This window comes from Roseburia sp. AF15-21 (genome assembly GCF_003479505.1).
Taxonomy (GTDB): Bacteria; Bacillota; Clostridia; order Lachnospirales; family Lachnospiraceae; genus Roseburia_C; species Roseburia_C amylophila.
The window spans coordinates 346,030-461,372 of the sequence record NZ_QUHG01000001.1 but is presented as its reverse complement, the minus strand read 5'-3'; the positions used below and the strand labels follow the sequence as shown (position 1 = coordinate 461,372).

Sequence of the window (115,343 nt, the reverse complement as noted above, 5' to 3'; positions counted from 1 at the left end):
CAACTGCAATGGCAAATATGTTGAATATCCGGATTAATATGGATGTACCAAGAGTTGAATTACTGACCTTTCAGGAACTGGGTTCTGCAATTTGCCCGGAAGATGAGTCAATCGTAGGAATCTATCTGGAAGTAACAGATGATATTACCGGCAGCATGATGTTTCTTATGAAACTTGATTCTGCACATTATCTGGTAAATAAACTAATGGGACGTCCGGCAGATTATGCGGAAGATTTTGATGAGATGGATATGTCTGCATTAAAAGAAATAGGAAATATCATTGCCGGTTCTTATCTGAACGCGCTTTCTGCCATGACGCAGCTTACTATTGCACCATCGGTTCCTTATATTGCAATTGATATGGCGGGAGCTATTTTAAGTGTTCCGGCAATACAGTTTGGTAAAATTGGAGACAATGCACTTATGATTACGACAGAATTTGGAGATGAAGTGATGATAGAAGGATATTTTATTCTGTTACCTGACCTTGAGTCTTATGAGAAGATTCTGAAATCTTTGGGAATTACCTTATAAGGAGAAGGGTATCAATGGGTGAAGTAATAAAAGTTGGTATGGCAGACTTAAATATTTGCAAGGCTCCGGATACAATTACCACATTAGGACTGGGTTCCTGTATAGGAATAGCATTGCTAGACCCGGTTACAAAGATTGGCGGACTTGCACATATTATGCTGCCAGACAGTACAAAGATGAAAAATAATTCGAATATAGCGAAATTCGCAGATACAGGAATTGTAGAGCTGGTTCGCCGGATGACAGAAGCAGGGGCGGCAAAGAGCAGGCTTGTAGCAAAGATTGCAGGCGGAGCCAGAATGTTCGAGGTAAGTGGTAACTCTGAAGTGGGAAATATTGGAGCAAGAAATGCAGAAGCTTCCAGACAGAAACTGAAGGAGCTTGGTATTCCGCTTCTGGCAGAGGATACTGGGCTGAATTATGGACGTACCGTAGAATTACATTGCGATACCGGAGAATTCTATATTAAGTCTGTTGGAAAAGAATTGAAAATTATTTAGATTGAGGATGTAAAGATGAAGACAAAACCGATTCCTGCAATCGTAATGTTGACCGCAGGATTTATTACCTGTATTGTGGCAATTTTTCAGAAAATGGAATTGCTTGCCTTTACAAAGACATTATTGCTGGTACTGATTATATTCTATCTGCTTGGGGGCATTGCAGCTTATATCTTGGAAAAGAATTTTAAAGCTGCAAAGGATGAAGAAAGCAGTACAGAAGAAAAAGCAGATGGTGATGCAGAAGAGTCTGCTGATGAGAAAAAAGAAGATACATCAGAAAAGTCAGAAAAAGAGGAAGAGAAAAGAGCGAAAGAAGAGTAATTATAAGAAACCGGAGGCTATGGCATGAAAACAGTGGACAGAGAAAAACTGTGGGAAAGCTATCAGAAAAATCCAGTATCTGAAATACGGGAACAGATTATCATAGAATATGCTCCGTTAGTTAAATTAGTAGCGGGCAGATTGAGTATGTATCTTGGATATAATGTAGAATATGAAGATTTGGTCAGCTATGGAATCTTTGGACTGATTGATGCAATTGATAAATTTGACCGAAGCAAGGATGTTAAATTTGAGACATATGCAAGCCTTCGAATCCGTGGGGCAATATTAGACCAGATTCGTAAAATGGACTGGATACCGAGGGCTGTTCGCCAAAAACAGAAAAAGATTGACGAAGCAATAAAAAATATAGAAATGAAGACAGGAAAGACGGCATTGGATGAAGAGATTGCAAGCGAACTCGGGGTATCAGAGGATGAATACCTGAACTGGCAGTCCCAGTTAAAAGTTACCAATGTTGTTTCTTTAAATGAGTTTGTGGAGCAGGGAACAGAGCCTGCGATGGATGCGACAAAAAATTCCCATTTTGCACAACCGGAAGATGTGGTGGCAGAAAGCGAACTGAAAGAAGTTTTGGCACAAAGCCTTGAGACCTTGACGGAAAAGGAACGCAGGGTAATTGAACTTTATTATTATGAAGAACTTACCTTGAAGGAAATCAGCAGTATTCTTGAAGTATCTGAATCAAGAATATCCCAGCTTCATACCAGGGCTCTGGCAAAGATGAAAAAGAAAATGGGAAGTTATATGGATATATTGGTTGATGAAAGTTAAAAGGAGGGAAGCTATGGGACAGGCAAATGCTTATTTTCAATTTGTGATAAAGGAACATGCGACTTATATTAAGCTTTTCCCGGCAGCTCTGGAAGGAAATGTTATTGAAATTGGTGAACTGACAGAGTATCTGGAAAGGCATGGCTGCCCGGATTATAATTTAAAGGAACTGGTTGCAGCAATTAACAGCAATGAGATGACAGAGATTATGGTCGGAGATATTTATCCGATTCAGATAAATGAAGAGATGTCCGTAACAGTATCAGCAGATGCCATGGAGGCGGTGTGCAGATTTTATCCGGCTGCAGGCGGCACGAATATGAATGCGCAGGAAATCTTAAGGGATTTAACTGCAAAAGGTGTCAAAGCAGGGGTTGATCAGGATGAAATTTTGAAATTTTTCCAGGATAGAGCATACTGTACCGATTTTGTGCTGGCAAAAGGAAAGAAACCGGTAGATGGTCAGGATGCCAGAATTGAATATTATTTTAATACAGATGTTAATTTAAAGCCGAAGAAAAATGAAGATGGTTCGGTAGATTACCGTGAACTGAATGTAATCAGCCATATCAAAGAAGGAGACCTTCTGGCAAAATTATTTCCGGAAGATCATGGAATCAAAGGATATGATGTACAGGGAAAAGAAATTAAACCAAAACAGGTACGCTCCCTTCAGTTAGAATATGGAAATAATATCCGGGTATCGGAAGACAAAACAGAACTGTACTCTGAAGTAACCGGACATGCAAGTCTGGTAAATGGTAAAGTATTTGTATCAGATGTCTATGAAGTGCCGGCTGATGTGGATAATTCCACCGGTAATATTGATTATCCGGGAAACGTTACCGTAAGAGGTAATGTAAAAGGTGGTTTTTCAATTATTGCAAAAGGTGATGTAGTAGTAGAAGGCGTGGTAGAAGATGCGCTGATACAGGCGGGTGGTCAGATCATTGTAAAACGCGGAATTCATGGAATGACCAAAGGAATACTTCAGGCACAGGGAAATGTTATCTGCAAGTTTATTGAAAATGCAACCATCATTTCCGGAGGTTATGTTGAAACAGATTCTATTTTACATAGTAAGGTATCCGCAGCAACGGAGGTTCGCGTAAGTGGTAAGAATGGATTCATAACAGGTGGTGTTATCCGGGCAGGCAGTCTGGTAGAAGCCCAGACCATTGGTTCCAGCCTTGGAGCAGGAACACGTATTGAAGTTGGTGTGGATCCGGAAAAGAAAGAACGTTATGTGAAAGTGCAGGAAGAACTGCTTCAGCTGAATAAGACCATTGAACAGATTCGGACGATTCTTACTACCTATGGAGAGAAGCTTAAGAATAAAGAAAAACTGGATCAGGGAAAAATCCAGTATATTGAACAGCTTATGCGTGCTTTTAAGGAGAAGGAAGCTCAGCGTACATCATTAGAGCATGAATATGAAAGGCTGCAGAGTATATTAAATGGCAGTAGCAATGCAAGGGTGAAAGTATCAAAGATACTGTATGCGGGAGTAATTGTAAATATTACCGATGTAAGCCTTGTTGTAAAGGATGACAGAAGTTTCTGCCAGCTTTATAAGGATGAGGGTGAAGTAAAAATCTCAAATATGTAATGACATATGGTTGAGACAGACTGGAGGTGCATGGATATGTCGATTCGTCCGGTAGATATGAATGGAGTTATTCAGAGAACGCAGGATGTTGGAACACTGAAACAACAGCAGGATATGAAACCAATGGTGGATCAGCAGAACATCCAGATAGAGGTGCAAAGAGAAGAATACCGCCAATCAGAGCAGGTGACCAGGAAAGATGATTCCCAGATGGAAGAACATCGTTTTGATGCAAAGGAAGAGGGAAAGGGTCAGTACCAGCGGCAGGAACAACGGAAAAAGAAACAGAAAGAAGACCGTGTGGTTATCAAAGGTGCAATTGGCGGCTTTGATGTTAAAATATAAAAAGGAGTGTATCTGACAGATGACAGGCGTGGAAATCATCCTGATTCTGGCTGGTCTGGTTATGATGATAGGAAGCTTTATGGTAACAGAAAAGCTATCCGGTGCAGAATTAGACCGTATTGCGGAACTGAGTCAGAATGAGATAAAAAAAATACTGGAAAACAAGTTGAAAGATGCAGAAGCTGCGATAGAAGACCAGATTGACCATGCAATTGAAGATTCCACAGATAAGGTGGAGCGGGCACTGGATAAAGAGACCAATGAAAAAATGCTGGCAATCGGTGAATATTCGGATACCGTTATGGAGAAGATGAATCAGACCCATAATGAGATTATGTTTTTATACAGCATGCTAAATGACAAGCACACAGAACTCACAAAGCTTGCAGGACAAATTGGCGAGATGTCAGCCGAAATCGGTGAGAGCTTAGAAGAGGCGAAAGAGTCTGTAGTTAAAGAAACAGAAGAAGTAAAAGCCACAGAGGAACCGGTGGAGACAGAAGCGGAACCGGCAACCGGAGAGATGGAAGAACAGCCGGAGCAGACGAATCATAACGAAAAAATCCTTGCCTTATACAGTCAGGGAAAATCGTATGTAGAGATAGCAAAGGAACTGGGCCTTGGACAGGGTGAAGTGAGATTGGTTGTAGGATTGTATAAAGGAGTAGATACAAGTGAAGTTTAAGTATTATCTGAGAGGCTTGGGAATTGGTATTCTGATAAGCACGATTATCTTATCCATATCATTTGCAATGAAGAAAAATGACCTTTCAGATGATGAAATCATTGCAAGGGCAAAAGAACTTGGAATGGTAATGGAAGATACCGGAAAGGACACCATACCAAAAGCTACAGAAACAGAAGATGAGATTCCAAAGAGCACGGAAGACGGTTTTAATACAGAACAGACAGATATGCAGCCGGGAACAACTGATTCAGGGGAGATATCGCAGGATGTGGGAACAGATGGAGCGGATGCCGTACCACCGTCACAGGATGGAACCAATATGGTACAGAAGGAATTTACCGTAGAAGTAGGAGATTCTTCTAATGCGGTTTCGCAGCGTCTGCAGGAAGAAGGTCTTGTGGACAATGCAGAAGCATTTAATAAATATATGGTAGATAATAATTATGCCAATTTTGTCCTGCCCGGAACCGTAACGATTCCGGAAGGGGCTGGCTATGAAGAAATTGCCGGAATACTTACGGATAAAACGATTCATCATTAAAAAAAGGTTGCATAGCATGGCTGAGTATGATATAATCCATGCGTTGCGATAAATTTACACATATACCGATTGTCAGATTGGTGCCGCAAGGTTGTCTGATAATAAGAAGTATATGGAAGAATAACCAAATGGAGGAAAAACAATGAGCGTTATTTCAATGAAACAGTTATTAGAAGCAGGTGTTCATTTTGGACATCAGACCAGAAGATGGAATCCTAAAATGGCTCCATACATCTACACAGAGAGAAATGGTATCTACATCATCGACCTGCAGAAATCTGTAGGCAAAGTTGATGAGGCTTACAAAGCTATGGCAGATATCGCTGCTGATGGTGGTACTATTCTTTTCGTAGGAACAAAGAAACAGGCTCAGGATGCTATCAAAACAGAAGCAGAGCGTTGTAACATGTTCTATGTAAACGAGAGATGGTTAGGTGGTATGCTTACTAACTTCAAGACAATCCAGAGCCGTATTGCAAGATTAAAAGCAATCGAAACTATGGAAGAGGATGGAACATTTGATGTTCTTCCTAAGAAAGAAGTTATCAAATTAAAGAAAGAATTAGACAAATTACAGAAGAACTTAGGCGGAATTAAAGAAATGAAGAAGATTCCAGATGCTATCTTTATCGTAGATCCTAAGAAAGAAAGAATCTGCGTTCAGGAAGCTCATTCCTTAGGAATTCCACTTATTGGTATTGCAGATACAAACTGTGATCCGGAAGAGTTAGATTATGTAATTCCTGGTAACGATGATGCAATCAGAGCCGTTAAATTAATCGTTTCTAAAATGGCAGATGCTGTTATCGAAGCAAATCAGGGAACTGTTGATGTTGACACTGAAGCTGCAGAGGATGCAGAAGAAGCTGTAGAGGCATAAGAACAGTATTTTAAACGATAAGAAACACACAACGTGTGTATAAAACAGGACAGACAGTAATTGCCTGTCCTTACCTTTAGAAAAAATAAATGGAGGAAAATGAAGATGGCTATTACAGCAGCAATGGTAAAAGAACTGCGTGAATTAACCGGCGCAGGAATGATGGATTGTAAAAAAGCATTAGGTGAAACAGACGGCAACATGGATGAGGCTGTTGAATATTTAAGAAAAAACGGACAGGCAAAAGCTGAGAAGAAAGCTGGAAGAATTGCAGCAGAAGGTCTTTGTACTGTTGTAGTAAAAGATGATAAGACAGCAGCAGTTGTTGAAGTTAACTCTGAAACAGACTTCGTTGCTAAAAATGATACATTCCGTGAGTTTGTAGAGGCTGTTGCAACACAGGCAGTAAACTCTGACGCAGCAGACATGGATGCATTCATGGAAGAAAAATGGAATGCAGATGAAAGCAAGACAGTAAAAGATGCATTAGTAGAGAAAGTTGCAGTTATCGGAGAGAACTTAAAGATTCGTAGATTCGAAAAGGTTGTAGCTGAGAATGGTTGTGTAGTATCTTATATCCATGGCGGCGGAAGAATCGGTGTTATCGTTGATGCTGACACAACTGTTGTAAATGATGCAGTAAAAGAAGCATTAACCAACATTGCAATGCAGATAGCAGCTTTAAATCCAAAATATGTTTCCAGAGATGAAGTAAGTGCAGATTACATCGCACATGAGAAAGAAATTCTCTTAGCTCAGATTATGAATGATCCGAAAGAGTCCCAGAAACCGGAAAAGGTTATCCATGGAATGATCGAAGGACGTATCAGCAAAGAGTTAAAAGAAATCTGCTTAGTAGATCAGGTATATGTAAAAGCAGAAGATGGAAAACAGACAGTTGGAAAATACTTAGAGCAGGTTTCCAAAGAAGTTGGTGCTCCTGTATCTGTTAAGAAGTTTGTACGTTTCGAAACAGGTGAAGGTTTGGAGAAGAAAAATGAAGACTTTGCTGCAGAAGTTGCTGCTCAGATAGCAGGAAACTAAGCAAAAGCTTAGCACAAATTGTAAAAGTATATAAAATTCCCCTGTAGAGTGATTTCTGCAGGGGAATTTTCTGACAAAAGAAAGAAAAATCTCAAGAAGTAATTCAATTAAAATTATTTTTTATAGTGATATTTTGTTAAAGTGTGTTACAATAGAAAAGAGATTTTATGACCGGGAGGTCACTACATGGAAGAGAAGACCACGAAGGGGTTAAAGGAACAGCGGGAAAGGCGAAAACGCATTAATCGCATGAAGACGGGGATTATAACATCTATCTTCGCCTGGATGCTGATATCGATTATTTTGTGCGTGGTATTGTTGTGCCGGGTAATTTCTTTACAGAACCAGATAGACAGGCTGGTATCAAGCGGTATTGTTTCCGGAAAGGTACAGCAGGATGAGAACCAGTCGAAAGGAGAAATGTCTACTGGAACGGAATTACAGACAGACACAGAATATCAGGATCAGAATGCAGACAGTTCGATTGTCCAGCCATTGGTGGCAGAGGATGAAAGCAACAAGGCACAGCCGGGAGATCAGCTTAAAGTATATCTTACCTTTGATGATGGACCAAGTTCCAATACGGCAGCTATTCTTGATACATTGGCGCAGTATAATGTGAAAGCAACATTTTTTGTTGTGGGAAAAGAAGATGAAGAGTCCCAGGAGATGTATAAAAGAATTGTAAATGAGGGGCACACACTGGGAATGCATTCTTATTCCCATAAATACAGTGTGATTTACGATTCGCTTGAAAATTTTGAGGATGATTTTACCAAAATACAAAATTATCTTTATGATATAACCGGAGAGGATTGCCATTATTATCGTTTCCCGGGTGGAAGCAGCAATCAGGTCAGTAATACAGATATGAAAGAGTTTATAAAATATCTGAATGATCAGGATGTTACTTATTTTGACTGGAATGTAACCAGTGGTGATGCTACATCACAGGCATATACAGCGGACGAGCTGGTAGATAATGTGTTAGAGGATGTGGTAAAATATAAAACATCGGTTGTGTTACTTCATGATGCAAATACGAAGGAGACAACGGTGGAAGCCTTAGGTCCGATGATTGAGGCACTACAGGCACAGGGAGTAGAGTTACTTCCGATTACTGAGGATACAACTGTAATACAGCATATTAGTGCAGACAGTGTTCAATAGAAAAAATGGAGGTTTTTAAGAATGAGCTTTTTTAAAGATTTTAAAGAGGATTTATCACAGGCAGTGAACGAACTGGTACCGGGTGAAGACACAACAGAGGCAGCAGAGCAGGATAACGATGTAGTAGTCAATACATTGGAAGATGAACTGGATGTGGAGTCTGAATTATCCAAATTGGACGGACTTTTAGAAAAGGTTACCAAGGATGCCAATGCTCCGGTAGAGAAGGAAGCACCGGCACAGGAAACAGAAACAAAAGTAGAGACACCAGCTGCAGAAGAAAAAGAAGATTTACATATTCAGGAGGAAAGTAAAATGAGTGAGACAACAGCAAATGAAACCATGACAATGCCAGAAGAGACAGTAACACCGGTACAGCCGGCAACTCCGGCGCATTTTGCTCCGGTTCAGACATCAGATGAAGTTTCAGATGAAGTATCTGTAATCACAGAAGGAACATCCATTACCGGTAATATGGCATCTACTGGTTCTTTAGATATCCGTGGAAATATTAATGGTGATGTTCAGTGTAATGGCAAGCTGGTTGTTACCGGAACTATCAATGGAAACAGCAATTCTGCTGAATTCTTCGCTGATGCTGCAAAAGTAGAAGGTGAAGTAGTAAGCACCGGAACTGTTAAAATCGGACTTGGTTCTGTCATTATTGGAAATATTACTGCAAGCTCTGCAGTTATCGCAGGAGCAATCAAGGGCGATATCGATGTTCAGGGACCTGTAGTTGTAGATACTTCTGCAGTTGTTATGGGTAACATCAAATCCCGTTCTGTTCAGATTAACAATGGTGCAGTTATCGAAGGTTTCTGTTCCCAGTGCTATGCTGATATTGATGTGGAAAGTCTTTTTGGAGAGAATAAATAATGAAGAGAGTATTTTTAAAATTAAGTGGAGAAGCACTTGCAGGAGAAAAGAAAACAGGTTTTGATGAGCCGACCGTAACAGAAGTTGCCCGCCAGGTAAAACAGATTGTAGATGGCGGATGCCAGGTTGGAATTGTAATTGGTGGCGGTAATTTCTGGAGAGGACGTTCCAGCGAGACTATCGACCGTACCAAAGCAGACCAGATTGGTATGCTTGCAACGATTATGAACTGTATTTATGTATCTGAAATCTTCCGTTCTGTTGGAATGATGACACAGATTCTGACTCCGTTTGAGTGTGGAAGCATGACCAAACTTTTCTCAAAAGACCGTGCCAATAAATATTTTGAAAAAGGAATGGTAGTATTTTTTGCAGGTGGAACAGGACATCCTTATTTTTCAACAGATACCGGAATTGTACTCCGTGCCATTGAAATGGATGCAGAGGGCATTTTCCTGGCAAAAGCCATTGACGGTGTTTATGACAGTGACCCGAAGGTAAATCCGGCAGCAAAGAAATATGATGAGGTATCCATTCAGGAAGTGATTGATAAGAAGCTTGCAGTAGTAGATTTAACCGCATCTATTATGTGTATGGAAAATAAAATGCCAATGTATGTATTCGGATTAAATGAGCCGGACAGCATTGTAAATGCAATGAGCGGAAAATTTAACGGCACGAAAGTGACTGTATAATAAAGGAGATTATTTATGGATAGCAGATTAACCCCATATGAAGAGAAAATGCAGAAATCATACGAGAATCTTGTGGAAGAATATGCAACTATCCGGGCAGGAAGAGCGAATCCGCATATCTTAGACAGAATTACTGTAGATTATTATGGAACACCGACCCCGTTACAGCAGGTTGCAAATATCAATGTTCCGGAGCCAAGAATGATTCAGATCCAGCCTTGGGAAGCATCCCTTGTAAAAGAGATTGAAAAAGCAATTTTAACATCTGATTTAGGCTTAAATCCAACCAACGATGGTAAAGTAATCCGTCTTGTATTCCCGGAGCTTACCGAGGAAAGACGTAAAGAACTGGCAAAGGATATTAAGAAAAAAGGTGAGAATGCCAAGGTGGCAATCCGTAATATCAGAAGGGATGCCAATGATGCATTCAAGAAACAGAACAAAGCAAATGAAGTATCTGAGGATGAATTAAAGGAATTAGAAAACGATACTCAGAAAATTACGGATAAATATATTGCAAAAATTGATGGTGCAGTAGAGGAAAAGACAAAGGAAATCCTTACGGTATAATCTTATCCATGTACGACACATATGGGGACATAGCGCGATTGCCGTGTCCCCTTTTATGTTGTAAACATCTGTAAAAAGGAGAACAAAGATGAAGATTCCAAAACATGTTGCAATTATTCTGGATGGAAACGGACGCTGGGCAAAGAAAAGAGGAATGCCAAGAAACTATGGACATACTATGGGGGCAAAGAATGTTGAAGTTATCTGTAAAGCAGCGCATGATCTGGGCATAGAATACGTAACCATGTATGCATTTTCCACAGAGAACTGGAACCGTCCACAGAATGAAGTAGATGCTTTGATGAAGCTTTTGAGCAGTTATCTTAAGAACTGTATAAAGACAGCGGACAAGAATAATATGAGAGTCCGTGTAATCGGGGATACCAGCCGGCTGGATGATAAATTCCAGCAGCAGATTGCTGTATTGGAAAGAGAATCTGCCCATAATACGGGACTGAATTTACAGATTGCCATTAATTATGGAGCAAGAGATGAAATGATCCGTGGAATGAAGAAAATGTGGCAGGATGGTATTTCGGCAGAGGAGATTACCGAAGAGAAATATGAATCCTATCTTGATACGAAAGATATTCCGGATCCTGATCTTATGATCCGCACCAGTGGAGAACAGAGGCTTTCCAACTTCTTGCTGTGGCAGTTTGCTTATAGTGAGTTATATTTTACTGAGGTTCCATGGCCGGACTTTACACCGGAAGAACTGCGTAAAGCAGTAGAGGATTACAGCGGAAGAGACCGGAGATATGGAAAGATAGAGGAGGAGTAATATGTTTAAGACAAGATTATTAAGTGGAATCGTGCTGGTAATTCTGGCACTGGTATTCATTATTACCGGAAATGATTTGCTGCTGGCAGTAACCGGAATTATTTCTTTGATTGGATTGTATGAACTGTATCGTGTGTTTAAAATTGAAAAAAGCTGTGCCGGTGTCGTCGGCGGACTGGCAACGATTGTATATTATTGCAATCTGAAATTTCAGTTTATTCCGGATATGATGTTATTTGTCATCGCACTTTTGGTAGTGCTGATGTTTGTATATGTATTTTCTTATCCGAAATATCATACCGAGCAGATGTTAGCAGCATTTTTTGGTGTATTTTATGTATCGGTGATGCTTTCTTATGTATATCAGACCAGAATGCTACCGGGTGGAGCTTATATTGTATGGTTAATTTTCTTATGCTCCTGGGGCTGCGATACCTGTGCATATTGCGTGGGTGTGCTGATTGGAAAACACAAGATGGCACCGGTGCTTTCTCCGAAGAAATCCTGGGAAGGAGCTGTTGGCGGAGTAGTGGGAGCAGCATTATTAACCCTGATTTATTGCTTTGTTTTCCAGGGCTCTATGGGAAGCACCAACCGTGATATCATTATGCTTTGCATGATTTGTGCGATTGGGGCAATCATATCTATGATTGGAGACCTGACTGCATCTGCAATCAAACGTAATTATGACATTAAAGATTATGGCAAACTGATTCCTGGCCATGGTGGAATCTTAGATCGTTTTGACAGTGTAATATTTACAGCGCCAATTATTTATTATCTTGCATTATATCTGATTGGCAAGTAGGAGGAAACATGAAGAAGATTGCAATTTTAGGTTCCACTGGTTCCATCGGAACCCAGACACTTTCTGTTGTAAGAGAACATGGAGATATTGAAGTAACTGCACTTGCGGCAGGACATAATATTGCAAAATTAGAAGAACAGATCCGGGAGTTTCATCCGGCTTTGGTTGCTGTATGGGCAGAAGAGGATGCGATTGAGCTTCGGACAAGGGTTGCAGATTTGAAGGTAAAGGTGGCTTCCGGGATGGAAGGACTTTTAGAAGTAGCAACGGAAGAGAAAGCAGAGATTCTTGTAACTGCCATTGTGGGTATGCTTGGTATCCGTCCGACCATAGCCGCTATGAAAGCAGGAAAGGACATTGCACTAGCTAATAAGGAGACTTTAGTTACCGCAGGACATATTATTATGCCGCTGGCAAAGGAATGTAATGTGAAAATCCTTCCAGTGGACAGTGAACACAGTGCAATCTTTCAGTCTCTGCAGGGAGCCGGAGACAATAAAATTGCAAAAATACTTTTGACAGCTTCCGGCGGACCATTCCGTGGAAAGAAGCGGGCGGAATTAGAACAGGTAAAAGTGGAAGATGCATTGAAGCATCCGAACTGGAGCATGGGACGTAAAATCACTATTGATTCCGCAACCATGATAAATAAGGGACTTGAAGTCATTGAAGCAAAATGGCTGTTTGATGTAAATGCAGACCAGATTCAGGTTGTAGTACAACCACAGAGTATCATACATTCTATGGTAGAGTATGAAGACGGTGCAGTCATTGCACAGCTTGGAACGGCAGATATGCGGCTTCCAATCCAGTATGCCCTGTATTATCCGAAACGGTTACACTTAAGTGGAGACCGGCTTGATTTCTGGAAAATGAAGGCAATTACATTGGAAGAGCCGGATATGGAGACTTTTTACGGATTGAAACTGGCTTATGAAGCCTGTAGAAAGGGCGGTAACATTCCGACTGCTTTTAATGCAGCAAATGAGAGAGCGGTAGCAATGTTCTTAGACGGAAAGATCCGTTTCTTGGAGATTCCGGAAATTGCACAGGCGTGTATGGAGCAGTGTACCTATATTGCCAGTCCGTCCGTAGAAGAAATCCTTGCAACAGAGCAGGCTGCGTATGAGTATATAGAGAGCAGGTGGTAGATTGAAAATAATCATTGCAATCTTAATGTTCAGTTTTATTATTATTTTTCATGAACTGGGACATTTTTTGCTGGCAAAGAAAAATAAAATCAAAGTAAATGAATTTTGCCTGGGACTTGGACCAACGCTATTTGGAATTACAAAGGGAGAGACAAAATATTCCATAAAACTGCTGCCTTTTGGTGGAGCATGTATGATGGAAGGCGAAGACGGAGAGTCGGAAAGTGAAGGCTCCTTTAACAGCAAGTCCGTATGGGCGAGAATAGCAGTTGTAGCGGCAGGACCGGTTTTTAACTTTATTCTGGCATTCTTTCTGGCACTGATTGTTATCGGGACAGCCGGATTTGACCGGCCGGAGGTAAAAGGTGTTATGGAAGGATATCCGGCAGAGGAAGCAGGACTTCAGGCTGGAGATATCATTAAAGAAATCAATGGAAAGAACATTCATATTTATCGTGAAGTAAGTGTTTACACGCTGTTTCATTCCAATGAGAATCTGGAAGTGACCTATGAAAGAGATGGAGAGGAATATACCTGTACCATCAGCCCGAAATATGATGAAGAAGCAGGAAGAAATCTCTTTGGAATCTATGGAAATACCATGCGTGAGCGGGGTAATATTTTTGAGACCATAAAATATAGCGTATATGAAGTGAAATACTGGATAGAAGTTACCATGGACAGCTTGAAGATGTTAGTGACCGGAAGAGTCAGTGTCAATGAACTTTCGGGACCGGTAGGTATTGTAAAGAATATTGGTGATACTTATGACGAGAGCAAGTCAGCGGGAACGCTATCGGTGGTATTGACATTAATTAATTATTCCATAATGCTGACTGCCAATCTTGGAATTATGAACCTGCTTCCATTACCGGCATTAGACGGAGGAAGACTGGTATTTCTGATTATAGAAGCCGTCAGAAAGAAACGGGTGGATCCGGACAAAGAGGGCATGGTTCATTTTGTCGGACTGATGCTGCTTCTGGCATTGATGGTGCTTGTTATGTTTAACGATATTCGAAAATTATTTTAAATAATCCTGCACAGGAGGAAAAGCAATCATGGAACGAAAAGATACGAAAGTGGTAAAAATAGGAGACCGTATCATCGGTGGAAAAAATCCAATCCTGATACAGTCAATGACCAATACAAAGACAGAGGATGTAAAAGCAACCGTAGAGCAGATTAACCGTCTGGCAGCGGCAGGCTGTGATATCATCCGCTGTGCGGTGCCGACAATGGAAGCCGCAGAAGCATTGACTGAGATTAAGAAGCAGATAGCAATACCACTGGTTGCAGATATTCATTTTGATTACCGGCTGGCTATTGCTGCCATGGAGCATGGAGCAGATAAAATCAGAATCAATCCGGGCAACATCGGAAGCAAAGAGCGTGTGCAGGCTGTGGTAGACGTAGCAAAGGAAAGAAATATTCCAATCCGTGTGGGAGTCAACAGCGGTTCACTGGAAAAAGATTTAGTAGAAAAATATCATGGTGTTACTGCAGAAGGCATTGTAGAAAGTGCTTTGGATAAAGTGCATCTTATTGAAGATATGGGATATGACAATCTCGTGATCAGTATCAAATCTTCAGATGTTATGATGTGTGTAAAAGCCCATGAACTGATTGCTGAGCAAACCAATCATCCCCTGCATGTGGGAATTACAGAGGCAGGAACGATTATCAGCGGAAATATTAAATCCTCCATTGGACTGGGACTGATTTTAAATCAGGGGATTGGAGATACCATTCGTGTTTCATTAACCGGAGATCCGTTAGAAGAAATTAAATCAGCAAAACTGATTTTAAGAACCTTGGGACTCCGCAAGGGTGGCATTGAGGTAGTATCCTGTCCGACCTGTGGAAGAACAAGAATCAACTTAATCGAACTGGCAAATCAGGTAGAGAATATGGTAGCGGACATTCCTTTAGACATCAAGGTTGCTGTTATGGGCTGTGTAGTCAACGGACCGGGAGAAGCAAAGGAAGCCGATATCGGAATTGCCGGCGGTGTGGGAGAAGGACTAATTATAAAGCATGGTCAGATAGACCGTAAAGTACCGGAGAATCAGCTCTTAAGTGAATTAAGAAAGGAACTTTTGAACTGGAATAAGGAGTAGGAAAAATTATGGCAAAACTGTTTTTTGAAGTTTTTCCGACATTAAAGATTACCGGAGAGATGAGTGCACTTTTGAAAGAAACAGAGATTACAAAAGTGGCATCGAATTCCGCACAGAATGCACTGCGGATTTATTTAGAGAGTACAAGGCTAATTCCCAAACCGGAAATCTATCATATTGAACAAGAAATCAGACAACAGCTATTTCCGCACAAGGAGATAGCTGTTAAAATCATAGAAAAATTTAATTTATCCAGCCAGTATACACCGGAAAAACTGATGGCGGTATACCGGGAGAGTATTTTAGAAGAGATTCGCAATTACAGCGTACTGCTCTATAATCTGATGCGCTGCAGCAAAATGGAATTTGACCGGGAAGACCATATGATTCTTACCTTAGAGGATACCATTGTTGCCACAGAGCGGAGTAATGAACTGATTGATATCTTAGAAAAAATCATCTGCGAACGTTGTGGATTAAAATTAATGATTGAGCCACAGTATGAGAAGCCGGCAGAAAATGATTATTTAAAGAGTGCAGACAGCCAGATTGAAACAGAGGTTGCCCATATCGTGGCACGAACCGCTGCTGCAAGAACGCAGAATGCGGATGGCATGGAACAGCCTGCTGCCAATGAAGCAAACGCACAGCCCGATGCTAGAGCGTCAGAAAAGGAAAAAACACCTGCTGCCCCGGAGAAAAAACAGACTACCGGCACAGAAGGTGCAGGAGCAGCACCTGCTGCTGGAAAGAATAACTTTTCCGGCGGAAAGGATTTCAAGGGAAAATCTTCCTTCCAGAGAAGAGATTTTGTTAAAAAATCAGACAATCCGGATGTTATTTATGGCCGTGATTTTGAAGAGGATGCAATTCCGATTGAGACCATCGTAGGTGAAATGGGAGAAGTTGTCATCCGTGGACAGATAATGACATTAGATACAAGAGAAATCCGTGGTGAAAAGACAATTATCATTATGTCGGTAACGGATTTTACGGATTCCATTGTGCTTAAAATCTTTACAAAAAATGAGAATCTACCGGAACTGATGGGAGATTTGAAAAAGGGAGCATTTCTTAAAATTAAAGGTGTAACGACCATTGATAAATTTGACAGTGAGCTGACCATCGGCTCCATTGTCGGAATTAAGAAAATCCCTGATTTTACTACAATAAGAATGGACAACAGCCCGTTAAAGAGAGTAGAGCTTCATTGCCATACCAAGATGAGTGACATGGATGGTGTTACTGATGTAGGAGATCTGGTAAAAAGGGCATATAAGTGGGGACATAAGGCACTGGCGATTACCGATCATGGAAATGTCCAGGCATTCCCGATTGCAAACCATGCACTGCCGGATGACCCGGACTTTAAGATTATCTATGGTGTGGAAGCTTATCTTGTGGATGACTTGAAGGACATTGTAGAAAATTCAAAGAATCAGTCTCTGCAGGATACCTATGTGGTATTCGATATAGAGACCACCGGATTTTCACCGCTGGTAAATAAAATTATTGAAATTGGTGCGGTAAAAGTAGAAAAAGGGAATATAACCGAGCGCTTTTCCACTTTTGTTAATCCGGAAGTGCCGATTCCGTTCCACATTGAAAATCTGACCGGAATCAAAGATGATATGGTAATTACGGCACCGGTGATTGCAGAAGTTATGCCGGAGTTCTTAGCCTTCTGTGATGGTGCTGTTATGGTAGCACACAATGCTGATTTTGATATGAGCTTTATCAAATATAACTGTGACCGTTTAAGCATTCCTTATGATTTTACCATTGCAGATACTGTTGCCATGGCACGAATGCTGTTGCCGAATCTGAACCGTTTTAAGCTGGATACCGTAGCAAGGGCATTAAATATTTCGCTGGAGAATCATCACCGTGCGGTAGACGATGCAGCATGTACCGCTGAAATATTTGAAAAGTTTGTAAAAATGCTTGCTGACCGTGGCATCAATACACTGGATGAATTAAATGCCGAGGGACATGTCAGCAAAGAGACCGTTATGAAGATGCCGACCCATCATGCTATTATTCTTGCAACGAATGATCTGGGTCGTGTGAATCTCTATAAGCTGATATCCTTATCCCACCTTGATTATTTCCATCAGAGGGCGAGAATTCCAAAGAGCGAATACTTAAAACACAAGGAAGGCTTACTGATTGGTTCTGCCTGTGAGGCGGGAGAACTTTATCAGGCAATTTTACAGGGACGGCCGCAGGAAGAGATTATCCGTCTGGTGAAGTTTTATGATTACCTTGAAATCCAGCCTCTTGGAAATAATGCATTTATGATAAAAGATGAAAAAGCGCCGATTTCCACTATGGATGAATTAAAGGATATCAACCGCCGGATTGTAAAATTAGGAGAAGAATTCCATAAGCCGGTTGTGGCAACCTGTGATGTGCATTTTATGGACCCGGAGGATGAAGTATACCGTCGTATTATTCTGGCGGGTAAAGGCTTTAAGGATGCCGATGAGCAGGCTCCGCTATATCTTCGTACCACAGAAGAAATGTTGGAGGAATTCAGCTATTTAGGCAGTGAGAAAGCGAAAGAAGTTGTTATCGATAATACCAATAAGATCGCAGATATGTGCGAGCGCATTTCTCCGGTTCGCCCGGATAAGTGTCCGCCGGTAATTGAAAATTCCGATCAGATGCTGCGTGATATCTGCTATAACAAGGCACATGAGATGTATGGAGAGGATTTGCCGGAAATCGTATCGGAGCGGTTGGAGCGGGAGTTAAAATCCATTATCGGAAACGGTTATGCGGTAATGTATATCATTGCCCAGAAGCTGGTTTGGAAATCAAATGAGGATGGTTATCTGGTAGGTTCCCGTGGATCCGTAGGTTCTTCTTTTGCGGCAACCATGTCCGGAATCACGGAGGTAAATCCGCTGGCACCGCATTATTACTGTGCCCACTGTCATTACAGTGATTTTGATTCGCCGGAAGTAAAGAAATATGGCGGACAGTCCGGTTGTGACATGCCGGATAAGCGGTGTCCGAACTGTGGCAAGCCGTTAGTGAAAGCCGGTTTTGATATTCCGTTTGAAACATTCCTTGGATTTAAGGGGAATAAAGAGCCGGATATTGATCTTAACTTTTCCGGTGATTACCAGAGTAAATCCCATAAGTATACAGAAGTAATTTTCGGCGCGGGACAGACCTTCCGTGCCGGAACCATTGGTACGCTGGCAGATAAAACCGCATTCGGTTATGTAAAGAATTATTATGAAGAGCATGGTGTGCATAAGAGAAATTGTGAGATAGACCGGATTGTGCAGGGCTGCGTGGGAATCCACCGGACCACCGGACAGCATCCGGGAGGTATCGTAGTATTGCCGGTGGGGGAAGAGATTTATTCCTTTACACCGATTCAGCATCCTGCTAACGATATGACAACCGATATTATTACGACGCATTTTGAGTACCATTCCATTGATCACAACTTATTAAAGCTTGATATTCTCGGACACGACGATCCGACCATGATCCGTATGCTTGAGGACTTAACCGGAATTGATGCACAGAAGATTCCGTTGGATGATAAGTCCGTCATGTCCTTATTTAAGAATACCAGTGCACTGAGTATTACACCGGATATGTTGACAAACTGTACACTTGGAGCACTTGGAATTCCAGAGTTTGGAACAGACTTTGCGATGCAGATGTTAATTGACGCAGATCCGCAGTCCTTTTCCCATCTTATTCGAATAGCAGGTCTGTCACACGGTACGGATGTATGGTTAGGAAATGCCCAGACATTGATTGAAGAGGGAAAAGCAACCATTTCTACGGCAATCTGTACCCGTGATGATATCATGATTTATCTTATCAGTATGGGACTTGACAGTGAGGAATCCTTTACCATTATGGAGTCTGTCCGTAAGGGAAAGGGCTTAAAACCAGAGTGGGAGGAAGAAATGACTGCCCACGGCGTACCGGACTGGTATATCTGGTCCTGTAAGAAGATTAAGTATATGTTCCCGAAAGCCCATGCGGCGGCATACGTTATGATGGCATGGCGTATTGCTTACTGCAAGGTGTTTTATCCGCTGGCATATTATGCAGCATACTTTTCCATCCGTGCAACCGGATTCAGTTATGAGCTTATGTGTCAGGGAAAAGACAAGCTGAATTATTTCATGCGTGATTATGAGAAACGAAAGGATTCACTATCGAAGAAGGAGCAGGATACCTATAAGGATATGCGTATTGTGCAGGAAATGTATGCAAGAGGCTATGAGTTCTGGACCATTGATTTATATAAAGCCCAGGCATCCCGTTTCCAGATTATTGATGGCAAACTGATGCCTGCCTTAAGTACGATAGATGGTCTTGGCGAGAAGGCGGCAGAGGCAGTGGTAGAGGCTGCCAAGGATGGTCCGTTCCTTTCCAAGGATGATTTCAGACAGCGGACCAAAGTTAGTAAGACCGTAATTGATCTGATGGGAGACCTTGGATTATTCGGGGACTTGCCGGAATCGAACCAGCTTTCTTTATTTGATTTTTAATACATAGGAAGGTATAATTGTTAAAAGGAGTGAGGAGCATGAACGAAGTATATGAAAAGCTTTTAAAATGTTATGCATGTTTTGAAGATAAGATTGATTTTAAACCACAGGCAGCATTGATTTTAGGCTCCGGATTAGGAGATTATGCTGACACGAATATGAAGGTGGAAGCAGTGCTTGATTATCACGATATCGAAGGGTTTCCGGTATCAACGGTACCGGGGCATAAGGGGCGCTTCGTATTCGGTTATGTAGGGGATGTGCCGGTAGTATGTATGCAGGGACGTGTGCATTATTACGAAGGTTATTCCATGCAGGATGTTGTGCTGCCAACAAGATTAATGAAAATGATGGGAGCAAAGGTACTCTTTCTTACCAATGCTGCAGGGGGAATACAGCAGGGAATGAAAGCCGGAGATCTGATGATGATTACCGGGCAGATTGGCTGCTTTGTACCATCTCCTTTAATCGGGGCAAATATCGATGAACTGGGGGAAAGGTTCCCGGATATGAGCCATATCTATGATGAGGATTTACAGAAAATAATCCGAAAAGCTGCCATTGAAGCAGATATTCCGCTTCGGGAAGGCACTTACCTGCAGTTATCAGGACCGAATTTTGAAACACCACAGGAGATTTCCATGTGCCGTGTACTGGGGGCAGATGCGGTAGGCATGAGTACAGCCTGTGAAGCCATTGCAGCAAATCATATGGGGATGAAAATCTGCGGTATTTCCTGTATTTCAAATCTTGCGGCAGGAATTTCACCATTTTCCCTGACACACCGTGAAGTTCAGGAGACAGCAGATCGTGTTGCACCATTGTTTAAAAAGCTGGTGACTGATTCTATTACCGGTATGAAAACATTTCTGTAAGAAAATGGTATAGTGGGAAGCAGCTATAGAAATTAAATATAAGAGGCAGATATCTATCAGGAGAAGGTAGAAGATAAGGAGGGGATTGCGTATGAATATACGTTTTTACAATGCCAGAATCTTAGCGCCGTCAGAGGGACATTCTTTTCAGGTGATAACCGGGGAATTGTGGGTAAAGAAGAATGAGATTATCTATATCGGGGATGGCCTTGATACGGAACGTGTTTTTGAAAAAGAGCCGGCAGGAATGATTCTTTGGGACAGGGAAATTGACGCAGGGAAAAACCTGCTGCTGCCGGGATTTAAAAATGCCCATACCCATACGGCTATGACATTTTTACGTTCCTATGCGGATGACCTGCCATTACAGGACTGGCTGACAAAGCAGGTATTTCCGAAAGAGGCACTGCTTACGGCAGATGATATATACTGGCTCAGCATACTAGGCATCATGGAATATCTGACCAGTGGCATCACTTCAAATTTTGATATGTATTTCTTTCCAGAGACAATTGCAAAGGCTTCCATAGACTGTGGATTCCGGACCATGCAGGTCAGCAGCTTCAATGATTTCACAAGCTCCATTGAAGAGATGGAAGAAATTTATCATAAAGTCAATGAAATGAGTGACTTAACCGGTTATGTGCCGGGATTTCATGCGGAATATACCACCTCAAAAGAGCACTTAAAACAGGTGGCAGCATTATCCGAAAAGCTGCATGCACCGGTATATTTCCATAATTCCGAGACTGCACTTGAAGTAGAACAGTGTAAGGAGCGTTATGGAATGACACCGACCCGGCTGATGGAAGAGCTTGGAATGTTTCAATATGGCGGCGGTGGTTATCACTGTGTATATTTTGAAGATGAGGATTTTGAAATTTTTCGAAAGAGAAATCTTACGGCAGTAACGAATCCTGCATCGAATCTGAAGCTGGCAAGCGGAATCGCACCGATTGACCGCTTTATAAAAGAGGGAATTAATCTTGCTATCGGAACAGATGGTCCGGCAAGTAACAACTGCCTTGATATGTTCCGGGAAATGTTTTTAACTACCGGTCTGGCAAAGGTCAGAGAAAAGGATGCAGCCTGTGTTGGTGCAGAAGAAGTACTTTATATGGCAACGACAGGAGGAGCTGCTGCCATGGGATTAAATGAATGCGATAGTCTGGCAGAGGGAAAGAAAGCAGATTTAATCATGCTTGATTTAAAACAGCCGAATATGCAGCCGGAAAATAATCTCGTCAGGAATATTGTATACAGCGGAAGCAAACAGAATGTAAAGCTTACCATGGTAAATGGACAAATTCTTTATGAAGATAACACATTTCAGATTGGATTTGAACCGGAAGAAATATACCGGAAAGCAAATGAAATTATTGGCAGAATGAAATGAGAGGAACGATATGAAAGTAATATTTGTACATCATAGCTGTTTTGTGGTGGAAATGGAAGATGTGGTTTTGATATTTGATTATTTTGAAGGAAACCGTGTAACCGGTTATACCTTTACCGGAGTGCTTCCGGTATTTGAAAAAGACAAATCCATTTATTTCTTTGCAAGCCATAAGCATCAGGACCACTTTGATATGAATATTTTAAAACTGGCAGAGGATTATGAAGACATTCATTTTATTTTGTCAAAAGATACCAAAATGAGCCCGAATTTTATGAAAAAACACGGTATTCCGGAGCGGGCAAAGAAATGTATCGAATATGTCATTCCGGATAAGAAATATGAAATCGGAAAAGTGAAGGTAAAAACCCTTCGTTCCACGGATGCCGGTGTGGCGTTTCTGGTAAAGACCTGTGGCAAGACCATTTATCATGCAGGAGACCTTCATAATTGGAAGATGGAGCATGTGGGAGAGCTGATTAATGGCAAGATGGAGCGGGACTACAGACACCAGATACGCAAGTTAGAAGGTGAGCATATCAATGTGGCATTTGTGGTTTTAGACCCGAGACTTGGTGAGTATACTGACCTTGGTTTGGCTTATTTCATGAAAAATGTGGAAGCTGATTATGTATTCCCGATGCATATGTGGCAGGATTATTCTGCCATTGAAAAATACAAGCAAAAATGTGATAATCATTTGTATACGGACCGAATCATGGATATCGAAAAAGAAAATCAGGTATTTGATATGGACAATCTCAAATGAAATTCTTGAATTATGCCATTAATTGGTCTATACTTAATACGTTTCCTGCTTAGGGGAAGGAAACTATTTCGTTGCACGGGAAATCGGTAAAAAGTGGTTCCCGTAGTTAAAAACAGGAGGAAGAATGTATGGATAATTTTCTCGCATTTGGAGGCAGTTTTTTACAGTATGTAGTTATTTTTGTGATTCTGGTTGCAATTGCAGTTTTCGGTGTGTTTACAGGTATTGCACTGCGGAAACGGAAAGATGCAAAGGAACTGGCATTACATGAAGATAAAAAGGAAGAAAAATAGTTTTTTGGAGGAATTATTGTGAAGAAATACGGAGTAAATGACTTAAGAAGAATGTATCTTGAATTCTTTGAGAGCAAAGGACATCTGGCAATGAAGAGCTTTTCTTTAGTACCACATAATGATAACAGTCTTCTGCTTATCAATGCTGGTATGGCTCCATTAAAGCCATATTTTACAGGACAGGAGATTCCGCCGAGAAGAAGAGTGACAACCTGTCAGAAATGTATTCGTACCGGAGACATTGAAAATGTAGGTAAGACAGCAAGACATCTTACCTTCTTTGAGATGCTTGGAAACTTCTCTTTTGGTGATTATTTCAAACATGAAGCAATTGCATGGTCATGGGAATTCCTGACAAAAGTGTTAGAGCTTGACCCGGAGCGCCTGTATCCGTCTATTTATGGAGAAGACGAAGAAGCATTTGAAATCTGGACCAAAGAAGTCGGTGTTCCGGCAGAGAAAATTACCAGATTCTATCGTGACCCGGAAACCGGAGAATGTGATAACTTCTGGGAGCATGGTGCAGGACCTTGCGGACCGTGTTCTGAAATCTATTATGACCGTGGAGAAAAATACGGCTGTGGAAGTCCTGACTGTAAAGTAGGATGTGAGTGCGACCGTTTCATGGAAGTATGGAACAACGTATTTACACAGTTTGAAGGAGATGGCAAAGGTGGTTATACCGAGCTTTCCCAGAAAAATATTGATACCGGAATGGGATTAGAGCGTCTGGCAGTTGTTATGCAGGATGTAGACTCCGTATTTGATATTGATACTATGAAAGCAATCCGTGATAAGATTTGTGAATTATCAGGAAAGACTTATCAGCAGGATGCATTAGATGACGTTTCTATCCGTCTGATTACAGACCATATCCGCTCTGTAACCTTTATGGTATCCGACGGAATTATGCCAAGTAACGAAGGAAGAGGTTATGTTTTAAGAAGACTGATTCGTCGTGCTGCAAGACATGGCAGATTACTTGGAATTGATGGACTGTTTCTGGCAAAACTCAGTGATACTGTTATTCGTGAGAGCAAGGATGGTTATCCGGAATTAGAGGAGAAGAAAGATTTCATCTTCAAGGTATTATCTCAGGAAGAAGAAAAATTCAATAAAACAATTGATCAGGGACTTGCTATCTTAGCAGAGATGCAGGACAAGCTGGAAAAAGAAGGAAAGAAAGAATTATCCGGAGCGGATGCTTTCAAGCTTTATGATACTTACGGATTCCCTCTTGACCTGACCCAGGAAATCTTAGAAGAAAAAGGATTTACCATTGATGAAGCCGGATTTAAGGCCGCAATGGAAGAGCAGAGAGAGAAAGCAAGAAAAGCAAGAAAAGTAACCAACTACATGGGTGCAGATGTTACCGTATATGAATCCATCGACCCAAGTATTACAACTGAATTTGTCGGATATGAGAACAATACTTATACCTCAAAGATTACAGTAATGACTACCGAGACTGAAATCACAGAAGCTTTATCCGATGGTGAGATTGGAACTATTTTCGTAGAGAAGACTCCATTCTATGCAACCATGGGTGGACAGGTAGCAGATACCGGTGTTATCAGCAGCAAGGACGGAAGCTTTGTCTTTGAAGTAGAAGATACCGTAAAGATGCTTGGCGGCAAAGTCGGACATATTGGTAAAGTTACCAAGGGAATGATTAAGACCGGTGATGAAGTAGAACTTTCCATTGATGTAGACAGAAGACTTGCAATCGGAAAGAACCACAGTGCAACACATCTTCTTCAGGAAGCCTTAAGAGAAGTACTTGGTACCCATGTACAGCAGTCCGGTTCTTATGTAGACGAGCACAGATTAAGATTTGACTTTACACATTTCTCAGCAATGACAGCAGATGAGATTACCAAAGTGGAAGACATTGTAAACCAGAAAATTGCAGAAGCTCTTCCTGTTATAACAGAAGTAATGTCTTTAGAGGATGCAAAGAAGACCGGTGCAATGGCATTATTTGGTGAGAAATACGGTGATAACGTCCGTGTTGTAAAAATGGGAGATTTTTCTACCGAGCTTTGCGGTGGTACCCATGTAAGCAATACAAGTGCAGTCCAGGCATTTAAGATTATTTCCGAGGCTGGAATTCAGGCTGGAGTCAGAAGAATTGAAGCCCTGACATCCAAAGGTGTATTTGAATATTATGACCAGTTAGAAGAAACCTTAAAAGAGGCTGCAAAATTATTAAAAGCGACACCTGCAAATCTTGTTGAGCGTGTAAATCATGTATTAGGCGAAGTAAAAGCATTACAGTCTGAAAATGAATCCTTAAAGAGCAAAGCGGCAAAGGATGCATTAGGTGATGTTATGAATCAGGTGGAGGAAGTAGCTGGTGTGAAACTTTTAGCAACCAGCGTTTCCGGTGTAGATATGAATGGTTTAAGAGACTTAGGAGACCAGCTCAAAGAGAAGCTTGGCGAAGGTGTTATCGTATTAGCTTCTGATTGTGATGGCAAAGTAAATCTTGTTGCAATGGCAACTGAGGAAGCAATGGGCAAGGGTGCACATGCCGGTAACCTCATCAAGGGAATTGCTGCGAAGGTTGGCGGAGGCGGTGGTGGCCGTCCAAATATGGCTCAGGCCGGTGGTAAGAATCCGGCTGGCATCAAAGATGCTTTGACAGAAGCAAAGACTGTTCTTGCACAGCAGTTAGCATAAAATATACTGAATTAAAAATATTTTCCGGAAAATTGGAAAAACAGAAAAAAAACGGTTGACGTACGGGAAAATTATGCTATAATCTTTGGTAGTGCAATAAAATTACCCAAACAGTTGAATATGCACAATACGCAACTGGAGGGAGGTTAGGTGTGAGACAATGTCAAATGTAATCGTAAAAGAAAACGAGACGTTAGATAGCGCTTTACGCAGATTCAAAAGAAACTGTGCGAAAGCTGGTATCCAGCAGGAAATCCGTAAAAGAGAGCATTACGAGAAACCAAGTGTTAAACGTAAGAAAAAATCGGAAGCTGCAAGAAAACGTAAGTACAACTAATAAGATAGAAAGCTGTCACATTTGTGGCAGCTTTCACTTTTTTACTTTACAGGAAATTGCTTTCCTGTAAAGTAAAAAACGCTCCGCGAGGATGCACACTGCGGCGTATAAGGTAGATGTCGCAAGCGACCGCCGCAGGCGCGAGAATGTGCCAAGGCACATTCTCTGTTCTATTGCCAAGCTTATGGGTTGCTAAGCATTCGTAAGAAACTGCCGGTGGCCGGTTTTGTAGGCGGGAAACAAATTTTAGAGCATATTTTATAAGACAAGTCATATATTAGTCGTGAGGAGAAATCCTTGCGACTTTTTTACTTTACAGGAAATTGCTTTCCTGTAAAGTAAAAAATGCTCCACGAGGATGCGCACTGCGGCGTATAAGGTAGATGTCGCAAGCGACCGCTGCAGGTGCGAGAATGTGCCAAGGCACATTCTTTTTTACGCATGTTTCTCGTAGTTACGCAAGTAGACTAGAAAGAATATATTGATAGACCGAAAGAAAGGAGTGACCCCGGAAACAATGTTAGAACAGGTACTTCAGATTTTCCCAGCAGAGCTTCGGAAAATGCTGCTTGCAAATAAAGATAAATTAAAGGAGACAGAGGAAATACGCATCCGTATAAACCAGCCGATGATTCTCTGGGATGGGAGAAAGGAATATTTTTTAGATAAGCTAAGTGGCAGATTAAGTGTGGAGGCGGAAGGAAGTTATTACATAAAGGAAAGTGATATTTCTGCGATGTTGACTTTTTTAAGCAGGTATTCCATTTATGCCTATGAAGAAGAGTTAAAGAGTGGATTCCTGACCTTAGAAGGTGGACACCGGGTAGGAGTAACCGGACAGATCCGGATGGAGGGAGAAAAGGTGGAACAGCTTGCTTATGTCGGATCATTGAACATAAGAATTGCACATCAGAAGATTGGATGTGCAAAGGAAATTCTGCCCTTTATCAGAACAGAACAGAGTGTGAGAAATACGCTTTTCGTATCTTCCGTTGGGATTGGAAAGACAACCCTGCTACGGGACAGTATTCGTCTGATTTCCGGAGATGAGACAAGCAGAATACACTTTAAAGTAGGGGTGGTAGATGAACGTTCTGAGATAGCAGCCTGCTGCCATGGAATACCGCAGAATAATCTTGGCATACGTACAGATGTGATAGACCGGTGTAAAAAGGCTGTGGGAATGCGGATGCTTCTTCGTTCCATGTCGCCGGATGTAATTGCAGTGGATGAACTTGGCTCTATGGAAGATTTTCAGGCAGTGGATGAAGTATTGCATTGTGGATGTAGTATTCTTGGGACAATTCATGCGGCAGATATGTTGGAATTACAACAAAAGGAACAGCTTAGAAAATGGGTGGAACAGCAGATTTTTGAGCGGTATGTCATCTTAAAAAAGGATGATGGTGGAAGAAGACATTTTATGATTTATGATGGGGCATGGGAAAAAATATGGTCCGATTGATAGGAGTTGTGCTGATACTTTTGGGGACAGTTGGGATTGGTTATGACAGGATGCAGCAGATAAAGCGGCATTATAAAGGGCTTTTAGACTGGCGGGAATGTATGCTGAAAATACAGGGAGATATGCAGAGCTTAAAGAAACCGCTGCCGGATATTATTGCAGAATTGGGGCATCATGCACCGGAAGGCTTTCAGTCCTTTTTTATGCAGGTTCATAAGGAACTGATGCAGTATGAGAACAGCAGTCCGAAAAGCTGTTGGAAGGAGGCATGGAAGTCATGGGAGAACCGGGAAATATTTACGAAAGATGAGGGACAGCTGTTTTTGGAGTGCGGAAGGCTTTTGGAACAGGGAAGCGGAGGGCTGTTTGAAAAAGAAGCAGAGATACTGATAGAGAGAATCAATATTTTGATTCAAAGGGAACAGACAGAGATGCGAGAGAGGATAAAAGTCAGCATGTACCTGTGTGCTACTGCAGGAATATTTCTGGTGCTGATTCTGGTTTAATGGAGGAGAAGATGAGCGTAAACCTGATATTTAAAATTGCGGCAGTCGGTATTTTGGTGACGGTAATCAGCCAGGTGCTAAAGCACAGTGGGCGGGAAGAACATGCATTTTTAACCAGTCTGGCAGGACTTTTGATTGTGCTGTTCTGGATTGTTCCATACATATATGATTTGTTTGAAACGATGAAGTCACTATTTTCGTTGTAGAGGAGAAATATGGATATTATTCAGGTTGGATTACTGGGGATCACTGCGGTTTTCCTTGCTCTTTTTATCAAAAATTACAAAAGCGAATACAGCATTTTAATCAGCATTGTGGCATGTATTTGCATCTTTATCTTTCTGATAGGAAAATTGGAGCTTGTATTGACTTACATCAATAGTGTGGTGGAGCTGATTCCTGTAGATGGAAGGTATCTTGCCATGATTTTAAAAATGATTGGAATTACTTATGTAGCAGAATTTGCAACAGATATCTGCAGAGAATCCGGGTATCAGGCAATTGCCGGACAAATTGAAATCTTTGCCAAGCTGTCGATTCTTTTAATCAGTATGCCGGTGCTGATGGGATTTATTGAAACGTTAGGGGCTTTTTTATGAAGAAACAACCATTAAAAAATGCGTTTAAGGTGTTTGTAAGAACGGCAGGATGTTTCATTATATTTTTCATGTTCTGGCTCATGCCAGGAGGACTTGTACAGGCATCTTCCGTATCGGCAGCATCAGATAACAGCAGGACAGGGACGGATAAGGATTATACGGATGATTTTATGGAACAGCTGGATTTATCAGAGATTGAGCAGTATTTAAAGGAACAGGATGCTACAGAAGAGATTAGTTTCTATGAACTGATTAAAGAGCTGGCAACCGGAAACTTTTCCTGTGACGGACAAAAGCTGACGCAGGCAGTGGGAAGGATTCTGTGGGGAGAATTGCAGGATAATAAGGCAATACTGGTAACCGTTCTTTTACTGGCAATCAGCTGTGCATTTCTTAAAAATTTCTCCGATATTTTTCATAATACTTATATATCGGAGGTCTGCTTTTTCCTGATTTATATGGAGATGACAGTCCTGCTGCTGCAGTCCTATCAGATGATGAGTGATATTGTGGTAACGGCAATGAATCAGATTGTAGATTTTATGAATATGCTGATTCCAGTATTTGGCATGTCTCTGGCATTTTCCATGGCAAATTTTACAGCGGCAGGATTTTACCAGATTGCTTTTATCGTGGTTTATATTGTTCAGTGGGGAATGCTTGCCTGTCTGGTGCCAATGACGAAACTCTTTATTATGATGGAATTTATGAATTATATGATAGAAGGGGAACGTTTTAGCAGAATGTGTGAACTGATGGAAGAAATAATCCGCTGGTGCTTAAAATGTGCGATTGCAGCAACCATTGGTCTGAATGTGGTACAGACCATGGTGGTTCCGGCCATTGACCGCTTGAAAATGAGTACCGTTACAAAGACACTTGGAATGATACCTGGAATGGGAAATATTACAGGAGCAGTCAGTGAACTGATGCTTGGAGCGGGTATGGTCATTAAGAACAGTGTCGGAACAGCCGGGGTATTGATTTTACTTTTGCTGGTGATGTTTCCACTATGCAAAATGTTTTTGCTGAGTCTTATGTATAAAGTGACAGCGGCAGTAACCGAACCGGTATCGGATAAGAGGATCGCAGGAAGCATGAACGGCATTTGTCTGGGCTGCCAGTTGCTTACAAGGATTTTACTTACTTCGCTGGTTCTTTTTCTTGTGACGATTGCCATGATTACTGCGGTATCCGGATTCCTTATGGGATGAAGGAAAGAAGAGAAATAAGAAGGGGAAGAGGGAGCAATATAAAATGGATGCAATTTTAAACTGGATGAAGGGAATTCTGATCCTTTTTCTGATTGGACATGTGATGCTGTATCTGGTACAGAATAAAACTTATGAAAAATATGTGCATTTCTTTCTTAGGATTCTGATTCTGCTGGCGGTAATGGCACCCATTGCTTCTAGGTTAATTGATGAGGATACGCTGATACAGAATATGGAACAGGCACAGTTCTTTCAGGAACTTGAAAATGTACAAAATATAAATGCCATAAGCAGTGCAGAGACTGCAGATTATCGTTTGCAATATGAAGAAGCCTGTGGCAGACAGGTAGAGGATACCCTAAGGCAGAAAGGCTATGCGGTGGCATACAGCAGGGTAACATTAACTGAGGCTTATGAAATAGAACGTATTACAATCGGGATTGAAAAGTCTGGGGATAATATTGAGAAAAATAGTTTCGTCCATGTTTCGGATATTGAGATACCGGCAATTCAGATAAAAGAAAAAGAAAAGCAAAAGGAGCAGACAAGTCAGGAGTATGCAGAATTAGAAAAATTTGTATGTGAAAATTATCTGGTTGATAAGACGCAGATTCAGATAGAAGAGGTGAGATGATGAAAATGCAGGATTTTATGCAAAAGATAAAAGAAAAGAAACTAAAACGGTCAGATTGGCTGATTTTAGTCCTGGCAGGCATATTGATTCTGATTATCACATTGCCTACAGATACAAAAGAAAAAAAACAGGCAGAGGAAGCAAAAGAAAATATATCAAAGGAAAATAATACCATGGAGGCATCTAAGGATGAAATAGAGCGGAAATTAGAAGATATTTTAGAAAAAATCGACGGAGCCGGAGATGTAAAGGTGATGATTACTTATCAGGACAGTGGGACACAGGTGGTGGAAAAGGATAAAAATACTTCTGAAAATTCTTTAGAGGAAAGTGACAGCACTGGTGGAGTAAGAAGCACAAAGGAACAGCAGCTACAGGAAAGTACGGTATATGAGGAAGCAGATGCCGGAAATACCCCCTTTGTTTCTAAGGAACTTCTTCCCAAAGTGGAGGGAATTTTAATTGTGGCATCCGGTGGTGATAACCAGAAGGTGAAACAGAATATTTCCGAGGCGGTTTTGGCATTATTTCAGGTAGAAGCACATAGAATAAAAATAGTAAAAATGAGCGGACTGGAGGACAGTAAATGAAGAAAGTATTTAAGAAAAATCAACTCATTATAACCGCATTGGCATTGATGATAGCAGTGGCTGGTTACTTAAGTTTTACCGACAAGAATGGCAAAGATGAAAAGGTGGCAATGGAGGCTTCTGCGGATACGGCAGATTTATCTTATGAGATATCGGCAGAGGATGACTTAGCGGAAGCAGATATTTTTACCGATACGGAAGATAACAGTAGTGAAGCTGTATCAGCGGCAGACAGTGTGGTTGAAGAGAGCCTAGAGAACCCGGGCGAAGCCGTCATGGCAAGCAGCAGCATGGATTATGCGTCAGAAATGAAACTGGGCCGGGAACAGGTACGTTCTAAAAACAAAGAGACTTTGCTGGAAATTATCAATAATACAAATATAGATGAAGCTGCAAAGCAGGATGCCTTAAATCAGATGGTGGCAATGACGGATATTGCAGAACGGGAAAATGCAGCTGAGATGTTGTTAGAGGCAAAAGGATTTACGGATGTAGTTGTCAGCATTACTGATAATACAGCGGATGTGGTACTTGATATGGGAGAAGTAACAGATGCCAAACGTGCCCAAATAGAGGATATTGTAAAGAGAAAAGCCGGCATTGAGGCAGAAAATATCATTATCACACCAATTCAGAAAAATACTGCACAGGAGGATCCGGCAACAGAAACCACCGAAAATTCAGACACAACAGAACAGACAAATTAAGGGAAGCAGCCCCGCCCTTAGATACTTGAAAACGGGGCTGAAATTAGTATAATAATAGCATAAGAAAAAGAAACGACAGAACCATGAGAAGAGAGGGAATACCTATGAAGAGAGTATTTTTAATTGTATTAGACAGCGTTGGAATCGGAGAAATGCCGGATGCGGCAGAGTATCATGATGAAGGAAGCAATACCTTACTTGCAGCTTCACGAAGTCCATATTTTTCCATGCCAAATATGCGCTCACTGGGCTATTTTAATATTGACGGAGTCCACATTGGGGGAAAAGAAGCAAATCCGAAAGGTGCATTTGCCAGACTGACAGAGGTGTCCAAAGGAAAAGATACCACCATCGGACACTGGGAGATTGCAGGCGTGATATCCAGTCATCCACTGCCAACATTTCCAAATGGATTTCCACAGGAAATCATAGAAGAATTTGAGCAGAAAACCGGACGCGGGGTACTTTGCAACCGTCCATATTCCGGCACGGATGTTATCCGGGATTATGGAAAAGAGCATATGGAAACTGGAAAACTGATTGTATACACATCAGCAGATTCTGTTTTCCAGGTGGCAGCCCATGAAGAGGTAGTGCCGATTGAAGAACTGTACCGGGATTGCCAGATTGCAAGAAATATGCTGACTGGGAAAAACGGAGTGGGAAGAGTCATCGCAAGACCGTTTATCGGAGAACCGGGGAATTTTACACGTACTGCAGGAAGACATGACTTTTCTTTAGAGCCGCCGGCAGTCACCATGTTAGATCAGCTGACGGAAAGTGGGAAAACAGTATTGTCTGTTGGAAAAATCATAGACATTTTTGCAGAGCGTGGAATTACAGATTTTGTACGAACAAACGGAAATGATGATGGAATTGACAAAACATTAGCCTATATGGACAAAGATTTTACTGGATTATGTTTTACAAATTTGGTAGACTATGATATGTTGTATGGACATAGGAATGATGTAGATGGTTATGCAAAAGCACTGACACACTTTGATGAGCGGCTGCCGGAGCTTTTGGAAAAGTTACGGGAGGATGATATTTTAATGATTACAGCCGACCATGGATGTGATCCGAGTACACCTTCTACTGACCATTCCAGAGAGTATACACCACTTCTTATGTATGGAGCACATATTACTCCGGGTGAGAACTATGGCACAAGAAGCAGCTTTGCAGACATTGCTGCAACCATATTATCTTACTTCGACATAAAGCAAAAATGTGCGGGTGAGCCGCTGGAATTATAGGAGGTCCCATTTTGGCTGATTTTAGAAAAGAGATAGAGAAACGAAGAACATTTGCGATTATTTCCCATCCGGATGCCGGTAAGACAACCCTGACAGAGAAATTTCTTCTGTATGGAGGAGCTATTAACCTGGCAGGTTCTGTAAAAGGAAAAGCAACTGCAAGACATGCAGTTTCCGACTGGATGGAAATAGAGAAGGAGAGAGGTATTTCCGTTACTTCTTCTGTATTGCAGTTTAATTATGGTGGATATTGCATCAATATTCTGGATACACCGGGACATCAGGACTTCTCGGAAGATACCTATCGTACCCTGATGGCTGCTGATTCTGCAGTTATGGTAATCGATGGTTCAAAAGGTGTAGAGGCACAAACCAGAAAACTGTTTAAAGTCTGTGTAATGCGTCACATTCCGATTTTTACATTTATCAATAAAATGGATCGTGATGCTAATGATACCTTTGATTTATTAGATGAAATCGAAAAAGAACTTGGCATTGCTACCTGTCCGGTTAACTGGCCGATTGGCTCCGGAAAGAATTTTAAGGGAGTTTATGACCGGAATACGAAAAAAGTCATGCTGTTCTCTGATACCTTGAAGGGAACCAAGGAAGGTGAAGAAAAAGATTTTGATATTAATGATCCGGCATTGACAACAGAAATCGGGCAGGAATACCGGGATAAATTGGATGAAGAAATTGAATTGTTAGATGGTGCAAGTGCAGAATTCGATATGGATCTTGTGTCCAGGGGAGAACTGTCACCGGTATTCTTTGGTTCTGCTTTAACGAACTTTGGTGTAGAAACTTTCTTAAAGCATTTCCTTTCCATGACTACATCACCGCTTCCGAGAAATTCGGACAAGGGGCTGATTGATCCGTTTGGTTCCGATTTCTCTGCTTTTGTCTTTAAAATCCAGGCAAATATGAATAAGAATCATCGTGACCGTATTGCATTTATGCGAATCTGTTCCGGAAAGTTTGAAGCCGGCATGGAAGTAAAACATATCCAGGGTGGAAAAACAATCCGTCTTTCCCAGCCGCAGCAGTTGATGGCACAGGAGAGAAAGATTATAGATGAAGCATATGCCGGAGATATTATCGGAGTCTTTGACCCGGGTATCTTTTCAATCGGTGATACTTTAACCACTGCGAAAGACAACTTCGAATTCGAAGGAATACCGACTTTTGCACCGGAGCATTTTGCAAGGGTACGTCAGGTAGATACCATGAAGAGAAAACAGTTCGTCAAAGGTGTCATGCAGATCGCACAGGAGGGCGCAATCCAGATTTTCCAGGAATATCAGGGTGGTATGGAAGAGATTATCGTAGGCGTAGTAGGTGTACTGCAGTTTGATGTATTAAAATACCGTCTGGAAAATGAATACAATGTGGAAATACGCTTGGAGAAGCTTCCATATGAGCATATCCGCTGGATTGAAAATAAAGATATTGATATGGACAAGCTTACCGGAACTTCCGATATGAAGAAAATCCGTGACCTTAAGGGCAATCCATTGCTGTTATTTGTCAATGCATGGAGTGTCGGCATGACTCTTGACCGGAATGATGGTCTGGTATTATCGGAATTCGGTAAAAATTAAGCGGGTATAAACAAAATTAAGAAGAGACATACTTAAAAAAGAAAAAATAGAAGCTTTTCTATAAAAGTAAAGGAGGATAACGAAATGGTAGTAAAGATTACAAATGACAATTTTGAAGAAGAAGTATTAAAGTCAGATAAACCGGTACTTTTGGATTTCTGGGCAGACTGGTGCGGTCCGTGTAAAATGATGTCTCCGGTTGTAGAAGAACTGGCGGATGAATTAGAGGGACAGGTAAAGGTTGGAAAAGTGAATGTGGATGAAGAAGCAGCACTGGCTTTAAAATATCAGATTATGAGTATTCCGACCCTGGTTGTAATGAAAAAAGGTGTTTTTGAGGGAAAGAGCATCGGTGTGCAGGATAAAGATGAAGTATTAAGGCTTTTAGCTTTATGATTGCAGCTGATAAGAAAATCCGGATGGTATATCTTAATATACTGTCCGGATTTTATCATACAATTTTTATAGATGTGTAATAAATGCCTGATTCATATTGCTATAAAAATATATCATTGCATATAAAAAAATATAGAAGTTATTTTTCAGCAAGTTTCTGCTCTAACTGACCGATGATGCGTCCTTTGTCCATCGGAGAAAGTTTATGGAAAAGCTGGAGCAGTAAATGTTCATCCGGGTCGGATGGGAAAGCATGATATTCTGATTCTTCTGCAATCTGAAGGTTGGAAGCCGGCTGGTATTCACCGGTCAGAAGATAGTATACATCAACATCTAAAAATTCACTTATTTTTACAATTTTATCAGAAGAAGGATTTGTACCCTTGGATTTCCAGCTGCTGATAGCAGCAGGAGAGATTCCGGTGTATTCCGATAATTCTTTTTGTGAAAGCTTCTTTTCCCGTAATAATGCAAAGATACGTTGGCTGATTGTCATAGTGTACTCCTTTATCAGGTATTAAATAATATTGTATAGAAAATAAAAAATAAAAATAAAATACGCAAATATGAATTGACAAATTCATATTTATGAATTATAATGTAATTTGTGAAATTATTTTCATATTATACATCATTTTTTATATAAACACAAATGATAAAGAAGAAAAGGGGAGACTTTTATGGCAAAGACAAAACGGCAGATTACTCCAATGGGGAAAGAAATAAAGCGCAGGCTGGTAGAACTTGAGATGAGTCAGGAAGAACTTGCAACATCGGTTGGGTGCAGTCCGCAGTATATCAATCATATCATTTATGGAGAACGGTCTGGTGAGAAGTACTTAGAACAGATTTTTCTGATTCTTGGTATGGATCAATATCATGATTAAAAAGATGGAACGATTGCCAGAGGTTTCCATTGTTTATAGAAAATTAATTTGTAACCGGAATCTTATTATGTTAAGATAAGGATACCTTTCCATGAGAGACTTCAGAAAGAAGTCTTTTTTCTTTACATGAGAATATTTACAGTCTATAAAATATTTGGCTATTCTGCCGGGTATACCCACTTTACAGAATGTATAGGGACAGAAAAAAATATTTTCTAAAAATGCAGTTGACATTTGGAAGAAAGTATACTACTATAATATCAGAAAACGAACATAAGTTCGCATGAAGGAGAATTGACATGGCGAGAGATGTAAAAGATACGAGAAGAGACAGCAGTAAAGAAGATAAATTAAAGGCACTGGATGCTGCTATATCCCAGATTGAGAAGCAGTACGGAAAAGGTTCTGTTATGAAACTGGGGGATGAGAGCAACCGGATGAATGTGGAGACTGTTCCGACAGGAGCATTAAGTCTTGATATTGCTTTGGGATTAGGCGGACTTCCTAAGGGAAGAATTATTGAGATATATGGACCGGAGTCCAGTGGTAAGACGACCGTTGCCCTGCATGCAGTCGCTGAGGTACAAAAGCGTGGAGGAATTGCCGGATTTATTGATGCTGAGCATGCATTAGACCCGGCATATGCGAAGAATATCGGAGTAGATATTGATAATCTTTATATTTCACAACCGGATAACGGAGAACAGGCACTTGAGATTACAGAGACTATGGTCAGATCCGGTGCAGTAGATATTGTAATCGTAGACTCTGTTGCAGCACTGGTGCCAAAGGCAGAGATTGATGGTGATATGGGAGATTCCCATGTGGGCTTACAGGCAAGATTGATGTCACAGGCACTTCGTAAGCTGACTGCAGCAATCAACCGTTCTAACTGTATTGTAATCTTTATTAACCAGTTGCGTGAAAAGGTTGGAGTTATGTTTGGTAATCCGGAGACAACAACCGGTGGCCGTGCATTGAAATTCTATTCTTCCGTACGTCTTGATGTACGTCGAATTGAATCCTTAAAACAGGGTGGAGAAATTGTCGGTAACCGTACCCGTATTAAAGTAGTGAAGAATAAAGTGGCACCGCCATTTAAAGAGGCTGAATTTGATATTATGTTCGGAGAAGGAATTTCAAAAGAAGGAGATATCCTTGATCTGGCTTCTGAACTTGGTATTGTAAATAAGTCCGGTGCATGGTATGCATATAATGGAGATAAGATTGGCCAGGGTCGTGAAAATGCCAAGACTTATCTGAAAGAGAATCCACAGGTCTGCCAGGAAATCGAAGAAAAAGTAAGAGCTCATTATGCAGTGGATAAGAGTGAAGAAGAAACAGAGACTCCAGCTGCAAACGGACCGGAAGTTCTTGATGCAGAGTAATGGACAGAATTGTTTCAGGGATAACAGAATATAAGAAAAACAAATATAAGGTGTGTATGGATGATGGTACACACCTTGTATTATATAAAGGTGAGGTGCACCGCTACAGATTACAGGAAGGGCAGATCGTAGACGAGGCACTGTATCAGGAACTCTTTTATGAAGTAGTAGGTAAGCGGGTGAAAAAACGGGCACTTGCACTTTTAGAGAAGATGGACCGGACAGAACAGGGGCTTTACCGGAAACTGGCTGAGAGTGAATATCCGGAAGAACTGATTCTTGATGCCATAGAGTATGTGAAGAAATATCATTATATTGATGACATGCGCTATGCAAGAAATTATATCAGTTACCGACAGGGCAGTAAGAGCCGCCGCCGGCTACAGCAGGAACTGATGCAGAAGGGAGTTCCCAAAGAAATTACAGAGCAGGCCTTAGAAGAAATCTATGAAAATAATGATACAGAAAAAATTGCTGAAATATTAAAAAAGAGACATTATAATCCGGAGCAGCCGGATGCAAAGGAAATGCAGAAACAGTATGGATATCTGATGCGGAGAGGATATAAAAGTGAAGACATTTTACGTGTAATGAAATGTCCGGACTACTTGACATAATATTAGAAAAAGTATAAAATTTATTTATTGTTATTTATGACAGATGAATGAATATTTATGTTATATGAACAATGAAAATTGAATAAAGGAGGTGCTCCTGTGCAGGCAGTAATTATAGCTGTTGTAATTACATTTATTGTCACATGTGCTATCACCTGGTTTGTTGCAAATGCATACCAGAAAAAGCAGACTGCTTCAAAGATTGGCAGTGCAGAAGATAAAGCCCGTGAGATAATAGATGAAGCTGTGAAGACCGCTGAGACGAAGAAGAGAGAATCTTTGCTTGAGATTAAAGAAGAGTCGATTCGTACGAAGAACGAATTGGACAAGGAAATCAAGGAAAGAAGAAACGAAATTCAGAGAAACGAGCGCAGAGTGGAACAGAAGGAATCCAATCTGGATAAGAAACTGGAAGCCATTGAGAAGCGCGAAGCAGGTTTTGCAGCAAAAGAAGAAGAGCTGAACAAACAGAAAGCTGAAATTACAAAGCTTCATGAAGAGCGTGTACGGGAACTAGAAAGAATCTCAGGACTTACCTCCGACCAGGCAAAAGAATATCTATTAAAAACTGTTGAAGAAGATGTAAAGCTTGATACTGCAAAATTAATCAAAGAGATGGAGCATCAGGCAAAAGAAGAAGCTGGAAAGAAAGCAAAAGAATATGTGGTTACTGCAATTCAGAAATGTGCTGCAGACCATGTGTCAGAGACAACCATCTCTGTAGTACAGCTTCCGAATGATGAGATGAAGGGAAGAATTATCGGACGTGAAGGAAGAAATATCCGTACGTTAGAGACGCTGACTGGTGTAGATTTAATTATCGATGATACACCGGAAGCAGTTATCCTTTCCGGATTTGATCCAATACGAAGAGAAGTTGCTCGTATTGCATTAGAGAAATTGATTGTAGACGGACGAATTCATCCGGCTAGAATTGAAGAAATGGTAGAAAAAGCGCAAAAAGAAGTTGAAACCATGATTCGTGAAGAGGGTGAAGCTGCTACCTTAGAAGTAGGTGTACATGGCATTCATCCGGAACTTGTGAAATTATTAGGCCGAATGAAATTCAGAACCAGTTATGGTCAGAATGCATTAAAGCATTCTATAGAAGTAGCACAGCTTTGTGGCTTACTTGCGGCTGAAGTTGGTGTAGACGTAAGATTGGCAAAACGTGCAGGACTCCTGCATGATATTGGTAAATCAGTAGACCACGAAGTAGAAGGTTCACATATTCAGATTGGTGTGGATTTATGTAGAAAATATAAAGAATCTCCGCTTATTATCAATGCGGTAGAGGCACACCATGGCGACGTAGAGCCAGAGTCATTGATTGCTTGTCTGGTACAGGCAGCCGATACAATTAGCGCAGCAAGACCAGGTGCAAGACGCGAGACAATGGAAACATATTCCAACAGATTAAAGCAGTTAGAAGATATTACAAATGAATTTAAAGGTGTAGATAAATCTTTTGCAATTCAGGCGGGTAGAGAGATTCGTGTAATGGTAGTTCCTGAACAGATAAGTGATGCTGAAATGGTATTACTTGCCCGTGATATTTCAAAGCAGATTGAATCTGAATTAGAATATCCAGGTCAGATTAAGGTAAACGTAATTCGTGAATCACGTGTAGTTGATTACGCAAAATAAGCAGGAAATAAGTGTCCGAAGAGTGAAAGCTTTTTGGACACTTATTTTTTTGCTTTACAGGAAATTGCTTTCCTGTAAAGTAAAAAAAACTCTGCGAGGATGTGCACTGCGGCGTATAAGGTAGATGCCGCAAGCGACCACCGCAGGCGCGAGAAAAACAAGTAATGAGGAATAATCTGTAAGAAAAAAGGAGAATACAATGGAACAGGATCATCAGGAAGAAAAAAGAATCAGAAGAGTTAACAGGGAGTTAAAATATCAGGGCGCAATCGTGGATGTTTATTCAGACACCATCGAGACACCGGATGGAAATATTGCATACTGGGATTATGTGGAACACAGAAAAGGAGCTGCGGCAGTTGTGCCGGTTACACCGGAGGGCAAAATCTTAATGGTACGCCAGTATCGGAATGCATTAGACCGTTATACTATTGAATTGCCGGCAGGATGCAGAGATTCCCTGACAGAGGATACGAAAATAAGTGCCATGCGGGAATTAGAGGAAGAGACGGGCTTTCAGTGCGGTCATATCGAAAAGATGCTTTCTTTAAAGACGACCGTAGCTTTCTGTAATGAGTTTATTGATGTATATCTGGCAACGGATTTAAAACCGGGCAAACAGCATCTTGATCCGGAAGAATTTATTGAAGTAAGGGCATATGACCCGGAAGAATTATTAGAAAAAATTTATGCCGGAATAATCCAGGACAGTAAAACCGTAGCTGGTATCTTGGCATATTGTTACCGTTACCGGAATAATATGAAATAAGAAAATTAAGACAAGTGAATACATGGAAAGAGTATCGGGGATAAGAAGAGAAAAGCATCTTCATCTGTTAGAGGTGTTATTTTTAGGCTGTTTTGTGATTGGCATTATAGCTGCTAATTTGTATGGAAGAAGCCGTCTGCAACAATATGGCATATTAAATGATTATTTCATACAGCAGTTAAAATATATTACGATAGAAAAACATGATTATTTTATTTATATACTATCAGCAAGAGTGCCGGTTGTCCTTACATTAATCTTCTTTGGAATGACACCGTGGTACCGGGTTGTGAATAGTATATTTCTGATATGGAGCGGCTTTTCTTTTGGTTTCCTGTGCGTGATGGCAATCAGCAATATTGGCGCAGGTGCCATCTGGCTTATGATGATTGCGTTATGCCCACAATTTATTTTCTATGTGTCCGGATACCTGCTGTTATTAAAGTTAGAAGAAAAGTATCAGTGCGGAAAGGAACATGGAAAGCTTGGGGAATGGATCCTTTTGTGGGGGATTATATTATTATTGTTCTTTATCGGATTTTTAACAGAGGCATATCTGAATCCAGGTATGGTGCACTTCGTGTTGAAAAAAATATAAAAAATTTTACAAAATTTTTACAACATATTGTGGGTAGAAAAATAGAAATAAGATACATGTGGTAGATTTATGTAAATCAGCAAAAAACAGACGAAAATATGAATTGCTTTTCCAAATTAGAATCATTATAATAGGGACTGTACTTGCCTTTTGGAAAAGAATAGAAGGGCATGAGAGAAAAAGAGTTAGGTGGTTACAGTTATGACACAGGAAATAGATGCTTTTATGAAGTATCTTCAGGAAGTAAAGAAAATATCGAAAAATACAGCGGTTTCTTATGAGACGGATTTGCGCAAAATGAAGGAATTTCTGTATTCTGAAGGTGTGCTTTCTGTGGAGGATGTCAGACAGGAACACTTAAAAATATATATGGAAAAGCAGGAGCAGGAAGGAAAGAAACCGGCAACGATTTCCAGAGGACTTGCATCCATGAAAGCCTTTTTTCAGTATCTTATGGTACAGAATTATGTAAACCAAAATGTGACGGATGGATTAAAGGCACCCAAGATAGAGAAGAAAGCTCCGGTTATTCTTTCTATGGAAGAAACCAGCCGGCTTTTAGACCAGCCAAACGGAAATACACCGAAGGAATTAAGGGACCATGCGATGTTAGAATTGCTTTATGCGACGGGAATCCGTGTCTCTGAATTGATTTCTTTGAAGTTAAGCGATATGAATTTGAAACTGGAATATATTACCTGCAAAGATGCTCATAAAGAAAGAATTATTCCTTTTGGAGAAGTAGCAAAAGAGGCTCTGCAGCATTATCTGGAAGAGGGAAGATCATATTTTGTCAGTGAAGAGGGCAGTGAATATCTTTTCACCAACTGTTCCGGCAAAGAAATGAGCCGTCAGGGTTTCTGGAAATTAATCAAAGCCTATGGAAAGAAAGCCGGAATTGAGACAGAAATAACACCGCATATGCTGCGTCATTCTTTTGCAGCTCATCTGGTAAGCAATGGGGCAGATTTGAAAGCGGTTCAGGAAATGTTAGGACATGCAGATATTTCTACCACGCAAATCTATGCACAGATGAAACAGAGCAGAATCCGTGAAGTATATGCCAAGGCACACCCAAGAGGATAAAGAAGAAACTACGGGAAACACGCTTTGCGGGTTTCTTGCTACTTGCATAAATAGAAAAAGGGGGCAGCCATTTTTTAAGAAAATGGCTGCCCCCTTTTTTTGCTTTACAGGAAATTGCTTTCCTGTAAAGTAAAAAACGCTCCTGTAGATGAAATTATTATTTATTCATTTCTGCAATGTCATAGATAAGACGAGCGGAATCTTCCCAGCCTAAGCATGGGTCAGTAATGGATTTACCATAGATGTGTTCGCCGATTTTCTGATTGCCCGGTTCAATGTAGCTTTCAATCATAACACCCTTAATCATCTTGTGAATTTCAGGGGAGAGCTGGCGGTTATGCATCACTTCTTTGACGATACGGATCTGCTCGAAGTATTTTTTATTGGAGTTAGAGTGGTTTGCATCTACGATAGCAGCCGGATTCTTAAGGTCACGTTCATTATACATTTCAATCAGACGCATAATATCTTCGTAGTGGTAGTTCTGTGTGCTGTTACCATGTTTGCTTACAGCACCACGGAGAACAACGTGAGTTAAGTCGTTACCAGGAGTCTCTACTTCATATCCGCGATATACGAAATGATGTGGATGCTGGGCAGCATATACGGAATTGAGCATAACGGAGAAGTCACCACTGGTCGGGTTCTTCATTCCGGATGCAACATCAAACCCACTGACTACAAGACGATGCTGCTGGTCTTCTACAGAACGTGCACCGATAGCAACGTAGGAGAGCAGGTCGTCAATGTAACTCCAGTTTTCCGGATAAAGCATTTCGTCGGCAGGGGTCAGACCACTTTCTTCAATGGTACGGATGTGCAGCTTACGCATTGCAATCAGTCCGGCAACCATATCAGGAGCTTTCTCAGGGTCAGGCTGGGTAGCAATACCTTTATAGCCTTCGCCGGTTGTTCTTGGCTTATTGGTGTAGACACGAGGGATAATAATCAGACGGTCTTTGACATCTTCTGCAATTTTGGTCAGGCGGCTGACGTAGTCGCAGACAGGTTCTTCGCTGTCAGCGGAACAAGGTCCGATGATAACTAAGAAACGGTTATCTTCGCCGGTTAAGACTTTACGAATTGCAGCATCCCGTTCTTTTTTTATCTGTGCCAGTTTCTCCGGAAGCGGATACTCTTTTTTGATTTCTTCCGGACTTGGTAATTGGTTTAAAAAATTAAAACTCATATTTTTAGTCTCCTTTAGTAAAAAAAACTTGCTTTTTTTATATTATAAGATTCGTTTTTAACTGTCAATGATATGATTTAATAATAATTTTATACTTTTTTAATTGACCTATCTTAATCATGGTGCTATTATTGTTTTCACATGTTAATAGTTAACAATGTTAAATAAATAGAAAATATAAAATGTAAAGAAAGGGAGGTGAAAATGATGCAGGGTTGTGGAAATGAAATATTTTCCATATTTAATCGTTTTCATCGTTTGAAAATCTCATCAATTCTGCCGGGGGTCTCATCCGTGGAAATGGGAACCTTAAAGACCATCGAGCATTGCCGCAAAGAAAAAGAGATGGCTACCAAAGAGACAGATGCCAAAGAGCCGGATAGCAAATCGATAGATGCAAAGGTTACGGTATCGGAAGTGGTACGTTATATGCGTGTGGCAGCACCGGCGGTGTCCCGGACACTTCGTTCCCTGGAAGAGAAAAAATATGTTGAACGTATGGTGTGTGAGGGTGACCGGCGGAATGTTTATGTGAGAGTAACTGAGGAAGGAAAAGAGGTTTTAAATGAATGCAACCGGATTTTGAGTGAATTATTAAAGTCGGTTACGGAGAAAATGGGAGAAGAAGATATGAACCGGCTGATTGGCTATCTGAATAAATTAGAGCAGATAGCAGAGCTTGAGATTGAAAAGAGAAGACAGTTGAAACAGCAATTAAAATAGAAATATTTTATAAATAATATAGAAAAGGAAGGAACAGGAAAGATGCGGAAAATATTTAAAAATATGCTCCCGTACTGGCATATCATCGTGGTAATATTTCTCCTCCTTGGAGTGCAGGCTTATTGCGATTTGTCGTTGCCACAATATACATCCGATATCATCGATGTAGGAATCCAGAATAAGGGAATCAAACATATTTTGCCGGAAAAGATGCCGGAGGAAGAATATCAGCTGGCAGAACTTTTTATGACAGATGGTGAAAAGGATACTTTTGAAGCGGTCTATGAAAAAAAAGACGATACTTATGTATGTACTGCGGATAAAGAGACATTAGAAACATTGGATGATGAACTACTGACACCAATCGTACTGACTTACCGTATGGCAAATATGAGTGAAACGGATTTTAAGAATACGATTGCGGAAGCATTGGAGCAGAATCCGCAGAACCAGATTACCAAAGAAAGCCTGGATGAGATGTCCATTGAAGAAATCGGACAGATGATGCAGATGGAACTGACCACATATGAAGCGGAAAATGATGATGGCGAAATGGTAACTTATGTGGATATGCGTCCGATGATGAAGCAGCTGATTGCAAGCGGTGCAATGACGCAGGATGGTATAGCACAGTCCAGAGAATATATGGAAAATATGATAGATTCTGTGGGGAGCAGTACCTTACATGCCATGGGAACAGCATATGCAGCATCCTGTGACGAAAAGGCAGGACTTGATGTGGAGCATATCCAGAAGAATTATCTCTGGTCAGAGGGTGGAAAGATGGCAGCTATGTCATTACTCATGCTGGCAGTTGCAGTGGTAGTCGGATATCTTGCATCCAGAGTCGGCGCAGGAGTCGGAAGAGACTTAAGAGAGAAAATCTTTGGTAAGGTAGTAGGCTTTTCCAATACTGAGATGGATAAATTCTCTACCGCTTCCTTAATTACAAGAAGCACCAATGATATTCAGCAGATTCAGTTTGTAACAGCAATTATGCTTCGAATGCTTTTATATGCACCAATCATCGGAATTGGTGGAATTTATAAAGTATTAAAGACCGGAGCACATATGGAATGGATTATCGTAATGGCAGTACTGGTAATTTCCGGACTGGTTATGGTGTTGATGTCCATTACACTTCCGAAGTTCAAAATAATGCAGAAGTTAGTGGATGCCCTGAACTTAGTATCCAGAGAGATTCTTACGGGACTTTCCGTAATCCGTGCTTTTGGAAGAGAAAAAAAGGAAGAAGAGCGGTTTGATGAAGCAAACCGGAATCTTACCAGAACACAGTTATTTACCAACCGTGTCATGACTTTTATGATGCCGGGCATGATGTTTATTATGTATGGAGTAACCATACTGATTGTCTGGGTATCGGCACATCGTATTGATGCCGGACAGCTTCAGGTAGGAGCAATGACCGCATTTATTACTTATACCATGCAGATTGTTATGGCATTCCTGATGCTTACCATGATGTCTATTATGCTGCCGCGTGCCGGTGTTGCAGCAGACCGGATTGATGAAGTTATTACTACAAATTCTTCTATTATAGAAAAGGCAGAAAAAGAAACAATTGAAAAACATACCGGAAAAGTGGAATTCCATCATGTAAACTTCCGTTATCCGGGTGCAGATGAAGATGTATTGGAAGATATTGATTTTACAGCAGAACCGGGAAAGACAACAGCGATTATCGGAAGTACCGGCTGTGGAAAGTCAACGCTGGTTAATCTGATTCCGAGATTCTATGATGTAACAGCCGGTAAGATTACCTTAGATGGTGTGGATATCCGGAATTTAAGCTTAGCTGAATTAAGAGACGAAATCGGATTCGTACCACAGAAGGGAATTCTGTTTTCAGGAACCATTGCATCCAATCTGAAATTTGGCAGACCGGAAACTACGGAAGCAGAAATGACAGAGGCTGCAGAGATTGCACAGGCAACAGAATTTATTAATGAAAAGCCGGAAAAATATGACAGCGGGATTGCACAGGGTGGAACGAATGTTTCCGGTGGACAGAAACAGAGATTATCCATCGCCAGAGCAATCGCAAAGAATCCGAATGTTTATATCTTTGATGACAGTTTCTCTGCACTTGATATGAAGACCGATGCGGCACTGCGTAAAGCATTGGAGTCAAAAACAAAAGAAAGCAGTGTAATTATCGTGGCACAGCGAATCAGTACCATTTTACATGCCGACCAGATTCTTGTATTGGATGAAGGTAAGATTGTCGGAAAAGGTACTCATGAAGAATTATTACGGGATTGTGAAGTATATCAGCAGATTGCACAGTCACAGTTATCCGCAAAGGAATTGGGATTAGAAGAGGGAAAGGAGGAAAAATAACATGAGTAATGAGCAAAGTTATCGTGCACCACGTCGTAGAGGTCCGAGAGGACCAATGGGCGGTGGAATGATGCCGGGTGAAAAAGCAAAAGATTTTAAGGGCTCTTTCCGGAAACTTCTTTCTTATATTGGAAAATATAAAATTGGAATTGTTGCAGTTATGATACTTGCAATCTGTTCTACCGTATTTTCTGTATTAGGACCAAAGGTAATGGGTAAAGCTACTACGGCATTGGCAGACGGTCTGATGAATAAAGTAGCAGGAACCGGCGGAATTGATTTTACACTGATTGGAAAGATATTATTATTTACTCTTGGCTTATATATTATCAGTGCGGTATTCAGCTTTTTTCAGGGGTTTATTATGACTGGAATCACACAGAAAATCTGCTATCGTATGCGTAAAGAGATTTCTGAAAAAATCAACCGTATGCCGATGAAATATTTTGAAAGCAGAACTTATGGGGAAGTTCTTTCCCGTATTACCAATGATGTGGATACTTTGGGACAGAGCTTAAACCAGAGTGTGACACAGATTATTACCAGCGTGGCAACCATTATCGGAGTGCTTGTGATGATGCTTTCTATTTCACCACTGATGACACTGATTGCATTAGTAATTCTTCCGATTTCAGCGTTGATGGTTTCGGCAATTGCAAAATTTTCACAGAAATATTTCCGTACCCAGCAGGAGTACTTGGGACATATTAATGGACAGGTGGAAGAGACTTATTCCGGACATTTAGTTATCCAGGCATTTAATAAAGAAAAGGAAACCATAAAACGGTTTAATGATACAAACCATGTATTATATGAGTCTGCCTGGAAATCCCAGTTTTTATCAGGAATGATGCAGCCGGTTATGGTATTTGTCGGTAACCTTGGCTATGCAGGTGTGGCAATTTCCGGTGGAATGCTTGCAATTAACGGAACAATCGGAATTGGTGATATTCAGGCATTTATCCAGTATGTAAAGAGCTTCACCCAGCCAATCCAGCAGATTGCACAGGTCATTAACCAGGTACAGTCCATGACTGCAGCTTCAGAACGTGTTTTTGAATTCTTAGGTGAAGAGGAAGAAGACCAGACCACAGAAAATGCAGTGGAATTAAAGGATGTTCGTGGAGAAGTAGAATTCTCCCATGTGCATTTCGGATACAATCCGGATCAGATTATCATTAATGATTTCTCAGCAAAGGTAGAACCGGGACAGAAGATTGCCATTGTAGGACCAACCGGAGCAGGTAAGACTACCATGGTGAAGCTGCTGATGCGTTTTTATGATGTCAACAGTGGAAGCATCAGATTAGATGGTAACGATATCAGAAACTATAACCGCCGGGAGCTAAGAGATGCCTTCGGCATGGTACTTCAGGATACCTGGTTATTTAAAGGTACTATTATGGAAAATATCCGTTACGGAAGACTGGATGCCACGGACGAAGAAGTTATTGCAGCAGCAAAAGCAGCCCATGCCCATCATTTCATCCAGACACTGCCGGGTGGTTATAATATGGAATTAAATGAGGACGCCAGCAATGTATCCCAGGGACAGAAACAGTTGCTTACCATAGCCCGTGCCATTTTAGCAGACAACCGGGTATTGATTTTAGATGAAGCAACTTCTTCTGTTGATACCAGAACAGAGCACAGAATCCAGAAGGCTATGGATAACCTGATGAAAGGAAGAACAAGTTTTATTATTGCCCATCGTCTGTCTACCATTCGTGATGCTGATCTGATTCTTGTTATGAAAGATGGTGATATTATTGAACAGGGAAATCATGAAGAACTGTTACAGAAGAATGGTTTCTATGCACAGCTTTATAATTCCCAGTTTGAAGAAGCTTCTTAAATAAAACCTTTGATTTTTTTATATAGATGTGTTAGTATAAATAAGCTGCAACCGTAGTCTAATGGATAGAACGTCAGACTCCGACTCTGATAATGCGGGTTCGATTCCCGCCGGGTGCATTTTATAATTTATATTAACACATTTTTTTGCGGGATTTATGTCCCGCAAAACTTATAAGAAACGTTTTTCATTATTTACACGGGCAGCTCACAAAGCATACTTTTTTGGGGGTTATGGGTAAGGTTAGGAGGACAGATATGAAAGCGTCAGAAATCAAAGAAAAAATGAGTAAGATATCAAAGAATGATATAAGTAGTTTCTTTCAGAAGAACTGGAAATATTTTACTGCAGTAATATTATTTGTTGTATTGGCAGTAGTAATGATAAAATTCAGCAGTGGAAATAAAGATAAAGATAATGGACTTTCTACGGAACAGGGTACCGAATCAGAGAGCTTTCAGGTAGATGCCGTTCCGGAAATCAATACCCTGATGCAGAATTATTACAATGCATATGCGGCAGGTGATCTGGCAACATTACAGACCTATGCAACACCTGTTTCCGAGAATGAACAGAGCCTGATTACCATGATGTCACAGTATGCAGAGAGTTATCAGAATATCAAATGTTATACTAAGTCAGGATTAGAAGCAGATTCTTATCTTGTCTGTGTAACGCTGGATTTGAAATTCGCAGGAGTAGATACTACAGCACCTGGTATGGAGTTCTTCTATGTAAAGAAGAATGAGCAGGGAGCACTTTATATTGATAACTTATACAGCAGCTTTAACCGTCATTATAAAGAACAGCCGACCGATAATAATGTGGAAAACTTAATCAGTAGTTTTGAAACACAGGAAGATGTCATTGCATTACAGGCAGAAGTACAGGCAAATTATGAAAAAGCAATTGCTTCAGATGAAAATCTTTCTAATATGGTAACGGTTACAATTGCTGATGCATATAATGCATGGGCAACAGCAATCGCACAGGCACAGGCACAGCAGCAGCCGGCAACAGAGGAGACACCGGCGGAACCAGAGACACCGGCGGAACCAGAGACACCGGCGGAACCAGAGGCACCGGTGGAACCAGAGACACCAGCTGAGCCGGAAGTGACAACGGAGACGGTATATACACTGGATAAAGTAAATGTCAGACAGGAACCGAATGAGTCCGGAGCATTGCTTGGAACAGTTGAAAAGGGAACTGCACTGACAAGAACCGGTACGACAGAAGATGGATGGAGCAGCATTGATTACAATGGCACACCGGCATATGTAAAGAGTGACTATGTTTCAACAGAAGCACCGGCACAGGAGCCGGCGGCAGACACCAGCGGAATCGCAGCTGGCACTAAGATTACATTAACCAATACGGTTAATATCCGTTCCTCTATGAGTGAGACCGCATCCAAGGTTGGAGTTGCTTATGCAGGAGATTCTGTTACTGTTCAGATGAGCTATGCAGAAGGGTGGACAAAAGTTACCTGGAAAGATAAAGAAGGATATGTTAAGACAGAGTTCTTAAAATAATAAATAGATGGAGGTCTTAGGACCTCCGTTATTTTTACTTTACAGGAAATTGCTTTCCTGTAAAGTAAAAAACGCTCCGCGAGGATGTACCAAGACACATTCTTTGTTCCGCGGGCAGCGAGAAAATTTACACAGGGTGAAAATATTGATGGAAGAAAACGGAATCAGAATCAATAAATTTTTAAGTGAAGCAGGATATTGTTCCAGGAGAGAAGCGGACCGTCTGATTGAGCAGGGACGTATTACGGTAGATGGAAAAGTTCTTTCTGTCGGCTGTAAGGTGATGCCGGGACAGCGGGTGTGTGTAGATGGAAAAACAATAAAAAAAGAAGAGGAAATGATTCTTCTTGCATTTAATAAGCCGGTGGGCATTGTCTGCACTGCTGCAAAAGACGAAAAAGACAATATTGTTGATTATATTCATTATCCGAAACGTATTTATCCGGTAGGAAGACTGGATAAAGATTCCCAGGGACTTATATTATTGACAAATAATGGGGATATTGTAAATAAGATGATGCGTGCCGGGAATATGCATGAAAAGGAATATGAAGTTACCGTAAATCATGACATAACGGAGGCATTTTTAAAGAAAATGTCCGGGGGAGTTCCACTGGAAGAACTTGGTGTGGTTACAAGACCATGTGCAGTAGAAAAACTGGATGTGCGTAAATTCCGAATCATATTAACCCAGGGGTATAACCGGCAGATCCGCCGGATGTGTGAGTATTGCGGATATAAAGTAGTAAAATTAAAGAGAGTCCGCATTATGAATATAGAACTGGGCAGTCTCAAAAAAGGAAAGTACCGCAGAGTAACGGCGGAGGAGTGGACTGAGCTGAACCGGCGCATTTTAAATTCCAGCAATACAACAGTAATGCCAAAATAGATTGAGGGTAAGGAGCATATCCATGGATGAGAAGAAGAGAATCGAGGAACTGGTAAAAACGTTAAATGAGGCGTCCGAAGCATATTACAATGGACAGGATGAAATTATGTCAAACTATGAATGGGATGGCATGTTTGACGAACTGACCCGGTTAGAAGAAAAAACAGGATATATTCTGCCGGAAAGTCCGACACAGAATGCCGGATTTGAGGAAAGCAATGGTGAACGGGAAGCGCATGAATATCCGGCACTTTCCCTTGCCAAGACGAAACGGATTTCTGATTTACAGGTGTGGGCGGGAGAAAGACCAGTCTGGTTATCCTGGAAACTGGATGGATTAACATTGGTAGTAACTTATGATAACGGAAAACTTGTTAAGATTTTAACAAGAGGAAATGGAACCGTCGGCAGCAATATCACATTTATGAAGGATGCCATTGAAGGGATTCCAAAGACTGTAAAATATAAGGGACATCTGGTAGTCCGTGGCGAAGCGGCTATTACCTATACAGATTTTGAATTAATCAATGATACCATTGAAGATGATGATGAAAAATATGCCAATCCGAGAAATCTTGCATCCGGCACTTTAGGTCTGGATAAGAGCAATCTTGATAAAGTAAAGGAACGCCATATTCATTTTTATGCATTTACACTGGTGCATCTGGATGAAACAATGTCATCCTGGGGAGAACGGATGGATTATCTTGAGAAGCTTGGATTTACGACAGTAGCACATGAATTGACCGATGCGAAAGGGTTGGAGGAAGTTGTAGAACGCTGGACAAAGAAGGTAGAAGATGGTGAAATGGATATTCCGGTAGATGGACTGGTTATCTGTTATGAAGATAATGATTATGCCCAGACCGGTAATGTTACCGGACATCATGCGTCACGAGCCGGTTATGCGTTTAAATGGCAGGATGTCTCTGTGGAGACCACATTAAAATATGTAGAGTGGTCCTGTGCGGCATCTACCATTTCTCCGGTAGCAGTATTTGAGCCGGTTGCACTGGAGGGAACCACCGTAAGCCGAGCCTCCCTTTGTAATATCAGTGAAATGGAACGTCTTGGAATCGGAGAAGATGGGAAGACAACACTTGATATTATTAAAGCAAATAAGATTATTCCAAAATGTATCGGCGTAAAGAAAAAGGAAGGAACTTTTACGATTCCGGAATTCTGTCCGGTATGCCATGCCAGAACGGAAATCAGAATCAGTGAACACAGCGGAACAAAGACTTTACATTGTACGAATCCGGACTGTACCGCAAAGCATGTAAAAAAATTCAGCCGCTTTGTCAGCAAGCCTGGCATGGACATTGACGGATTGTCCATACAGACCATGCTAAAGTTTATGAACTTAGGATATATCCATTATTTTGAAGATATTTATACACTTAAAAATCATGCGGATGAAATCCGCTCTTTAGACGGATTTGGCGAGAAATCCTGTAACAATATGCTGCAGGCAATTGAAAAGAGCAAAAACGTTGATCCGGTACATTTTATTTATGCACTATGCATTCCGCAGATTGGCACCGATGCAGGAAAGAAAATGATTGCTGCCCTTGGCACAGGAGGTTTCTTTCAGAAACTGCATGCAGGGGAAGGATTTGAGGATATTGACGGAATCGGACCGGAGCGTTCGACTTCCATGCTGGACTGGTACAGACAGAATCAAAACCGTCATACGGTAGCTGCATTAGAAGAAATATTAAACATTGCGGAAGTAGAGCCGAAGGTGACAGAGGGAGGAACCTGTGAAGGACTTACCTTTGTCATTACCGGTGATGTCCATCAGTTTAAAAACCGTACCGAATTTAAAGAGTATGTGGAGAGCCAGAACGGCTCTGTTACCGGCAGTGTTTCTAAGAAAACAGATTATCTTGTGAATAATGATATTGAATCCACATCATCAAAGAATCAGAAAGCAAAGAGTCTTGGCATTCCGATTATTTCTGAAGATATGTTTGTGGAACGTTTCGGAAAGTGAATTGCATATTGAAGTATTCGTAAAATTAAGGTATTATGAAATGAGATATGTGTATATGATGAAAAGAGGTTAGATAATATGCCGATTAAGATAATGAGCGATTTACCGTCCAGAGAGATTCTGGAAAGGGAAAATGTGTTTGTTATGGATGAGGGAAGAGCAGAACATCAGGATATCCGCCCAATCCGGATTGGAATACTGAATCTGATGCCATTAAAAGAAGAAACGGAACTGCAGTTGCTGCGTTCACTTGCAAATACACCATTACAGGTTGATGTTACCTTTTTAACGGTATCATCCCATGAATCAAAGAATACATCCATGAGTCATCTGAATCATTTTTATCAGACAATGGATGAAATCTGGGATGAGAATCTGGACGGACTGATTATAACCGGAGCACCGGTAGAAACCATGGAATACGAAGAGGTGGATTACTGGAAGGAAGTCTGTGATATTATGGAGTGGTCTAAGACCCACGTAACATCAACCCTGCATTTATGCTGGGGCGCACAGGCTGCTCTCTATTATCACTATGGTATCCCAAAATATATGCTGGATGAGAAAATGTTTGGAATTTTCGAACATCAGGTAAAGAACCGCAAAGTACCACTGGTAAGGGGATTTGATGACCGCTTTATGGCACCGCATTCGAGACATTCCGGAATCCGTAAAGAGGATATTGAGAAGGTAAAGGATATTACCATTCTTGCAGAATCAGAAAAAGCAGGTGTATTTCTGGCAATTGCCAATGAGGGACGCAAAATTTTTGTAATGGGACATCCGGAATATGACCGTTATACATTGGATGAGGAATATAAGCGTGATCTGCAGAAAGGGATGGATATTGCCATGCCGGAGAATTATTATCCGGACAATGATATCAATGCAAAACCATTACTGCAGTGGCGTTCACACGGTAATATGTTATATGCAAACTGGCTGAATTATTATGTGTATCAGCAGACACCATATGATTATATCAATACCAGAAAAATTGTGGGAAAATAAGCAGATTTCTTTTTGGAAAAAGGCTTAAGAAAATACAGGGGGCACAATGAAAACGGAGAAAAAAGGTGTAGAGGGACAACTTGATATTTTCGAAGCAATGAATCGTGCAGCAGATGCCATAGACCGGATGGTGGAAGAAGACCAGAAGAAAAAGAAGGCATCCGGAAATAAAACGGAATCCGGAGAGAAGTCTGCAAAAGCTGTAACCGGGCAGAAGAAAAACAAAGAGGATAAAATCATCCGTGGCTGTGATATGCATGCATCCATGCAGAAGACATTTCTAAACCCGGAAGACGGCGATTTTGCCATGATTGCTTATATTGACTATAACAAGGTTTATATCAGGGAATGGAATTCCCCGGCAGCGTTATATACTTTCGAAGAGTCAAAGAAGGCTGTGGATTTTTATATTGACAAACTGACGAAGATAAAGGCGGCAGGGATGGCAGAAGAAACAACAGAGCAGGAACCGTTCAGTGATGTAAAATATCTTTCAGATAATATTTATGCAGAGTGTGAGGGATAAGAATGGAGCATTTAGTATATTACGATATTGCGGCTGCATTTGTTCTTCTGACTGCATTAGTTGCGTATCATTTAAGAAAATACAGTGACAATTTTCAAAGCAGGGTATACCGCGTAATGTTGTATGCTCTGCTTGTCGTGTCTACCAGCGACTTTTTACTGTTCTGGAAGGAAATCACTTTCGGAAAAACAGGAACTACAGTCCTGCTCTATATCTGTATTTTAGGGCAGGTTGTGGCAGCGGCAGCTTATCTTTTGTATATTCTGTGCCTGACAGGAAGAGTGGAACGCTTTATCCGGAAGGAAAAGGGATGGTTGTTTGTACCGGCCTGGATTGTAATCGCATTGCTGGTAGTACAGTTATTTATACCATATCTTTTTAAAGTGGGAACGGATGGCAGCTATCAGAGACAGAATGGAATTATGTTATTCTACCTATGTATGATTTATTTTTATCTGATGGGGGAAGTGTTTCTGGTTCGTTTCCGAAAACGGCTCAGCTTTGAATTATTATTCTCTACGACTGTATTTGCAGTTGTAAGTGTGTTTACACTGGTGCTTCATATTGCATTTCCGGGTTTCCGGTTTCAGTTTTTTGGAATGGCAATGTGCGTACTTTTATATCTGATTTCTTCGGAAAGACCACAGGAATATACGGTGCCGGAGCTTGAAATTATGAACCGGAGGGCATTTTTAAAAGAGTCAGAGGAACGCCTGTTAGGAAGTGAGCGTTTTCCGATGCTTGTCATTAAAGTGCATAATTTAAAGGTGATGCGGCAGACATTGGGAAATGATTCTGTCAATGAATTCCTGAAGGAAATGGCGGCATTTTTTCGTAAGCTTATCGACAATTCCCGTATTTACCAGTTTTCACAGAGCGTATATGTGCTGGCGTTAGACCGGAAGAAGAAGGATATTGATTCTTCCTTACTGATCCGGCAGATTCTGAACCGGTTTGAACAGCCATGGCATTCCGGCAGTGTAGAGACAAAATTCCGGATTCATATCAGCAGTATTGTGTGTCCGCGTGATACGAATAATCTGAATGGATTAATTGACTATATCCAGTATATGCGTTCAATATCATCTGAAAATGGAAATGTAGTATTAAAGACTGCTGAGATGGATATTGACCGGCCAAAGAGGGAACTTCGTATCCGGAAACTTTTGAATGATGCAGTAGACCATAAAGGTTTCGAAGTCTTTTACCAGCCGATTTATTCGGTGACAGAAAACAGAATCGTATCTGCGGAAGCACTGGTCCGGCTGAAAGATCAGAGTATGGGCTACATTTCTCCGGAAGAATTTATTCCGATTGCAGAAAAGAGCGGAATGATTATGCAGATTGGAGAATTTGTATTTGAGACAGTCTGTCGTTTTATCCAGGAAAAGCAGCCTACGGACTATGGCTTGCAGTATATAGAAATAAATCTGTCGGTGGTGCAGTGTATGCAGGAAAATCTTGCCGAGAGATTGACAGAAATAATGAAGAAATATCATGTAGCACCGACCCAGATTAATCTTGAGATTACTGAGACAGCGGCAGCCCATAGTGATATGTTGGAAAACAATATCAAGATACTGCATAAGCAGGGCATTGAGTTTTCTTTGGATGATTATGGCTCGGGATATTCCAATACGGATTATCTGTTCCGGTTTCCATTCCGTATCGTAAAAATTGATAAAACCATTCTGTGGGAAGCATTTAAAAATGAAAAGGCAATGATTGCATTGCGTAATACTATCCGCATGATTAAAGAACTTGGGCTTGAGATTGTGGTAGAAGGAGTAGAAAACCAGGAATATGTAGATTATCTGACAGAACAGCACTGTGATTATCTGCAGGGATATTTTTATTCCAAGCCGATTCCGGACAGAGATTTCTTAGAACTTTTACGCAGGGAAAATGCACAATATTATGCGGAAAGGTTTTCAAAAAATGAATTATCTGATATAATAACCACATAATATTTTTGTAGGAGGCAAAACGATGGCAGATAATAGAAAAGTTGTTAAAATAAAAGAAGATAACCTTGGGGAAGTACATGTGGCAGATGAGGTCGTTGCTATTATTGCAGGACTTGCAGCAACAGAAGTAGAAGGAGTTGCATCCATGGCTGGCAATATTACCAATGAACTGGTGAGCAAACTTGGAATGAAGAATTTATCTAAGGGTGTTAAGGTAGAAGTGGCAGAGAAAACGGTCAGCGTAGAAGTGGCTTTAAATATTTCTTATGGTTATTCTATTCCGGAAGTATCTGAGAAGGTACAGGAGAAAGTAAAATCTGCAATTGAGACTATGACAGGATTATCCGTAGCAATTGTTAACGTCAGAATTGCAACGGTTGACATGAAAAATACGAAATAAAACTTTTGTGATAACCGCAGATGTAGTATAATAAAGAATGCTGTTAAAGCATTCTTTTTTATAGTTACATGGAAGACCAATAATGAAAGGATACAACATGAGCAGGAGAGAAATCAGAGAACAGATATTTAAAATGTTATTCCGTGTGGAATTTCATAGTGAGAAGGAATACGAAGAGCAGATGAATCTGTTTATCGAAGAGAATGAACCGATTGAGAAGCCGGATGAGAGTTATATTGAAGACAAATTTAATAAGATTATTGCTGTTTTAGAGGAAATCGATAAGATTATCAATGAATCATCCAAAGGCTGGAAAACAACCCGTATGGGCAAAGTTGATCTGACCCTGATTCGTCTTGCTGTATATGAGATGAAATATGAAGAGGATATTCCAACCGGAGTAGCCATCAATGAAGCAGTAGAACTGGCAAAAAAATATGGAACAGATGATTCACCGGCATTTATCAACGGAGTATTGGCAAAAATCGCATGATAAAGAAAGTATATGGGGTAACCCAGATTAACCGATACATCAGAAATATGTTTGCCCAGGATTTTGTCCTGCATCAGGTATGTGTGAAGGGTGAGGTATCGAATTGTAAATATCATTCCTCCGGTCATATTTATTTTACTTTAAAGGAAAATAACAGTGCCATCAGTGCAATTATGTTTGCCGGTAACCGGGGTGGTTTATCCTTTCGTATGAAGGATGGCGACAAAGTCGAGGTAACAGGTTCTATTGAAGTATTTGAACGTGATGGCAGATATCAGATATATGCAAAAGAAATTACACTTGCCGGTGCAGGGGATTTATATGCCAGATTTCTTCAATTGAAACAGGAACTTGAGGAAATGGGCATGTTTGCGGAAGAGTATAAAAAACCGATTCCGCAGTATGCCGGACGTATTGGAATTGTTACAGCACCTACCGGGGCTGCAATACAGGATATCCGTAATATTGCTGCACGAAGAAATCCTTATGTGCAGCTTATTCTATATCCGGCACTGGTACAGGGTGAGGGTGCCAAAGAAAGCATTGTAAATGGGATTCATGCATTGGATGCCATGCATTTGGACATTATCATTGTGGGGCGTGGTGGTGGCTCCATAGAGGATTTATGGGCATTCAACGAAGAAATTGTTGCAAGGGCAATTTTTGAATGTGAAACACCGGTTATTTCTGCAGTGGGACATGAAGTGGATTACACCATTGCGGATTATGTGGCAGACTTGCGGGCACCGACTCCGTCTGCAGCGGCAGAACTTGCGGTATATGACAGGAATCAGATGTTACAGCGGATACAGACTGACCGGGTACATCTGATGCGCAGCATGAAGAGTAAAATTGCTGTGATACAGGGACGCATGGAGACACTGAAGGCAAGATTAATGCAACAGAGTCCTGTATATCGTCTGAACAGTCAGAAACAGTATCTGGGGGAATTACAGCTTCGCTTAGAGCATGGCATGACACAGCAGTTAGATAAGAATAAGGCAAGACTTCGGATGTTAGCCCAGCATTTCGATGATATTTCGCCATTGAAACGATTGGGACAGGGATATGCATATGTTTCTGACAGCCGGCAGAATGGTTTAAAAAGTGTTTCACAGGTTTCAAAAGGAGAACAATTGCAGATCAGTGTAAAAGACGGAACCGTTAAGGCAAGAGTAGAAGAAATCATATGCCAGGAGGAAATCGGAAGATGACAGATTATACAATCAATGAAAATGAGACAGATAATATAACGGAAAAAAAAGAAAATGAGAATTTAGAGGATTTATTTGCAGAAGTGGAACAGCTGATTGCACATATGGAGGAAGACATTTCTCTGGATGAATCCTTTGTCTGCTATGAGCAGGGCATGAAGAAGCTGAAACACTGCAGTGAGCGGATAGATTCGATTGAAAAGAAAATGTTAGTGTTGAATGAACAGGGAATGCTGGAGGAATTTTAATGGATATGACAGCAGAGCTTACAAAGCGGACAGAACAGATTGAAAACATCATAAAAAAATATCTTCCGGAGGAAGAAGGCTATCAGAAGCAGGTAATTGAAGCCATGAATTATAGTTTTCTTGCAGGAGGAAAGCGGTTAAGACCAATGCTGATGTTGGAAACTTACCGCATGTTTGGTGGAAAATCAGAGGTAATTGAGCCATTCATGGCAGCCATTGAGATGATTCATACTTATTCTTTAATTCATGATGATCTGCCGGCAATGGATAATGATGAATACCGCCGCGGACGAAAGACAACGCATATTGTCTATGGAGAAGCTATGGCAATTCTTGCCGGGGATGGTCTTTTGAATTTTGCCTATGAGACAGCATTGACAGCATTACAGACGGAACAGACGCCTAATGTGGCAAAGGCATTGCTTGTATTATCACAGAAAGCCGGAATTTATGGTATGGTAGGGGGACAGACCGTAGATGTGGAAACGGATCAAACACAGTCTGTCACCAGAGACCAGTTAGATTTTATTTATAAATTAAAGACCAGTGCTTTGATTGAAGCGTCTATGTTAATCGGTGCAATTCTTGCAGGTGCCACGAAAAGCGAGCAGAAGATTATCGAAGAGGCGGCATCAGAGATTGGTCTGGCATTTCAGATCCAGGATGATATTTTAGATGTTACCGGTAATCAGGAAGTGCTTGGAAAACCGGTTGGCAGTGATGCCAAAAACGAAAAGGCAACTTATGTTACATATGAGGGATTGAAAAAAGCACAGGAAGATGTGAAACGATATTCAAAACATGCAGTGAATTTATTAGAATCACTGGTGGTAAAAAATGAATTTCTGATTCATCTGGTAGAATATCTGATTCATAGGGAAAAATAAGAACTTCAGAAACCAAAGGAGTAAAGATACATGGTGCTGGAAAAGATTGAGCATGAAAATGATATAAAAAGGATAAATAAAAACGAACTTCCGATTCTGGCAGAGGAAATCCGCTCTTTTTTGATTGACAAAATATCAAAAACCGGTGGGCACCTTGCCTCCAATCTTGGCGTGGTAGAGCTTACCATGGCACTGCATCTTGCTTTTGATTTACCAGAGGATAAAATTATCTGGGATGTAGGACATCAGTCTTATACCCATAAATTACTGACAGGAAGAAAAGCCGGTTTTGATGAACTGAGAAAATACGGCGGCATGAGCGGATTCCCAAAACGTCATGAAAGTGATTGCGACTGCTTTGATACGGGACACAGTTCGACTTCCATATCCGCAGGATTAGGCTATGCAATGGCAAGGGAGATTACCGGAGAAAAGTACAAAGTCATCTCTGTTATCGGAGATGGTGCATTGACCGGTGGAATGGCTTATGAGGCATTGAATAATGCATCCAAATTAAAGTCAAATCTGATTATTGTTTTAAATGACAATAAGATGTCTATATCGGAAAATGTCGGCGGTGTATCCAGATATTTAAGCGGACTTCGTACCGCAGAATCTTATCAGGGATTAAAGAATGGTATTACGAATTCCCTGAACAGCATTCCGAAATATGGAGAACGTATTGTTGAGAAAATCCGTAAGACCAAAAATGGAATCAAGCAGCTTGTGATTCCGGGCATGCTCTTTGAAAATATGGGAATCCTTTATTTAGGACCGGTAGATGGTCATAATATTCCTGCCATGGTGAAATTATTCAAAGAAGCCTCTAAGGTGGAAGGACCGGTTCTGGTACATGTGATTACGGAAAAAGGAAAAGGATACCTTCCGGCAGAACGCCATCCGGCACGTTTTCATGGAACGGAAGCCTTTGATGTTGAGACAGGACTGCCTCTTGTGAAACGGGTAAAAGCCAATTATACCGATATTTTTTCTACGGTTATGCGTAAATTGGGCGACCGGGATGAAAAAGTGGTTGCCATTACAGCGGCAATGGCAGATGGAACCGGACTAAAAAGATTCCGGAATATGTTCCCGGAACGTTTCTTTGATGTGGGAATTGCAGAAGAACATGCAGTGACTTTTGCTGCAGGATTGGCAGCAGCCGGTTTAAAACCGATTGTAGCGGTTTATTCTTCTTTCCTGCAAAGAGCATATGACCAGATTCTGCATGATGTCTGTATACAGGAATTGCATGTAGTATTTGCCATTGACCGTGCAGGACTTGTGGGCAGTGATGGAGAGACTCATCAGGGAATCTTTGATTTATCTTATCTTTCCTGTCTGCCGAATATGACAATTTTAGCACCTAAGAATAAGTGGGAATTATCAGATATGATAAAATATGCGGTAGATTTTTCCGGACCGATTGCAGTACGATATCCGAGAGGCGAAGCCTTTGATGAATTAAAGGAATACCGGGCACCGTTAGAATATGGTAAGGCAGAAGTTCTTTTTGAAGAAAGTGAAATTTTACTTTTGGCAGTAGGAAGCATGGTAAAGACAGCACTTACCGTAAGGGAACAATTAAAAGAAAAAGGTTATTCCTGTTCTCTTGTCAATGCAAGATTTGTGAAGCCTTTTGATGAAGAACTGCTTCTTAAGCTGCAGAAGAATCATAAGCTTCTGGTTACGCTGGAAGAAAATGTGCAATCCGGAGGCTTTGGAGAGCATGTATTGGAATTTATGAATACAAATGGAGATGGTTCCATGGAGGTTTTAAATATTGCAATACCGGATGTTTATGTAGAGCATGGAAATGTAGAACTTCTCCGCAAAGAAACAGGAATTGATGCAGATGGAATTATCGGTAAGATTATAGACAGAAAGGCACAGTAAGAACGATGAAAGAAAGATTGGATGTTCTTTTGGTACAGAAGGGACTGGCAGAATCCAGGGAAAAAGCAAAGACTATGATTATGGAAGGAAATGTCTTTGTGGATGGACAGAGAGAGGATAAAGCAGGAACAAATTTTGATACAGAGGCAGAAATTGAAGTCCGGGGAAATACATTAAAATATGTCAGCCGTGGTGGACTGAAGTTAGAGAAAGCAATGAAGGAATTTGATATTTCTTTAGAGGGAATGGTCTGCATGGATATCGGCGCATCCACCGGCGGATTTACTGACTGTATGTTGCAAAATGGTGCAGTGAAGGTATATTCTGTAGATGTAGGATATGGACAGTTTGCCTGGAAATTAAGAAATGACCCAAGGGTTGTCTGCATGGAGAAAACCAATATCCGTTATGTGACGCCGGAAGATATTGCAGATGTCCTTGATTTTGCATCTGTTGATGTATCTTTTATTTCTCTTACCAAGGTACTGGTACCGGCAAGGGAGCTGCTGCGGGACGGCGGAAGAATGGTCTGCCTGATTAAGCCACAGTTTGAGGCCGGAAGGGAAAAGGTAGGAAAAAAAGGTGTTGTCCGTGACCCAAAGGTACATGAGGAAGTCATCCATAAGGTAATTGATTTTGCGTTGAAAAATGGATTTTCCGTTCATAATCTTTCCTATTCACCGATTAAGGGTCCGGAGGGAAATATTGAATATCTGGTATATATTGAGAAAAACAGCGAGAGCAAGAAGGAGGAGACCATTGATGTGGATGCCATCGTAGAGGAGGCACATACATCATTGTCCTAGATATATGAAGCATTTTTTCATAATTGTAAACGCACAAAAAGACAGTGAACTTATTTTTACCAATCAGATTATAGATTACATCAGGCGTAAGGGAGGAACCTGTGATTATTTTGCCAGCTTTGAGGAAGAAAAAGCGGAAGCAGTGGAAAAAGAAATTCCAACAGAAACCGAGGCGGTGCTTGTTATTGGTGGAGATGGAACATTAATTCGTGCGGCACGCAATCTGGTAAAGAAAAATATTCCGCTGCTGGGAATTAATTTAGGAAAGCTTGGATATCTGTGTGAGGTAGAAGAGAATACGATATTCCCGGCAATTGATGAATTGATGGCTGACCGTTATACCATAGAGCAGAGAATGCTTTTAGATGGATATACCGTACAAAGTGGCGGAGAGAAGATTCAGAGGGTTGCGTTAAATGATGTGGTCATCCATCGTACGGGAGCACTTCAGATTGTGAATCTGAATGTTTATGTAAATGGAGAGTATCTCTATAATTTTAAGGCGGATGGAATTATTGTGGCAACACCAACCGGTTCCACCGGTTATAGTATGTCGGCAGGTGGCCCTATTGTGGATCCGAAAGCCAACCTTTTGCTGTTGACACCAATCAATGCACATACGTTGAATTCCAAGAGTATTGTAATCGGACCGGAAGATGAAATTACCATTGAAGTAGGCATGCGGAGAAGCCAGCGGGATGAGCAGGTGGAAGTGAGCTTCGATGGAGATTCCGGAGTGGAACTTAAGGTTGGTGACAAGATTGTAGTGCATAAGGCAGAAGAATCCGTAGGGATTATTCGTTTGAGTAAGATTAGTTTCCTTGAAATTTTGCGGAAAAAGATGCAGAATTATACATAACAGGAGGGACTGTAATGAAGATAGGACGACATGCAAAGATTCTGGAATTAATTCAGAAGAATGAGATAGGCACACAGGAAGAATTATCTGCAAAGTTGGAGCAGGAAGGATATCATGTGACACAGGCAACGGTTTCACGGGATATCAGAGAGTTAAAACTGACTAAGGTAGCATTGAGCAATGGCCGTCAGAAATATGTAGCTTTATCTGAAAATAAGGAAGACATGACAGAAAAGTATGTCCGTGTATTCCGGGATGGTTTTGTATCTATGGATATGGCACAGAATATTCTTGTGATTAAGACGGTATCCGGAATGGCAATGGCAGTTGCGGCAGCATTGGATGCCATGGATTGCCATGAAATAGTAGGAAGCATTGCTGGAGATGATACAATTATGTGCGCTGTCCGTACCGTAGAGGATACCACAGCGTTAATGGGACGTCTTCGCCGGATTATGGAAGATTAGAACGGAAGACGAGAGAGAGTAGAAGGAGAAAATATGTTAAGAAACCTGCATGTTAAGAACCTGGCACTCATTGATGAGGCGGAAGTCGATTTTGAAAAAGGGTTAAATATCCTGACCGGAGAGACGGGAGCCGGAAAATCAATTATCATTGGTTCCATTAATCTGGCTCTGGGAGAAAAGGTATCCAAAGAGATGTTAAGGGATAATGAGGAGAATGCCTTTGTGGAGCTGATTTTTGATGTAGAATCAGATGCTTTAAAGAAAGCACTTTCCGGGCTTGATGTTTATCCGGAGGATGATATGCTGATTTTAAGCAGAAAGATTTCAGGAGGAAGAAGCATCGCCAAAATCAATGGGGAAAGTGTTCCGGCATCAAAGATGAAAGCAGTTTCTGCGTTGCTGATTGATATTCATGGACAGCATGAACACCAGTCGCTGCTTAAGAAACAGAAGCATTTAGAAATCCTTGATGATTATGCAAGGAATGAACTGTCGGACATCAAAAGTGAGTTGAAAGAAACTTATAAAAAGTACCGTGAAGTTACGAAAGAGCTAGAAGAAGCTTCTCTGGATGAAGAGAGCCGGATGCGGGAATTATCTCTTTTAGAATATGAAATCCATGAAATTGAAGAAGCTGCATTAACAGTTGGCGAAGATGAAGTTTTAGAAACAAAATACCGGAAGCTTCTGAACGGAAAGAAAATTATGGAAGCAATTCATGCAGCCCATGGATTACTCAGCATGGAAGACGGCAGTGCATCGGAGCTGACCGGAAGAGCTCATAGAGAATTGTCATCTGTGGCAGATTATGATGATGCAATTCGTGGGATGGCAGATGAACTTTTGGAAATTGATAATCTTTTGAATGATTTGAACCGGGAAATTGCAGACTATATGGATGAGGCTGAATTTGATGATGAGACTTTTGCCGGGACAGAACAGCGTCTGGATGAAATCAATCATCTGAAGGCAAAATATGGTCATACGATAGATGAAATTTTAGCATCTTTAGAGGAAAAGCAGGAAAAGGCAGAAAAATTACAAAATTTTGATATGTATCATAAGAAGCTGCTGCAACAGGAAAATGCATTAAAAGAAACATTGCAGAAGCAGTCAGAAAAAGCATCTGCAATCCGCAAAAAATATGCGAAGGAACTGGCAGAAAAAATCAGGGAGCAGTTAGTAGATTTGAACTTCTTAGATGTTCGTTTTGAAATGAAATTTGAACAGAAAGAGACTTTTGGAGCAGATGGCTTTGATGAAGTGGAATTTGTCATTGCAACCAACCCGGGAGAGCCATTAAAACCACTTGGCAGCGTAGCATCCGGTGGAGAATTATCAAGAATTATGCTGGCATTAAAAACAGTGCTTGCTAAAAATGATGAAATAGAAACCTTGATTTTTGACGAAATTGATACAGGAATCAGCGGAAGGACGGCGCAGATGGTATCTGAAAAAATGCATATGATTGCAGAACATCATCAGGTAATCTGCATTACACATCTGCCGCAGATTGCAGCAATGGCAGATGCTCATTTCAGTATTGAAAAATCCGTAGAAAATGAGACAACCATTTCTACCATACGAAGACTCACCGAGGATGAGCAGGTAACTGAATTAGCAAGAATGCTTGGTGGAGTGAAGATTACAGACACCGTATTGGAAAGTGCAAGAGAAATGCTTAACCTGGCACAAAATGCTAAAAAATAAACGATTGAATCAAACAATAATACACATAATAAAAACAGGATATTCAATGAATATCCTGTTTTTATTTTACGCGGGAAAGCTGTAAAGAGAGTTTCCTGTAGTTATTATGCCTGTAGTGAGGAAAATATAATGCGGATGAGATTAATAAGAAAAAGCATAAAAAATATATGGCAGATTATAGTGATTGTCTGGCTGGTATTTGCTTACCAGCTTATGTTAAATATGGTTCCGGATGAAGTAAAACTTATCGATGGTGATTTAAGTAAACTGGACATTTCCATGCCGGTGACCTTCGAATGCCGGGATTCCGGAAAGAGATTTATCGATACATCTGTAATGGAAAATCAGCAGCTGCAAAGCAGCATGGACAAGGCTGGTGCCGAAAGAAATGAAATAGATATGGCTTCAGATACGGTTGTTTTACGAGCAAAGCTCTTTGGAATTATTCCCATAAAGGATGTGCAGGCAGATATTGTAGCGGAACAGGAGGTCTATGCCAGCGGGGAAAATATTGGTATTTATGTGCAGACGGATGGCATCTTTGTCATCGGAACGGGAAATTTTGAAGGGATGGATGGTATGCTGTATGCACCGGCACAGAATGTTTTAAAGAGTGGAGATTATATCTGTGCAGTAGATGGTGTAGAACTTGAAAATAAGGAGGCGTTAATGGATGCTGTCGATAAATGTGAAGGAAAATCTTTAGTGCTTCGGATACGTCGAAATGGAGAAACATTAGAATTATATATACAGCCGAAATTGTCAAAAGAAGAAACGTATAAATTAGGAGTCTGGGTAAGGGATGATCTGGCAGGAATCGGAACACTTACCTATATCAGCCAGGATGGAAGCTATGGGGCACTGGGACATGCGGTAACAGACATGGATACCGGAAGTATGCTGGAAGTGGGGACGGGAAAACTTTATAACAGCAGACTGGTGGGAATCGTAAAAGGAGAATCCGGTAAACCGGGTGAATTATCAGGAGTCATTAATTATGAAGAAAAATATTGTATGGGAGATATTGAGGAGAACTGCGAACGAGGAATCTATGGAATATTACATGAAAAAAATAATTTGCTGGAAAATGCCGTAGCTTATCCGGTTGGTTATAAGCAGGATATTGAACCTGGAGAAGCAGAAATTATCAGTGATATCGACGGAACGATAGCGCATTATAAGATAAGAATTACGGAAGTTAATTATCGGAAGAATAAGGAAAACAAAAGCATTTTATTTGAAGTAGAGGATGCGGCACTGTTAGAGAGCACCGGAGGTATTGTACAGGGAATGAGCGGCAGCCCGGTGATTCAGAACGGAAGGCTGATAGGTGCAGTTACCCATGTGTTCGTCGATGATGCGAAGAAGGGGTATGGTATTTTTATTGAGGATATGTTAGAAGTGGGGAAAACGTCGAATCCATAAGAAAAAACAGTTTATAATTTAACGACATGTTTCGACATAATTTATATCAGGATATAATTATGATACAAAATGTATAAGGGGAAGAAGGCAGCCGTTGTCTTCCGGGCAATATTGATGTCGAAATAAGATGAACGCTTTAGCTTGAAACGACAGAAAAGTTGTGTTTAAATACAAGTAGTTTCATCTTTGTACAAAAGAGTGGAAACGGCAGGAGGTTTGACATGGAAAAATTAAATGTAGCAATTGCAGATGATAACGAGAGAATGGTACAGCTTTTAGATGAAATCGTAGCCAGCGATAAGGATTTGCAGGTGGTTGGTACGGCAAAGAACGGGGTCGAAGCATATGAGATTATCAAACATAAACAGCCGGATGTTGTTTTATTGGATATAGTTATGCCAAAACTTGACGGACTTGCACTGTTAGAAAAAGTAAAAAAAGATAAATCCATAAGAAAATGTCCTAGTTTTATTATTATCAGTGCGGTAGGACAGGACCGGATTACAGAAGATGCATTTAATCTGGGGGCGGATTATTACATTATGAAGCCCTTTGATAATGATATGATTATCAATCGGATAAAAAGTACAAGAGTGCTCCGGGGAATGAATGCTGCGGAATCAAAAAAAGTCGGAGCATATGAGAAAAAGCCTTCGGCAAAGCCGGAGGATCTGGAAAGTAAAGTGACAAATATTATACATGAAATAGGTGTTCCGGCACATATCAAAGGATATCAGTATTTGCGTGAAGCAATTATTATGTCGGTAAATGATATTGAAATGCTTAATTCCATTACAAAAATACTTTATCCGACAATCGCAAAAAAATATCAGACAACAGCCAGCCGCGTAGAACGTGCTATCCGCCACGCAATAGAGGTGGCATGGAGCCGTGGCAAAATGGACACGATTGATGAGCTGTTTGGGTATACGATAAACAATGGAAAAGGTAAACCGACGAATTCAGAATTTATAGCACTGATTGCAGACAGAATCCGCCTGGAATATAAAACGTATTAAAAGGGTGGTTTCTACAAAAACGGCAGCAAAATATGGTGTCTGAATCAGACATTTTAGGTATTTTCTGCTCCCCCATAACGTGGTATAATAGACGCATAAGAAAAACAAGCGGCTGCAGAGCAGACATTTGTTTTTCTTGCGGCGTTAACGAGCAAATATTCTGCGAAGCAGAATGAAGAGCACGTTAGTGCGTATTTGCGAGTGTGAGCGTAAATAGGGCGAATGCCCGTACATCGAGAAAGCTGTAGGCTTTCGAAGATGCACTGCGAAAGAAAGCGCAGCGGATTTGCGAGTGTGAGCGTAGATAGGGCGAATGCCCGTACATCGAGAAAACCAAGGGTTTTCGAGATGCACTGCGAAAGAAAGCGTTGCGTATTTGTAAAAAGGGTATCAGATTTGGGGGTAACAGAAATGAAGCGGGTATTATTTGTTACATCAGAGGCAGTTCCATTTATCAAAACAGGCGGCCTTGCAGACGTAGCAGGTTCACTGCCAAAATATTTTTCAAAAAATGAATATGAAGTCAGCGTCATGCTGCCGAAGTATATGTGTATCCGTGAGGATATGCGTAAGAAAATGCATCATATATTGCATTTTTATGTAGATCTGGGCTGGCGAAAACAATATGTAGGAATACTGGAGGCAAAGGAAGATGGAATCCAGTATTATTTTATTGATAATGAATTCTATTTTGCGGGAGACAGACCATATAATAATATTTACGAAGATGTAGAAAAATTTGCATTTTTCTCAAAGGCAGTATTAGAAGCATTGCCGCATATGAATTACCAGCCGGATATTATTCATTGCCATGACTGGCAGACGGGACTGGTTCCGGTATATCTGGAAAATATCTATAAGAAAAATGTATTTTACCAGAATATGAAAACGGTATTTACGATACACAATCTACAGTTTCAGGGGCGCTGGAATCTAAAGGCAGTAAAAGATATTACCGGATTGCCGGATGCTCTTTTTACACCGGATAAATTAGAATCCTATGGAGAGGGCAATTATCTGAAGGGTGGTATTGTATATGCAGATGCTGTAACAACGGTAAGTCCTACATATGCTTATGAAATAACAACTCCGGATGGTGGCGAAGGCTTGGATGGTCTCATTCGCAGTAACAGCTATAAATTAAGCGGTATTATTAATGGAATCGATTATAATGAATATAATCCGAAAGCGGATCCAAAGATTGCTTATTTATATGATGCCAATGATTTAGAAGAAGGCAAGCGGAAAAACAAGCAGGCACTTTTAAAGGATATGAATCTTCCGTATTCGGATGATGTGATGTTAGTTGGAATTGTTTCAAGAATGACAGAGCAGAAGGGATTTTCACTGGTAGATTATATGATGGATGAACTGCTTTCTTCCGGTAAATTTGAGATTGTTGCCTTAGGAACCGGAGAGGAACGTTATGAGAATATGTTCCGATATTATGAGAGCAGGTATCCGGACAGACTGAAGGCAAATATTATGTATTCCGAAGAAGCAGCGCATAGAATTTATGCAGCATCAGATGCTTTTTTGATGCCATCTTTATTTGAACCCTGCGGTCTGAGCCAGTTGATGAGTCTTCGTTATGGAACAGTACCTGTGGTTCGCGAGACCGGTGGCTTAAAGGATACCGTAGAGCCATATAATGAGTATCAGCATACCGGAACCGGTTTTACTTTTTCCAATTATAATGCTCATGAAATGCGTGACAGTCTTCTTTATGCATATCAGGTATTCCATGAGAACCGGACCGGGTGGCTGGATATCGCAAGACGTGGCATGGAGCAGAATTTCTCCTGGTCCAGTTCTGCAAAGGAATATGAAAAATTATATGCTAGATTGTAGTCCTTTCTTCTGGCATAGAAGTAAGAAGCTTTTCAGAGCGGGAATAGAAATAAGCGTGATCAGATAAGATTTCTTCTTCCTCAACCTGAGTGGAATTTACTTCATGAATCATAGCATTTAAATCCTGTATACAGGTTCCGGGCAGAACAGGAAGAATCAGAAATTCATGAATGCTGCTTGGAATCAGATAAAAATCACATGTGAGCTTATCTGCAATGGAATCTAAAAGATTTGGATAGAGAATGCAGGAAGCACCATAGAGTCTGGCTTTATTGGTTAATACATAAAGCGGAGTTTCGGATTCTTCTTCCATGCTATCGGCAGGAAAGGGCATTGGCATAAGCTTATTGAGTAATGGCATTAATGGTTCAAAATCAGCAGGAAGCTGTGCCGGCGTATTCTCTAAGGCATAAGAATATAAATCATCTGCGGAGATGTTCCAGTAGGAAAGATGAGTGGAACGAATCAGAATGGTTGCGTTTCCCTGACTTGAGCTAGATAAAAGACAATAGAAAACAACTGCAAAATCAAGATAACGAAAATGAGGGATTTCTTTGAGAAGTTCCTCATTTTTCTGATAGTGAATCAGTTTAAAGAGGATGCGGTGCCGTACATTTTCAAAATTAGTAAAGAATGCTACATCGACAGAGCTGCTGGGACGGTAAGCCCGGTAAATTTCCCGGATATGTAAAATAATGTTCTGTATACTTTTTCCAGCCTGATATTCTTTGTAATAATCATTGAGATAAATAGTGGGAGAAATGTTGCAGCCCTTTTGCAGAATAGTGAGTCCATCCAAAGTAACGCCATTATTTTTTTGGATTTTATGCAGTTGAATCGTAACATCTGTATCAAACAGAGAATGAATTTGTAACTGGATTTCAGTAAGAAATTGTTGATATGTCATAAAGACCTCCTGGTTAGAAATGGTAAAAATGAATAAATAGAAAAGAAAGTCCATGGATTATTCCAATGGACTTTCAATATATCATCTTGTGTCTTGAATAACAAGAAACGTAATATGAAATTTTTCTAAAAAATTTCTAATCTTTTAGAGACCAGAATATTTTAGTAAGATTTTAATTTCTTCCAGAGATAGTCATAAGTTTCTGTAGCCGGGACATCAAGACTGTTAAAAATTTCACAGTTTTCTAAAGTTTCCTGATCAGAAAAAACAGTAGTACTTTCCTGAACCTCTTCATCCAGTTCGTCATAAACAGCGGTGTTTGGTGTAGCATACCAGACATAGTCAAAGTTTTCCATACCGATATCTTCACGACAGAGATAATTTAAAAACTGTTCTGCAGCATCCTTATGCTGGCAGGTTTTGGGAATGAACCAGGAGTCCATCCACATATTGGAACCTTCTTTCGGAACCACATAATCAAGATCATCATTATAATCCTGTGCATAGGCAGCCTCTCCGGAATAAATAAGAGCCATGGCAGCATTTCCGGCAATCATTTCATCGGCAGAAGAATCTACCAGATAGGAGTAGACTAAATCTTTCTGGTCACAAAGCATGGAAAGTGCTTCGTTTAATTCATCTTCATCCGTAGTATTGATGGAATAGTCCAAAAGCCGGAGTGCAGGAACGAAGGTATCGCGGACGGAATTTTCCATGATAATCTGTCCCTTATATTTCGGATTCCAGAGAACATTCCAGCTGTCCATATCAGCTTCATCTACCATGGTTTTATTGTAGAGAATACCAAGTGTGCCGAAGAAATAAGGCAGTGTGTATTTTGTTTCCGGGTCAAAGGCCTTGGAAAATTCCACATAGGTCGGGTCGATGTTTTCGTAAAGTGGAATATTATCATAATCCATTTCTAAGACTTCACCTTCATTGATAAGCTTCTGGATCATATAGTCGGAGGTACAGATTAAATCGTATTTGATGGAACCCGCTTTGTATTTGGTATACATTTCCTCCGGACTTTCATATTCTTCGTATTTGATGGTAATACCGGTTTCTTTTTCAAATTGCTGGATAACATCCGGCTCTATATATTTTCCATAATTTAAAATAACAAGTGCATTTTCATCCTCTTTCTGTCCACAGCCGGAAAGAGTAAGGAGACCAGCAATAAGCATAAATGAAAATAAGAATTTCTTCATTTCTTAAGACCTTCCTTTCGCATCCTTGACACTGCGGTAATTCATAATCAGAAGAAGCACCAGAGCAAGGAAGAATAAAATCGTAGACAGTGCATACATTTCCGGAATAATACCTTTACGCAGCTGGGTATAAATCATGGTGGACAATGTATTGACACCGGCACCCTTGGTAAAATAGGTGATGGAAAAATCGTCTAAGGACATTGTCACAGCCATCAGAAAACCGGAGAATACACCAGGCTTGATATCCGGCCATACAATTTTGAAAAATGCATAAAGTGGTGTTGCACCTAAGTCTCTGGCAGCCTCATAGGTATGGGAGGAGGTGTTGGAAAGCTTAGGCAGTACATTTAAAATGACATATGGAATGTCAAAGGTAATATGTGCAATCAATACGGTTGATGTTCCAAGCTCTGTAAAGCGGACAAAAAGCAGCATCAGGGAGATACCAGTAACAATATCTGCATTCAGAAGTGGAATGTTAGTTGCACCAAGCATAATCTGACGGTTCCTTTTCCGCATGGCACTGATTCCGATTGCTGCCATGGTTCCGATTATTGTAGCAATCACAGAAGATGCAACGGTAATCAGAATCGTGGTATAAAAGGCATTCATAATAGTCGGGTCAGAAACAAGATTGCGGTACCATTCTGTCGTAAATCCGCCCCATTTTACACGGGAGAGGGAGTTGTTGAAGGAAAGTACAATCAGAACTCCAATTGGAAGATACAGAAACAGGAAAATAATTGCAAGATAAATTCTTGATAAACTTTTCTTTACCATACTGCATGCCCTCCTGATTCACCGGCACGATTCATAAATGCCATACTGATTAAAACAAAAATCATAAGTACAATGGAAAGTCCGGAACCTAAATTCCAGTAGGAACCCTGCATGAAGGACTGCTCAATAACATTTCCAATGAGAAGTACTTTACCTCCACCTAAAAGGTCTGAAATAACAAAGGAGGTAAGTGCCGGCACGAATACCATAATAATTCCGCTGACAATTCCAGGCAAAGTAAGCGGCAGAATGATACGGAAGAAGGTGATAAAACTGTTGGCACCTAAATCCCTTGCCGCATCTATGGTTTCTTTGCGGATACGTACTATGGAATTGTAAATCGGCATAATCATAAAAGGAAGAAAATCATAAATCATGCCAAATACAACGGCTCCCTGGGTATTTAACATATGAAGCTTCGGGATGCCAAAAATGGAAAGGAATCCATTGATAATTCCGTTATTGGAAAGCAACATCTGCCATGCTAAAATACGCAGCATGAAGTTCATCCACATTGGCAGGACGAAGATAAATACCACAAAGCTCTGATGCTTGATATGAAGACTGTTTAATATCATGGCAAGCGGGTAGGAGAGCAGGAGACAGACAACCGTACATAAGATACCAAGCTTCAAGGAAAGCAGGAGTGCTTTTATATGTACCGGGTCTGCAATTGCAGCAATATTTGCCCAGGTAAAACCACCGTCACTGTTGGTGAATGCGTAATATAATATCATCAGAATCGGAAGTACAGTAAATCCAATAATCCAGACCAGATAAGGTCCGGCTAAAAGTCTTTTTCTGGCATTATGCATCGAGTTCCACCGCCTTTTCGTCACTGGATTCCGGTTTATGCATAATCTGGATATTGAAAGGAATTACCTTCATTCCCACATGGCTTCCGGTTTCGAAATATTTGGTGGTATGAACAAGCCATTCATATCCGCCAGCCATAATTTCGATTTCGTAGTGGACACCCTTGAAGATAACAGAAGTAATATCACCATCCATAAAACCGGTGCCGGCTTCTACAATCTCAATATCTTCCGGGCGGATGACTACGTCTACCGGTTTATTATTACCAAAACCGGTGTCGACACATTCGTGCTTGATGCCTAAGAAGCTGACTAATTTATCCTCAATCATGATACCGTCAATGATATTGCTGTCTCCGATAAAGTCGGCAACGAATGCATTTTCCGGCTCATTATAAATATCTTCCGGAGTACCAATCTGCTGGATATAGCCCTGATTCATGACAGCAATGGTGTCTGACATGGTAAGGGCTTCTTCCTGGTCGTGGGTAACATAGATAAAAGTAATGCCAAGTTCATTTTTCAGACGAATCAGTTCGTACTGCATGTCCTGACGCATTTTTAAATCCAGTGCACCCAAAGGCTCGTCTAAAAGGAGCACCTTTGGTTCATTTACAATGGCACGGGCAATGGCAATACGTTGCTGCTGGCCACCGCTTAAGGAATCAATGCTGCGGTTTTCATAACCGTCTAAGTTTACAAGCTTTAAGGCATATTTGATTTTATCCTGAATATAAGCCTTGCTTTTCTTGCTGATTTTTAACCCAAAAGCAATATTTTCTGCAATGCTCATATGGGTAAAAAGTGCGTATTTCTGGAATACAGTATTTAATTTACGCTCATTTGGCGGAAGAGAAGTAATATCTTTTCCATCAAAAATAATACGTCCGGTGTCCGGTGTCTCAAAACCACCGATAAGACGCAGGGTAGTAGTCTTTCCACAGCCGGAAGGTCCCAGCAGTGTTAAGAATTCGTTTTCCTTTACATAAAGATTTAAGTCATCCAAAATCATATTTCCGTCATAAGTTTTGGTAATATTTTCTAATTGTATTAATTTCTTGCCCATCATAACCTCCTAAAAACTTGGCGGGTTTGTAACCCAGATAAGAACGGCATCTTTCCTGCCGGTATTTTCGATATGGTGCTTTTTATTGGACTTAAGATAAAAAGACTCCCCCTGTCTTGCAGTATAAGTACGGGTACCATATATGATTTTAATGGAGCCCTTAAGTACATAGCCGAATTCTTCTCCCTCATGTGGAAGATAGATGTCTGATGTGCCGCCGGGCTTCAGCGTCAGTCGTACCGGTTCCATCATATCTTTCTGGGCACCGGGAACCATCCATTCGATTAAGCTCCTGTGTTCCGCATCTTCTTTTTCAAAATAATCTTCATTTTTAAAGACAAGCTGTGCAGGTTCATCATCTGCAAAAAATTCTGCCGGCGTAGTGCCGAGACACTGGATAATATCTAAAAGTGTACCCACGGAAGGAGACGTAAGATTACGCTCTAACTGGGAGATAAATCCTTTGGATAATTCCAGACGGTCAGCCAGTTCCTGCTGGGTGAGACCGTAGAGAATCCGCAGCTCTTTGATTTTATTTCCAATATCCATTTTGTACTTCCTTTCCATGAAAAGTGATTTTACATAGTTTTTACAAAATGAAGCTAATAATGTATTTGAAGTTTAATAATAATAAACTCACTAAGGAGTATTATGAGAAATTGAAAGAGAAATGTCAATACTATTTTTAGATTATTTTTAGACAACAAAAAAAGCTCCCGAGGGGACTCGAACCCCTGACCTACGCATTACGAATGCGCCGCTCTACCAACTGAGCCACGGAAGCAGAATAATCTGGTTATATGCGAAATAAAATATTTTCCTCAGACAACCCTTTATTTATTAAAATCATACTATAATATTATATATAGAAAAAAATAAATTTGCAATGTTTTTTTGAAAAAAGTTGTTCTTTCAAAGGTTACTTGGTATAATGGGCGTAGATGTGTAAGAACCGGAGAAAGATGAACCGGCTTATGAAAAGGGAAATCATTACAAGGAGGAAGTTTTTTTCATGGAAGTGAAGGAATTTGTTTCAGGGGGAAAGAAAACTGAGGACAGTAAGAAGAATATGAAGAAGAAAATTAACAGCGCAAAGAAAAATTATGCAAAGAAGAACAGTCAGTTTACGATTGCAGAATTAAAGGAAAACAGCACGCTGATTATGTTATGTGTATTTGTGGTTCTTGCCGTATTGGAAATTGTGCTGGGTATACTGGTATGGAAGATACCGGTAGTGAGCGTATGTATTGTAGTGTTGATTGAAGCGGGACTTGCTGCATGTCTGCATAACCTTCCTGTCTGGCTTCATGGAATTGTTGCAGCAGCAGAGATTGTCGTTGGAATAATTTCCGGTAAAGTAATATTTATGCTGATTGGAATTTTATGCTATGGGGCAGCTTTGTTTGCATTGAAATTCCAGAAGGAAAATAATCCGCTTTCTATATTAAAATAAGAAGAAATCATACCAGGAGATAAAACATGGATCCCTTACAATTAGTAGAGTTATTAAGAGGACACAGAACTTATATTCAGACACATAATTTTCCAGATCCGGATGCGATTGCCAGTGCCTTTGGCTTACAGCATTTTTTAAATTACCATGGGATTAATGCAGATATCTGTTATGATGGCAAGATTGAACGCCTGAGTACAAGAAAGATGTTTGACACATTTCATATTGATATTTTGTCTAAAGAAGATTTGGATGATATGAAGAAAGAGGACTATATTGTTACCGTAGACTCCCAGAAATATAATGCGAATCTGACCGATTTTATCGGAGATGAGGTGGCATGTATTGACCATCATCCGACAGTAATTGCCTGTGAATATGCTTATAAAGATGTGCGCCGTGTAGGAGCCTGTGCCACAATGATTACAGAGTATTTTTATCTTACCAATACACCAATGAGCCGGGATGTGGCGGCAGCACTGGCATATGGCATCAAGATGGATACGGATGACTTTGTCCGTGGTACAACAAAGCTTGATGTGGATATGTTTGCATACATTTATCCAATGGCAGATGTGGAAGAGTTAAAATCCATGTATGTAAATGTAATGGAGTTTTCTGATTTAAAGGCATATGGTGCGGCAATCGATAATATCCACATTTATGATGATGTGGGATTTGCATCGATTCCGTTTGATTGTCCGGATGCGCTGATTGCAATTATTTCAGACTTTATTTTGTCTCTTGATGTAGTTAATATTTCCGTGATTTATGCAATCCGTTCTGATGGCATTAAGTTTTCTGTCCGGAGTGCATTAAATCATGTAGATGCCGGAAGAGTTGTAGCAAAGGCATTAGCAGATTATGGAAATGGTGGCGGACATCCGGCAATGGCTGGCGGTTTCATTCCAAAGAAGAATATGGAAAAGTTGGAACCGGACCGGGATTATAAATTAGAAATGCTGTTCTTAGAGCAGATCAAGGCAGAAGAAGGAAGGTAAGATACCATGGCAGAAAATCAGGTGAAGATAACCTATCATATTTATCTTGAGGCAGAGGATGTATCCCAGTCGAGAATTTTATCCAGTACCTCTTATGTAAAGAACTTATTTAAAAATTGCGGCAATCATTATTTTCAGGGTGTAGACTTTGATGATGAAAGTGATTTGGATGATTTTACCCTGCGTCTCTTTGCGGAGCAGGAAATCTTAGAAGAAGAGTGCAGCGTAGAGGCAGATGCAAAAGACTTTCCGGCAGATATGGCAGAATTCTTGGATAATATAGCCCAGGCACATTCTTTCCTTGATATGGAAGGTGATTTTACCGTGGAATATCAGGGCGAGAAAGTAAGTTTTAAGTTTGCTTCTGAAGCAGGAGCAGATTACTGTGACTTTGAAGAAATCGAAGAAGCATAAAAATTCATAAGCAATTTCCTGTAAAGTAAGAAAGAGAAAGGCAGTATGAAGAGCAGGTGCAATTCATACAGCCTTTCTTTATTTCCTCTTTAAGCAGAGCTTCTCAAAACTTCCAATCAGCTGATAGAGCAGCATGGCAATGAGACAGAGAATCAGAATCGATAAGATGACCCAGTCTAATTTAAAAACCTGGCTGCCATAAATAATAAGATAGCCTAAGCCTTTTTTTGCTGCAATAAATTCACCGATGATAACACCAACCAGACAAAGACCGATGTTGACTTTCATAATAGAAAGCAGGGTGGGAACACAGCCCGGCAGCATAATTTTAAACATGACATCATTACGGGTGCCGCCTAATGTCTTTATCAGAAGAATCTTTTCTTTATCCATATCACAAAAAGCAGTGTAAAGACTCAGAATAGAGCCAAAGATAGATACGGACATACCGGTGATGATAATGGTCTTGTAATTGCCGCCCAGCCATACAATCAGCAGTGGAGCCAGCGCGGATTTTGGCAGGGAATTTAAAACCACAAGATAAGGCTCTAAGGTTTCGGATAAGGTTTTGGAAAACCAGAGGATTGCAGCAATCAGTAATGTTAAAATAATAACAAAGAAAAAGCTGCTTAAGGTTTCAAACAGGGTGATTCCAATGTGATAAAGGAGCTTCTGACCGGTAATCATCTGGTAAAAGCAGATGATAAGTCTGGTGGGACTGCTGAAAATAAAGGGGTCGATTTTTCCATATTTCGCACAGAGTTCCCATTGCAATAAAAAGACAACAAGAATCAGAATGCGAAAGATTTTTATTTTAAGCTGATGCCTGCGGCATTGCCGTAAGTACATAAGCTGTGCAGAGGATGGGTTATTCATTTTGATTAAATTCCTTCCATATTAAGTTAAAATAGGATTTAAAATGGCTGTCATTCCGTTTCTCTAAAGGCGTAAGACCAGGCTCAAAGGATATGGGTATAATGGAGCGGATTGTGCCCGGCCGGTGGCTTAAGACAATAACACGGTCTCCCATGGAAATTGCTTCGGATAAATCATGGGTTACAAGAATGGCGGTTTTATGTTCCTGCCGCAGAATGGTACCGATGTCATTGCTGACATTAAGGCGGGTCTGATAATCTAATGCCGAGAAGGGTTCATCTAAGAGAAGCAGCTCCGGGCGAAGTACCAGGGTCCGAATCAGGGCAGCCCGCTGCCGCATGCCGCCGGAAAGCTCAGAAGGACGTTTTGCAGCAAAATCGGCAAGTCCATAAGTTTCTAACAGCCGGCTGGCATAAGCAAGATTTTCCGGTGTCATTTTGTGCTGGATTTCCAGCCCTAATTGGACATTGGATGCGATGGTACGCCACTCTAAGAGGTGGTCTTTCTGAAGCATGTATCCCATATTTAAGATATCCTTTGACTGCAGGGGGTGTCCCATGAAGGAAATGCTGCCGCCGGATGGGACAAGGAGACCGCAGATAAGGGATAAAAGTGTTGATTTGCCACATCCACTGGGACCTACAATAGCAACAAATTCTCCATTGGATAAAGTAAAACTGATATTGGACAGAGCCTTGGTTTCGCCGTCTTTCGTATGATAAATATAATCTATATTGGACAATTCAAGGATGGAGCACATGGTATTCACCTGATAGAAGTTTATAGGATAATATATGTGAAAAAATGAGATTGGTCACCCGGATTGACAGAAGAAAAGGATAGATTATAATAGGAACAGAATCGACAGAAATTTTGAATGGGAAAGGTAAATGCGATGAAAGAAAATTACCAGAAAATATTGGATGAAACGATTGCCGGATTAGAAGAAAGAGGAGAAGTTCCGAAACTTTTACTTCATAGCTGCTGTGCACCCTGCAGTTCTTATGTATTAGAGTATCTTTCCAACTATTTTTATATTACGGTGTTGTACTATAATCCCAATATTTATCCGGAGGATGAATATTATCACAGAGCAGCGGAGCAGAAACGCTTTATTAAAGAATTTCCGACGAAATATCCTGTCACCTTTGTGGAAGGAAATTTTGAACCGGAGCGTTTTTATGAAACAGTAAAAGGTTATGAAAATATCCGGGAGGGTGGCGAACGGTGTTTCCGCTGCTATGAATTAAGACTGCGGGAAGCGGCAGAGTATGCGAAAAAATTAAATTGTGATTATTTTACGACAACGCTGTCTATCAGTCCCATGAAGAATGCTGCAAAGTTAAATGAGATTGGAGGAAGGCTGGCTGAAGAATATGGCATTCCCTATTTATATTCGGATTTTAAGAAACGGGATGGCTATAAGCGTTCTACCGTAATTTCGGAAGAGTATGGCATGTACCGGCAGGATTATTGTGGCTGTGTATTTTCGAAGCGGGAGCGGGAAGAACAGAAAAGAGAACGTGCGGCGCAGGAAAGTGAGCAGACAGTACAGGAGTGATTTCTTCTGGTTGTCATTTTATGAAAAATAAGGTATACTTTCAGAAGTTAGTTATGGATTTTTGTTTAGAATAAGTACGGACATCCGTATGGAAAGAGAGGATAAAAGAGTGGCACAGTTATGGGGTGGACGCTTTACCAAAGAGACAGACAAGCTCGTTTACAATTTTAATGCGTCTATATCATTTGATCAGAAATTCTATAAACAGGATATGGAAGGCAGCATTGCGCATGTGAAAATGCTTGGAAAACAGGGCATTTTAACAGAGAAAGAAATGCAGGATATTGTAGACTGTTTAAAAGAAATCTTAAAAGAAGTAGAAGAAGGAAAGCTTATTATTACCGATGAATACGAAGACATTCACAGCTTTGTAGAGGCAAAGCTCATTGACCGTCTGGGAGATACCGGTAAGAAATTACATACCGGACGAAGCAGAAATGACCAGGTTGCACTGGACATGCGTCTTTATACCAGACAGGAAGTATTGCATACTGACAAGCTGGTAAAAGAACTTCTTGAGACCATTCTTAAGATTATGGAAGAAAATACCGAGACGATTATGCCGGGATTTACCCATCTTCAGAAAGCACAGCCGATTACACTGGCACATCATATGGGAGCTTATTTTGAGATGTTCCGCCGTGACAGACTCCGCCTGCAGGATATTTTTAAGAGAATGAATTACTGTCCGTTAGGTTCCGGTGCCCTGGCAGGAACTACTTATCCATTAGACCGTGAATATACTGCAGAATTACTTGGCTTCTATGGACCAACCTTAAACAGTATGGATGGCGTATCAGACCGTGACTACTTAATCGAATTTTTATCTGCATTATCAACGATTATGATGCATTTAAGCCGTTTCTCAGAAGAAGTTATCATCTGGAATTCCAATGAATATCAGTTTGTAGAGATTGACGATGCATACAGCACCGGAAGCAGCATTATGCCACAGAAGAAAAATCCGGATATTGCAGAATTGGTACGTGGAAAGACCGGAAGAGTGTATGGTGCACTGATGTCATTGCTTACTACAATGAAGGGAATTCCCCTTGCGTATAATAAAGATATGCAGGAAGACAAGGAGCTTTCCTTTGATGCCATGGATACTGCAAAAGGCTGTCTGGCACTCTTTAACGGTATGCTCGCAACTATGAAATTCAATAAAGAAAAAATGCATGACAGTGCCAACAAGGGATTTACCAATGCGACAGATGCAGCCGATTATCTGGTAAATCATGGCGTTCCTTTCCGTGATGCCCACGGTATTGTAGGAAGAATCGTGCTTTATTGTCTGGATAAGAAGATTGCCATTGATGATATGTCATTGGATGAGTTAAAGGCAATCTGTCCGGTATTTGAAGAAGATATCTATGAAGCAATTTCCATGGAAACCTGTGTTAATAAACGTCTGACTGTTGGTGCGCCTGGTAAAGACGCAATGGAAAAAGTCATTGCATTGCATAAGGAATATCTGTCAAAGGACTGGCAGGATGAGTTGAATCTGCCGGAAGAGGCGTAGAAAATAAGTAGCTTATTTAAAAAAATTGGTACATATGTATAAGAAAAATGCAATTCACTTAGTAATTTTTGATAAATTGTGAATTGCATTTTTTGTATAAATAGGATAGTATATTTATCAGAAAGACAACTGTTCGCGATAGACGAACATAAAAACGTGAGGAGAAAAAGAAATGAGCAGCAAATTAAAAGTCGGTATTTTAGGTGGAACAGGAATGGTAGGTCAGAGATTTATTTCTCTTCTGGAGAATCATCCATGGTTTGAGGTAACTACAATTGCAGCAAGCCCAAGAAGTGCAGGAAAGACCTATGCAGAAGCAGTTGGAGATCGTTGGAAAATGGATACTCCAATGCCGGAAGCCGTTAAAAATATTGTAGTAAAGAATGTTAATGAAGTAGAAAATGTTGCAGCAGAAGTTGATTTCGTATTCAGTGCTGTAGATATGACTAAAGATGAAATCAAAGCAATTGAAGAAGCATATGCTAAGACAGAGACTCCTGTTGTTTCGAACAACAGTGCACACAGATGGACACCGGATGTTCCTATGGTAGTACCTGAAATCAATCCGGAACATATGAAAGTAATCGAATTCCAGCGCAAGAGACTGGGAACCAAGAGAGGATTTGTTGCAGTAAAACCAAACTGCTCCATCCAGAGTTATGCTCCTGTTCTTACAGCATGGAAAGAGTTTGAACCATATGAAGTAGTAGCAACTACCTATCAGGCAATTTCCGGTGCCGGAAAAACCTTTAAGGACTGGCCGGAAATGGTTGGAAATATTATCCCATACATCGGTGGAGAGGAAGAAAAATCCGAAAAAGAGCCACTTCGTATCTGGGGTGAAATCAAAGATGGTGTCATTGTACCTGCTACATCACCGGTTATTACCTGCCAGTGTATCCGTGTTCCGGTATTAAACGGACATACAGCAGCTGTATTTGTTAAGTTCAAAAAGAACCCTACAAAAGAGCAGTTAATCGAAAAATTAGTAAACTTCAAGGGTGTTCCACAGGAATTAAATCTTCCAAGTGCACCAAAGCAGTTTATCCAGTACTTAGAAGAAGACAACAGACCACAGGTTTCTATGGATGTTAACTATGAAAACGGTATGGGAATCAGTGTTGGACGTCTTCGTGAGGACACTGTATATGATTGGAAATTCGTAGGATTATCCCACAATACCGTACGTGGTGCGGCTGGTGGAGCTGTTCTTTGTGCAGAACTTTTAAAAGCACAGGGTTATATTACCGCAAAATAAGCAGCAAAATATGTAACAAAATGAAGATAGAAAAGTCATATTGCAGGAAAGCAGTATGGCTTTTTTATCGTTTTGGCGTTGATAGAAAAATTAAAATGTGATATTATTTTTGTTAGAGTGACTTCTTAGAATTAGAAATTTTGGAGGATATTACCAATGATGATTCAGACATCCGAATTAAAAAAATTAGAAGAGGTATATGGACAGTCCGGCAATCAGATTGTTCTTTTATATGGAAGAGATAACTGTCAGAAAGAGCAGTTGATAAAAGAATTCTGTAAGGAGAAAAAGTTTTTTTACTATCGCGCCAGACAGGCATCCGAAAGGGAACAGGTTTTGCAGATGGGGCAGGAAGTGGAAACAAAATACGGAATTCGTCTGACACGCTATAGTTATGATGAATTCTTTAACCGCATCAAGAGTGGAGACCCGACCAAGCTTGTGGTTGTTATTGATGAATTCCAGTATATTGCCAGAAAAGATGTTGGCTTTATGAACAGCATTCTGAAACTGAAAGCAAAGAAATTATATCCGGGTCCTGTTATGATTATTCTGACCAGCTCTTCACTGGTATGGGTAGAGGAAGACTGCAGAGAAAAATATGGTGAATACTTAAAGAAGGTAGACGCAGCCATCCGCATGGAGGATGCGACATTTCTTGATGTGGTTCGACATTTCCCGGAATATGGAACCAGTCAGGCAGTGCAGGTCTATGGAATTATTGGAGGTGTGCCGGGTTATCTTACACGCTGGAATTCCAAAAAGAGTATTAAGGAAAATGTCTGTCGGCATATTTTGTCTCCGGATGGCTTCCTGTTCCATGAGGCAGAAAATTATATCAGCATTGAATTAAGAGAACTTTCTGTATATAATACAATACTTGCAGCATTGGCTTCGGGAAATAATAAGCTGAATGACCTCTTTTTAAAGACAGGCTTCTCCAGAGCAAAAATCAGTGTCTACATGAAGAATCTGATGGCATTTGATGTGGTAGAAAAGGTGGTTTCCTTTGATACCGGTGGCTGGGAGAATACGAAAAAGGGTGTTTACCGCATTGCCAATACTTATGTGAATTTCTGGTTCCGTTTTGTCTATCCACATTTATCGGACTTATATATGATGGCACCGGAAGAATTTTATGATACTTATATTGAAAAAGATTTAGATGACTATATGAACCGTTATTTTGTCAAGGTCTGCCGGGAATATCTGACTTTATTAAATCGTATTGGTAAACTTCCGATTGACATTCACCGGATTGGAACCTGGGTTGGAAAGAAGGGCAATATCGATATTGTCGCCCAGAACAGTGTCCGTGAGAGCATTGTCGGAATCTGTAACTGGTCAGAGCCTTATATGACCCGCTCGTCAGGTGAAGCATTGCTTGATAATCTGAAACAGGCAAAAATTTCCGCAAAATATCTTTATATGTTTTCCGCACAGGAATTTGCAGAGGATTTAAAACAGATGGCAGAAGAAGATAAAAGATTTGTCCTGATCGATATGAAGGAATTATAAAGTGCCGGAAAGCTAAAAATGACAGTAAAGTCAAATGATTGAAAAAGACAAAATAATAGAAATGGCACAGAAATTGGAGGAAATAACGGTTGGGTAAGTCGTTAATTATCACGGAGAAACCAAGTGTTGCCCGGGAATTTGCACGAATTCTTGGCGTATCCGGCAGAAATGACGGATATATCGAAGACAGTCACTATGCTATTACCTGGTGTGTTGGTCATCTGGTGGAAATGGTATATCCGGAAGAATATGATATAAAATATAAGAAGTGGAAGTTAGAAGACCTTCCATTTCTTCCGAAAGATTATAAATATAATGTCATACCATCTGTAAGCAAACAGTATGACATCGTACATAAGCTTTTACACCGGGAAGATATTGATACCGTTTACTGGGCAGGCGATGCCGGAAAAGAAGGACAGACCATTGAAGAGAATATCCGGCGGTTCGGTGGAGTCCGTGAAGGTATGAAAGAGCTGCGGGTATGGATAGATTCGCAGACGGAGGAAGAAATTAAAAGAGGAATTGCTGAAGCAAGACCAATGGCGGATTATGATAATCTTGCTAATTCCGGGATTATGCGTACCATTGAAGACTATGCCATGGGAATTAATTTTTCCCGTGTCATGTCTGTAAAATATGGAAATCTTTTAAATGATGCTGCAGGAACCAAGTCCTATACTGCAATTGCAGTTGGCCGTGTCATGACCTGTGTACTTGGCATGGTTGTAATCCGGGAGCGGGAAATCCGTAATTTTGTAGAGACACCATTTTACCGGGTGGTGGGAAATTTCTTTGATGCAGAGATAGAAGGTGAATGGAAAGCGGTAGAAGGTTCTTCTTATTATGCATCTCCGTTGCTTTATAAAGAGAATGGATTCAAAGAAAAAGTACATGCAGAAAAGTTAATTGAAGATTTAACTAATAAAACAGCGGTTGTAAAAACAGTAGATAAAGGAATTACAAAGAAACGTGCACCGCTTTTATTTAACCTGGCGGAGCTGCAGGCAGAGTGCTCGAAAAGGTTTAAAATCAGCCCGGACGAGACGCTGCAGGTAGCACAGGACTTATATGAAAGAAAGCTGACTACTTATCCGAGAACAGATGCAAGAGTATTATCTTCTGCCGTTGCAAAAGAAATCAGTAAGAATATCAGAGGACTCCGTTCCTTTGAGCCGGTTGCACCTTTTGTACAAAATATTATGGAACATGGTTTATATAAAAATATCGGAAAGAGCAGTTATACCGATGACAGTAAGATTACAGACCATTATGCTATTGTTCCAACCGGACAGGTCAATGAATATAAGTCGCTGACGGAATTGCAGAAGCGGGTCTACGAGCTGATCGTGCGGCGTTTCTTAAGTATTTTCTATCCGCCGGCACAGTATCAGACGGTAAAACTGACCATCGGAATTGAAAAGGAATCTTTCTTTGCCGGAGCAAAAGTATTAAAGGTTCCCGGATATCTTGAAATTGCCGGAAGACCGGATACCAAAGAAAAACGGGAAAAGGAAGATGGCGACGGAGAAGAAAACAATCCGAAGAACAGCGCAGCATTACTAAAACTTGCAGATAGTCTCAAAGAAGGAGATACCGCAGAAGTAAAAGAATTTCTGGTAAAAGAGGGAAAGACTTCTCCACCAAAGCGTTATACTTCAGGTTCCATGGTGCTTGCCATGGAAAATGCGGGACAGTTAATCGAGGAAGAGGAATTAAGAGAACAGATTAAAGGCTCCGGAATTGGAACCTCTGCTACAAGGGCAGAAATCATCAAGAAGCTGGTGCGTATCGGCTACCTTGCTTTGAATAAGAAAACACAGGTGCTGACGCCGGAAGCCTTAGGCGAGATGGTTTATGAAGTGGTGAATATGACTGTTCCGGCACTTTTGAATCCGAAGATGACCGCTTCCTGGGAAAAGGGCTTGGATGGCATTACCCAGGGAACGGTTCCGATGGAAGATTATCGGGAGAAGTTAGAGGAATTTATCCGGAAAGAAACAGTTTCCATGATAAATGAAAATCTCACCAGCCAGATTGCCGGTCAGATTCGTCCATTGGCTGGCAGCAATGCCAAAGATATGAAGGCAAGGGTTAAAATCGGAGCAACCTGTCCGGTCTGTGGCGGCGAGATTGAGACCACACCTTTTGGTTATGGCTGCTCGAATTATAATAAAGATGGCAGTGGATGCCGTTTTGCTATTGGTTCCATCGCCGGAAGAGAGCTTAACGATGAAGAAGTAAAGCAGTTATTAAGCGAAGGCAGAACCGGAGTCTTAAAGGGATTTACTTCGAAGAATAAGAAGAAGTTTTCTGCCTGCCTTGTGATGGCAAAGGATGAAGAAGGAAAACCGAATATAACCTTTGATTTTTCACAGAATGAGCCGGAGACCATAGAGGGCGTAAGTTGTCCGTTGTGTGGCGGAGCAATAGAAATAAAGCCATTTGGTTATGGCTGTGCCAATTATAAAGCGGAAGATGAGGCTGGCTGCCGGTTTGCCATTGGCAAAATAGCCGGGAAAGATTTAAACACTGCCCAGGTGAAGGAGCTTCTGACCAATGGAAGAACCGGAACGATTCGTGGATTTACTTCAAAGAATAAGAAGAAATTTGATGCCTGCCTGATGCTTGGAGAAGATGAGAATGGAAAGAAAGTCCTGAAATTTGATTTTGAGCATGTGGAAGCAAAGAAGGTAAAAGATGTAAAATGTCCACTGTGTCAGGGTGATATTGTGCAGACGCCATTTGGCTATGGCTGTGCCAATTATGACAGAAACAAAGAGGACAGCTGCCGTTTCTCAATCGGTAAAATAGCCGGAGTAAAATTAAAGGAAACTCAGGTAAAAGCACTTTTACTGACAGGAAAGACAGAAATTATAACAGGATTTAAATCTAAGAATGGCAAGAAATTTGATGCACCATTGAAGCTTACCGAGGATGGACGCATTGAATTTGACTTTCCGGAGCGTCCGAAACCGGAAGAGACAAAAGTAAAATGTCCAAAGTGTGGGGCATTGTTAAAGAAAAGCCAGTGGTACTATGAATGTGACTGCGGATTCCGGGTGAACCGTTATGTAGCAAAGGTGGAACTGGCTGAAGAAGTGTTAGAAGAGCTTTTTACAAAAGGATATACCACTAAAAAAATAACCGGATTTACTTCGAAAGCAGGAAATGTATTTGATACCTGTCTGAAGTTTGAAGAGGATGAAATTCGTTTTGATTTTGACCGGAAACCGGAAGAAGAAAGAGAGGAAGAGAAAGATGGAACAGTGCAAAATCAGTAATATGTATACATTAGAGGAGACAATCGCAAAGGATTATCTTGCACAATTTACTTATCCGTGGGAGGCACTTGCCGGAATCGGAGATTATATCAAAGAACTGGGAAAAACATTGAATCCGGATGTTTATGAACAGAAGGGTGAGGATATCTGGGTGGCAAAATCCGCTGCCGTGGCACCGACAGCATGTTTAAATGGTCCTTTAATTATTGATGAAAATGCTGAAATACGACACTGTGCATTCATTCGTGGAAATGCAATTGTCGGAAAAGGAACGGTGGTAGGCAATTCTACCGAGTTAAAGAATGTCATTCTTTTTAATTCCGTGCAGGTACCACACTATAATTATGTGGGAGATTCTATTTTAGGATACAAGTCACACATGGGAGCAGGTTCCATCACATCCAATGTAAAATCCGATAAGACACTGGTGGTAGTAAAATCTGCTGATGAGAAGATGGAAACCGGACGTAAGAAATTCGGTGCCATGTTAGGAGATTTTGTAGAGGTCGGCTGTAATTCCGTATTGAATCCGGGAACGGTCATCGGACCACATACCAATATTTATCCGCTTTCCCCGGTACGTGGAGTAGTTCCGGCGCATTCTATTTATAAGAATAAGAATGAAATTGTAAGTAAAGCAGAAGGTTAAACGGATGGAAATTTACCCGCAGAAGTTACCTGCGGTAGCTGCTTGCAGAAAAATGACAATAGAAAATTAAGAAATGAATGGTTGACAAAAACAGCTGTATGCATTACTGTATTAATTAAGTAATACATACGGCTGCTTTTTAGTTGGACGAGAACTTTGAAAAGAGTGTTTCTCGCAGTATATACGGGAAGCTTACAAAGAGTGTTTCTCGTGAATTTTGGAGGGTGAAAATGTTAGAAGTACAAGAGCTTACTAAGAAATATGGAAAGAATGTAGCAGTGGACCATGTCAGCTTTATGGTGCAGGATGGTCAGGTCGGTATCCTGCTTGGACCAAATGGTGCCGGAAAATCAACCATTATAAAGAGTATTGCAGGACTCCTTCGTTATGAAGGTGGTGTTGGTATTAATGGAATGAAGGCAAGAAGCCTGGAAGCGAAGAAAATATTTGGCTATGTACCGGAGATTCCGGCAATGTTTGAAGCACTGACGGTGCGGGAGCATATCGAATATGTGAAGCGGGCATATAACAGTGACATTACAGAGGAAGAAATAGATGCACTGCTGACACGTTTTGAACTTCTGGATAAACAGGAGAAGCTGGGAAATGAATTGTCCAAAGGAATGATGCAGAAGGTCAGTATCTGTTGTGCACTTGCTATTCATCCAAAGGTTGTGATGTTAGATGAGCCAATGGTTGGACTTGACCCGGCAGCCATAAAAGAACTGAAAGAAGTTGTGCTTGAGTTAAAAGAGAAAGGCTGTACCATTCTTATCAGTACCCATATGCTTGAAATGGTAAAAGATTTGTGGGATGTGATGTTTGTAATGGAACAAGGGAAAATTATAGCAACATTTAACAAAAATGAAATTGCGGATAAAGACATAGAAGAACTGTTCTTTGAAGTGACAGAACCAAAGACTGGTGGTGAAGAACATGAGTAGTCTTTCCTTTGTTTTTTTCCAGACCATTAAGAATAAAGTGAAGCGGAGCCTGAAACGGCCACAGACTTTTCTTGCACTGGTATTTGTTGTTTTATATGCAGCATTGGTATTGTATGGACTTGGTTCCATGTCTGTCGATTTCGGATTAAACAGCCCGGAAGGAATTGCAACTGTTTTATCCGTACTGATGGTTATGATTGTTCCGGCAAATCTGATTTCCTATATCAAGAGAAAAGGACTGTTGTTCCGCCCGTCAGAAGTACATTTTGTATTTGCTGCACCGGAAGAACCGAAGAAAGTTATTCTTCATGCCGGAATGAAGCAGTTCTTAACCAATTTTATTGTTGAACTATTTGTACTGGTACTTGGAATTGGTGTATTTGGTGTTACACCATATAAGATGATTTTATATTTCCTTTATGCTGGTGTACTGGAAAATATTTTAGAGGGAGCGTTAATGATTATCTGCTATGGAAATGAAACACTTCCTAAACAGTTCTTTACCGTACTTACCTATATTATGTATGGAGTAATGGCAGCTTTTGCACTGGTGGCAATCTACTTTGTTTCGGTGAAAGGCATGCAGTTATCTGTGTTTGTGGACTTAATCCAGCTTCCGGTGGTACAGCTGATTCCGATTATAGGCTGGGAAATTGCATTGATTCAGCTTATTATTATAGGTCCTGCAGGAATCAATGTGGTGGCAACCGTACTTCTTTTAACCAGTACTGTTTTTCTGGTACTTTATGCGAAAAAGATGAAGTGTACCGGAGAATTCTATGAAGATGCTGCAAAATTTGCAGAAGATTATGATGACCGGATGAAACGCTCGAAAAAGGGCGAGGTTGTAGTGGGAAATGGCAAGAAAAAGTATTTACGGAATGTAAAGATGGCTTATAAGGGAACTTACGCTAAAGCAATTTTCTACCGGCAGGTATTAGAATACCGTAAAAACCGTTTCTTTATCTTTGGCTGGAATTCGGTGCTGTTTCTGGTTATAGGTGTGGCAATTGCGGTTGTCTCTTATTATAATAAAATTTCCAGCCAGCCTTTTAAAATGTTTGTAATTCCGGGCGTCATTGCCTATGTTATCTTTATTTTCAGCGGTTATAAGACGAAGTGGTCGAAGGAACTGGCAAATCCATACACCTATCTGATTCCGGACAGTAATTTTAAGAAAATGTGGTATGCCACCAAAATGGAGCATATCCGTGCGCTGATTGACGGACTTCTGATTACGCTGCCGGGCAGTATCGTAATGGGACTTCCGGTGTCTTACATGATTTTGACCGTCATTTTATATATGTGCCTGAATGCTAATAAGCTTTATATGAATATGCTGGCAGATGTCGTGATAGGGAAAATGTTTGGAGAACTGGGCAGAACGATTCTTCGGATGCTGTTCCAGGGACTGGTATTATGTGTCGGAATCATTGTGGCAGTAGCAACGGGAGCGTTCATTTCCGTGACTGCAGGATTTATTATGATGATAGTCGTTATATTCCTGCTGACACTGGTTGGAGCAATCGGAGCATCCTTTGCATTTGAGCGGATGGAGGCATTAGATTAACAAATTGAGAAAATTAAGGGGCATTTCCTGTAAAAAAGACTGGACTAATGTAAAAAAATGTGAGAAAATGAGGGCGGTGTGTTAAATGTATAACAAAGTTTAACATGATATATATTTCATATCGAAAGGAGTCTTATAATGATTTACACGAAGGAAGTCGAAAACATGTGTCCTGTTGCCAAGGGCGCAAAACATGAGCCAGCTCCAATTCCAGAAGAAGGAAAATGGGTTCATTCCAAAAAAATTGAAGATATTTCAGGATTTACACACGGTGTAGGCTGGTGTGCACCACAGCAGGGTGCCTGCAAGCTTTCATTAAATGTAAAAAATGGTGTGATTGAAGAAGCACTGGTTGAGACAATCGGATGCTCAGGTATGACACATTCAGCAGCAATGGCAGCAGAGGTCCTTCAGGGAAAAACAATTCTTGAAGCATTAAATACTGACCTTGTTTGTGACGCAATCAATACAGCAATGAGAGAATTATTCTTACAGATCGTTTACGGACGTACTCAGAGTGCATTCTCTGATGACGGACTTGCAGTAGGTGCTGGTCTGGAAGATTTAGGAAAAGGACTTCGTTCCCAGGTTGGTACTATGTACGCAACAAAGGAGAAAGGTGTTCGTTACTTAGAGATGGCTGAAGGTTATGTAACAGGCATCGCTCTTGACGAGAACAACGAAGTTATCGGATATCAGTTCGTTTCTCTTGGAAAAATGACAGACTTTATCAAAAAAGGTGATGACCCTAACACTGCATGGGAAAAAGCAAAAGGCCAGTATGGTCGTGTAGCTGATGCTGTTAAGATCATTGACCCAAGAGAAGAGTAAGAAAGGAGAGACGAAGATAATGGCATTATTTGAAGGATATGAAAGAAGAATTGACCAGATTAACGCTGTATTAAACAGCTATGGTATCAGCTCTATTGAAGAAGCTGAAAAAATTACAAAAGATGCTGGACTTGATGTATATGATCAGGTAAAGAAAATCCAGCCTATCTGTTTCGAGAACGCTTGCTGGGCTTACACTATAGGTGCAGCAATCGCAATCAAAAAAGGATGCAAAAGAGCTGCTGATGCTGCTGCAGCAATCGGTGAAGGTCTTCAGGCATTCTGTATTCCAGGTTCTGTTGCTGACCACAGAAAAGTAGGTCTTGGACATGGTAACCTTGGAAAAATGTTATTAGAGGAAGAGACAGAGTGTTTCTGTTTCTTAGCTGGACACGAGTCCTTTGCAGCTGCTGAAGGTGCAATCGGAATCGCTGAGAAAGCAAACAAAGTACGTCAGAAACCACTTCGTGTTATCTTAAACGGACTTGGAAAAGATGCTGCACAGATTATTTCACGTATCAACGGATTTACATTTGTTGAGACACAGTATGATTACAAAGCAGCTAAACTTAACGTTGTATATGAAAAAGCATATTCTAACGGACTTCGTGCAACTGTAAAATGTTACGGTGCTGATGATGTTCAGGAAGGTGTTGCAATCATGCATCATGAGAACGTAGGTGTTTCCATTACCGGTAACTCTACCAACCCAACACGTTTCCAGCATCCGGTTGCAGGTACATACAAGAAAGAATGTATCGAGCAGGGTAAGAAATACTTCTCTGTAGCATCCGGCGGTGGTACAGGACGTACCCTTCACCCAGATAACATGGCTGCAGGTCCTGCTTCTTATGGTATGACAGATACTATGGGACGTATGCACTCTGATGCACAGTTTGCAGGTTCTTCTTCCGTACCAGCTCACGTTGAGATGATGGGCTTAATCGGAATGGGTAATAACCCAATGGTTGGTGCTACAGTAGCAGTTGCCGTTTCCGTAGAGGAAGCAGCAAAAGCTGGTAAATTCTAAGAAAGTGCGTAAAATCAACACTTTTAAGAGTATTAAGATGTGGTAAAAAGTAGTTGAAATTGTGTCGTTTGACCACCATATGGTAATTTATTAGGGAGCTTTTCTTTTGATTAAGAGAGCTCCCTTTTATTGCATTTTTTCCAGGTCTTTTTTTAGCCATTCTACATCACGAACCGTATAGACCGATTCCGTTATATCCTTAATCGAGTGACCGACCATTTGCTTCAGAGCATTTATATCAACATCCGCCTTCTTACATCTGGTTATAAACGTTTTTCGTGGATCATGTGGTCGATGCTCCTTATTTAATCCGAGCGACTCAATTACCTTGGTGAATCTGTAACTGTATTTATCGTATGTCATAGTCATGGATGAAGAGTGTGTTATTCCGACATCATTCAAGAGATATACGCTTTAGTTGACCAGTCTTATAAAGATTATCAGAGAAAGCTTAAAGAACTGTATGGTAAAGAAGCTCATGAAAAGATTATGCATGCTTTAAATGTTAAAAAAAGCGGAAGAACGGTATATATACGGTTCATATATGTTTGGCGAATGTAGCACCTATATCGACGAACCAATACCGAAGACATTATTTTATGAGCCATATTCAGACAGATTCTTCGAATCCACAATAGTAGACATAATGCAGGCTGAATACAGAAATATATGCCAGAACTGAAAATGTTCGATTAAAAATGCCAAGTAATTTTAAGTTTCATGTGCAATGTTAATACATTGTATTGACAAAGGCGAAAATGGAGAATATAATAATATTAAGAAAGGAGTGATATATATGGCAAATACAAATGTAACAATGAGAATTGATGAAACGTTAAAGGCTCAATTGCAAGAACTTATGTCCAGTCTTGGACTTGATATGACTACTTTCTTTACTATGGCTGCGAAACAGGCAGTAAGGGAGCAAGCATTACCATTTAAGCCTGATATGAATACTGGAATTTATGGATTACAAGCATATAAGTTAGCAATGCAGAACACAAATTATAATAAAGAAGGCAAAGCTGTCATATCATCTGCTGACGAATGGAATGATGAATCTGAATGGGATGATATGTTTGAACAAATGAAAAAGGAGAGAGGTGTTAAATAGTGAACAAAGGTGAAGTGTGGTTTGTGGAAATTCCTTTAGAGGAAGATGAAAGCAAATCAATAAATAGACCAGTTGTTGTACTTGATGAAAATATTCTTGGTGTATTATCAGTTAAAATCACCAAACACAAAGCAAGGAAAGAAGATCCTTATGATACACCAATTATTTATTGGGAGGAAGCTGGTTTAAGATTGGCTTCTACTGCAAGAGTATCAAAAGTAACACTTCTTACAAAAGACAGTTTTATTTTTAAAATAGGTGATTTGCACCATGAAGATTTGAAGAAAATTGAAGAGATGTATAAGAAATTTTTAAGAGATAATGGTGCTATATAGAGTTATATAGTGCCATTTCTTAAAATTCGACTTTTATCCTGTTTAGAAATGAAGTAGAGGAATTAGTTGGAACAGTTGTTGTAATAAGCCAATGAATGAATGATTTACTTGGAAAATTAGAAGAGACAATATGAAGTATCAGAGGTTTAGCATTGCTAAGTATAAATGAAAATATATTATATATTCATCATGCTAACATTGATAATTCGTATGATGAACGATGGGCAAAAATTTATATTCCAAATATGAAAAATATCCAAGGAAAAGCCGGATTATTTGGTGGAAAGTTTTCTTTCAAGTATGAAGGACAAGAATATAAATTTAAACTATCATCAAAGGCCGGAAAATTTGTGGATTTTTTTGTAAAGTAAAAGTATGAGGATAACAGGATGAAAAACTTACAAAAGTATCTAATGATTTTGGGAACGATAATGTTAAGTATTGGGATTAGTGCGTGCTCTAAACAACCAGACTTCGATGCCAAATCTTACGCCCAAAGTTCTCTTGATGCATACTATCATGGAGAATATAAGGACTATGCGAATCTGTTAGAACTCTCGGAAAAAGATGCAAAGAAAGAAATCGAAGAGGATTTTAATGAGAGCATCCAAAAGCAATTTGATGATTCCGATAACATTACGGATAAAGGAATTGCTGATTATACGGAAAAACTGACAGAAGTAAAGAAACTGGCAAAATACAAAGTACAGGATGTGAAAGAAGAGGATGGAGTTTATACAGTAAGTGTACAAGTTGAACCATCCAATGTATTTCAGACATTGCAACAAAGCTCTACAGAGGTAAGCAATGAAAAAATAAAGCAGGGATTGGATGGAAATGATCCGGAAGTCTTTGCAGCCGTATTAACAGAAAGTGTCCAGAAGAGTCTTGAAAAGAACAGTTATGGAAAAACTGTTACTGTAAAAGTATCCGTGGAAAAAGATAATTCAGGAAAATATGGTCTTTCGGATACAGAGATGAATAAGCTGGAAGCAGCGATGTTCCCAACAGAATAAGAATGAATGGAAAGCTATCAGAGGAAAAACTGGTAGCTTTCTTTTATCTTCAAGACGAGAAAAGTTCTGGCGATAGTAACGTTTAATCATCGATATTCTTATTTTATTTTCTATTTTACCAACTAATCTGGCGATGCATTTTACGATATTGTCCGGGAGTTATACCAGTGTATCTCTTAAAAATAGAAATAAAATAACTTTGAGATGAAAAATTCAAGTAAGTACTGATTTCACCCAGACTATAGTCGGAATGTGCCAGTAAATTCTGTGCCTTTTCAATAAGAACTTTATGGATAAAAACAGTAAGCGTCTGTCCGGTTTCTTTATGGAACAGGGCAGACAGATATTTAGGTGTTAAATTAACTAAAGATGCCAGTTGATTTAAGGTTAAAGTTTTATTTTTACCATGATAGATATAATCAATGACGCGAGAAATAGCTGGTGAATAGTAGTTTTTTGGAGTCTTTTTTGCTTCAGCAACACGAAGCGTAAATTCAATAGCCATCTGTTCATTTAATTTCATTAAAGCGTCAACATCGGTACATTGTTCCATTTTTCGTATATATACATCACTTAAGGAAAAAGCAGTTTCCTCATTAAGTCCTCCTTCGATGGCATATCTGGTAACTAAAGTTGTATTAGCAATACTTGCATAAAAAAGTAATTTTAATTTGGAATTGGAAGAGGTCATCTTTCCGTAAACAGTTGTTGGGAGTGAATAATAGGTATTCTCCAATGCGTGAATATCTCCGTTTGAAACACATTCGAGAATTGCTTTTTCCTGTGCATAAGATGTATGTATCCGTTCATTTTCTGCATTTTCCAACATTTCATGTGTGAGTGAAAAATTGATGTCTGACTTCATTTTATACATAGGTAATTCCTCCTGTCAAAAACACGATAAATTGACATAAAACACGATAAATCAATATAATTATATGCCGGAAATAGATAAAATGCAATTAAGAGATTAAGAGAGAGGAGATAGATGCTATGAAACGAAAAGAAGTAATTTTTTTACTGGCAATGCTGTTAGTTGGAACTTCTGTTGGTGGTTTTGCATATCCAAGTAATTGTTATGCAGCAACAGCAGAGACAGAAAGTTCTTCGGAACAAAGTATTTATTCACTGGCCAATCATTATTTTAAAATCAAGTCTATCAGTAATGGGAAATACTTGCTTGGAAATAAAGCAGGATATGAAGCTCAGGCAGATACAGCCGATAGTGGAATGACATTCTACTTTAAAGCATCTGACTTGGGAGAATATATTCTTTTTGATCAGGATAGCAAGTATCTCACATATAACATTTTTAATGCAATTGTCCGAAATAAGACATTGTCAGATAAGACGCGATTTAAAGTAGAGCAGTATGAAGATAATTCCTTTTCTTTTTATTCTTATGTTAAAAAGAAATATGTTGGAATTAAGGGAACTTCACTGGTTTGGAAAGACAATGTGGATGATACATGCCGGTTTGAACTGGAACTTACAGAAGGAAATAACCCGTTTCCGGAAGCAGATATAAATATTGATTTTTATGACGGGGATGGGAATCCAATAACGACATCGAACGTGATGGCGAGACCGTCAAGTGGTGAAAACATTATCGGAACAGCAGATACTCATGCACATTTGTGTCATAACAAAGGATCAGGAGAAGTTGTATTTAATGGAGATGCATTTAGTCCCCTGGGAATTGCAGATGCACTCAATGATTGTACGGATCTGCATGGAGTAAATGGAGCGTATGATATTTGGGGAAAAGCAGTAGATGGTGCAACGACACATAATACATCGGGATATCCAAATTTTAGTTACTGGCCTACAAGTTATTCTACAAACCACGAACAGACATACTATAAATGGCTGGAGCGTTCCTATCTGGCGGGGCAAAGAGTGCTGGTACATCAGTGCGTAAATAATGAAATATTAGGAAAAGTTACCAATGTACTTCCGCCTTATAAAAATGGCGTAACAAATGATATGGACGCAATCCGACAGGAAATAGAGTATGTATATAAAATGCAGGATTATATAGATGCACAGTGTGGTGGACCGAATGAAGGATGGTTTAGAATTGTAACATCATCCGAACAGGCAAGAGATGTGATCAGTCAGGGCAAAATGGCTGTATTCTTAGGAATTGAAGTAGACACAATTTTTGGTGCAGATACGGATTTTGTTGGAAAATATAATGCTGGAGAAATCACAGAAGAAGAAATGAACACAGGTCTGGAAAATATAGAAAAGCAATTGGATGAAGTATATGATCTGGGAATAAGAAGTTTTTATATGATACATGCATTGAATAACGGTTTCGGTGGATGTCAGTTATATCAGGGGGAAATATTCAGTATTATGAATTACCTGAAAACATCAGATTTTTATCAACCAGAGGTAAGCACCAATCCAAGAGTATTCTACAAACAGCCGAAAGCAGATCTTCCAGAAGATGCACAGGGACATGCCAATGTTGAGGGACTTACAGAGACTGGAAAATGGATGATTCATCAGATGATAAACAGACACATGATTATAGAACTTGATCACATGAGTGACAAGTCCTTAAATGATACCTTGGATATCTTATGGGAAGAAAAATATCCGGGAATTATATGTTCTCATACAAGAATTTTGGATATGTTTAATCCAGAAGATGAGGCATGGGAACAATTGGATATTCCACGTATGATAAAAATATATCAGCTTGGTGGAATTATATCACCTATGATGTGGGAAACAACAACAGGACATCAGAGATGTGCAACGGATTATCTGGAATATATGATAGAACTGAGTAATAATTCAGAAACACCGACTACAGGAATATTAGATAATCAAAATTACTTTAAATATGACGGACCATACGAAGTGCCGACTACATGGTATAACATGAACGATGATGAGTCAGATGACATGATTCTTGGAATACCGTATGGAAGCGATGTTAATGGTGCATGCATGTTACCGAACTTTGATAAAGTACAAGAAAGTTTCGATACAGTTGATTATGACACTTTTACAGATTTATATCCGGGAATTTATGCGGATGGAGTAACAGCAAAGGTTAATAAACAAACTACAGGAAATGTCACATTTGATGTTAACGGTGATCGTGGTGTTGCACATTATGGTTTAGTACCAGATTTCTGGAAAAAGATGTCAACCAATAGCAATATTGTGGATATTAATGCAACATTTAATTCTGCTGAAGCGTATATCAGAATGATAGAACGTGCAGAAAAGTACTCAGATACATATCCAAGCAGAGATGAATCACAATGGATAACAACTTCGACAGAATATTGGCATTAGATATGGACTTTGAAAGAGGGGATAAGCCATGAACATTGATAAAATATGCGAACAGTTAACAATAGATGAAAAAATCCGGCTTTTAGGCGGTGTTGGTGACTGGCATACTTATGACTGTAATGGGAAAATCCCCTCTATTATGATGACAGACGGACCACATGGGATTCGAAAACTGGAACAGGAAAAGATTGGGGATATTGAAACCAGTAAGCCAGCAACCTGTTTTCCAACTGCAAGTGCAATAGCCTGCAGTTGGAATCCTGCTATTGTTAAAAAGATGGGTGAAGCGATTGCGAAAGAAGCAAAAAAAGAGCAGATATCCATTGTGCTAGGCTGCGGAATCAATATCAAGCGTTCTCCTTTATGCGGAAGAAATTTTGAATATTTCAGTGAAGATCCGTATTTGACAGGAAAGCTGGCAATGGGATATATCGAAGGTGTACAGAGACTTGGAATAGGTACGAGTTTAAAGCATTATGCTGTTAATTCACAGGAAACAAGACGAATGACATCCAATAGCCAGATTGATGAAAGAACTCTTAGGGAAATATATCTGTCGGCTTTTGAAGAAGTTGTGAAAAAAGCAAAACCGACTTCTGTAATGGCTTCATACAACAGGATTAATGGCGAATTTGGAGCAAGAAATAAATACTTACTGACAGATGTTCTGAGAAAAGAATGGAAATATCAAGGTGGTGTGGTGTCGGATTGGGGAGCAGCAAATGATATTGTAAGCTGTATGAAAAATGGTCTGACACTGGAAATGCCAGATCCGAAAGGCTTCCACACAGATGTGTTAAAAGAAGCGTATAAGGATGGCCGGATTACGGATCAGGAACTGGATAACTGGACTAAGAATGTTCTGCAGAATTTTGTATCACTTCATAAAAATATAGAAGAAAATTATGAGGTAGATATGGAAGAACAGAATCAGGTGGCACGTAAACTGGAAAATGAAAGTGCAGTACTTTTGAAAAATAATAGTGTTTTGCCAATTGGAAAAGAGAAGAAGGTAATCATTATTGGAGAGCTTGCCAGGCAGATGCGGTTTCAGGGAGGTGGGAGCAGTCATATCCAGCCGACGAAGATGACAAATGCGATTGAAGCAATACGTGAAAAAGGATATCAGGTAACTTATATACAGGGATATCAGAATGAAACGGAGGAATTAGGAGAAAAGCAACTACAGGATACGATAGAAAAACTGAAACAGGAATATAGAAAAAAGGATTGTGTGATTCTATATTTTATCGGTCTTACAGAATCTTATGAAGGAGAAGGATACGACAGGAAAAATCTTAAAATCCCTCAAAATCAGGAAGAGCTGTTGGCTGAAATTGCAGAAACTGTCGGAAAAGATCATATTGCAGCAATTAGTTTCGGTGGTGCGCCTATGGATTTTAGTTTTGAAAAGAATGTAGGAGCAATTCTTCACATGTACCTCGGAGGACAGGCTGTAGGGGAATCTGTTGCTGACTTAATCAGTGGTGAGGTGAATCCATCCGGTAAATTGGCAGAGACAATTCCGTTTTCAGAAAAAGATACTCCGGCATGGAGATATTTTGCACCTCCGAATGATGATGTAGAATACAGGGAAAGCATTTTTGTAGGTTATCGTTACTATGAGACATTCCATGTTCCGGTAAAATATCCGTTTGGTTATGGACTTTCCTATACTTCCTTTTCCTATTCGGAATTGAATGTACCGGAAGTATATAGTGGTGGAAAGATACAAATTCGTTTTAAAATTAAAAATATCGGAAAAGTGAGTGGAGCAGAAATAGCACAGTTATATATCTGCCCGATTGAATCAGATGTTATCAGAAGCCATATAGAACTAAAGGGATTTCAAAAAATATATCTGCATCCGGGAGAAGAAAAAGAAGTTATACTAGAGCTGGATGAAAGAAGTTTTTCCGTCTATGATGTAGAGAAAAAAGCCTTTTCCATGTTAAGCGGCAAATATCAGATCTGTATCGGAGCATCGGTACATGATTTGCAATTAAAGGCGAATATGGAAGTAGCAGGAAATAGTTATTTTAGAAATGAAAGAGAACTGTTTCCGGATTATTTTAGAGAGCAGCCACATGGAATGGAAATCAGTGCAGAACAATTTTATCAGCTATTAGGCGGTGAACCGAAACATGACAAAGAAAAAAAGCGTGGAGAGTATACGGTTTACGATTCCTATCAGGATGTGGTAAATGTCTCAATGTTTGGAAAAATTGTTCGTGGAGTCGTACATATTGGACTTAAGATTATACTTCGGGGAAAATCAGAGCGGGACCCGGCCTTTAAAATGGTAAAAATGGGAGTCGAAGAAGGAAATCTGGAAGGACTGATTGCAACCAGTGGTGGAATTGCAACTCCGAAGTTAATCGATATGTTAGTTTACAATGCAAATAAAAAATATCTGCAGGCTTTAAAAAGACTGCTGAAGAAATAGAGAGAGGGGGAAGTCGTATATGGAAAACAATAAATTGGATAAACGCACAAAATGGAGCTATTGTATAGGAGCAACCGGAAGAGATATGGCGTATGCACTTGTCTCTATGTTTCTTCTTACATATATTCAATATACGATGAAACTGACAGTTGCCCAATATGCAGTAATATCAGCAATTATGGTAGTGTGTCTGCTGTGGGATGCCATTAATGATCCAATGATGGGAATTATTATTGAAAATTCGCATTTGAAAGCCGGAAAATTTAAACCTTGGATTTTTATAGGAGTAATTTTAAACAGCCTGATAATTATCTGCTTGTTTACAGTAAGGCCGGAAGGATGGGGATTTGTTGCATTTTTTGGAGTGGGATATCTTTTATGGGGAATGACTTACACAATGAATGATATTGCCTATTGGGGAATGCTGCCGAGTCTTACATCAGATCCGGGAGAACGGAACTGGCTGGTAACCGTACAGGGAATTTTTATCTGTATCGGACAGTTTTCTGTTGCAGGTCTGCTCCCTGATATGGTAGCTGGAAATGCGATTATGGCATATCGGACGGCTGCGATTGTGATTGCTTTTTGTTTTATTGGTTTCCAGCTACTTACAGTGTTTGGAGTAAAAGAGAGAAAACGACCGGAAAAGAAGAGAACACTGTCATTAAAAGATATGTTTCATATATTCCTGAGAAATGATCAGTTGATAGTGATTGGAATTGCATGTTTATTATTCCAAATCGGAAATGGTCTTCTGATTATGATTGGAATGAATTTCTTTTATTTTGAATTTGGATATTCTGTAGGTGGCAGTCTTGTATTTTGGTTTACAATTATGTATGGATTAGGAACGCTGATATCAGAGGCATCTTTTGCGTGGCTTTCCTCAAAATTCACACGAAATCAGATTATAACTGCAGCTACCAGCATTACAGTCATTGGGTATATACTTTTTATGAGTGTAGGCTACATTGTACCAAAAAGTGTTGTTTTACTGAATATCATCGGTTTTCTAATCTTCTTTTCGCAGGGGGCATTCAATATGACGATGATTGTCATGTTAAATAATACCATAGAGTATGATGAAGTCCGGTTTCATGAACGACATGACAGTATTATCTCAGCAGTAAGATCTTTTGCAACAAAGCTGGCAAGTGCAGTTGATCAGGCGGTTGTTGCGTTAATACTGATTATAAGCAATATTTATGCAATCAGTCAGAAAATATCCGGATTAGAAATAAAAGCTGGTACAGGAGAACTTACTTCGGAAAATGTAATTGTACAGGCAGATAAATTTATTCAGACAGCAGATGCCGGACAAAGATTTATATTGCGTCTTGGAATTGTAGCTGTTCCGGTAATTTCTATAGGAGCTGCTTATATACTGATTAAACGGAAATATATTATTGACGAACGTAAGTATGAAGAACTGGTAGCGGAAATAAAAAGCACAAATAAAAAATGATTCAATTAGTTGTGATGATCTTATAATTGATGAGTTTAGAAAAAAGTGATATGAATGACAATTGATGATTTTATATATGAAAATAGTATTGTACGTGATAATGTTTCTGAATATATAGCAGATCATATAGATAGGGTGATAGAATCTGTTTGTAATAATTATGGATTAACTATAAAAATGATTTCTACAAATTATGCTTTTTCCACGTATTATAAAAGTGAGTGAAGAAAAGGCTTTGATTTGAAATCAAACATATTGGAAATTGTTCAGTCTGTATTTAGCGTATTTCACAGATTTAAATGCTATTCAAAAGAAGATAATTGTGTATGATGAGAGTTCTGTACAGCAGAAAATATTGATTCCATTTGCATATTATTTAGCATTAATTGTTGAAGATAAAGGAGAAGAAAATGTACTTGATCAAGACGATAAAAGGTGATATTACGAAAATAACAGATGTGCAGGCAATCGTGAATGCAGCAAACAGCTCTCTTCTTGGAGGAGGCGGAGTAGATGGTGCTATTCACAGAGTCGCAGGACCGGAACTTCTGGTGGAGTGCAGGACACTTCATGGATGTGATACGGGAGAGGCTAAAATCACTAAGGCATATAATCTGCCATGTGATGATGTTATACATACTGTCGGACCGATATGGAATGGTGGAAGAAATAGAGAAGAGGAACTTCTTGCTAACTGCTATTTTAATTCTATGAAGTTGGCAATGGATAATGGAATAAGGTCTATTGCATTTCCTTCCATATCAACGGGAGCATATGGTTTTCCGGTTGAGTTGGCAGCAAAGATTGCAGTACATACAGTAAACAGGTTCTTGCAAGATAATCCGGACAGTTTCGATTTGGTGGAATGGGTGCTGTTTGATACTCAGACTGAATCGGTGTATGAAGCCGAGGTTGATAAATTATACGACAAATAATTGGATTAATTATAGCAGACTTTATATATGACAGATATTTGAGCACATACACCATTAAAAATAGAATATAAGGATGCGTAAGGAACGATAAAATGAATTCATGCGGGAAAGGCATGGATTCTTTTTTTGGCTTCGAACGGAAGTCCTATCTGTAAAAAATATTTAAGTATATTAGAAGCAGATGAAAATGTCGTGTTAACACGACAAAATTGTCGCGTAAACACGGTCGGTAATTCATCCATGACAATATACAATAAACATGTGCTTGAGAGAGCACGTCACGAGAGTGAAGGCGCCGGAGCTCTCCAATACGAAATCGTAAAGGAGATAATTTATTATGAGTAAGAGAAAAATATCACATGCAGAGGAGTATGGATGTTAATTGATGGAGGTGGCAGAAGTGAGCAGAACTAAATTTGATCCATATGTGATTGGAAATAATATAAGAGATTTACGTGAAAAAAGAAAAATGACACAGATGAAGGCGGCTGAGGAAATGGATATGAGTTTATGTCATTATGCACGAATTGAGGAAGGCTCAAAGGGAATGAGTATTCAGATGCTTTTTAGATTTATTAATTTTTACAAAACTGATGCAAATACGATTTTAGGAACATATTTAGGAGGGATGGTGTAAAATGGATAAAAAGGATTTAAAAGACGAAAAGCTTTTGTACAATGTGCGTGAGACGGCAGCGGTATTAGAGGTGAATGGGCATCTGGTATATGAGTTGATTAACAGAAAACTATTATCTGCACTTCGATTAGGTAGTCTAAAGGTTCGTAAATCAACATTGATAGATTTTGTTGAGAGATATGAAGGAATGGATTTGTCTGATTTGGACAACATAAAAGAATTGCAACAGAATATGAATTAGTGACATTAAGGTCAGTCTTGGAATCACCATGGTGTGGAAAGACTGACCTTGTTTTATTAGTATATTTCATAAGCGTTAGTATTGTAAAAAAAGATGGTGATGATATAATAAAAACGTGTTAGACACTTGATGTTATGTGTAGTGTGATTATGTCAGAATCAGGCAAAGTCAACGACAGGACAACATTGTAGAAAATAACATATTTCAAAAAATAATATTGGTAGCTCCCCTTTTATATGACAAAACAACAACAGGCAACTAAACCATTCACCGTTTAGCTGCCTATTATTGTTTAAAGAATTCATTAAAATCACAATTAAAAATCTTGGTCAATCCAATCAGCATATCTACCGTTGGGTTATTATAACCATTTTCCACCTTGCTGAATATGCCGGTAGTTACATTGATGCCATCACATTGGAGCTTCGCAATGACTTCGGTGGCTTTCAAACCCTGTTCTTTCCGCAGTCTCCGGATGTTAGAACCTACCAGTGGATGCAGGTGTTGATTAATTCTTTCTGACATATGTATCACCTCGTTGAGAAAATAATATCCAAAATGGAAGAAAAAAGTGTCCAAAATGGAAGTTTTGTAGTATAATCGAGAAAGGAGTTTATATAAATTTACGGAAGGAGAAAGTTTGATGGCTATTCAGGAAGTGATCAAATATGAAGGGGATAATTCAACTCTTATTTATAAGCATCCCGCAGAAGACTTTAATACGCTGTCACAATTGATTGTGCATGAGTCGCAGGAGGCAGTATTTTTCAGTGACGGACAGGCACTGGATTCTTTTAAAGCAGGTCGTTATACCTTAGAAACGAAAAACATTCCACTTATTTCCAAAATAAGAAATCTGGTTTCGGGCGGAGTAAGTCCGTTCCATGTGGAGGTTTATTTTATTAACCTTGCGACCATGATGGATATCGCATGGGGAACACCAAGTCAGGTGACAGTTCGTGATCCGAATTACGGCTATAGTTACAGTGCCGGTGCCAGTGGTTCTTTCGGACTGAAAATAGAGGATGGAAGAAAGCTTCTGATTAATCTGGTTGGTACCGAAAAAGCAATGACCACCAAAGATATTCAGAAATTTTTTAAAGACCTTTTAGTTACAAGAGTAAAAAATTGCATTGCAGTAGAACTCAGCAAATATAGCTACAATGTTTTCAACCAGCATTTGAATGAAATTTCCGAAAACGTTGCCGGTCAGGTGGAAAGCGACCTTGAAGGCTATGGCATCCGGATTTTAAATTTCTTTGTGTCTGCAGTTACCATTAAGCCGGACGATTTGGAAGAACTTAAAAAATTAGATAACAGCATGGCACAGAAGCGGTTTGAAGCAATGGGAAATCGTGATGCTACCGTAATTGAAGCAGAAGGACTTGCCAAAGCGAGAGAACTGCAGGGATATACCTGGCAACAGGAGCAGCAGTTTGATGTAAGCAGAACATTTGCACAGAATGAAGGCTTTGCAGCGAATCCGGCGAATATGATGGCACAGATTCCACTGGCGTTTTCCATGGGTGACATGATGAAAAACAATATGGATGCAGCAGTTCAGGCACAGCCGGTAACAGCAGCGCAGACAGGGACAGCAGCAATGCAGCCAGATATTGCAGCAACACAGTCGCAGCCAGCAGTACAGCCGCAGGCGCAAGGTGGAAATATTACCTGTGTCAAGTGTGGAACGAGTCTGTCGAAGGATGCTAAATTCTGTTTCCAGTGTGGTGAAAAAGTGGTGATTCCACAGAAGATTTTCTGCGCAAACTGTGGAAATGAAATGCCGCCGGAAGCTAATTTCTGTACGAAATGCGGAACGAGGAGGGAGAAATAATGTTCAAGTACATATTTTGCCTGATTGCAATATTGATGCAGCCAATTTTTGCATTTCTGGTATTTCATAAACAGGAAAAACAAAAGGCAGCATTAAAGATGCCGCTTGTATATCTGAGCGGAGTCTATCTTGTAATTCAGATTTTTGTTTTCTTTAAGGTCTGCCTGAAAATTCCGAAGGATTATCAGGTGTATTCCTATTTGTTACAGAGTGCGATTTTAGCAGTTTTCATTATCATTGAGATTGCTATGGCAGCAAGTAATAAATATATTACAAAGGTTCAGACACAGGAACAGAGTTCCATCGAAGTGTTTAAAGGACTTATTCAGCAGCTTGAAATTTGCAGAGTGCAGATTACAGATGAGGTCAACCGCAAAGAAATTGACAAAGTGCTGGAAAAGATGCGATACAGTGATCCGGTCAGTTCACCTGCAGTGGCAACAGAAAATGAGGCAATCAGACAGTTGATATTGCAGCTTTCTTCAACAACAGATGAAGCCGCTTTTGCGGAAATCTGCGGAGCAATCATGAAGCAGCTTGAAATCAGAAAAATAAAAAATACAAAGGAGCAGGGCTAGAAAATGGAAGAAATAAAATGTCCCAGTTGTGGCAGTGGTGCAGTAAGAAAAATTACAGAGGAAAAGTATGAATGCATGGCATGTGATAATCTTTTCCTGGTACATAATTTATCAAAAGAGTTTCAGAAAACAGATGAACATATTGAAAATATTCATCAGGATTTGAAGAAAACAATTGAAAATATCAATCTGACTGCTGCTGTTGCTGGAGGAAGTGGAAGAGATGGTCTGGATAACCGTTATAAAAATGCCATGACTTTATTGAAACAGGGCAATATATCAGCTGCCCAGCAGGCTTTCAATAAAATCAAAAATGATTTTATCTGGAGTTACAAGGGATATTACGGACTTGCGCTGTGCGAAATACAGAAAGACCGGCCGGAATGGAACGCAGTGGGCGAATATATCCAGAAATTAAATCTGTGTGAAGATATTACTCCGGATATAAAAGCTGAGATGGAAAAAGTTTTGTCAGATGGAAAACAGAGTGCATTAGGACAGCTTGGCAATGCACTGAATGCGGAAAATGCGAAGCAGGCAGAGCTTAGCAATAATATTAAGCAGCTGGATGAAATGACTAAAATTCAGGAGAATTCATTATCAGAGAAGAAAGAAGAATTTTCGGCACGTTGGGAACATACTTCAGCAATAGGTAAGGCTGTTTCAATTATTGTAGCTGTTGTTTGTGCCATCATAGGAATTGTCAGTGTAATTTTTCTGTTCCGCTGGATTGCAGATGTGAGATATCTTTTCTCAAATGCAATGAGTTATGGCTTTTTTGCTGGAATTGGCAGAATTCTGTTGGGGTGTGTGCGGACTATTCTTCGTGTGGCAATTTCGGTGGGCGTTGTTTTTCTGATTATCATGTTTTATTTCTTGGTATTTGGAATTATTACAGCAAATCCACAGAAAGATTCGGCACAACAGAACATCGATAAAATAAATGGACAAATGCAGGTGATGCTTGAAAGACGGAATAATCTGCAGGCGGAACTTAACGTGTGTCAGAATAATATACAGAATATCAATCGTATTGGAAGTAACTTAGAACAGTTACAGAAGATAAATGTAGAAGAGATAATTCCACTGTTGATAGCAGCTGGTCAATATTACTAGAAAAGGAGAAAAAGTAAATGGGATTAATGAAATCATTATTTGGAAACAGAGGAGCACAACAGGTAGCAGAGAATAAGCTGGTAATCACCGAGGTAGGACCAAATCCGGCACAGGTAATTGCAATTGCGCAGAATTACTTCCCGGAAGACCCTACGGGAATTGCTACTGTGCTGAATGATAATATATTAGAAGGACAGTCTACTATAATTACACTTCCAGAGACGGAGAGTCTTTATGAAATGCAACAGGCACTGGATAATGCCGGAGCGAGCACTTATATCCAGAAAAACTGGCAGGATGAAGAGGATGCACCGGCATTGGCTAATATAGTTATTTACTCAATTGGCGAACAGAAAGATGCGGTAATAGAATGTTATCATAATATTCTGGGCTTTGACCGAAGAGACCTGGAATTAAAGCTTCTGACAGGTGTTTCAGATGATAATGGATTTTTTGTTTCTACTACAAAAGAAAGAGCAGAGACATTAAAAGAAGTATTAGATGAACTTGGTGCAGATACAGAACTGGAAGTGACATGGGATATAGAGGCAGAGGCTTCTCTGATTGTTCTATCAACAGGAAGAATGGATAAATACGATTTTTGTGTAGCATGCAATATGGGATATAAAACCAAACTTATGACTAAAGAAATAACATATGATAATTATAAGGATATATCAGAGGATGCACCGGTTATTCTGGATGGTATCTGTGAGGATCTTCTTCTTGCAAAGAAAAAAATAGAACTTTTTGGTGGAGATGCATTTATTGTATTTGATACTGATGAATCAGTAGGTGCAGCTTTATTGATTATGGATGCGGGTGCATCCGGTGCAGATACCTTAAAGGTTATGCTCAATTATCTGGATGTAAATATGGCAGAAGCAAACGCTCAGGTGAATGAACTGGCAATGGGAAAGAGTCAGTTGATTAAAGGCTCACTTGGTCTGCTTAAGAGAATGAAAAAAGAGCTGGATGCGGTTCATGTTACAAGTGAACTGATGCTGGATATGGATGAAGACGAAACAGAAGAGGAAGCATATGACGATACCTATGAAGAATCAGCAGCTGGACTTCACTGCATGAATTGTGGAGCAGAAATTGCACCTGGATCCAAATTCTGCTCGAAATGCGGAACCAAAGTGGAAGCAGAACAGAAGATGTTCTGTCCGCAGTGTGGAAATGAAATTATGCCGGGTGCAAAATTCTGCACAAAGTGCGGAGCAAGATGCATGTAACAGATACAAAAATAGAAGTTGAAAGAAACTAAGATGGAAAACATCTGCTTATCCGATTAAGGGAGGGCAGATGCTTTCTTTTTTTACTGACATTTTCATTTCATCATGTTATAATGTAATCAAAGCTTGATATTTCTATATACATTTCAATGGCACATAGCCTGTCAGAAGTATACCGGTATTCTATCATTTCGCCGGGTTCACCACATAACCTGATATGATAACAGGAATTTTCAAAGCTTTTATTTCACATTAAATGAAGCGGAGAGAATTCTTTCAGACAAAGGTTGTTGCGGTTAAGTGACATTGCAAAAGTATACTCTCCAAGACAAAAGAAAGGAGAAGAAATGTCAGGAAAAACAGAAAAATTACAATGGCATCCGGCGTTTTGTGCAGCAACAGAACTGGAACTGCGACAAGATCTGGATGTACTGGAATTAATTCCGGAGTATAATTTGAGTAAGAAACCACTTCAGATTGATCTTGTGATTATTAAAAAGATGGATTGGAAGCGGACGTTACAAAATGAAATTGGTCATATTATGAGGGGACACAATATTTTAGAGTATAAGGGACCGGGAGATGAATTGACGATAGATTCCTTCTTTAAGGTAATTGGATACGCCAGCTTATATAAGGCGCAGGGGATAGCAGTCAATAAAATTCCAGCATCTGAGGTGACCGTATCCTTTTTTCGGAATGCTTATCCGAAGGCACTTTTTCTGGAACTGAAAAAAGAAGGATATATCCTGAAAAAAATGTATCCTGGAATTTATTATGTAAGAGGAAAAGTTCCGTTCCCAGTACAAGTTGTAGTAACAAGTCAGTTGGAAAGAAAAGCTCATTGCAGCCTGCGGGTATTGACTACACAGGTAGAGATGCAGGATGCAGAACTATTTTTGGAACAGATACATTATTTGGAAAGTAAGAATGAACGGAGCAATATTGATTCGGTACTTCAAGTAAGTGTAAATGCAAATAAGCAGGTATATAGTCTGTTAAGGAGGCAAAATGAGATGTGTGAAGCATTGCGTGAATTAATGAAAGATGAAATTGAAAAAGAACTGGAAAATAAATTGGAGCAGGGCGAAAAACTGCAACTAATTCGTCAGGTAATCAAGAAACTGCAAAAAGGCAACTCCGTAGAAGAAACATCTGATATGCTGGAAGAAGAGCCGGAAAATATCAGGAAGATATATGAAATTGCAGCAACTATGGCGCCGGATTATGACGTAGAAAAAATATATCAAAAACTGTAGAAATTCAAATGGAAATATACCCAAGTAAGTCCCTAAGAAAAATTGTAGGGAAACACTTGACAAACATATTTTTATAAGATATAGTATAAAAGTACTAGCTATTAAGCTAATATAATTTTTCATAACTCATGCCTCTCGGGCTCTTCGGAGTTCGGGAGGTACTCCCCGAAAATATAGTCAGGATTTTATCCTGGCTTTTTTGTTTTACAGGAAATTGCTTTCCTGCAAAATGTGTTTTCTATAGTTCCAAAATGCTTGTAAGAAGCTAGTTATGGTATGCCTGGCAGGTTATGCAACAAGGAGGATGTTTTTATGAAGTTACTCTATGCAGAAGACGAAGAAAGCATGGCAGAAGCTGTTACAGATATTCTTGTATTTCATAAGTACCAGGTTGATACGGTATATGATGGAGAAGAGACATTGGAATATGCAAGAAAAGAAATAACCTGGACGCTTATTATGCTCTCGGAAGGACAACAAAGTGTAAAGCAACAGAATGAACTGCCGGTGCAGCCGGATGGAAACACCAGACAATAAGGAAGAATTGCTTGAAAAAGAAAAAACGGTGGTGTACTATAATGCTATGAGAAAATCAACAGAAAGGGAATATGAGTATGGATTTAGAGCAATGCTACAAGGAACTGGAGGGAGATTATGCAGAGGTCATGCGCAGACTCCGGAAGGAAGAGCTGGTACACCGTTTTTTGATAAAATTCTTAGAAAGCGATGAAGTACAGCGGATTGATGAAGCTTTACAGGAAAGGGATTATGAGAAAGCCTTTGATCTGGTACATACCTTAAAGGGAGAGACCATGACGCTCGGGTTGGGACGGCTGAGCAAATCAAGCATAATTCTGTGCGAACAGCTCCGCTATAAAATATACGGAGAAGAGATGCTGCAGCAATTTAGGAAAGTCAAAATGGATTATCAGAAGACAATTGATATTATCCGGAAATACAGGGATTCACAGCCGTAATTTATGCAGGCAGCCCGCCAGATTGCAAAATGTGTTTCTTGTAGTTTTATGTTATTGTTATTAACGATATAACCATAGGTTATTGTATAAAAAAATATTATTACTTTAAGCCATTTTAGTATTGACAAACAGAACTGATATGCTAGAATAACTGTAATGTGAATGAAAGAAAAAGGATGGTTTTCACATGAGAAAACAGGCATTATCTATTTTAGTAGAGAATACCTCAGGCGTATTAAGTCATATCTCAGGACTTTTCAGCCGGAGAGGATATAACATTGATAGTTTTTCATCTGGTGTAACTGCAGATCCAAGATATACCAGAATAACTATAGTAGCAAGTGGTGACGAGCAGATTTTAGAGCAGATTGAAAAGCAGCTTGCAAAGCTTGAAGATGTACGGGATATTAAAAAATTAGAACCGGGTACATCAGTGACCAGAGAACTGATTCTGGTTAAGATTAAAGCGAAGGATACAGAGCGTCAGGCAATCTTAAGCGTTACCAATATTTTCCATGGCAAGGTGGTTGATGTCACCAACGATTCCATGGTAATTGAACTGACAGGGCATCAGGATAAATTAGATGCATTTATGGATCTGTTACAGGGCTATGAGATATTAGAGCTCGCTAGAACCGGTATCACAGGTTTGACCAGAGGGTCTGCCGATGTTACATATTTAGATTAATCATTAAAACAGGAGGCTGAAAAAATGGCAGCAAAAATTTATTATCAGGAAGATTGTAACCTTTCCTTACTGGATGGTAAGAAAATCGCCATCATTGGTTACGGTAGCCAGGGACATGCACATGCATTAAACTTAAAGGAATCAGGCTGTGATGTCATTATTGGACTTTACAATGGTAGCAAATCCTGGGCAAAAGCAGAAAAACAGGGATTCAAAGTATATACAGCAGCAGAAGCTGCAAAACAGGCTGATATTATTATGATTCTTATCAATGACGAGTTACAGGCTGATATGTATAAGAACGATATCGAGCCAAACCTTGAGCCAGGAAACATGTTAATGTTCGCTCACGGATTTAACATTCATTTCGGATGTATCAAACCACCAAAGGATGTTGACGTAACAATGATCGCTCCTAAGGCACCAGGACATACTGTACGTTCTGAGTATCAGGCTGGAAAAGGAACTCCTTGTCTGGTAGCAGTAGAGCAGGATGCAACCGGTAAAGCACTTGACCTGGCATTAGCATATGGTCTTGGAATTGGTGGAGCAAGAGCAGGACTTCTTGAGACAACCTTCCGTACAGAGACAGAGACAGACCTTTTCGGTGAGCAGGCAGTTCTTTGTGGCGGTGTTTGTGCACTTATGCAGGCTGGTTTCGAAACACTTTGCGAAGCTGGTTATGACCCGAGAAATGCATACTTCGAGTGTATCCATGAGATGAAACTGATTGTTGACTTAATCTACCAGTCAGGATTCGCTGGAATGAGATATTCTATCTCTAACACTGCTGAGTATGGTGATTATATCACAGGACCTAAGATTGTTACTGCTGAGACAAAGAAAGCAATGAAACAGATTTTAACAGATATTCAGGATGGTACTTTTGCAAAAGAATTCTTACTTGATATGTCACCGGCAGGACGCCAGGTACACTTCAAAGCTATGAGAAAGCTTGCTTCTGAGCATCCATCAGAGAAAGTCGGCGAAGAAATTCGTAAACTGTATAGCTGGAACAACGAAGAAGATAAGCTGGTTAACAACTAATCTGATACTTCAAAAAGATGATAAAAAAGCTGTCGCAATTGCGGCAGCTTTTTTTTACGCGAGTAGCGAGAAAAATCGCATGCTTGCATGCGGATTTGGCGAGCACCGCGATAACTCGAGAAACTCGCAAAGCGTGTTTCTCGTAGTTACAGGAAATTGCTTTCCTGTAAAGTAAAAACGCTCCGTGAGAAACGCTCAAAGTATGTTTCTCATAGCTGACAGGCATTTGTAAGAAACTGACAGTGATGCATCTTATTCGCCCGGATGAAAATTCTGGTAGAAATCAATAAATAATTCCAAGGATTTCGAAGGCTTTAAGGTGTTTTTATAAGCGAAGCCAATTTCACGCTTGTGAATTGGAAAACCAAGTGGAATTTCTAATAACTCTTTATTTGCAAGTTCGTTCTGGACAAATTGGCGGATGACGCAGGCAACACCCAGGTTGGTTTTTGCAAAGTCAATTAAGAGGTCCATCGTAGAGACTTCGATTAAATCTCTGGTCTCGATTTTATTTTCCTGTAAATAATCATCAATATACTGACGGGTCATGTTGTGCTTATCAAGAAGCATCAGTGTAGAATTCTGTAAGATTGCATCGGAAGAAATGCCCCTTGCATTCAATACGTTTAAGTAAGCTTCCGTTGCAACAAAAATATCTTCAATTTCAGCCACATTGCTGAAATTTAAAGTTTTCTGGTTTTCCGGCCTTGCAATCAGACCGATATCAATTTTGTTTTCTTCTAACATCTGTAAGGATTCGTTGGTAGACTGGCATACGATAGAAATATTAATATGCGGATAGCGTTTTGTGAAATCCTTTAAATAAGGCAAAAGCATGTATTTGCAGAGTGTGGAACTGACACCGATTTTTAAGTGGCCGACACCAAGCTCTAAGGAGTTCTTTAATTTATCTTCCCCTAAAGTCAGGGTTTCGAAAGCGGAACTGACATGAGTAAAAAGAAGTTCGCCTTCTTCGGTCAGCAATACGCCGCGGGAACTTCGGCGGAATAGTTCGCAGCCCAGGCTTTCCTCTAGTTTCTGTATGGATTTACTGATGGCAGGCTGGCTGATATAAAGCTCTTTGGCTGCCTTTGATATATTCTGTGTTTTTGCTACGGTATAGAAAATACGGTAACTGGATAAACTCTGCAACATTTATAGATTCCTCCGTGTTTATAACTAAAAATCATAATAAATATGTTTAATATGTATTTCCATTATACCACTAGCTGTGCTATAATAGCAACAGTATAGAAAAAATGATTTAATTTCAGGAGGAATTTCAAATGGGAATGACAATGACACAGAAGATTCTTGCGGCACATGCGGGACTTGATTCTGTTCAGGCTGGCCAGTTGATTGAAGCAGATTTAGACTTGGTATTGGGAAATGATATTACTTCACCGGTGGCTATCCATGAGATAGAGAAAATGAAAGTAGACGGAGTGTTCCATAAGGATAAAATCGCACTGGTTATGGACCACTTTGTACCAAATAAAGACATCAAATCTGCACAGCATTGTAAATGCGTCAGAGAGTTTGCATGCAAAAACGAAATCACCAACTACTTTGATGTAGGAGAAATGGGTATCGAACATGCACTTCTTCCGGAAAAAGGACTGACTGTTGCAGGAGATGTTATTATCGGAGCAGATTCACATACCTGTACTTATGGAGCATTGGGAGCATTTTCTACCGGTGTTGGAAGTACTGATATGGCGGCAGGAATGGCAACCGGAAAAGCATGGTTTAAAGTACCATCCGCGATTAAATTCAACATCACAGGAAAACCAGCACCATGGATTAGCGGTAAAGATGTTATTTTACACATCATCGGAATGATTGGTGTGGATGGAGCATTATATAAGTCTATGGAATTCGTAGGTGACGGTATCCGGTATCTTTCCATGGATGACCGTTTTACCATTGCAAATATGGCAATTGAAGCCGGTGGAAAAAACGGAATCTTCCCGGTAGACGAGAAAGCAGAATCATATATGAAAGAGCATTCCAAGCGTCCTTATAAAGTATATGAAGCAGATGAGGATGCTGTATATGATGAGGAGTATACCATTGACCTTAGTACACTTCGCCCAACCGTAGCATTTCCACATCTTCCGGAAAATACAAAGACCATTGATGAAGTAGGCGACATTACTATTGATCAGGTAGTAATCGGTTCCTGTACGAATGGAAGATTAGATGACCTTAAGATTGCAGCTTCTATCCTGAAAGGAAAGAAAGTAAAGAAAGGTTTACGTGTAATCGTAATTCCTGCAACCCAGCAGATTTATCTGGATGCCATGGAAGCCGGATATATCAGAACCTTTATTGAAGCAGGTGCTATTGTCAGCACACCGACCTGCGGACCTTGCCTTGGTGGCTATATGGGAATCCTTGCTGAGAATGAAAGATGCGTATCTACAACCAACCGTAACTTTGTGGGACGTATGGGACATGTGGATTCGGAAATTTATCTGGCAAGCCCGGCAGTTGCAGCAGCAAGTGCAATTACAGGAAAGATTTCCAGCCCGGAAGAAGTATAGGAGGATTAGAACATGAAAGCAGCAGAAGGAAAAGTATTTAAATTCGGTGACAACGTAGACACAGATGTTATTATACCGGCAAGATATCTGAATTCTTCCGACCCTAAGGAACTTGCCTTACATTGTATGGAAGATATTGATAAGGAATTCGTAAATAAAGTATCTGCAGGAGATATTATTGTAGCGGAGAAGAACTTTGGATGCGGTTCATCCAGAGAACATGCACCAATTGCAATTAAAGCCGCTG

General features: G+C 40.1%; 113 protein-coding genes, 2 tRNA genes and 1 pseudogene (2 of these 116 only partly in view). 101 read left to right on the top strand and 15 right to left on the bottom strand.

Translation table 11 applies throughout. The features are described from left to right. The 37 genes and pseudogenes from DWW33_RS02255 to trxA form a co-directional block, all read left to right on the top strand. Window positions 1–536, top strand: the 3' portion of a protein-coding gene (locus tag DWW33_RS02255; protein ID WP_022243287.1) for a chemotaxis protein CheC. Its footprint begins 85 nt before the window's first position; the window shows 536 of its 621 coding nt (coding positions 86–621); its start codon lies beyond the left edge, outside the window; its stop codon occupies window positions 534–536. Between the two features lie 14 nt (window positions 537–550). Continuing rightward, a complete protein-coding gene (locus tag DWW33_RS02250) occupies window positions 551–1,036 on the top strand; it encodes a chemotaxis protein CheD (protein ID WP_022243286.1) in 486 nt (161 codons plus the stop codon). A 15-nt stretch (window positions 1,037–1,051) separates the two neighbouring features. After that, the gene (locus DWW33_RS02245) at window positions 1,052–1,360 is read left to right on the top strand and encodes a hypothetical protein (RefSeq protein ID WP_117699038.1); all 309 of its coding nucleotides are present in this window, start codon (window positions 1,052–1,054) and stop codon (window positions 1,358–1,360) included. A 24-nt stretch (window positions 1,361–1,384) separates the two neighbouring features. Continuing rightward, on the top strand, window positions 1,385–2,155 hold the full coding sequence (locus tag DWW33_RS02240) for a sigma-70 family RNA polymerase sigma factor (protein WP_117841159.1): 771 nt from the start codon (window positions 1,385–1,387) through the stop codon (window positions 2,153–2,155). 13 nt (window positions 2,156–2,168) lie between these two features. Then, window positions 2,169–3,764, top strand: a complete 1,596-nt coding sequence (locus DWW33_RS02235) for a FapA family protein (protein ID WP_158564717.1) — start codon at window positions 2,169–2,171, stop codon at window positions 3,762–3,764. A gap of 30 nt (window positions 3,765–3,794) precedes the next feature. Beyond that, window positions 3,795–4,109 carry a hypothetical protein gene (locus tag DWW33_RS02230; RefSeq protein WP_147342271.1) on the top strand — a complete coding sequence of 105 codons (315 nt, stop codon included), beginning with the start codon at window positions 3,795–3,797 and terminating at the stop codon, window positions 4,107–4,109. Between the two features lie 19 nt (window positions 4,110–4,128). After that, window positions 4,129–4,794 carry a DUF6115 domain-containing protein gene (locus DWW33_RS02225; protein WP_117698702.1) on the top strand — a complete coding sequence of 222 codons (666 nt, stop codon included), beginning with the start codon at window positions 4,129–4,131 and terminating at the stop codon, window positions 4,792–4,794. Next, window positions 4,784–5,338 (top strand): hypothetical protein, encoded by a 555-nt coding sequence (locus tag DWW33_RS02220; RefSeq protein WP_022243280.1) that lies wholly within the window; start codon window positions 4,784–4,786, stop codon window positions 5,336–5,338. Before DWW33_RS02225 ends, DWW33_RS02220 begins: the two co-directional genes overlap by 11 nt. 142 nt (window positions 5,339–5,480) lie before the next feature. Beyond that, on the top strand, window positions 5,481–6,218 hold the full coding sequence (gene rpsB, locus DWW33_RS02215; RefSeq protein ID WP_022243279.1) for a 30S ribosomal protein S2: 738 nt from the start codon (window positions 5,481–5,483) through the stop codon (window positions 6,216–6,218). 105 nt (window positions 6,219–6,323) lie between these two features. Further along, window positions 6,324–7,262 (top strand): translation elongation factor Ts, encoded by a 939-nt coding sequence (gene tsf, locus DWW33_RS02210; RefSeq protein WP_022243278.1) that lies wholly within the window; start codon window positions 6,324–6,326, stop codon window positions 7,260–7,262. 186 nt (window positions 7,263–7,448) lie between these two features. Further along, window positions 7,449–8,432: a polysaccharide deacetylase family protein gene (locus tag DWW33_RS02205; protein ID WP_117841156.1), complete on the top strand. Its 984-nt coding sequence runs from the start codon at window positions 7,449–7,451 to the stop codon at window positions 8,430–8,432. Window positions 8,433–8,453: 21 nt separating this feature from the next. Further along, window positions 8,454–9,311 carry a polymer-forming cytoskeletal protein gene (locus DWW33_RS02200; RefSeq protein ID WP_022243276.1) on the top strand — a complete coding sequence of 286 codons (858 nt, stop codon included), beginning with the start codon at window positions 8,454–8,456 and terminating at the stop codon, window positions 9,309–9,311. Then, window positions 9,311–10,006: a UMP kinase gene (gene pyrH / locus DWW33_RS02195; protein ID WP_022243275.1), complete on the top strand. Its 696-nt coding sequence runs from the start codon at window positions 9,311–9,313 to the stop codon at window positions 10,004–10,006. Before DWW33_RS02200 ends, pyrH begins: the two co-directional genes overlap by 1 nt. A gap of 15 nt (window positions 10,007–10,021) precedes the next feature. Further along, window positions 10,022–10,576, top strand: coding sequence for a ribosome recycling factor (frr, locus tag DWW33_RS02190; protein ID WP_117947063.1), 555 nt, complete (start codon window positions 10,022–10,024; stop codon window positions 10,574–10,576). A gap of 82 nt (window positions 10,577–10,658) precedes the next feature. Continuing rightward, window positions 10,659–11,360 (top strand): annotated as a pseudogene (locus DWW33_RS02185) (isoprenyl transferase); the annotation flags it as partial. A gap of 1 nt (window position 11,361) precedes the next feature. Next, on the top strand, window positions 11,362–12,168 hold the full coding sequence (locus DWW33_RS02180) for a phosphatidate cytidylyltransferase (protein ID WP_117841155.1): 807 nt from the start codon (window positions 11,362–11,364) through the stop codon (window positions 12,166–12,168). 8 nt (window positions 12,169–12,176) lie between these two features. Continuing rightward, a complete protein-coding gene (dxr, locus tag DWW33_RS02175) occupies window positions 12,177–13,319 on the top strand; it encodes a 1-deoxy-D-xylulose-5-phosphate reductoisomerase (protein WP_117698708.1) in 1,143 nt (380 codons plus the stop codon). A 1-nt stretch (window position 13,320) separates the two neighbouring features. Further along, window positions 13,321–14,352, top strand: a complete 1,032-nt coding sequence (gene rseP / locus DWW33_RS02170) for an RIP metalloprotease RseP (RefSeq protein WP_118542035.1) — start codon at window positions 13,321–13,323, stop codon at window positions 14,350–14,352. A 28-nt stretch (window positions 14,353–14,380) separates the two neighbouring features. Then, on the top strand, window positions 14,381–15,439 hold the full coding sequence (ispG, locus tag DWW33_RS02165) for a flavodoxin-dependent (E)-4-hydroxy-3-methylbut-2-enyl-diphosphate synthase (RefSeq protein WP_118057388.1): 1,059 nt from the start codon (window positions 14,381–14,383) through the stop codon (window positions 15,437–15,439). An 8-nt stretch (window positions 15,440–15,447) separates the two neighbouring features. Next, window positions 15,448–19,968, top strand: a complete 4,521-nt coding sequence (locus DWW33_RS02160; protein WP_118087516.1) for a PolC-type DNA polymerase III — start codon at window positions 15,448–15,450, stop codon at window positions 19,966–19,968. Between the two features lie 38 nt (window positions 19,969–20,006). Then, window positions 20,007–20,843, top strand: coding sequence for a purine-nucleoside phosphorylase (locus DWW33_RS02155; protein ID WP_022243267.1), 837 nt, complete (start codon window positions 20,007–20,009; stop codon window positions 20,841–20,843). A 91-nt stretch (window positions 20,844–20,934) separates the two neighbouring features. Next, the gene (locus DWW33_RS02150; RefSeq protein WP_118638754.1) at window positions 20,935–22,239 is read left to right on the top strand and encodes an amidohydrolase family protein; all 1,305 of its coding nucleotides are present in this window, start codon (window positions 20,935–20,937) and stop codon (window positions 22,237–22,239) included. A 10-nt stretch (window positions 22,240–22,249) separates the two neighbouring features. Then, on the top strand, window positions 22,250–23,008 hold the full coding sequence (locus DWW33_RS02145; RefSeq protein ID WP_118638753.1) for an MBL fold metallo-hydrolase: 759 nt from the start codon (window positions 22,250–22,252) through the stop codon (window positions 23,006–23,008). Between the two features lie 128 nt (window positions 23,009–23,136). Beyond that, a complete protein-coding gene (locus DWW33_RS02140) occupies window positions 23,137–23,301 on the top strand; it encodes a vanadium nitrogenase (protein ID WP_118638752.1) in 165 nt (54 codons plus the stop codon). An 18-nt stretch (window positions 23,302–23,319) separates the two neighbouring features. Next, window positions 23,320–25,983 carry an alanine--tRNA ligase gene (gene alaS / locus DWW33_RS02135; protein ID WP_330419791.1) on the top strand — a complete coding sequence of 888 codons (2,664 nt, stop codon included), beginning with the start codon at window positions 23,320–23,322 and terminating at the stop codon, window positions 25,981–25,983. Window positions 25,984–26,143: 160 nt separating this feature from the next. Then, window positions 26,144–26,320: a 30S ribosomal protein S21 gene (gene rpsU / locus DWW33_RS02130; RefSeq protein ID WP_021737899.1), complete on the top strand. Its 177-nt coding sequence runs from the start codon at window positions 26,144–26,146 to the stop codon at window positions 26,318–26,320. A 517-nt stretch (window positions 26,321–26,837) separates the two neighbouring features. Then, entirely contained in the window at window positions 26,838–27,785 is a 948-nt protein-coding gene (gene spoIIIAA / locus DWW33_RS02125; protein ID WP_117841149.1) for a stage III sporulation protein AA, read from the top strand. Next, window positions 27,773–28,291, top strand: coding sequence for a stage III sporulation protein AB (locus DWW33_RS02120; RefSeq protein WP_158567197.1), 519 nt, complete (start codon window positions 27,773–27,775; stop codon window positions 28,289–28,291). Before spoIIIAA ends, DWW33_RS02120 begins: the two co-directional genes overlap by 13 nt. Before the next feature lie 11 nt (window positions 28,292–28,302). Further along, on the top strand, window positions 28,303–28,497 hold the full coding sequence (spoIIIAC, locus tag DWW33_RS02115; RefSeq protein WP_022243260.1) for a stage III sporulation protein AC: 195 nt from the start codon (window positions 28,303–28,305) through the stop codon (window positions 28,495–28,497). A gap of 9 nt (window positions 28,498–28,506) precedes the next feature. Beyond that, window positions 28,507–28,890, top strand: a complete 384-nt coding sequence (locus DWW33_RS02110) for a SpoIIIAC/SpoIIIAD family protein (RefSeq protein ID WP_117841147.1) — start codon at window positions 28,507–28,509, stop codon at window positions 28,888–28,890. Beyond that, a complete protein-coding gene (locus DWW33_RS02105) occupies window positions 28,887–30,104 on the top strand; it encodes a stage III sporulation protein AE (protein ID WP_118638750.1) in 1,218 nt (405 codons plus the stop codon). The genes DWW33_RS02110 and DWW33_RS02105 overlap by 4 nt, the downstream gene beginning before the upstream one ends. Before the next feature lie 43 nt (window positions 30,105–30,147). Further along, on the top strand, window positions 30,148–30,738 hold the full coding sequence (locus DWW33_RS02100) for a stage III sporulation protein AF (RefSeq protein WP_118638749.1): 591 nt from the start codon (window positions 30,148–30,150) through the stop codon (window positions 30,736–30,738). Continuing rightward, a complete protein-coding gene (locus tag DWW33_RS02095; RefSeq protein ID WP_147404695.1) occupies window positions 30,735–31,328 on the top strand; it encodes a stage III sporulation protein AG in 594 nt (197 codons plus the stop codon). The genes DWW33_RS02100 and DWW33_RS02095 overlap by 4 nt, the downstream gene beginning before the upstream one ends. Continuing rightward, entirely contained in the window at window positions 31,325–32,035 is a 711-nt protein-coding gene (locus DWW33_RS02090) for a SpoIIIAH-like family protein (protein ID WP_118638747.1), read from the top strand. Before DWW33_RS02095 ends, DWW33_RS02090 begins: the two co-directional genes overlap by 4 nt. A gap of 104 nt (window positions 32,036–32,139) precedes the next feature. Continuing rightward, the gene (locus DWW33_RS02085; RefSeq protein ID WP_118638746.1) at window positions 32,140–33,294 is read left to right on the top strand and encodes a phosphopentomutase; all 1,155 of its coding nucleotides are present in this window, start codon (window positions 32,140–32,142) and stop codon (window positions 33,292–33,294) included. A gap of 11 nt (window positions 33,295–33,305) precedes the next feature. Next, a complete protein-coding gene (locus DWW33_RS02080; RefSeq protein WP_117698721.1) occupies window positions 33,306–34,895 on the top strand; it encodes a peptide chain release factor 3 in 1,590 nt (529 codons plus the stop codon). Window positions 34,896–34,979: 84 nt separating this feature from the next. Next, entirely contained in the window at window positions 34,980–35,291 is a 312-nt protein-coding gene (gene trxA / locus DWW33_RS02075; protein WP_022243252.1) for a thioredoxin, read from the top strand. A 139-nt stretch (window positions 35,292–35,430) separates the two neighbouring features. On the opposite strand, the gene DWW33_RS02070 is transcribed toward trxA, so the two are convergent. Further along, the gene (locus DWW33_RS02070; protein WP_022243251.1) at window positions 35,431–35,787 is read right to left on the bottom strand and encodes a helix-turn-helix domain-containing protein; all 357 of its coding nucleotides are present in this window, start codon (window positions 35,785–35,787) and stop codon (window positions 35,431–35,433) included. A 184-nt stretch (window positions 35,788–35,971) separates the two neighbouring features. On the opposite strand from DWW33_RS02070, the gene DWW33_RS02065 reads away from it, so the two are divergent. The 7 genes from DWW33_RS02065 (at window position 35,972) to xerD (ending at window position 42,283) form a co-directional block, all read left to right on the top strand. Then, the gene (locus tag DWW33_RS02065) at window positions 35,972–36,178 is read left to right on the top strand and encodes a helix-turn-helix transcriptional regulator (protein WP_117698723.1); all 207 of its coding nucleotides are present in this window, start codon (window positions 35,972–35,974) and stop codon (window positions 36,176–36,178) included. 299 nt (window positions 36,179–36,477) lie between these two features. Then, window positions 36,478–37,566, top strand: a complete 1,089-nt coding sequence (gene recA, locus DWW33_RS02060; protein WP_022243249.1) for a recombinase RecA — start codon at window positions 36,478–36,480, stop codon at window positions 37,564–37,566. Further along, window positions 37,566–38,183, top strand: a complete 618-nt coding sequence (locus DWW33_RS02055; RefSeq protein ID WP_118638745.1) for a regulatory protein RecX — start codon at window positions 37,566–37,568, stop codon at window positions 38,181–38,183. Before recA ends, DWW33_RS02055 begins: the two co-directional genes overlap by 1 nt. Before the next feature lie 126 nt (window positions 38,184–38,309). Continuing rightward, on the top strand, window positions 38,310–39,830 hold the full coding sequence (gene rny, locus DWW33_RS02050; protein ID WP_416390266.1) for a ribonuclease Y: 1,521 nt from the start codon (window positions 38,310–38,312) through the stop codon (window positions 39,828–39,830). Between the two features lie 199 nt (window positions 39,831–40,029). Further along, a complete protein-coding gene (locus DWW33_RS02045) occupies window positions 40,030–40,599 on the top strand; it encodes an NUDIX hydrolase (protein WP_117841141.1) in 570 nt (189 codons plus the stop codon). A 22-nt stretch (window positions 40,600–40,621) separates the two neighbouring features. Beyond that, window positions 40,622–41,197, top strand: a complete 576-nt coding sequence (locus tag DWW33_RS02040) for a stage II sporulation protein M (RefSeq protein WP_118638744.1) — start codon at window positions 40,622–40,624, stop codon at window positions 41,195–41,197. Window positions 41,198–41,398: 201 nt separating this feature from the next. Beyond that, window positions 41,399–42,283, top strand: coding sequence for a site-specific tyrosine recombinase XerD (gene xerD / locus DWW33_RS02035; RefSeq protein ID WP_117841140.1), 885 nt, complete (start codon window positions 41,399–41,401; stop codon window positions 42,281–42,283). Between the two features lie 157 nt (window positions 42,284–42,440). Here xerD and DWW33_RS02030 read toward each other — a convergent pair whose 3' ends face one another. Next, window positions 42,441–43,472, bottom strand: coding sequence for a 3-deoxy-7-phosphoheptulonate synthase (locus tag DWW33_RS02030; protein ID WP_022243243.1), 1,032 nt, complete (start codon window positions 43,470–43,472; stop codon window positions 42,441–42,443). Between the two features lie 204 nt (window positions 43,473–43,676). Here DWW33_RS02030 and DWW33_RS02025 point away from each other — a divergent pair, with 204 nt between their 5' ends. The 23 genes from DWW33_RS02025 to glgA all read left to right on the top strand — a co-directional run bounded on the left by DWW33_RS02025 (window position 43,677) and on the right by glgA (window position 69,610). Then, window positions 43,677–44,195: a MarR family winged helix-turn-helix transcriptional regulator gene (locus DWW33_RS02025; RefSeq protein WP_117947078.1), complete on the top strand. Its 519-nt coding sequence runs from the start codon at window positions 43,677–43,679 to the stop codon at window positions 44,193–44,195. A gap of 42 nt (window positions 44,196–44,237) precedes the next feature. Further along, window positions 44,238–46,556, top strand: a complete 2,319-nt coding sequence (locus tag DWW33_RS02020; RefSeq protein ID WP_117947079.1) for an ABC transporter ATP-binding protein — start codon at window positions 44,238–44,240, stop codon at window positions 46,554–46,556. Between the two features lies 1 nt (window position 46,557). Next, window positions 46,558–48,411 carry an ABC transporter ATP-binding protein gene (locus tag DWW33_RS02015; RefSeq protein ID WP_022243240.1) on the top strand — a complete coding sequence of 618 codons (1,854 nt, stop codon included), beginning with the start codon at window positions 46,558–46,560 and terminating at the stop codon, window positions 48,409–48,411. 47 nt (window positions 48,412–48,458) lie between these two features. Further along, window positions 48,459–48,530: transfer RNA gene (locus DWW33_RS02010), tRNA-Arg, on the top strand. A gap of 138 nt (window positions 48,531–48,668) precedes the next feature. Continuing rightward, the gene (locus DWW33_RS02005) at window positions 48,669–49,946 is read left to right on the top strand and encodes an SH3 domain-containing protein (protein WP_117841137.1); all 1,278 of its coding nucleotides are present in this window, start codon (window positions 48,669–48,671) and stop codon (window positions 49,944–49,946) included. A 148-nt stretch (window positions 49,947–50,094) separates the two neighbouring features. Next, the gene (locus DWW33_RS02000) at window positions 50,095–50,835 is read left to right on the top strand and encodes a pseudouridine synthase (protein WP_117947080.1); all 741 of its coding nucleotides are present in this window, start codon (window positions 50,095–50,097) and stop codon (window positions 50,833–50,835) included. A gap of 22 nt (window positions 50,836–50,857) precedes the next feature. Then, complete coding sequence (ligA, locus tag DWW33_RS01995; RefSeq protein ID WP_118172523.1) at window positions 50,858–52,831, top strand: NAD-dependent DNA ligase LigA; 1,974 nt, start codon at window positions 50,858–50,860, stop codon at window positions 52,829–52,831. A 78-nt stretch (window positions 52,832–52,909) separates the two neighbouring features. After that, entirely contained in the window at window positions 52,910–53,842 is a 933-nt protein-coding gene (gene metA / locus DWW33_RS01990) for a homoserine O-acetyltransferase MetA (protein WP_022243236.1), read from the top strand. 46 nt (window positions 53,843–53,888) lie between these two features. Further along, window positions 53,889–54,368, top strand: coding sequence for a hypothetical protein (locus DWW33_RS01985; protein ID WP_117698585.1), 480 nt, complete (start codon window positions 53,889–53,891; stop codon window positions 54,366–54,368). 2 nt (window positions 54,369–54,370) lie between these two features. After that, window positions 54,371–56,335 carry an EAL domain-containing protein gene (locus DWW33_RS01980; protein WP_118638743.1) on the top strand — a complete coding sequence of 655 codons (1,965 nt, stop codon included), beginning with the start codon at window positions 54,371–54,373 and terminating at the stop codon, window positions 56,333–56,335. A 22-nt stretch (window positions 56,336–56,357) separates the two neighbouring features. Then, window positions 56,358–56,735 carry an Asp23/Gls24 family envelope stress response protein gene (locus DWW33_RS01975; RefSeq protein ID WP_022243233.1) on the top strand — a complete coding sequence of 126 codons (378 nt, stop codon included), beginning with the start codon at window positions 56,358–56,360 and terminating at the stop codon, window positions 56,733–56,735. Between the two features lie 97 nt (window positions 56,736–56,832). Continuing rightward, window positions 56,833–57,228: a transcription antitermination factor NusB gene (gene nusB / locus DWW33_RS01970; RefSeq protein WP_197420811.1), complete on the top strand. Its 396-nt coding sequence runs from the start codon at window positions 56,833–56,835 to the stop codon at window positions 57,226–57,228. Then, window positions 57,225–58,442 (top strand): exodeoxyribonuclease VII large subunit, encoded by a 1,218-nt coding sequence (xseA, locus tag DWW33_RS01965; RefSeq protein WP_117947083.1) that lies wholly within the window; start codon window positions 57,225–57,227, stop codon window positions 58,440–58,442. The genes nusB and xseA overlap by 4 nt, the downstream gene beginning before the upstream one ends. Continuing rightward, window positions 58,439–58,690, top strand: a complete 252-nt coding sequence (gene xseB / locus DWW33_RS01960; RefSeq protein WP_117698581.1) for an exodeoxyribonuclease VII small subunit — start codon at window positions 58,439–58,441, stop codon at window positions 58,688–58,690. Before xseA ends, xseB begins: the two co-directional genes overlap by 4 nt. Then, the gene (locus DWW33_RS01955) at window positions 58,690–59,577 is read left to right on the top strand and encodes a polyprenyl synthetase family protein (protein ID WP_022243229.1); all 888 of its coding nucleotides are present in this window, start codon (window positions 58,690–58,692) and stop codon (window positions 59,575–59,577) included. The genes xseB and DWW33_RS01955 overlap by 1 nt, the downstream gene beginning before the upstream one ends. Before the next feature lie 30 nt (window positions 59,578–59,607). Beyond that, the gene (dxs, locus tag DWW33_RS01950; RefSeq protein ID WP_118057366.1) at window positions 59,608–61,473 is read left to right on the top strand and encodes a 1-deoxy-D-xylulose-5-phosphate synthase; all 1,866 of its coding nucleotides are present in this window, start codon (window positions 59,608–59,610) and stop codon (window positions 61,471–61,473) included. A gap of 5 nt (window positions 61,474–61,478) precedes the next feature. Then, the gene (locus DWW33_RS01945) at window positions 61,479–62,279 is read left to right on the top strand and encodes a TlyA family RNA methyltransferase (protein WP_118087498.1); all 801 of its coding nucleotides are present in this window, start codon (window positions 61,479–61,481) and stop codon (window positions 62,277–62,279) included. A gap of 4 nt (window positions 62,280–62,283) precedes the next feature. Then, on the top strand, window positions 62,284–63,138 hold the full coding sequence (locus DWW33_RS01940) for an NAD(+)/NADH kinase (protein WP_118057364.1): 855 nt from the start codon (window positions 62,284–62,286) through the stop codon (window positions 63,136–63,138). A gap of 14 nt (window positions 63,139–63,152) precedes the next feature. Beyond that, entirely contained in the window at window positions 63,153–63,605 is a 453-nt protein-coding gene (gene argR / locus DWW33_RS01935) for an arginine repressor (RefSeq protein WP_022243225.1), read from the top strand. A 33-nt stretch (window positions 63,606–63,638) separates the two neighbouring features. Next, window positions 63,639–65,315, top strand: coding sequence for a DNA repair protein RecN (gene recN / locus DWW33_RS01930; protein ID WP_118638742.1), 1,677 nt, complete (start codon window positions 63,639–63,641; stop codon window positions 65,313–65,315). A gap of 135 nt (window positions 65,316–65,450) precedes the next feature. Further along, entirely contained in the window at window positions 65,451–66,740 is a 1,290-nt protein-coding gene (gene spoIVB, locus DWW33_RS01925; RefSeq protein WP_158577440.1) for a SpoIVB peptidase, read from the top strand. A gap of 221 nt (window positions 66,741–66,961) precedes the next feature. Then, window positions 66,962–67,759, top strand: coding sequence for a sporulation transcription factor Spo0A (gene spo0A, locus DWW33_RS01920; RefSeq protein ID WP_117841124.1), 798 nt, complete (start codon window positions 66,962–66,964; stop codon window positions 67,757–67,759). 411 nt (window positions 67,760–68,170) lie between these two features. Next, on the top strand, window positions 68,171–69,610 hold the full coding sequence (gene glgA, locus DWW33_RS01915; RefSeq protein ID WP_118057361.1) for a glycogen synthase GlgA: 1,440 nt from the start codon (window positions 68,171–68,173) through the stop codon (window positions 69,608–69,610). Here glgA and DWW33_RS01910 read toward each other — a convergent pair. The 7 genes from DWW33_RS01910 to DWW33_RS01880 all read right to left on the bottom strand — a co-directional run bounded on the left by DWW33_RS01910 (window position 69,600) and on the right by DWW33_RS01880 (window position 75,176). Then, the gene (locus DWW33_RS01910; RefSeq protein ID WP_118638740.1) at window positions 69,600–70,517 is read right to left on the bottom strand and encodes a DUF5688 family protein; all 918 of its coding nucleotides are present in this window, start codon (window positions 70,515–70,517) and stop codon (window positions 69,600–69,602) included. The two genes, glgA and DWW33_RS01910, sit on opposite strands and share 11 nt — an antisense overlap. 161 nt (window positions 70,518–70,678) lie before the next feature. Next, entirely contained in the window at window positions 70,679–71,728 is a 1,050-nt protein-coding gene (locus tag DWW33_RS01905; RefSeq protein WP_118638739.1) for an ABC transporter substrate-binding protein, read from the bottom strand. 3 nt (window positions 71,729–71,731) lie between these two features. Next, entirely contained in the window at window positions 71,732–72,511 is a 780-nt protein-coding gene (locus DWW33_RS01900) for an ABC transporter permease (RefSeq protein ID WP_117698573.1), read from the bottom strand. Next, window positions 72,505–73,326: an ABC transporter permease gene (locus DWW33_RS01895; RefSeq protein WP_117698572.1), complete on the bottom strand. Its 822-nt coding sequence runs from the start codon at window positions 73,324–73,326 to the stop codon at window positions 72,505–72,507. The genes DWW33_RS01900 and DWW33_RS01895 overlap by 7 nt, the downstream gene beginning before the upstream one ends. Further along, window positions 73,319–74,392, bottom strand: a complete 1,074-nt coding sequence (gene potA / locus DWW33_RS01890; RefSeq protein WP_117698571.1) for a spermidine/putrescine ABC transporter ATP-binding protein — start codon at window positions 74,390–74,392, stop codon at window positions 73,319–73,321. Before potA ends, DWW33_RS01895 begins: the two co-directional genes overlap by 8 nt. A 9-nt stretch (window positions 74,393–74,401) precedes the next feature. Beyond that, window positions 74,402–74,941 (bottom strand): helix-turn-helix domain-containing protein, encoded by a 540-nt coding sequence (locus tag DWW33_RS01885; protein WP_022243215.1) that lies wholly within the window; start codon window positions 74,939–74,941, stop codon window positions 74,402–74,404. A 162-nt stretch (window positions 74,942–75,103) separates the two neighbouring features. Continuing rightward, window positions 75,104–75,176 (bottom strand) — tRNA-Thr (locus tag DWW33_RS01880). 228 nt (window positions 75,177–75,404) lie between these two features. On the opposite strand from DWW33_RS01880, the gene DWW33_RS01875 reads away from it, so the two are divergent. From DWW33_RS01875 to DWW33_RS01865, 3 genes are read left to right on the top strand one after another with little or no spacing between them, the layout of a single operon-like run. Next, a complete protein-coding gene (locus DWW33_RS01875; RefSeq protein WP_118638738.1) occupies window positions 75,405–75,845 on the top strand; it encodes a hypothetical protein in 441 nt (146 codons plus the stop codon). A 26-nt stretch (window positions 75,846–75,871) separates the two neighbouring features. Beyond that, window positions 75,872–76,846, top strand: coding sequence for a DHH family phosphoesterase (locus tag DWW33_RS01870; protein WP_118638737.1), 975 nt, complete (start codon window positions 75,872–75,874; stop codon window positions 76,844–76,846). Between the two features lie 6 nt (window positions 76,847–76,852). Beyond that, entirely contained in the window at window positions 76,853–77,260 is a 408-nt protein-coding gene (locus DWW33_RS01865; RefSeq protein WP_118541541.1) for a hypothetical protein, read from the top strand. A 78-nt stretch (window positions 77,261–77,338) separates the two neighbouring features. On the opposite strand, the gene DWW33_RS01860 is transcribed toward DWW33_RS01865, so the two are convergent. Then, window positions 77,339–78,136, bottom strand: a complete 798-nt coding sequence (locus DWW33_RS01860) for an ABC transporter permease (RefSeq protein WP_118541539.1) — start codon at window positions 78,134–78,136, stop codon at window positions 77,339–77,341. Further along, entirely contained in the window at window positions 78,129–78,896 is a 768-nt protein-coding gene (locus DWW33_RS01855) for an ABC transporter ATP-binding protein (protein ID WP_117698567.1), read from the bottom strand. The genes DWW33_RS01860 and DWW33_RS01855 overlap by 8 nt, the downstream gene beginning before the upstream one ends. A 135-nt stretch (window positions 78,897–79,031) precedes the next feature. Here DWW33_RS01855 and DWW33_RS01850 point away from each other — a divergent pair, with 135 nt between their 5' ends. The 10 genes from DWW33_RS01850 to DWW33_RS01805 all read left to right on the top strand — a co-directional run bounded on the left by DWW33_RS01850 (window position 79,032) and on the right by DWW33_RS01805 (window position 92,303). Next, window positions 79,032–79,697 (top strand): epoxyqueuosine reductase QueH, encoded by a 666-nt coding sequence (locus DWW33_RS01850; protein WP_243088487.1) that lies wholly within the window; start codon window positions 79,032–79,034, stop codon window positions 79,695–79,697. Between the two features lie 109 nt (window positions 79,698–79,806). Continuing rightward, window positions 79,807–81,219: an argininosuccinate lyase gene (argH, locus tag DWW33_RS01845; protein ID WP_117698565.1), complete on the top strand. Its 1,413-nt coding sequence runs from the start codon at window positions 79,807–79,809 to the stop codon at window positions 81,217–81,219. 172 nt (window positions 81,220–81,391) lie between these two features. Then, on the top strand, window positions 81,392–82,477 hold the full coding sequence (gene asd / locus DWW33_RS01840; RefSeq protein ID WP_117698564.1) for an aspartate-semialdehyde dehydrogenase: 1,086 nt from the start codon (window positions 81,392–81,394) through the stop codon (window positions 82,475–82,477). A gap of 156 nt (window positions 82,478–82,633) precedes the next feature. Next, window positions 82,634–83,995 (top strand): ATP-binding protein, encoded by a 1,362-nt coding sequence (locus tag DWW33_RS01835; RefSeq protein ID WP_117947091.1) that lies wholly within the window; start codon window positions 82,634–82,636, stop codon window positions 83,993–83,995. 89 nt (window positions 83,996–84,084) lie between these two features. Beyond that, window positions 84,085–87,279 carry a type IA DNA topoisomerase gene (locus tag DWW33_RS01830; RefSeq protein WP_118638735.1) on the top strand — a complete coding sequence of 1,065 codons (3,195 nt, stop codon included), beginning with the start codon at window positions 84,085–84,087 and terminating at the stop codon, window positions 87,277–87,279. Then, window positions 87,257–87,928 carry a UDP-N-acetylglucosamine pyrophosphorylase gene (locus DWW33_RS01825; RefSeq protein ID WP_117841114.1) on the top strand — a complete coding sequence of 224 codons (672 nt, stop codon included), beginning with the start codon at window positions 87,257–87,259 and terminating at the stop codon, window positions 87,926–87,928. Before DWW33_RS01830 ends, DWW33_RS01825 begins: the two co-directional genes overlap by 23 nt. A 230-nt stretch (window positions 87,929–88,158) precedes the next feature. Beyond that, entirely contained in the window at window positions 88,159–88,872 is a 714-nt protein-coding gene (locus DWW33_RS01820) for an ABC transporter ATP-binding protein (RefSeq protein ID WP_117698561.1), read from the top strand. Beyond that, complete coding sequence (locus tag DWW33_RS01815; RefSeq protein ID WP_118541529.1) at window positions 88,865–90,442, top strand: putative ABC exporter domain-containing protein; 1,578 nt, start codon at window positions 88,865–88,867, stop codon at window positions 90,440–90,442. The genes DWW33_RS01820 and DWW33_RS01815 overlap by 8 nt, the downstream gene beginning before the upstream one ends. Before the next feature lie 138 nt (window positions 90,443–90,580). Continuing rightward, window positions 90,581–91,273 (top strand): iron-sulfur cluster assembly scaffold protein, encoded by a 693-nt coding sequence (locus tag DWW33_RS01810; RefSeq protein ID WP_022243201.1) that lies wholly within the window; start codon window positions 90,581–90,583, stop codon window positions 91,271–91,273. 19 nt (window positions 91,274–91,292) lie between these two features. Beyond that, the gene (locus DWW33_RS01805) at window positions 91,293–92,303 is read left to right on the top strand and encodes a GGGtGRT protein (protein WP_117841112.1); all 1,011 of its coding nucleotides are present in this window, start codon (window positions 91,293–91,295) and stop codon (window positions 92,301–92,303) included. 126 nt (window positions 92,304–92,429) lie between these two features. Here DWW33_RS01805 and DWW33_RS16265 read toward each other — a convergent pair whose 3' ends face one another. After that, window positions 92,430–92,666, bottom strand: coding sequence for a tyrosine-type recombinase/integrase (locus DWW33_RS16265; RefSeq protein WP_243088505.1), 237 nt, complete (start codon window positions 92,664–92,666; stop codon window positions 92,430–92,432). Between the two features lie 15 nt (window positions 92,667–92,681). Between DWW33_RS16265 and DWW33_RS16305 the strand changes: the two genes are divergently transcribed. From DWW33_RS16305 to DWW33_RS01775, 4 genes are all read left to right on the top strand, one after another. Then, window positions 92,682–92,864 (top strand): DUF6353 family protein, encoded by a 183-nt coding sequence (locus DWW33_RS16305; RefSeq protein ID WP_118638733.1) that lies wholly within the window; start codon window positions 92,682–92,684, stop codon window positions 92,862–92,864. A 235-nt stretch (window positions 92,865–93,099) separates the two neighbouring features. After that, the gene (locus DWW33_RS01790; protein ID WP_118638732.1) at window positions 93,100–93,417 is read left to right on the top strand and encodes a type II toxin-antitoxin system RelB/DinJ family antitoxin; all 318 of its coding nucleotides are present in this window, start codon (window positions 93,100–93,102) and stop codon (window positions 93,415–93,417) included. Continuing rightward, a complete protein-coding gene (locus DWW33_RS01785) occupies window positions 93,417–93,752 on the top strand; it encodes a type II toxin-antitoxin system PemK/MazF family toxin (protein WP_243088486.1) in 336 nt (111 codons plus the stop codon). Before DWW33_RS01790 ends, DWW33_RS01785 begins: the two co-directional genes overlap by 1 nt. A 389-nt stretch (window positions 93,753–94,141) precedes the next feature. After that, entirely contained in the window at window positions 94,142–94,768 is a 627-nt protein-coding gene (locus DWW33_RS01775) for a hypothetical protein (protein ID WP_118542436.1), read from the top strand. A 115-nt stretch (window positions 94,769–94,883) separates the two neighbouring features. Here the strand turns inward: DWW33_RS01775 and DWW33_RS01770 are convergent, their stop codons facing one another. After that, window positions 94,884–95,642: a helix-turn-helix domain-containing protein gene (locus DWW33_RS01770; protein WP_117699251.1), complete on the bottom strand. Its 759-nt coding sequence runs from the start codon at window positions 95,640–95,642 to the stop codon at window positions 94,884–94,886. A gap of 119 nt (window positions 95,643–95,761) precedes the next feature. Between DWW33_RS01770 and DWW33_RS01765 the strand changes: the two genes are divergently transcribed. The 6 genes from DWW33_RS01765 to DWW33_RS01740 all read left to right on the top strand — a co-directional run bounded on the left by DWW33_RS01765 (window position 95,762) and on the right by DWW33_RS01740 (window position 103,810). After that, on the top strand, window positions 95,762–98,086 hold the full coding sequence (locus DWW33_RS01765) for a hypothetical protein (RefSeq protein WP_118638729.1): 2,325 nt from the start codon (window positions 95,762–95,764) through the stop codon (window positions 98,084–98,086). Window positions 98,087–98,114: 28 nt separating this feature from the next. Beyond that, on the top strand, window positions 98,115–100,532 hold the full coding sequence (locus DWW33_RS01760) for a glycoside hydrolase family 3 C-terminal domain-containing protein (RefSeq protein WP_118638728.1): 2,418 nt from the start codon (window positions 98,115–98,117) through the stop codon (window positions 100,530–100,532). Window positions 100,533–100,551: 19 nt separating this feature from the next. Next, window positions 100,552–101,997: an MFS transporter gene (locus DWW33_RS01755; RefSeq protein ID WP_117947099.1), complete on the top strand. Its 1,446-nt coding sequence runs from the start codon at window positions 100,552–100,554 to the stop codon at window positions 101,995–101,997. A gap of 410 nt (window positions 101,998–102,407) precedes the next feature. Next, a complete protein-coding gene (locus DWW33_RS01750) occupies window positions 102,408–102,932 on the top strand; it encodes an O-acetyl-ADP-ribose deacetylase (RefSeq protein WP_118638727.1) in 525 nt (174 codons plus the stop codon). 400 nt (window positions 102,933–103,332) lie between these two features. Further along, the gene (locus tag DWW33_RS01745) at window positions 103,333–103,569 is read left to right on the top strand and encodes a helix-turn-helix domain-containing protein (RefSeq protein ID WP_158552122.1); all 237 of its coding nucleotides are present in this window, start codon (window positions 103,333–103,335) and stop codon (window positions 103,567–103,569) included. A gap of 1 nt (window position 103,570) precedes the next feature. Next, a complete protein-coding gene (locus tag DWW33_RS01740) occupies window positions 103,571–103,810 on the top strand; it encodes a DNA-binding protein (protein WP_117698976.1) in 240 nt (79 codons plus the stop codon). A gap of 285 nt (window positions 103,811–104,095) precedes the next feature. On the opposite strand, the gene DWW33_RS01735 is transcribed toward DWW33_RS01740, so the two are convergent. Further along, window positions 104,096–104,335: a helix-turn-helix domain-containing protein gene (locus tag DWW33_RS01735; RefSeq protein WP_022242261.1), complete on the bottom strand. Its 240-nt coding sequence runs from the start codon at window positions 104,333–104,335 to the stop codon at window positions 104,096–104,098. 118 nt (window positions 104,336–104,453) lie between these two features. Here DWW33_RS01735 and DWW33_RS01730 point away from each other — a divergent pair, with 118 nt between their 5' ends. The 9 genes from DWW33_RS01730 to ilvC all read left to right on the top strand — a co-directional run bounded on the left by DWW33_RS01730 (window position 104,454) and on the right by ilvC (window position 112,550). Further along, entirely contained in the window at window positions 104,454–105,647 is a 1,194-nt protein-coding gene (locus tag DWW33_RS01730; protein WP_118172539.1) for an SPFH domain-containing protein, read from the top strand. Next, window positions 105,647–106,225, top strand: a complete 579-nt coding sequence (locus tag DWW33_RS01725) for a hypothetical protein (RefSeq protein ID WP_022242263.1) — start codon at window positions 105,647–105,649, stop codon at window positions 106,223–106,225. Before DWW33_RS01730 ends, DWW33_RS01725 begins: the two co-directional genes overlap by 1 nt. A gap of 3 nt (window positions 106,226–106,228) precedes the next feature. After that, a complete protein-coding gene (locus DWW33_RS01720; protein ID WP_118638726.1) occupies window positions 106,229–107,341 on the top strand; it encodes a hypothetical protein in 1,113 nt (370 codons plus the stop codon). A gap of 17 nt (window positions 107,342–107,358) precedes the next feature. Continuing rightward, window positions 107,359–108,579, top strand: coding sequence for a zinc ribbon domain-containing protein (locus tag DWW33_RS01715; protein WP_118638725.1), 1,221 nt, complete (start codon window positions 107,359–107,361; stop codon window positions 108,577–108,579). A gap of 347 nt (window positions 108,580–108,926) precedes the next feature. Then, a complete protein-coding gene (locus tag DWW33_RS01710; protein ID WP_118638724.1) occupies window positions 108,927–109,838 on the top strand; it encodes a hypothetical protein in 912 nt (303 codons plus the stop codon). A 312-nt stretch (window positions 109,839–110,150) separates the two neighbouring features. Further along, entirely contained in the window at window positions 110,151–110,375 is a 225-nt protein-coding gene (locus tag DWW33_RS15905) for a hypothetical protein (RefSeq protein WP_242997776.1), read from the top strand. A gap of 71 nt (window positions 110,376–110,446) precedes the next feature. Beyond that, window positions 110,447–110,815, top strand: coding sequence for an Hpt domain-containing protein (locus DWW33_RS01700; protein ID WP_118638723.1), 369 nt, complete (start codon window positions 110,447–110,449; stop codon window positions 110,813–110,815). 187 nt (window positions 110,816–111,002) lie between these two features. After that, on the top strand, window positions 111,003–111,503 hold the full coding sequence (gene ilvN, locus DWW33_RS01695) for an acetolactate synthase small subunit (protein WP_117946994.1): 501 nt from the start codon (window positions 111,003–111,005) through the stop codon (window positions 111,501–111,503). A gap of 24 nt (window positions 111,504–111,527) precedes the next feature. After that, window positions 111,528–112,550, top strand: a complete 1,023-nt coding sequence (gene ilvC / locus DWW33_RS01690) for a ketol-acid reductoisomerase (RefSeq protein ID WP_117698982.1) — start codon at window positions 111,528–111,530, stop codon at window positions 112,548–112,550. A gap of 252 nt (window positions 112,551–112,802) precedes the next feature. Here the strand turns inward: ilvC and DWW33_RS01685 are convergent, their stop codons facing one another. Then, window positions 112,803–113,705 (bottom strand): LysR family transcriptional regulator, encoded by a 903-nt coding sequence (locus DWW33_RS01685; protein WP_117841097.1) that lies wholly within the window; start codon window positions 113,703–113,705, stop codon window positions 112,803–112,805. 131 nt (window positions 113,706–113,836) lie between these two features. On the opposite strand from DWW33_RS01685, the gene leuC reads away from it, so the two are divergent. Continuing rightward, on the top strand, window positions 113,837–115,096 hold the full coding sequence (gene leuC, locus DWW33_RS01680) for a 3-isopropylmalate dehydratase large subunit (RefSeq protein ID WP_118638722.1): 1,260 nt from the start codon (window positions 113,837–113,839) through the stop codon (window positions 115,094–115,096). A 12-nt stretch (window positions 115,097–115,108) separates the two neighbouring features. Next, window positions 115,109–115,343 carry the 5' end (the start) of a 3-isopropylmalate dehydratase small subunit gene (gene leuD / locus DWW33_RS01675; RefSeq protein WP_022243891.1) on the top strand. Its footprint extends 254 nt past the window's final position, so only the first 235 of its 489 coding nucleotides appear in the window; its start codon is at window positions 115,109–115,111; the stop codon falls past the right edge of the window.

Bases quoted from the DNA above. Each gene is read 5' to 3' on its own strand.
- DWW33_RS01900 (WP_117698573.1), bottom strand. From the start codon at position 72,511: ATGGTAAAGAAAAGTTTATCAAGAATTTATCTTGCAATTATTTTCCTG.
- DWW33_RS02090 (WP_118638747.1), top strand. From the start codon at position 31,325: ATGAAGAAAGTATTTAAGAAAAATCAACTCATTATAACCGCATTGGCA.
- DWW33_RS01700 (WP_118638723.1), top strand. From the start codon at position 110,447: ATGAGTATGGATTTAGAGCAATGCTACAAGGAACTGGAGGGAGATTAT.
- DWW33_RS02205 (WP_117841156.1), top strand. From the start codon at position 7,449: ATGGAAGAGAAGACCACGAAGGGGTTAAAGGAACAGCGGGAAAGGCGA.
- DWW33_RS16265 (WP_243088505.1), bottom strand. From the start codon at position 92,666: ATGACATACGATAAATACAGTTACAGATTCACCAAGGTAATTGAGTCG.
- DWW33_RS02140 (WP_118638752.1), top strand. From the start codon at position 23,137: ATGGATAATTTTCTCGCATTTGGAGGCAGTTTTTTACAGTATGTAGTT.
- DWW33_RS01940 (WP_118057364.1), top strand. From the start codon at position 62,284: ATGAAGCATTTTTTCATAATTGTAAACGCACAAAAAGACAGTGAACTT.
- DWW33_RS02245 (WP_117699038.1), top strand. From the start codon at position 1,052: ATGAAGACAAAACCGATTCCTGCAATCGTAATGTTGACCGCAGGATTT.
- DWW33_RS01710 (WP_118638724.1), top strand. From the start codon at position 108,927: ATGTCAGGAAAAACAGAAAAATTACAATGGCATCCGGCGTTTTGTGCA.
- DWW33_RS02225 (WP_117698702.1), top strand. From the start codon at position 4,129: ATGACAGGCGTGGAAATCATCCTGATTCTGGCTGGTCTGGTTATGATG.
- potA (WP_117698571.1), bottom strand. From the start codon at position 74,392: ATGGGCAAGAAATTAATACAATTAGAAAATATTACCAAAACTTATGAC.
- rpsB (WP_022243279.1), top strand. From the start codon at position 5,481: ATGAGCGTTATTTCAATGAAACAGTTATTAGAAGCAGGTGTTCATTTT.
- tsf (WP_022243278.1), top strand. From the start codon at position 6,324: ATGGCTATTACAGCAGCAATGGTAAAAGAACTGCGTGAATTAACCGGC.
- DWW33_RS01725 (WP_022242263.1), top strand. From the start codon at position 105,647: ATGTTCAAGTACATATTTTGCCTGATTGCAATATTGATGCAGCCAATT.
- argR (WP_022243225.1), top strand. From the start codon at position 63,153: ATGAAGATAGGACGACATGCAAAGATTCTGGAATTAATTCAGAAGAAT.
- metA (WP_022243236.1), top strand. From the start codon at position 52,910: ATGCCGATTAAGATAATGAGCGATTTACCGTCCAGAGAGATTCTGGAA.
- ilvC (WP_117698982.1), top strand. From the start codon at position 111,528: ATGGCAGCAAAAATTTATTATCAGGAAGATTGTAACCTTTCCTTACTG.
- DWW33_RS01980 (WP_118638743.1), top strand. From the start codon at position 54,371: ATGGAGCATTTAGTATATTACGATATTGCGGCTGCATTTGTTCTTCTG.
- DWW33_RS01810 (WP_022243201.1), top strand. From the start codon at position 90,581: ATGATTTACACGAAGGAAGTCGAAAACATGTGTCCTGTTGCCAAGGGC.
- DWW33_RS01860 (WP_118541539.1), bottom strand. From the start codon at position 78,136: ATGAATAACCCATCCTCTGCACAGCTTATGTACTTACGGCAATGCCGC.
- DWW33_RS02020 (WP_117947079.1), top strand. From the start codon at position 44,238: ATGCGGAAAATATTTAAAAATATGCTCCCGTACTGGCATATCATCGTG.
- DWW33_RS02000 (WP_117947080.1), top strand. From the start codon at position 50,095: ATGGAAGAAAACGGAATCAGAATCAATAAATTTTTAAGTGAAGCAGGA.
- DWW33_RS01790 (WP_118638732.1), top strand. From the start codon at position 93,100: ATGGCAAATACAAATGTAACAATGAGAATTGATGAAACGTTAAAGGCT.
- DWW33_RS01825 (WP_117841114.1), top strand. From the start codon at position 87,257: ATGGAACAGTGCAAAATCAGTAATATGTATACATTAGAGGAGACAATC.
- DWW33_RS02040 (WP_118638744.1), top strand. From the start codon at position 40,622: ATGGAAAGAGTATCGGGGATAAGAAGAGAAAAGCATCTTCATCTGTTA.
- DWW33_RS01985 (WP_117698585.1), top strand. From the start codon at position 53,889: ATGAAAACGGAGAAAAAAGGTGTAGAGGGACAACTTGATATTTTCGAA.
- DWW33_RS02200 (WP_022243276.1), top strand. From the start codon at position 8,454: ATGAGCTTTTTTAAAGATTTTAAAGAGGATTTATCACAGGCAGTGAAC.
- asd (WP_117698564.1), top strand. From the start codon at position 81,392: ATGAGCAGCAAATTAAAAGTCGGTATTTTAGGTGGAACAGGAATGGTA.
- DWW33_RS02025 (WP_117947078.1), top strand. From the start codon at position 43,677: ATGATGCAGGGTTGTGGAAATGAAATATTTTCCATATTTAATCGTTTT.
- DWW33_RS01735 (WP_022242261.1), bottom strand. From the start codon at position 104,335: ATGTCAGAAAGAATTAATCAACACCTGCATCCACTGGTAGGTTCTAAC.
- DWW33_RS01910 (WP_118638740.1), bottom strand. From the start codon at position 70,517: ATGACATATCAACAATTTCTTACTGAAATCCAGTTACAAATTCATTCT.
- DWW33_RS02180 (WP_117841155.1), top strand. From the start codon at position 11,362: ATGTTTAAGACAAGATTATTAAGTGGAATCGTGCTGGTAATTCTGGCA.
- DWW33_RS01685 (WP_117841097.1), bottom strand. From the start codon at position 113,705: ATGTTGCAGAGTTTATCCAGTTACCGTATTTTCTATACCGTAGCAAAA.
- DWW33_RS02105 (WP_118638750.1), top strand. From the start codon at position 28,887: ATGAAGAAACAACCATTAAAAAATGCGTTTAAGGTGTTTGTAAGAACG.
- DWW33_RS01955 (WP_022243229.1), top strand. From the start codon at position 58,690: ATGGATATGACAGCAGAGCTTACAAAGCGGACAGAACAGATTGAAAAC.
- rpsU (WP_021737899.1), top strand. From the start codon at position 26,144: ATGTCAAATGTAATCGTAAAAGAAAACGAGACGTTAGATAGCGCTTTA.
- DWW33_RS01865 (WP_118541541.1), top strand. From the start codon at position 76,853: ATGGCAGAAAATCAGGTGAAGATAACCTATCATATTTATCTTGAGGCA.
- DWW33_RS01875 (WP_118638738.1), top strand. From the start codon at position 75,405: ATGGAAGTGAAGGAATTTGTTTCAGGGGGAAAGAAAACTGAGGACAGT.
- DWW33_RS01885 (WP_022243215.1), bottom strand. From the start codon at position 74,941: ATGGATATTGGAAATAAAATCAAAGAGCTGCGGATTCTCTACGGTCTC.
- ligA (WP_118172523.1), top strand. From the start codon at position 50,858: ATGGATGAGAAGAAGAGAATCGAGGAACTGGTAAAAACGTTAAATGAG.
- DWW33_RS01720 (WP_118638726.1), top strand. From the start codon at position 106,229: ATGGAAGAAATAAAATGTCCCAGTTGTGGCAGTGGTGCAGTAAGAAAA.
- spoIIIAA (WP_117841149.1), top strand. From the start codon at position 26,838: ATGTTAGAACAGGTACTTCAGATTTTCCCAGCAGAGCTTCGGAAAATG.
- DWW33_RS02145 (WP_118638753.1), top strand. From the start codon at position 22,250: ATGAAAGTAATATTTGTACATCATAGCTGTTTTGTGGTGGAAATGGAA.
- DWW33_RS01975 (WP_022243233.1), top strand. From the start codon at position 56,358: ATGGCAGATAATAGAAAAGTTGTTAAAATAAAAGAAGATAACCTTGGG.
- xseB (WP_117698581.1), top strand. From the start codon at position 58,439: ATGACAGATTATACAATCAATGAAAATGAGACAGATAATATAACGGAA.
- DWW33_RS02045 (WP_117841141.1), top strand. From the start codon at position 40,030: ATGGAACAGGATCATCAGGAAGAAAAAAGAATCAGAAGAGTTAACAGG.
- DWW33_RS02095 (WP_147404695.1), top strand. From the start codon at position 30,735: ATGATGAAAATGCAGGATTTTATGCAAAAGATAAAAGAAAAGAAACTA.
- spoIIIAC (WP_022243260.1), top strand. From the start codon at position 28,303: ATGAGCGTAAACCTGATATTTAAAATTGCGGCAGTCGGTATTTTGGTG.
- DWW33_RS02150 (WP_118638754.1), top strand. From the start codon at position 20,935: ATGAATATACGTTTTTACAATGCCAGAATCTTAGCGCCGTCAGAGGGA.
- DWW33_RS01760 (WP_118638728.1), top strand. From the start codon at position 98,115: ATGAACATTGATAAAATATGCGAACAGTTAACAATAGATGAAAAAATC.
- DWW33_RS15905 (WP_242997776.1), top strand. From the start codon at position 110,151: ATGAAGTTACTCTATGCAGAAGACGAAGAAAGCATGGCAGAAGCTGTT.
- trxA (WP_022243252.1), top strand. From the start codon at position 34,980: ATGGTAGTAAAGATTACAAATGACAATTTTGAAGAAGAAGTATTAAAG.
- DWW33_RS02070 (WP_022243251.1), bottom strand. From the start codon at position 35,787: ATGACAATCAGCCAACGTATCTTTGCATTATTACGGGAAAAGAAGCTT.
- DWW33_RS01730 (WP_118172539.1), top strand. From the start codon at position 104,454: ATGGCTATTCAGGAAGTGATCAAATATGAAGGGGATAATTCAACTCTT.
- DWW33_RS02230 (WP_147342271.1), top strand. From the start codon at position 3,795: ATGGATATGTCGATTCGTCCGGTAGATATGAATGGAGTTATTCAGAGA.
- nusB (WP_197420811.1), top strand. From the start codon at position 56,833: ATGAGCAGGAGAGAAATCAGAGAACAGATATTTAAAATGTTATTCCGT.
- DWW33_RS02065 (WP_117698723.1), top strand. From the start codon at position 35,972: ATGGCAAAGACAAAACGGCAGATTACTCCAATGGGGAAAGAAATAAAG.
- dxr (WP_117698708.1), top strand. From the start codon at position 12,177: ATGAAGAAGATTGCAATTTTAGGTTCCACTGGTTCCATCGGAACCCAG.
- DWW33_RS02250 (WP_022243286.1), top strand. From the start codon at position 551: ATGGGTGAAGTAATAAAAGTTGGTATGGCAGACTTAAATATTTGCAAG.
- DWW33_RS02005 (WP_117841137.1), top strand. From the start codon at position 48,669: ATGAAAGCGTCAGAAATCAAAGAAAAAATGAGTAAGATATCAAAGAAT.
- DWW33_RS02155 (WP_022243267.1), top strand. From the start codon at position 20,007: ATGAACGAAGTATATGAAAAGCTTTTAAAATGTTATGCATGTTTTGAA.
- DWW33_RS01895 (WP_117698572.1), bottom strand. From the start codon at position 73,326: ATGCATAATGCCAGAAAAAGACTTTTAGCCGGACCTTATCTGGTCTGG.
- DWW33_RS01750 (WP_118638727.1), top strand. From the start codon at position 102,408: ATGTACTTGATCAAGACGATAAAAGGTGATATTACGAAAATAACAGAT.
- DWW33_RS01945 (WP_118087498.1), top strand. From the start codon at position 61,479: ATGAAAGAAAGATTGGATGTTCTTTTGGTACAGAAGGGACTGGCAGAA.
- DWW33_RS01755 (WP_117947099.1), top strand. From the start codon at position 100,552: ATGGAAAACAATAAATTGGATAAACGCACAAAATGGAGCTATTGTATA.
- ispG (WP_118057388.1), top strand. From the start codon at position 14,381: ATGGAACGAAAAGATACGAAAGTGGTAAAAATAGGAGACCGTATCATC.
- ilvN (WP_117946994.1), top strand. From the start codon at position 111,003: ATGAGAAAACAGGCATTATCTATTTTAGTAGAGAATACCTCAGGCGTA.
- dxs (WP_118057366.1), top strand. From the start codon at position 59,608: ATGGTGCTGGAAAAGATTGAGCATGAAAATGATATAAAAAGGATAAAT.
- DWW33_RS02110 (WP_117841147.1), top strand. From the start codon at position 28,507: ATGGATATTATTCAGGTTGGATTACTGGGGATCACTGCGGTTTTCCTT.
- DWW33_RS02100 (WP_118638749.1), top strand. From the start codon at position 30,148: ATGGATGCAATTTTAAACTGGATGAAGGGAATTCTGATCCTTTTTCTG.
- DWW33_RS01870 (WP_118638737.1), top strand. From the start codon at position 75,872: ATGGATCCCTTACAATTAGTAGAGTTATTAAGAGGACACAGAACTTAT.
- spoIVB (WP_158577440.1), top strand. From the start codon at position 65,451: ATGAGATTAATAAGAAAAAGCATAAAAAATATATGGCAGATTATAGTG.
- DWW33_RS01820 (WP_117698561.1), top strand. From the start codon at position 88,159: ATGTTAGAAGTACAAGAGCTTACTAAGAAATATGGAAAGAATGTAGCA.
- recN (WP_118638742.1), top strand. From the start codon at position 63,639: ATGTTAAGAAACCTGCATGTTAAGAACCTGGCACTCATTGATGAGGCG.
- DWW33_RS02055 (WP_118638745.1), top strand. From the start codon at position 37,566: ATGGACAGAATTGTTTCAGGGATAACAGAATATAAGAAAAACAAATAT.
- DWW33_RS02030 (WP_022243243.1), bottom strand. From the start codon at position 43,472: ATGAGTTTTAATTTTTTAAACCAATTACCAAGTCCGGAAGAAATCAAA.
- DWW33_RS01905 (WP_118638739.1), bottom strand. From the start codon at position 71,728: ATGAAGAAATTCTTATTTTCATTTATGCTTATTGCTGGTCTCCTTACT.
- recA (WP_022243249.1), top strand. From the start codon at position 36,478: ATGGCGAGAGATGTAAAAGATACGAGAAGAGACAGCAGTAAAGAAGAT.
- DWW33_RS02085 (WP_118638746.1), top strand. From the start codon at position 32,140: ATGAAGAGAGTATTTTTAATTGTATTAGACAGCGTTGGAATCGGAGAA.
- leuC (WP_118638722.1), top strand. From the start codon at position 113,837: ATGGGAATGACAATGACACAGAAGATTCTTGCGGCACATGCGGGACTT.
- DWW33_RS01765 (WP_118638729.1), top strand. From the start codon at position 95,762: ATGAAACGAAAAGAAGTAATTTTTTTACTGGCAATGCTGTTAGTTGGA.
- spo0A (WP_117841124.1), top strand. From the start codon at position 66,962: ATGGAAAAATTAAATGTAGCAATTGCAGATGATAACGAGAGAATGGTA.
- frr (WP_117947063.1), top strand. From the start codon at position 10,022: ATGGATAGCAGATTAACCCCATATGAAGAGAAAATGCAGAAATCATAC.
- DWW33_RS02235 (WP_158564717.1), top strand. From the start codon at position 2,169: ATGGGACAGGCAAATGCTTATTTTCAATTTGTGATAAAGGAACATGCG.
- DWW33_RS01715 (WP_118638725.1), top strand. From the start codon at position 107,359: ATGGGATTAATGAAATCATTATTTGGAAACAGAGGAGCACAACAGGTA.
- DWW33_RS02015 (WP_022243240.1), top strand. From the start codon at position 46,558: ATGAGTAATGAGCAAAGTTATCGTGCACCACGTCGTAGAGGTCCGAGA.
- DWW33_RS01815 (WP_118541529.1), top strand. From the start codon at position 88,865: ATGAGTAGTCTTTCCTTTGTTTTTTTCCAGACCATTAAGAATAAAGTG.
- DWW33_RS01850 (WP_243088487.1), top strand. From the start codon at position 79,032: ATGAAAGAAAATTACCAGAAAATATTGGATGAAACGATTGCCGGATTA.
- DWW33_RS01835 (WP_117947091.1), top strand. From the start codon at position 82,634: ATGATGATTCAGACATCCGAATTAAAAAAATTAGAAGAGGTATATGGA.
- pyrH (WP_022243275.1), top strand. From the start codon at position 9,311: ATGAAGAGAGTATTTTTAAAATTAAGTGGAGAAGCACTTGCAGGAGAA.
- DWW33_RS01770 (WP_117699251.1), bottom strand. From the start codon at position 95,642: ATGTATAAAATGAAGTCAGACATCAATTTTTCACTCACACATGAAATG.
- xseA (WP_117947083.1), top strand. From the start codon at position 57,225: ATGATAAAGAAAGTATATGGGGTAACCCAGATTAACCGATACATCAGA.
- DWW33_RS01855 (WP_117698567.1), bottom strand. From the start codon at position 78,896: ATGTGCTCCATCCTTGAATTGTCCAATATAGATTATATTTATCATACG.
- DWW33_RS01775 (WP_118542436.1), top strand. From the start codon at position 94,142: ATGAAAAACTTACAAAAGTATCTAATGATTTTGGGAACGATAATGTTA.
- DWW33_RS01805 (WP_117841112.1), top strand. From the start codon at position 91,293: ATGGCATTATTTGAAGGATATGAAAGAAGAATTGACCAGATTAACGCT.
- xerD (WP_117841140.1), top strand. From the start codon at position 41,399: ATGACACAGGAAATAGATGCTTTTATGAAGTATCTTCAGGAAGTAAAG.
- glgA (WP_118057361.1), top strand. From the start codon at position 68,171: ATGAAGCGGGTATTATTTGTTACATCAGAGGCAGTTCCATTTATCAAA.
- DWW33_RS02120 (WP_158567197.1), top strand. From the start codon at position 27,773: ATGGTCCGATTGATAGGAGTTGTGCTGATACTTTTGGGGACAGTTGGG.
- DWW33_RS02160 (WP_118087516.1), top strand. From the start codon at position 15,448: ATGGCAAAACTGTTTTTTGAAGTTTTTCCGACATTAAAGATTACCGGA.
- DWW33_RS02240 (WP_117841159.1), top strand. From the start codon at position 1,385: ATGAAAACAGTGGACAGAGAAAAACTGTGGGAAAGCTATCAGAAAAAT.
- DWW33_RS01740 (WP_117698976.1), top strand. From the start codon at position 103,571: ATGGATAAAAAGGATTTAAAAGACGAAAAGCTTTTGTACAATGTGCGT.